The organism is Roseicyclus marinus (assembly GCF_036322625.1).
Classification (GTDB): Bacteria; Pseudomonadota; Alphaproteobacteria; order Rhodobacterales; family Rhodobacteraceae; genus Roseicyclus; species Roseicyclus marinus_A.
Genome location: NZ_AP027266.1, coordinates 1140601 through 1254357, shown reverse-complemented (window position 1 = coordinate 1254357; position 113757 = coordinate 1140601). Strand labels below are relative to the sequence as shown.

Here is a 113757-nt window from a genome sequence, read left to right as displayed (position 1 = left end):
CGTCGAAGCCTTCCGGCTCTACCGGGCGGACGGTCAATCCCGGCGCATGGGCGGCAAGCGCCAGCGCGATACCGGCGGTCAGGCCACCACCGCCGCAGCAGGTCAGGACCGTGCCGGAGGTGACGCCCATGGCCGCCGCCTGCGCCGCGATCTCGAGCCCGCAGGTGCCCTGCCCCGCGATGACCTGCACATCGTCGAAGGGTTTGACGAGCGTCATGTTGCGTTCGGCCTGTAGCCGCGCGCCGATCTCTTCGCGGTTCTCGCCCCCGGCGCGGTCGTAGAGCACCACCTCCGCCCCGAGGCTGCGGGTATTCTCGATCTTCAGCGCGGGCGCGTCCCTGGGCATGATGATGACGGCGGGAACCCCGTGAAGCGCCGCCGCATAAGCCACGCCCTGGGCATGATTGCCCGAGGAAAAGGCCAGAACGCCGCGCGCGCGCGTTTCGGGATCGAGTGCCGAGACCGCCGACCAGCCGCCCCGGAACTTGAAGGAGCCGGTATGTTGCAGCACCTCGGCCTTGGCATAAACGGGACGGCCCGCGATCTCGTCGAGGAAAGGCGAGGACAGGAGCGGGGTTTCCCGCACAACCCCCTTGGCGCGGGCGGCGGCAGCTTCGATCAGGGCGATGTCGGTCATCTTGTGGCTTGCTCCAGCACGGTTTCGATCACGCGGATCGCGGGGATTTCGTCGAGAAAGGGCACATGGCCGCGGTCGGCCAGTTCGGCAAATTCCATGTCGGGGCGGCGGCGGCGCATCCTTGCCGCCGTTTCCGCCGAGAGGATGTTGGACCCCGCCCCCCGGATCAGGCCGAGCGGCGCGCCCGCAAGCAGGTCGAAGAGCGGCCAGAGATCGGGCGCCACGGCGCCGGGCGCAAAGGCGGGGGCCACGGCCTCGCACAGGGCGGGGTCATAGCGGTTCACGAGGCCCGTTTCCTCCTGCCGGTAGATGCGGCGCGCCATGGCAGCCCAGGTCTCGGACGGCACATCGCGAAAGGCGGGCGCATAATGGCGCGGCAAGGCGGCTGCGGCTTCCTCCAGCGTTTTGAAACGCGGCGGTTTGCCCAGGTAATCCATGATATAGGCCAGCCCTTCGGGCATGATCTCGGGGCCGATGTCGTTGAAGATGACGCCCGCGATGCGGGGCCGCGCCATGGCCGCGAGCACCATGGCGACAAGCCCGCCCCGCGAGGTGCCGAGGATCGTGACCCGATCCAGCCCCAGATGGTCGAGAAGCGCCAGAACATCGGCCGCTTCCTGCGGCACCTGGTAGGTGGACGGATCACCCCGATCGGAGGCACCGCGCCCGCGAAAATCCATGCGGATGACCTGCGCGCGATGGGCGAAGGCGTCGAGCACGGGCTCGAAATCCTCCATGTTGCGGGTCAGGCCGGGCAGGCAGAGAAGCGGCGCCCCCTGCCCCTGCACGTCATAGGCAAGGCGCAGACCGTCGGGGGCGGTCAGAAACTGCATTCAAACCTCCGGCATCTCGGGGATCGCGGCAAGATCGGCGGCGATGCTGTCGGGCTGTCCCGGCAGGCGGTCGACCGGCAGGCCCGCGCGATTGACCCAAAGCGTCCGAAAGCCGTAGGCGGCCGCGCTGCAGATGTCCCACCCATTCGAAGAAACGAACAGGACCTCGTCACAAGACGTGCCGAAGCGCGCGCCCACAAGGTCATAGACCCTGCAGTCGGGTTTGAAGGTCGCCAGCGGTGCGACGCTGAGAACCGCGTCGAGCCTGTCACCGATACCCGCACTGTCAACGGCGGCCTTCAGCATGGCGGGCGATCCGTTCGACAAGATGGCACAGGTCAGACCCCGCGCCTTGAGCCGCGCGAGCATGTCGGGCACTTCGGGATAGGCCGCGAGCCGGTGGTAAAGATCGAGAAGGTCGGCCCGCAAGCCGGGATCGGACAGGCCTGCACGCTCCAGCGCCCAATCGAGCCCGTCTTGCGTGAGGTCCCAGAAATCGACGTAATCCCCCGTGATCGCGCGCAGCCAGGAATATTCCAGCTGCTTCAGACGCCAATCAGCGGCGACCTGCTGCCAATGCGGGGCGAAATCCTCGCGCCCCGGCGCGGAAGCCAGCGCACGCGCGGCGGCGGAGACATCGAACAAGGTGCCATAGGCGTCGAAAACGCAGGTCGTGATACGGGCCATCATCCTCCCCCTTGCCGGTCGGCCGCACCCTTGCACGACACGCGGCCCGCGACAATTCGTGTCGGCCCGGTTTCATCCCGGCGACCTGTCGCCTATACTGCGCCAGAGCCGCGGCAGATCAACCCATGCCGCAAAACCCATTTCCCCAAAAAGGATATCCCATGACCCAGGCCATGCCCGGCACGACAGTTTCTATTCACTACACCGGCACCCTGCCGGACGGCAGCACCTTTGACAGCTCGCAGGGGCGCGAACCGCTGACCTTCGAGATGGGCGCGGGCCAGATCATTCCGGGGCTCGAAGCAGCGCTTGACGGCATGTCCGAGGGCGAGACCAAGACCGTGACGATCCCTGCCGCGCAGGCCTATGGCCCCCGCCGCGAGGAAGCCGTGCAGCAGGTGCCGCGCGATGCGGTCCCCGACCATATCCCGCTCGACCTCGGCACGCAGTTGCAGGTTCAGACGCCCGACGGTCAGGCCATGCCCGTCACGGTGACCCAGGTGACCGAAGAGGCCGTGACGCTCGACGCCAATCACCCGCTGGCCGGTCAGGACCTGACCTTTGCCGTGGAACTGGTCAAGGTCGCCTGAGCATCGACCCTGACGCGGCGGGGGCGGTCTATGGCCGCCCCGGTCCGGCCCCCGGCCCGGCACCGCCGCGGCCGGATGCATCGACCCTGCACCTGCCGGCGCGACAAGGGGCTTTTGTCACCGGCAAGCATGGCCTGCGATGAACCGTTGACGGCAAAAGATACCGGGTTATCTTTCGCTGCGTCGGTCTGTCGCGGTAGAATGTCCGGGAATGCTTGCCCCAAACCCTCCGCGCCCGGGCCGCGACGGCCATGGAAGGGAGGGTCCATGAAATCTCGTCTATTTGCCGCGTCCTGCGCGGTGCTTCTGGCAGGGTTGCACCCTGCATCTGCCGATACGACCAATACCGCGATGGCGGCGGACATGTACGCGGCATCCTGTTCGGCCTGCCACGGGCGTACCGGGCGCGGGGTCTCGGTCTATCCGTCGCTTCAGAACCGGTCGGTCGAATATCTCGTCGAGAAACTCGAGATTTACCGCGCCGGAGAGGCGATCGGGCCGAATTCCGGCCTGATGATCCCCAATGCGCGCGACCTCAGCGATGACGAGATCGCGGCGCTGTCGGAATTCATGTCCAGCACGTTCCGCTAGGCACTCCGAAAATCGGCGCAGGCGGGATCGGACCCGCCTGCCCTGACCCTATCCGACGGTGTCGCAAGGGATGGGCCGCTTTCGTGCGGGCGGCCCTTCCCGGCACTGCCGGTTCGTGGCGGCATCTGCCGTCTGGTTTCGCACGGCGCGGTGTCGGGGAGGACACCGTTTCATTCACAGGGAGGAAGACAATGAAGACTGCAAAGATCGGCCTTTCGTTGATCGTGGCGCTTGGCTCCACCGCATTGGTGGCCTTGCCCACGACCAGCGCGCGGGCCCAAGCCCCGAGCCTGAGCCATGACGTGGTCATGACCGACCTGCGCGCGCCGTGGGACATGGCCTTCCTCGAGGATGGCACGATGTTCTTCACCGAAAAATGCCACGGCCTGTCCGTGCGCATGCCCTCGGGCGATGTCATGCCGCTTTTGGGGATGACGGGGACCGACGGCTATTCGCTGACGGGCGATGACCTGTTCTGCGAGGGTCAGGGGGGGATGCAGGGCGTGGCGCTTGATCCCGCTTTCGTCGAGAACCGGACGATCTACGTCTATTCCTCGTCCCGCGCCGGGGATGCGCCGAGCAACCGGGTGCTGCGCATGACCGTGGCCGAGGATTTCGCCTCGGTCTCGGACCGGGTCGATATCGTGACCGACATCCCCTACAAGCCTGCCGCCTCGAACCATCCCTTTGGTGGGCCGGGCGCACATAACGGGGGGCGCATCCGGTTCCATGACGACGGGTTCCTCTATGTGACCACGGGCGACACCCACAACGGGGTCGGCCCGCAATCGCCGACGCTCTTGTCCGGCAAGGTTCTGCGCATCGACACCGATGGCAATGCCGCCCCCGACAACGGTGCGCCCGATGGGTTCGATCCGCGCATCTTCACCTATGGGCACCGCAACGTGCAGGGCATCGCCTTTGATCCCGACACGGGCGCTGTCGTGATCGCCGAACATGGGCCCTGGCATTCGGACGAGGTCACGGTGCTGCGCGCCGGCGGCAACGGCGGCTGGGACCCGCGCCCGAACATGGCCGGGCGCGGCGATTGTCCGGATGATTATTGCGGCTATTCGCCCAACCAGATGGACGGCATGGACCCGGCCGAGCGCGCGGCCTTCATGCCGATGACCGACACCGCGACCTATCCCGACGCCATGCCGCCCGCTTGGGTCAACAACGGCCTGTCGCAGGGGACAAGCTCTGCCGCCTTCCTCGAGGGCGAGCAGTGGGGCGACTGGAACGGCAACCTGGTCGTGGGCGTGATGGGGATCGGCTTTGGCGGCACGCCCGTCGGACAGCGGATCGACATGCTCGACATCGCCGAGGACGGCCTGTCGGCCGAGGTGATGACCCTGCCGCTCACCATGCCGCCGGGGCGGTTCCGCTCGGTCGTTCTGGGGCCGGATGGCAACCTTTATGCCGCCATGGACGAGGGTGAGATCTACCGGATCATCCCGAACTGATCCCGCCAAAGCCGCGCCGCCCCTGCATCAGGGCGGCGCGGCACTCCGGGAAAAGAGCAAGGCTGTGCAAGCTTGCACAAAACCCCAAGGCATTGATAAGTCGCGTGATTCCCCCGGCATTAACCTGAGGGAAAGGATGTGACGCCCCGCAGGCGCTACATGTTCTCGGGCTGCATCATGCCCAGCACGTGATAGCCGCCATCCACGATGACGATCTCGCCCGTGGTGCAGCCCCCGTAATCCGAACACAGGTAGACCGCCGTGCCGCCGATGGCCTCGAGCGTGGCATTGGCGCGGAGCGGCGCATTCGCCTCAGTCGTCTTGAAGGTCTTGCGTGCACCGCCGATGGCGGCCCCCGCCAGCGTCTTCATCGGGCCGGGGCTGATCGCGTTCACGCGGATGGCTTGCGGCCCAAGGTCATTGGCCAGATAGCGGACCGAGCTTTCCAGCGCCGCCTTGGCCACGCCCATCACGTTGTAGAAGGGCGTCACCCGGTTCGACCCCTGGTAGGTGAGCGTGATCAGGCTGCCCCCATCGGGCATCAGTTCCGAGGCGCGGCGCGCCACGTCGATGAAGGAATAGCAGCTGATCGTCAGCGAATTGCGGAAATTCTCGCGGCTGGTGTTGATGAAGCGGCCCGTCAGCTCGGTCTTGTCGGAATAGGCGATGGCATGGACAAGGAAATCGATGGTCCCCCAACGCGCCTTGAGCGCGGCAAAGGCCGCATCGAGGCTGTCGTCATCCATCACGTCCACATCGACGAGAAAATCCGACCCGACCGAGGCGGCCAGCGGTTCGACCCGCTTGCCGAAAGCTTCGCCCTGGTAGGAAAAGGCCAGCTCCGCGCCTTCGGCATGGAGCGCCGACGCGATCCCCCAAGCGATGGAGCGGTCGTTCGCGACCCCCATCACAAGCCCGCGTTTGCCCGTCATCAAATTCGCCATGTCCGTCTTACCCGTCAAACCGGCTGAGCAGCATGGAGCCGTTCGTGCCACCAAACCCGAAGGAATTCGTCATAACCGTGTCCAGACCCGCATTTTCACGCAGGCTGGTCGCGATCTCGTCCGGTGACAAGGCGGGATCAAGCGTTTCGACATTGATCGAGGGGGCGATGAAATCGCCTTGCAACATCAAAAGGCAGAAAATCGCCTCCAGCGCGCCGGCGGCACCCTGGGCATGACCCGTCATCGACTTGGTGGAGCTGATGGGCGGCGTCGTCCCCTCACCGAACACGCGGCGCACGGCCTGGACCTCGCCCACATCGCCCACGGGGGTCGATGTGCCATGCGCGTTGATGTAATCGACGCGGCGACCTGCGGGCAGCGTCTGCAGCGCCAGCCGCATCGCCCGTTCCCCGCCCTCGCCCGACGGCGCGACCATGTCATGCCCGTCGGAGGTGGCGGCAAACCCCGTGACCTCGGCAAGGATATTGGCCCCGCGTGCCAGCGCGTGATCGAGGGCTTCCAGCACCACGATACCGCCGCCGCCCGCGATCACGAAGCCGTCGCGTCCCGCGTCAAACGCCCGGGAGGCACGCGCAGGCGTGTCATTGTATTTCGACGACATCGCGCCCATCGCATCGAACAGGCACGACAGCGTCCAGTCCAGTTCCTCGGCCCCGCCCGCGAACATCACGTCCTGCTTGCCCAGCATGATCTGTTCCGCCGCCGCCCCGATGCAATGGAGCGAGGTCGAGCAGGCCGAGGTGATGGAATAGTTGATGCCCTTGATCCGGTAGGCCGTGGCAAGGTTCGCGCTGATGGTCGAGGACATGCACTTGGGCACGGCGAACGGCCCGATGCGCTTGGTGGCCCCGGTCGAGAGCACCGATTGATGCGCGGCAAACATGGCGCTGGTCGACGGCCCGCCCGAGCCTGCGATCAACCCGGTCCGTTCCGACACGATCTCCGCCTCGGTCAGGCCCGCATGGGCGATGGCTTGCCCCATGGCGATATGGGCATAGGCCGCCCCCGGCCCCATGAAACGAAGCGCACGCTTGTCGACATGTTCGGCGGTGTCGATCTTGAGCGTTCCGGCGATCTGGCTGCGGAACCCGCGTTCCACCATGTCGGGATGCGTTTCGATCCCCGAACGGCCGGCGCGCAAGGACGCCTCCACCTCGGCGGCGGTGTTCCCGATGGGCGACACGATGCCCAAGCCCGTGACGACGACCCGTCTCATGTGCAAACCTGTGGTTTGACGCGGCGCATGTGGCCTCCCTTGCGTTGGTCCGGGCCTGTTTAGGCAAGCACGGTCACTGACGCAAGCAGATGGGGGCCGCGCGACCTTGCGTCGCCGCGCCCGTCCTTCAGCTTTCGCTCAGCGCGACCTTCATGTCCTTGACGAGGTAGATCACCTCGCCATCCGCCTCGACGCGCCCGTCCGCCACGCCCATGGTCAGGCGGCGGGTCTGGATCGCCTTGGTGAAATCGACGTGATAGGTCAGCATCTTGCGGTCGGGGCGCACCATGCCGGTCAGCTTGACCTCGCCCACGCCCAGCGCATAGCCCCGCCCCTGCCAGCCGCGCCAGCCAAGGTTGAAGCCCGTCAGCTGCCACAGACCATCCAGCCCAAGGCAGCCGGGCATGATCGGGTTGCCGGGGAAATGGCATTCAAAGAACCACAGGTCCGGCGTGATGTCGAATTCGGCGACCACATGGCCCTTGCCATGTTCGCCGCCATCCCCCGAAATCTCGGTGATGCGGTCCATCATCAACATGGGCGGCGCGGGAAGCTGCGCGTTGCCGGGTCCGAAAAGCTCGCCACGGGCGCAGGCCAAAAGCCCCTCGCGGTCGAAAGATGTGGGATAATCTGCCATGTCCCCCCGCAGATGCCGTGACCGCTCGGGCCGAAAAATTTGCAAAGCTCTAGCATCGCCCGCACGCGCGGTGCAAGGCCGCCCAACCCCGCCCATGGCTTTGCGATTGAAACCAGCGGGGAAAACGCCCTATATATGGGGAAACCGCCACGAAAGCCGCCGCCATGACGCCCGCAGCCCTCGAACGCAGCAAAACCTGGCTCGCCCAAGGTGACCTGAGACCGACGCGCCAGCGTCTGGCGCTTGCCTCTTTGCTCGTCGGCGACGGGGAAAACCGCCATGTGACCGCCGAGGGGCTGCATGATGCGGTGATGGCGACGGGTGACAGGGTGTCGCTGGCCACCGTCTACAACACGCTGCGCGCGTTTTGCGATGCGGGCCTCATGCAGGAAGTGACCGTCGACGGCTCGCGCAGCTATTTCGACACGCGGATGGATGATCACCCGCATTTCCACTTCGAGGACAGCGGGCATCTGACCGATGCGCCCGGCGGCGACCTGGAAATCCGCGGCCTGCCCGAGGTTCCCGAAGGCTACGAGATCGCCAAGCTCGACGTCGTGATCCGCCTGCGCAAGACGCGCTGACCCGACGCTTTCGCCGCAGCGCGGCACCATTCCGCCCTTTCGGCCTAGCCAAAGCCCGCCCGAGCCTGTAACGGCACGGCCAACCCTGTCCCCTTTCCGATCCAAAGGCCCTTTCCCCCCATGGACCTCCGCAATATCGCGATCATCGCGCACGTCGACCACGGCAAGACCACGCTGGTCGACAACCTTCTCAAGCAATCCGGCGCTTTCCGCGAAAATCAGGCCGTGGCCGAACGCGCGATGGACAGCAACGATCTGGAACGCGAACGCGGCATCACGATCTTTGCCAAGCCCACCTCGGTGGAATGGAAAGGCACGCGGATCAACATCGTCGACACCCCCGGCCACGCCGATTTCGGCGGCGAGGTGGAACGCATCCTGAGCATGGTCGATGGTGTGGTGCTTTTGGTCGACGCGGCCGAAGGGCCGATGCCCCAGACGAAATTCGTGACCTCCAAGGCGCTGGCGCTTGGCCTGCGGCCCATCGTGGTCCTGAACAAGGTCGACAAGCCCGATGCCGATCCCGACCGCGCACTGGACGAGGTCTTCGACCTTTTCGCAGCGCTCGATGCCGATGAGGATCAACTCGATTTTCCGCATCTTTACGCGTCCGGCCGGTCCGGCTGGGCCGATCCCACGCTCGACGGCCCGCGCAAGGATCTGCACGCGCTCTTCAACCTGATCGTGCGCCACGTGCCCAAGCCGCGCCAGATCGCCCGCCAGAACGAGGATTTCCGGATGCTCGCCACGACGCTCGGGGCCGATCCCTTCGTCGGACGGCTCCTGACGGGTCGGGTCGAATCCGGGCGGCTCAAGGTCGGCCAGACCGTGCAGACGCTCTCGCGGCTTGGCGAAAAGGTCGAACAATTCCGCGTCACCCGGATCCAGGCGTTCCGCGGCCTCGCCCAGCAAGACATCGAGGAAGCGCTCGCTGGCGATATCGTCAGCCTTGCGGGCATGACGAAATCGACCGTGGCCGATACGATCTGCGCGCTTGCGGTCGATGAACCGCTCCACGCACAGCCCATTGATCCGCCGACCATCACCGTCACCTTCGGGATCAACGACAGCCCGCTCGCAGGCCGCGACGGCAAGAAGGTGCAAAGCCGCGTGATCCGCGAGCGTCTGCTGAAAGAGGCGGAAAGCAATGTCGCCATCCGCGTCACCGACACGCCCGGCGGCGAAGCCTTCGAGGTTGCGGGCCGCGGCGAATTGCAGATGGGCGTCCTGATCGAGAACATGCGCCGCGAAGGGTTCGAATTGTCGATCTCCCGCCCGCAGGTGCTCTTCCGCGAGATCGACGGCCAGCGTCATGAACCGGTCGAGGAAGTCACCATCGACGTCGATGACGATTACACCGGCGCCGTGATCGAAAAGATCACCGGACCCCGCAAGGGCGAGCTGAAGGAAATGAAACCCGCAGGCGCCGGCAAGACGCGGATCATCGCGTTGGTGCCCTCGCGCGGGCTCATCGGCTACCACGGCGAATTCCTGACCGACACGCGCGGCACGGGCGTTCTGAACCGCGTCTTCCACGCCTGGGAACCCTACAAGGGCCCGATCGAAGGGCGGCGCGCGGGCGTTCTGATCTCGATGGAAAACGGCGTCTCGGTCGCCTATGCGCTCTGGAACCTCGAGGAACGCGGCCGGATGTTCATCGGCGCGCAGGAACCCGTCTACACCGGCATGATCATCGGCGAGCATTCGCGCGACAACGATCTCGAGGTGAACCCGCTCAAGGGCAAGAAACTGACCAACATCCGCGCTTCCGGCACGGATGAGGCGGTGCGCCTGACGACGCCCATCACGATGACGCTGGAACAGGCCATCGCCTATATCGACGATGACGAACTGGTCGAGGTTACGCCGAACGCGATCCGGTTGCGCAAGCGCTATCTCGATCCGCATGAACGCAAGCGGATGTCGCGCGCGGCCGAGTGACGGGGGCGCCCAAAAGCGGATACTGCGACCGCATGGGGGCGCCTTGAGGCGCACCCCCCGTCAACGCGCGTTCCACCTATGGACCCGTAGGGTGGGTGCAACCCACCATTGCCGTTTCCGATCGATGCATGTCTGGTGGGTTCCATCCACCCTACATAACCAACTTGGGTGTGCCTCAAGGCGCATCCCACCCGTGCAACACCCGGTCCTGCGTAGGGTGCGCCTTTAGGCGCACCACCACGATCACCCTACCCGGCCACACCCGTCCCCGGATTGGGCAACAGGTGATCCATGCTCATCGCCGGCTGCGCACAGCCCGCCTCGCCCACGATCCGCGCGGGCACGCCCGCCACCGTCTTGCAGGCGGGCACTTCCTCCAGCACCACGGAGCCTGCCGCGATGCGCGAGCAGTTACCGATGCGGATATTGCCCAGAACCTTGGCCCCTGCCCCGATCAGAACACCGTCGCCGATCTTGGGGTGGCGATCCTCGGTCTCCTTGCCGGTGCCGCCCAGCGTCACGGAATGCAGCATCGAGACATTGTCGCCCACGACCGCCGTTTCCCCCACCACGATGGAATGGGCATGGTCGATCATGATCCCCTTGCCGATCCTTGCGGCCGGATGGATGTCGACCCCGAAAACCTCGGACACCCGCATCTGGATGAAATAGGCCAGATCCTGCCGCCCCTGCGTCCAAAGCCAATGGCCGACGCGATAGGCCTGCACGGCCTGGAAGCCCTTGAAGAACAACAGGGGCTGGATATAGCGGTGGCAGGCCGGGTCCCGGTCATGGACCGCCATGATATCGGCGCGCGCCGCAGCCCCCAGACCGGGGTCCGCGCGATGCGCCTCATCCGCGATCTCGCGCACCAATTGCTCCGACATCTCGCCCGAGGCGAGCTTTTGCGCCAAGCGGTAGGCCAGCGCCCGCTCCAGGCTGTCGTGATGCAGCACGCAACCATGGATCAACCCGCCCAGAAGCGGCTCGTCGATCACCGCCTGTTCGGCCTCGGTCAGGATGCGCTGCCAGACCGGATCGACCCCGGCCAGTTTTCTTTGCACCTTCGCCATGGCTTTGCCCTCCGGTTCTGGCCCCCTGAATACCGCAGATAGGCAGCAGGGTCCATCATGGAAGGGAAGGACCGGATCGCTCAGACCGGATCTGGCAGGAACAATTCCGTGTAATGCACCGCGAACCGCACCAGCCCCCCGGTGAACGCAGGCCCCGCCGCCGTCAGGACCAGCGCGGTCGCATCCCAATAGACCACGGGCGCCGCAGGCCCGTTGACCCAGGAATTCTGGCCCATGCCAAGCCCCGTGCCGAACCGCCCCGGATCGCCCGCAACGCCCAGGGACCAGCTTGCAGCACCCCCCGTGATCGCCTCCACCACCCGGCCTGTGACCCCGAAAACGGTTGCGCGCGCCGGAATGACGGGGGCGGTCGTGACCGATGGCCCGCCGCCCATCGGTTGGTCGAATTCCACCAACCCCACGGACAGACCCGCCCCCGACGCACCCAGCGTCATGGCTCCAAGCCGCCAGTCCGCTCCCGAATGGATCGCAGGCAGACCCCGGTCCAAAACCAGCGCCTGCCACCCCCGGCGCGGCTCCACGAAAACCCAACCGCCATTGACCGCGATGGCAAGCTTTCCCCCCTGGCCTGCCCAGGTGTTCAGCGCGCCTTCGGGCACGGCATAAACCTCACCCTCCACCGGCACGACGGGCGGGGTCGCCACATCGATGGAAACCAGCGTCAGTTGCGTCAATCCGTCGATGCGAGCCAAGGCTTCGTTCACGGTGACATGCTTTTGCGCCTGCGACGGCGACAAGAGCGGCAGGGACAGGCGCGGTGTGTCAGTCATTGATCGTGATCCTTGCAAACGGGCCCGGTCCGAACCTGTCGGAAAGCTGGGCAACCTCGATGGTGAAAGGCGCAAGCGTGCCATCCCCGGACCGCATCGCGCTCGTGTAGACGAAACCGGGCGCGCCCAGCGTCACCTCGCGCCGCAGCCCGGCGGCATCGCTGATCCGCAGAAGGTAGCTTTCCGCGCTCTCGCCCAGCGGCACGTCCACCCCCTGCCAGCTGTCGGCGTCGATCCGGCTGCGCCGGATCCAGCTGACCGAAAGCCCCGCTTCCCCGGGCATCGCGCGCAGATGGACGGGGGAATAGGGCCGCAACCCCGCCCCGGCAAAGGCCAGACGGCGCGCCACGTAGCTTGCGTCCTCCACGCTCCGCCGCGCGGGCCCGATCCGGTAGTTCCGCGCCAATCCCCGCGCCGCCATTCCCGGATCGATCTGAACCGGCGCCCCGTCGAGCAGCACGAACAGGCTGCCCTCGGGCCAGATCTCGGGCATCAGCGCATCGGTGCCTTGCTGCCCCCTCAGCCGCAGGCCGATCTCCCACAGGTCGGGTCCGACCAGCTCCGCGCCGGCGAACTGGATCACCTCCCACGGCCCGTCATCGCCGATGCCGACCGCGGCGGCATTGGCCCCGTTCAGCACCGCCTCCATCTCGGCCCCCGCCAGACGCGCCTCCGGAATGCGCAGGCGCAAGGGGCCGGACCGGTCCCACAACCCCGGCCTCGCCCCGAAAAGCGGCGTCTCGAGCCGCCCGATCACCGCGCGCCGCTCGATGAAACGGACCAGCGAAAACCCGTCCTCGCTGGCCGAGGCATAGACCGCCGCAGCCCCCGCCCAGGGCGTCGCCGTGACGGCCAGATGCGGCGCATGCTCGATCTCGCCCCCCGTCAACAGCGGCAGGTCCATGAAGACCGGGCTGACCGGCATGGGCGGCACAAAGGGGATGACGGGCGCGCGTTCCTCCACCGCGTCCGACGGGTCGAACACCGATGGCTCCACGCGCACCGCCTCGATGGCCCGCGCGCCCCGGTCCTCGACCCGGTCGATCCGCCAGGTCGATCCGTCGCCCAGCGCCACCATGTCGCCCGCGCCCACCCCCCGCGTCGAGGGCGGCAGGACAAGGCTCAGCCCATCGCGCGCCACGCCCGCCTCCGCCAGCCAGCGTTCCGCGATGGCCTGCGCCTCGGGTCCGGTCATCGCCAGGGGAAGATCGCTCACCGTGACAAGATCCGATCCGTCGCCGGGAAACACCGCCTCGGCCACCCGTTCACCGTAATCGGCCTCCGCCGCGGTGAAGCCGATGCGCACGCGCCCCGTCACCTCCGCTTCCGCCGCCCGGCTCAGCGTCAGACCGCCAGCGCCCCCCTCGCCCAGCGCGGTCAGACCCGGATCGATCACCGCCGCAGGCCTGCGCGGCAGATGCCGAAAGACCAACATGCCCTCCCGCTCCACGGCGAGAAAACCATAGGCCAGCATCAGGGCCTGCACCCTTGCCCGCGCGCTTTCCGTCTCGCCCGACAGATGCCCGCGCACCAGACCCTGAAGGTCTGAGACGTCATAGCGGGTCACACCGGCCGCCTCGCACAATTCGGCCACCACATGGCTGAGCGGCACCGCCTCGATCCGCCCCGAGATCCAATGCCCCAAGCGCCAGTTGTCGCCATCCGACCACCGCGCCGTGTCGCGCGGGAAAGCGGGCCATGGCCGCGCATCCCAGGCCCAGACATGCGCGCGGTCCATCTCCAGCATCGGCCCGCCATAGATGGGCGAAACGGGGTTTTTCCCCGGTTCCGCCCAATAGGACAGGATCGCGCGCAGATATTGCGCCTGGATCAGATCATCGCGCCGCCCGTTCGAAAACTGCGGCAAGGCGCTTTCCGAGCTCTTGGGATCAAAGAACTTGTTGGGCTCGTTCGTCCCCTTGTCGACGGCGGGACAGCCGATCTCGGTAAAGCGGATGGGCTTGGACATCGGCACCCAACCCGTCTTGTGCAGCGCGCGCGCCGTCACCCCCAGCCCGACGAAATCCACGGTCTGGCCCACGACATTCGACCCCGGCCCAAAGCCGATGTTCATCGCCGGATCATGCCCTTTCAGGATGATCTCGCAGCGGAATTCATGGGTGCCATCGGGATGCAGGATATTCTCCACCCCCTGCACCACATGGCCCGAGACCGTGATCGGGGCAAGCGCGCCCGGCGCGCCCACGACATAGATCCACGCCACCACCGGATCGCGGTAATCGACCGTCAGCCGCAGGTAGGTCGCACTCCCCGCCCGGTAGAACAGCCGCACCTTGTAGGGCGTGCCCGCCAGCCCCGGAAAATCCGCCGAGCGCGCCATGGACAGGAAATTGCCCGCCGCATCCGTCACCCGCACCGCATTGCGAAACCGCCCCTCGACGAAACTGCCCGCCACGGGGCTCAGAACCGCGCCCCCCGCCGTGCCCCACAGATCGGGCCGGTCGCCATTGGGCACGGCCCAGCCGCGCGGACCGGGGATGCGGTTGTGATGCTCCGCCTCCCACCAGCCGCGCAGATCCTTGTAGCGAAAGGTCCAGGGCTCCCCGTAAAGCCCGTCGGTGATGGGCTCGCGCCGCTGCGCCGCCCGCGCCTCGGCGGTGGGGTAATACCAGTCGTATCCCTCCCCCCCCTCGATATTGGCGCGCAGGTAGTCCAGATCGTGGATCACACCCCACTCCGCATCGGCATGATCCGGGCCCTCGCGCCAGTCGCTGAGCGGCATGTAATTGTCGATGCCGATGAAATCGATCTGCGGATCGGCCCAAAGCGGATCGAGATGGAAATGCACCTCGCCGCTGCCGTCCTGCGGATGATAGCCGAAATATTCCGACCAGTCGGCGGCATAGCCCAGATCGGCATGGGGCAGCAGGATACGCACCTCCGCGGTCAGCGCCCGAAAGGCCGCCACCGCCGGAAAGCCCAGATCGTCGCGCATCTGCGTGAGCGACCGCATCTCGGACCCGATGCAGAACGCCTCCACCCCTCCCGCCGCCGCACACAGCGCCGCAGCATGCAAGATGAAGCGCCCATAGCTCCATTCCGCAGGGCCGGAATAACTGACCTGATCGCCCGAGATGCTGAAATGCGCCGCCCGTGCCGTGCCGAAAAATGCCGCCACCGCCGCGCGGTTGGCGTCCGTGCCATCGGGGCTGCCAGGCATTCCGGGGGCCAGGTCGCCCGTGATCCGTCCCCGCCACGGCAGGGGGGGCTGTTCCGCCCCGCCCCAGGGGTCCGGCCGCCCGTTGCCCGACAGGATCTCCATCAGCAAGAAGGGATAGACCATCACCTCCTGCCCCCCGGCCCGGATCGCGCGGATCGCCTCGATCACCGATCCATCGGCGGGCGTGCCGCCATAGATCGGGCGACCATCCACACGCGCCAGCGTCTCGGCCTCGGCCCGCGCGATCCCGCCCGCGCGCCAGGGCATCTGCGCCCCGTCCCGGCTCTGATCCTCGACCTTGGGCTTCACCCGGCACGCCCCCGCGCGCAGATCATCCCCGAACCACGAATAGATCAGGCTGACCGATCCGAGCCCCGGCAAGACCTCGCGCATCTGCCTCAGCGCATGGGGAAAATCCGCACCCCCCATCGCCGTCCCGGCATTGAGCGCGCCCCCCGATCCGAACCCGTCGGAATAGGTGACGACGCGGGTCGCCAGCGCATATTCCCCCGTTCCCGGCATCAGCGCCACGGCGCGCACCATGTCGGCGGCGGCGGGCAGGATATCGGCCTTGGGCTGCGCCCCCCGCGTCACCTCAAAGGCGAATTGAGGCACCCGGTTGCCATAGGGCGTCAGGTCCAGATCCTCGAACACGACATAGGCGATCCCGCGATAGGCGGGCACGGCACCCGCCCCTTCCACCGCCGCCATCAACGGATCGGGCATCTGGTCCGCGCCGCCATGATAGACGCGCATCACCACGCTGCTCTGGTCCAGCTCGATCCCATCGGCCCAGACCCGGCCCACCCGCCGGATCTCCCCCTCGCACAGCGCCAGCGCAAGACTGATCGAATAGGAATAGGTCGTCGTCGTGGTGGTGAATGTCGGCTCGGGCGGGCGGCGCGGCGCACCCTTGCCGCCGCCTCCGCCACCGCCCCCGCCGCCGGTCGTGGTCGTGGTCGTCGTGACATGTTCCACGAATTGCGTGGCCCAGATCACCTGCCCGCCCAGCCGCATCCGCCCGAACAGCTGCGCCACCGGCACGCCCTCGTCGGCCTGCGTGATGCGGAACCGGTCGATCCGGCCCCGCTCGACCAATTCCGACCCGCTTTCGGGGGCGGCGCGCTGGTCGCGCTGGTCGATCATCCGCCCCAGCGTCGCGCCCACCGCGCGCCCGATTACCGCCCCGCTCAGACCCAGAACCGTGCCCGAGGTCATGCCGCCGATGGCCGCGCCCGCAGCCGACAGAAGTAGCGTCGCCATGTCCTCAGATCCTTTCGGGAAATACGAAACGCGCCACGATCCGCCGCGCCCAGGGCGGCGTCAGCGCGCTTTCGACCACGCCACGCCCCGAATAGGCGTGGATGAAACTGGCCGCAGGCCCGATCTCGGCCTGCAGGCCAAGATGCTTGGCGACCCCCTCGTCCCGCATCCGGAACAACAGGACATCGCCCGCCGCAGCCTCCGCCAACGGCTTTTGGTGCAGATGGCGCATCGCCGCCGCCCACAGCCGCTCCTGCCCGCCCGCCTCCGACCAATCGGCGGTATAGGCGGGCACGGTTTCGGGCTCTGCTCCCAGAACCTCGCGCCAGACCCCCCGCAAAAGCCCCAGGCAATCGCAGCCCGCACCCCGGCAACTGGCCTGGTGCACATAAGGCGTGCCGATCCAGCCGCGCGCCGCCGTCACGACGGCGCTCATCTCCGGCTCCCCCCCGACCGCGCCGATTGCCGCGCGGGATGGGCCACCATCCAATCGGTGCCGGGAATATCCGGAAAGCCTTGGAAATTGAGCAGGTTGGTGAATTTGAACCGGCAGGTGTCCATGCTCTTGTCACAACCCGCCGTCAGACGCAGCCGGTCACCCGGGGTGATCTCGGACCGCAGCCTGTCCCACAATTCGATCCGCCTGAGCGCGCCCTCGGGCCGGTCGATCTTGATCGCCCCACCCAGCCCCGCCGCCTGCCCGTCCAGCATGTCGCAGCGCCCCCGCTCGAACCAGCGCGGCTCGAAGCCTTGGGCACCCTCAACATGGATCACGCGGCCCCCCTCCACGCCGACCACCTCGGCCTCGATGGCATAGCCCGGCGTCGTCAGGTCAAACCGGCAGGCCCCATCGCCCAGAACCGCCGAACAGCTCCGCTGATAGACCAGGCCCGTGGCTGCGTTCATCCGCTCCGCCAGCCCGCGCAATTCCGCGCTGAAGGCGCCATTGGCCCGCGTCACCTCGCCCAGCGCGCCCCGGAATTGCAGCACCCGGTTCTCCGGTGCCTCCCAGTGCACCAACCAGGCCTCGATCTCGGCCCCGTCATAGCGGCCCGCCGCGATATCCGCCTCGGTGATCGCCGCATCCGACAAAACGCCCACGGCCTCCGTATTGTCGACCGACAGGCCCGTGCTCTGCATCAGCGCCGCCGCCGACAGCCCCGTCTCGGGCGCAAAGGTCACGCCGTCGAACACCAGCGTCCGGTCGTGATCGGTGAACCCCAGCGTCAGCCCGTCGCCCCGCACAAGCTTCCAGCACCGGCAGACCGAACTGGCACCCCCCGCCAGATGCGCCTCGAGCGCGCCCGCCCCGCTCACAGCCGGATCTCCACCACCGGCACGTCCGGCACCTCGCCCGCCTGGAAACTGGCGACCGATGTCTGGATGACGTCGGTGTCGAACCGGACCGGCACGTCGAATTCGAACCCCGCCGTGATCGCCTCTCCCGCATCGGGCGCTTCGGCAAAGCTCACGACACCCGTCGTCACATCCAGCTCGAAATCCACCCCCAGGATCTGCGCATCCCCCGTGATGCCGACCAGAACGCTGCCCTCCACGGGCTTGGTGATCTCGCGCAGATATTCCGCCCCGCCCGAGGCATAGGTCTTGGCCAGCCGAAATTCCCGGCGCACCCCGTCCCCCGTCCCGATCCTCTGATCGGCGAACCCGGGCAGCGCCGAGGGCAGGCAGCTCTTGTAATCCGACCAATCCTTCCAGCGGAACCCGTGCAACTGCCCCCGCCGCGCCTCGAAAAAGGCGATCAGCTCGGCGATATCGTCGAGCGAGCGCAGGCTCACCCCCGCATCATAGCGGCGGCGCGATTGCGCCCAGGGCGTGTTGCGCTCCTCGAACCCGTTCGTAAGCGTCACCACCTCGGTGCGCCGCTCGGGGCCGCCCACCGACCCGAAACTCAGCTTGGCCGGAAACCGGACCTCGTGAAATGCCATGTCCCTGCCCCTTCAGCGGTTGCGCTGGCCGCGCGCAAGCGCCCGGCCCATCTGTGCCGCGATCTGCGTCTGGCTGCGGGCAAAGCCCTGCACATCGGGCGTGGTGATGTTCATGACCACCTGCACCGGCCCCGCGCCGCCGCCGGGCCCGGCAACCCCCAGCCGCCCATCGGCCCCCCGCGCCAAGGGCAAGATCGCTTCGGGCCCCGCCTCGCCCATCAAGCCGGTCGCGCCCCGCATGGGAAACATCGTCGGCCCCTGCACCACGCCCCCCCGCGCAAAGGGCATGATCCGCCCCCCGCGATGGCCCCGCCCGCCTGGAACGGCAAAAGCCGCCCCAGCAGACCCCCGATCCCGTCGCTCAGGGCCGATCCGACCGCATCCTGCACGGGCCGCATCGCGCGGGTATAGGCGGCATCCGACATGCTGCGCGCCACCATCCTGAGCGCATCCGACAGCCGCATCCCGTCGAACACCACCCCGTCAAAGGCGCGCCTCAAACCCCCGCCCAGCGTCCGGCTCATCGCGTCGATCTCGCGGCCTGTCGCCGACAGCACCCCCGACATGCCCCGCAATTCCGTCTGAAAGGCCGCCGTCATCCCCGCCGCCTCCCCCAGCCGCGCCTCCAGCTCGCCGAGCTGCGCCTCCAGCGCCACCGATCCCTCGTCCAGATCTGCCATCATCCGCATCCTTTCGCGTCACATCCGGAAACCGTGCCAGAAGCGCCTCGAACCCTGCGCGCCCCATCGGCACCGGCCCCCGCCCCTCGCCCAGCATCAGCGCCAGCTCCGCCGGGCTCAGCCGCCAGAAGACATCGGGATGAAGGCCCAGACCCTGCATCCCCGCCCGCATCAGCGCGGGCCAATCCAGCCGCGCGCGGCTCATCCCGCCCCCCGGAAGGCCAGGGCCAACAGCCGTGCCGCCATCCGCGCCGCCTCCAGCGGGCCGCCCTCGATCTCGGCGGACAAGAGATCGGGCAGATCGCCCCGCCAGCCCCCGCCGCGCAACCCCGCACAGACCAGCATCAGCACATCGCCCGCCCGCAGGCTTTCGCCCTCGAACCGCGCCACCAGGTCCGCGAGGCTCTCGGCCTCAAGCCGCGCTTCCAGCTCGGCCAAGGCCCCAAGCGTCAGCTTGGCCACCAGCCTTTCGCCATCGACGACCAGCGCCACCTCCCCCGCCCAAGGATTGGCCATCCCTCAAAGCGCCGTGAAGACCAGCCGCCCGGCCGAGGCCATCGCCATCTCGTAGGTCGCCTCCCCGTCATGGCTGCCCGCATATTCGATCGCCGTGATCTGGAACGCGCCCTCCACGATGCCGAAATCGGGGATCACCACCTGGAAATCCGGCACCGCCCCGTCGAAAAAGATCTGCCGCGCGCGCTCATCCGTCGCCGCGTCGCGGAAAATCCCCGACCCCGCGATGGCCGCCGATTTGACGCCGCCTCCCGCCAGCAATTCCCGCCAGCCCCCGGCGGATTCAAGGCTCGTCACATCCACCTGTTCGGCGTTGAAACTGAGCCGCGTGGCCCGCAACCCCGCCAGCGTCTCGAAAACGCCCGTTCCATCCATGTCGACCTTCACCAAAAGATCCTTGCCGCTCTGCGCCGCCATGCCCGTCTCCATCCTTGCCTGAAACAGCCTGACCTATTGTCAGACCCCGTGATCCACCCTTGCGCGAAACCAGACCTCGATCTCGCGCTGCCCGCTCACCCGCCGGGCGCGCGCCCGCAGGAAATCAAGCCGCACCAGGTGCCCGCGCGCCATGACCAGCGCCGCCCCCGACAGCGCATCCGACACCGCCACCGCCAGCGCCTTGGCCCCCGCGAACCCGGCCCCAAGGCTGACCACCGTCACCGCGAAATCATGCACCGCGCCCGCCCCCGTCTTGTCCGAGGCATCGCGCACGCTCTCGGGACCAAGGCTCACGTAAAGTGGCGGCACCGGCCCCGGCGGCAGCGCATCATGCACAGCCCCCCCCGACAGGCTCGCCACCAGGGGATCGGCCACGAGCGCGCCATAGACCGCCGCCTGAAGCGCGGCAGCACCCCCATAGCTCATTGCCCCACCTCCTCGATTGCGTGGCAGACCAGCGTGCGCCCCCTCGTGTCGCCCTCATGGACAGCCTCGATCCGGTAGATCCGCGCGCCATCGACGAACCGCATCGCCGCATCGGGCCGCGCGCCGGCACCCTGGGGCACGCCGCGCATCGTGATCTTGAGCTGCATCCGCGCCGCCTGTTCCCCCTCGCGCCCCGCGCCGCGCGGCTCGACCGCCGCCCAGACATGGCCCAGGGGGACCCAGATCTCGCTGAACCCTCCCGCGCCATCCTCCAGCCGCTCGGGCGCCTCCAACAACAGGCGCCGGTTCATCTCGGGCGCGCTCATTGCACATTCCCCCGCAGACGCAGCGGCCGGTGCGGCTCCAGCAGCACCGACACCGCAAAGGGAAGCCCCGATTGCGCCTCGAGGTTCTGGCCCCAGTATTCCCCCGCAAGGATCAGCGCCGCCTGCCTCAGATCGGCCGGAATGCCGGTCCATTCCGCGGCGAACCCGGCGGTGAATTCGACCTCGATCGTTCCGCCCTGCCCCGGCGCGGGCAGGCTTGCGCCCGTCGCCGCCAGCGCGGGCCTTTGACCATCGGGTTGCAACCGGTACAGCCCCGGATCGACCAGCGTCTCGGCCCCGGCCCGCGTGATCAGCTTCACGCTGTCGATCCGGCTGACCGGCGCAATCGGCAGCACATGCAGCCCCGGACCATGCCAGGCCATCAGCGTCAGCACGAAACGCCGCCGGAACAGCGCCTTGCCGATCCGCGCCTCGATCCCCGACAGGGCCGCGCGCAGACAGCTTTCCAACTGCCCGTCCTGGCTGCCGTCATCGTGGAACCCACGCGCAAGCCGCAAGTGATCGGCCAGTTCCGCCACGGGCAAGGCCGCGCCGGGCACAGAGGTCAGTTCGACCATCATCATTGTCCATCTCTCCGAATTGTCGCGGGTGTCAGGGTTGGGGCGATGCGCCTTGCGCACTGCTCGTGCGGAGAGCCGCGCAGCTGGATCGCGCGCGCCGCACCGCCCCGCCCGCGCCCCTGGACCATCACCGGCCAGGGGCGGGGTTTCATGTCGTGTCATCGGCCCGTGCGGGGGGCTCGTCTTGCCCCCGCACGGGCTTGCCCGGATCTGTCGCTGCGCGTCAGGACAGGCCGAATTTCAACAGCTTGATCGCCGCGTAATCCGAAATCGCACCGCCCACGCGCTTGGTTGCGTAGAACAGGACATGGGGCTTGGCGCTGAACGGATCGCGCAGCACCCGCAGATCGGGCCGCTCCGCGATCGTGTAGCCCGCCCGGAAATCACCAAAGGCGATGGCCACGCTGTCGGCGGCGATATCGGGCATGTCCTCGGCGATCAGCACCGGATAGCCCATCAGCCGCGCCGGTTCCCCCGCCGCCAGCCCGTCGGACCACAGGAAACGGCCATCCGCGTCCTTCATCTTGCGCACGGCACCGGCGGTTTTCGAGTTCATCACGAAACTCGCGCCCGCCCGGTATTGCGCGCCCAGCGCATAGACCAGGTCGACGATGGCATCGGCGGGGGCATTGGCGTCGAAATCGCCCGCCGTGCCCGTGGCCACATAGCCCAGCGCGCCCCAGGTCCAGATCGCCTCGGGCAGGAACAGACCGCTCAGAAAGCCCGTGGGCTTGCCCATCCCGTCCCCGCCGACAAAGGCCGCGGCCTCGGCGCGGGCGAACTTGTCCGCGATGCGCCCCGCCAGCCATCCCTCGATGTCGAAGGCGCTGTCGTCGAGCAGCCGTTGCGAGGCCTTGGGCATCGCCGACAGCTCGTAGAGCGGGATCGAGATGCGCTCGATCTGCGGCGCGGCGGTCTCGGCCGTGTCCGTCACCTCGTCGGCCCAGCCTGCGCCGGTGTCGGTGGTGTCGATCAGCACGTCAAAGGAACTGGCCTCGACCTGCACGACATTGGCGACGGCGCGCAGGCTCGCAGCGCTGCGCAGAACGCCCCGGATCGTCTCCGCCGTCTGCGGATCGACAAGAAATCCGCCCTCGGCATTCACCGCCGTGTTCAGGCCCTTCTGCTCCAGCTCCAGACCGCGCAGCGCGTCGTCATCGCCGTTGCGCAGATAGGTCGCCAGCGCCTTGCGGTGGGGGGCGCCCGGATCGGCCGCCGCGGCCAAAGGGGGGCGGGCATGGGTCATGGTTTTCGTGCTCAGCATCGCGATACGCTCTTCCTGTTTTTCGAACCTGGTGTTGAGATCGGTCTGGAACTGGCTGAATTCGCTCAGGAAACCGCCAAGGGCCTCCCGCATCTCAACCATTGGGGCCTTGGCCGCAGGGGGCTGTTCCGCCGCCCCCGATCGGGTCTCGGTCATGCATCACCTTTCACTCTGTGCTTGGGGTCAGCGGGGCTCGCGCGCCGCCAGTCGGGCCCGCGCATCCCGAAACGCGCGCGCCAAGTCCCGCAGGTCCTCGCCCGCCTTGGCCTCCCGGGCCTCGGCCAGGGCGCTCACCCGCGCCTCGGGCAGCATGGGAAAGGTCACAAGCGACACTTCCCACAGCTCCACCTCCGACAGGAGCCTGCGCCCCTGCCCGTCCTTCGTCGCGCGCAAGGTGCGGTAACCGATGGACAGCCCATCGATGGCCCCCGCCGCAATCAGCGCCGCCGCCTCCCGGGCGCGCGCCACCTCGGGCAAAAGCCGCCCCTTGACGTAAAGCCCGCGGGCATCCTCGCGCACCTCGTCCCAGATGCCGATGGGTTCGGCCGGATCATGCTGCCACAGCATCCTGACCCGCCGCCCCTCGCCCGCCAGCCGCGTCAGGCTGCCCGCATAGGCCCCCGGCGCGACCGTGTCGCCGCCCCCGTCACAGGCCCCGAACAGGCTCGCGTATCCCGCGATCTCCCGCCCGCCCGTGACCGTGACGCCGCCCGCGTCGAACCGCGCGAACTTGGTCTCCAGCCCCATGATGTGAAACTCCCGCATCTGCCCTCCTATCCGGCTCCGCCCAACTGGATCAGCTCCTGGATGCCCTGCGCCAGGATCACCGACACGACGCCGAAAACCGCCAGCCACAGCCGCCGCTCCAACCGGTCCAGCGCCGCCTCGATCGCCTCCAGCCGGTAATTCAGCGCCTGCCAGCGCTCGTCCTGCACCCGTTCATTGGCCTCGATCCGCGCGCTGGCCGCGTCGAAGGGCGCATAAAGATACCGCGACCCGCCGGCGCGGCCCTCGCTCATGCCTCCTCCGGCCGCTCCGGCAGACCCAGGAGCCGCCGCTTCTCGCCCGCGCTCAGGAAATCGGCCTCCGCCACGCGCCGCCACTGCGCCTCCCGCTCGGCGGCCAGCGCCGGCACCTGGTCCAGATCGGGGGCCAGCGTGATCGCCTCCCCCGTCAACCCGCCCAGCCAATGCCCCATCTGCGCCAGAACCTTCTGCGCAAGCGGCAACACCGTCAGCCGGTAAAACGCCCGATGCGCCTCCGCGTAATTGGCATAGGTCGCATCCCCCGGTATCCCGAGCAGCATCGGCGGCACGCCAAAGGCCAGCGCGATATCGCGCGCCGCCGCCTCCTTGGTCTTCTGGAATTCCATGTCGCTGGGGCTGAAGCCCATGGGCTTCCAATCCAGCCCCCCCTCCAGCAACATCGGCCGCCCCGCATTGCTTGCGCCCTGGTGATGCGTGGCCAGTTCATCCTGCAACCGGGTGAACTGATCCTCGCTCATCGTGCCCGCGCCATCCGCGCCGCGATAGACGATCGCCCCCGAAGGCCGCGCCGCATTGTCGAGCAGCGCCTTCGACCACCGCGCCGCCGCATTGTGCACATCGATGGCCGTGGCCGCCGCCTGCAACGGGGCCAGCCCGTAATGGTCGTCTTGCGGATGGAAACAGCGCACATGGCAGATCGTCTCGGGCGCATGGCGATGGGTCTTGGCCCCCACCACGTAATCATAGCCCACCGGCCAGCCATCGGCCCCCGGCACAAGATGCATCCGGTCCGAGCGCAGCACATGCAATTCCACCGGCACCCCGCCGCCATCCTGCACCGCCTCGACATAGGCATTGCCCGACAGCATCAGCTGGGTGATCACCGCCTCCATCAGATCGGCCCGCCCCTGCCCCGGATTGGGCCGGGTCATCAGCGCCAGAACCGGGTGGCTGTCATAGCGGCAGCGCGCATCCTGGCACAGCACGGGCAAGGCCGCCGCCGCCTCCGCGATCATCCTGACCGACCGAAAGCCCACCGGGTTGCCCAAGAACCCCGCCCGCGTCAGCGACACAGCATCCCTCGGGCTCCAGGCGACACGCCCACCCATCCCCCAAAACGCCACCCTCGCGCTGGCCGAAGCCTTGCGCTCGGGCACCGCCACGGGGTTTTTCCGCAAGAAATCCAGTACCATGCGCCACTCTCCTGCCACTTTCCACGCCAAGGGGGGCCGCAACCCGCGACCGCAGCCTTCGTTCGTCTTCTTCGCCAGATCGGCCCTACAGCGCCCGGATCCGGGGCCGGGCGGCCCGCCCACCGGGCACCAGCAAGCCCTCGGTCACCGCCCAGACCAGCGCATCCACCCGGTCCGGACTGCCCCTGCCCTCGAACCCCCTCAGGCTCATCAGGCACATCTCGTCCTCAAGCGCGGCCAGAACGCCCAGGTGTCGCACCCGCCCCTGTTCATAAAGGGCGGCCACCGGCTCGGCCCGCGCGGTCTTGCCCTGGCTCGCCCGGACGCTGCGCAAATTCACATGCGGATCGACCTGCCGCATCAGCACCGCCACCAGGTCACCGCCCTGGTTCACCTCGGCCACCATCCGCACCGCCCCGTGCCGGTGATAGGCCGCCGCCGCCGCTTCCGCCCATTGCTTGGGGCTTGCCGCCGACACGCTCGCATCCTCCAGCACCACGGCCCGCCAATCATGCGGCGGCCCCTCTTCCACCACCGCCAGAACCACGATCCCGCAGGCATCCGATCCCGCATGTCCCGTCACCGGCGGATCGACCGCCACGATCACCCTTGCGCCCTCGGGCACGGCATCGGTCCGCAATCCATCCAGCCGCGCGCGCGTCCACAGCGCGTCCTCGGCATCCTCAAGCATCTCGCCATCCAGCTCCTGCCGCCCCAGCCGCGTCTGGCCGTAGCGCGCCCGCACCTCGCGCAGGAAACCGGGCGCCAGATGCGCGCGATTGGCCTCCGTCGCGGCCCGCGTCACCACCGTCCCCTCCCGCGCCAACAGCGCCTTGAGCAGCCCGATGTTGCGCGGCGTCGTCGTCACCACCTGCCGGGGCGCCTCCCCTAGCCGCAGCGCGAATTGCAGCATGTCCCATGTGTCCTGGCCCTTGGGCCATTTCGCCAGCTCGTCGCACCAGGCCGCATCGAATTGCGGCCCCCTCAGCGCTTCGGGGTCATGCGCGGAATAAAGCCGCGCCTCCGCCCCGTTGGGCCATTCCAACCGCCGCTCCCCCGCGATCCAGCGCGGGCACCGGTCGGGCGGAGAGCAGGCGATCAACCCGCTCTCCCCCTTCACCATCACCGCGAGCGCCTGGTCATAGGTCTCCCCCACCAGCGCCACGCGCCTTGCCCGTCCGGGGGCCGCAGGCGTCGGTCCCTCGACCATCGCCCGCACCCACTCCGACCCGGCCCGCGTCTTGCCCGCACCCCGCCCGCCCAGGATGACCCAGGTCAGCCAATCGCCCTCGGGCGGCAGCTGGTGGGGCAGCGCCCAGAACTCGAACAGGTAGGGCAGCGCCGCCAGCGCGCCGTCACTCAGCCCCGCAAGAAAGCTCTCCACCCTCTCCGGCGGCCCGGAGGCGAGCCAGCCTGCCGCGGATTTCAACCCGGGCAGCGTCAAGATCGAGCATTCCCCCCTCGGGTCCGGCCCCATATTTTCGGCTTCCTGCCTCACGCGCCTTCGCCTCCTGCTGGATGGCCAGTTGGAAGGCGGCGACAATCGCCTTCACCTCCTGGACCACCTCCCCCTCGCTCAGCTCTTCCTCTGCCGCGCGGGCCCGATCCAGCCGCCGTTCCAGCAACCGCGTTGCCGTCTCCAGCGCCTTCAACGCCTGCGCCGCGCTGCGTTCGGCACGAACCAGCCCCTCAGTCTCGTCAATGTCTTCGGTCATCGAACAAATCCCGTGTCCCAAAAAAACTCCCGGGCACGAGCAGCACATGGGCAGGCCGCGCGGGGCGTTTACCGTCCGGCGGACGGGTCTCACCCGGCAACGCATGAAAAAACGGCCACCGGGGCTAATCCCGAGGCCGTCGACCCATGTATTCCAGCATGCCCCATGAGATGCCATGGAGCGCTCGCGGGGTCAAGAAGTTTTTTCTTTACAAATGGTTAACGGGTTTTTCCCGCGTTAACGAACCGGCAAGAAAGGGGCCGGATCGTCAAGCCTTCCTTAACCATTGCCTCACTGGCGCTGCGCCTCGCGCTCCGCCTCGATCCGCCGCCAGACCGCGACGTTCCGGTTGTGCTCTTCCAGCGTCTCGGCAAAGGCATGTCCGCCCGTCCCATCCGCCACGAAAAAGATATAGGGGCTCCCGTCCGGGTTCACCGCCGCCTCGATCGCGGCCCGCCCCGGATTGGCGATGGGCGTCGGCGGCAACCCGTCGATTACATAAGTATTCCAAGGGGTTTCCGCCCGAAGCTCACTCGCCCGGATCCCCCGCCCCAGCACGCCGCGCCCCTCGGTGATGCCATAGATCACCGTCGGATCGGTCTGCAAACGCATGCCCCGGTTCAGCCGGTTCACGAACACGCTCGACACCATCCGCCGCTCATCGGGAACGCTCGTTTCCTTCTCGATGATGGAGGCCAGGATCAAGACCTCTTCCGGGCTTGCCAACGGCAGCCCATCTTGCCGGTTCGCCCAGGCGTCGGCCAGAATTTGTTCTTGGTTTTCAATCATCTGGTCGATGATTTCCTGACGGTCCTGTCCCCTCCGCACCTCGAACGTATCGGGCGCCAGCATGCCTTCGGGCGGAATTTCCGCGATCTCTCCCGACAGGAAATCCGCCATCCGCAAGCCTTCGACGATCTGCCAGGATGTCAGACCCTCGGGAACCGAGACGCGATAGGCAATCGGCGTGCCGCTGTCGACAAGCTCCGCGTAGACCTCGGGTATGCCGTTTTCATAAGCGAAATCAGCCAGTTCCACGACCTCACCCGTCCCCGGAACCCGCTCGCGCAAGCGCAACTCGCCGGTGCCCGCCAGCTGCAGGACATAGGTCGCCGTATAGCGGAACTGCGACGGCCCGCCCGCCGTCACGATCTCCAGCACCTCCTCCATGGAGGCACCCGCCGGGATCTCGTAGCTGCCGAAGCGCAGCTGTTCGGCCATGCCGGAATATTCCGCGCCCAGCCGAAAAAGGATGGATGAAGAAACCGCGCCAAGCTCTTCAAGATCCTCGGAAACCCGGCGCAGACTCGCGCCGCGTGGCACTTCGAAAAACACCGGCTCCGCCAAAGGACCCGCCGCCCGAAACTCTCTCTGCCCCCAGGCGATCGCGCCCGCCAGCGCGATGAAGAGGACGATCAGAAAGCTCATGCCATTGGCGGCGACACTCTTCCACATGAACCGTTTACACCCGCCCCATGATCAGACAGGCATTGGTTCCGCCAAAGCCGAAGGAATTGGACTGCACCACGTTGATCTCACCCTTCTGCGCAGCATTGGCGCACAGGTTGATCGCGGTCTCGGCCGCCACGTTGTCGAGGTTGATGGTCGGCGGCGCGATCTGGTCGCGGATCGCAAGGATCGAAAAGATCGCCTCGATCGCACCGGCCGCGCCCAGCAAATGCCCGGTCGCCGATTTTGTCGATGACATCAACACCTTGGCCGCGTGATCGCCCATCAGACGCTCGACCGCGCCCAGCTCGATCGTATCGGCCATGGTCGATGTGCCATGCGCATTCACGTAATCCACGTGCGACGGCTCCAGCCCCGCCCGCTTCAACGCCGCGCGCATCGCGCGTTCCGCACCCTCGTGATCGGGCGGCGGCGCGGTGATGTGATAGGCATCGCCCGACAGACCATAGCCCAGGATCTCGGCATAGATCTTGGCCCCGCGCGCCATGGCGTGTTCGTATTCCTCGAGCACGACAACGCCCGCGCCCTCGCCCATGACGAAGCCGTCGCTGTCGGCATCCCAGGGGCGGCTCGCCTTTTGCGGCTCGTGGCCCCGCTTGGTGGACAGCGCCTTGCAGGCGTTGAACCCCGCGATCCCGATCTCGCAGATCGGGCTTTCCGCGCCGCCCGCGATCATCACCTCGGCATCGCCCCACTGGATCAGCCGCGCCGCATCGCCGATGGCATGCGCGCCCGTCGAACAGGCGGTGACGACCGCGTGGTTGGGTCCCTTGAACCCGTAGCGGATCGACACCTGGCCCGATATCAGGTTGATCAGCGCGCCCGGAACGAAGAAGGGCGAAACCCGCCGCGGTCCCTTTTCCTTGAGCGTGATCGAGGTGTCGGCGATGGAGGACAGCCCCCCGATCCCCGACCCGATCAGAACGCCCGTGCGCTCGCGATCCTCGGTGCCCTCGGGCATCCAGCCCGAATCCTCGACGGCCTGCACGGCGGCGGCCATCCCGTAGAGGATGAAATCATCGACCTTGCGCCGTTCCTTGGGCTCCATCCAGTCGTCGGGGTTGAAGGTCCCGTCGCTGCCGTCGCCCAAGGGCACCTCGCAGGCATAGGTCGTGGCCAGGTGGCTGGCGTCAAAGCGCGTGATCGTGCCCGCGCCCGATTGCCCGGCCAACAGCCGTTCCCAGGTCTTTTCCACCCCGGAGGCCAAGGGCGTCACCAACCCCAGCCCCGTCACAACCACTCGCCGCATGCTGCCCAGCCCCTTCGTCACAGGTCTTGCCCTGGCCGTTCTGATACCGCGCAGGGCGCGCCTTGCGCAATCCCTCCGGCCCGCAGCACCGGCAGATCACCGCTTGGCCCGAATGGAAACGGCCCCCGCATCGCTGCGAGGGCCGCGCCCGATACCGTCACCGGATGCGCGATTACTGCGCGTCCTTGATGAACTTCACGGCGTCGCCGAAGGTCTGGATCGTCTCGGCGGCGTCATCGGGAATCTCGATGCCGAACTCTTCTTCGAAAGCCATGACCAGCTCGACCGTGTCGAGCGAATCCGCGCCGAGGTCGTCGATGAACGAAGCGTTCTCCGTCACCTTGTCCTCTTCCACGCTCAGGTGCTCAACCACGATCTTCTTCACGCGCTCTGCGATGTCGCTCATCTTCATCCTCGTTCGTTGCGGCCCCGCTCGTCATCCGGCGCCTTCGTTTGCGTTCTGCCTCTCGGGCCGCTCATCGGATGCCGGGCGACATGCCCGACCTTCTCCTGCCGAAAACGCGACGCCCCCGGCAAAATCTGCGCCGCCTATAGCATAGAAACAAGCAAGCGCAACGGCCTTCGCGTCACCCTTGCCCGCTCGTCCGCGGCGCTCAGATCATCGCCATGCCGCCATTCACGTGCAAGGTCGTGCCGGTGACATAGCCCGCTTCGGGGCTGGCGAGGTAGAGGGCTGCCGCCGCGATCTCGTCGGCATGGCCCATGCGGCCCGCCGGGATCTGGGACAGGATCTTGCCCTTCTGATCCTCGTTCAGCTTGTCGGTCATGGCCGTCTCGATGAAGCCCGGCGCGATGCAATTCACCGTGATGCCCCGGCTCGCCACTTCGTAGGCAAGGCTTTTGGACATGCCGACCATCCCGGCCTTGGAGGCGGCGTAATTGCCCTGACCGGGATTGCCCGTGGCCCCCACGACCGAGGAAATGTTCACGATCCGGCCCCAACGCGCCTTCATCATGCCGCGCAGAACACCCCGGCACAGCCGCATGGTGGAGGTCAGGTTGACCTCGATCACCTGCGCCCATTCCTCGTCGGACATGCGCATGAACAGGTTGTCGCGCGTGATGCCCGCATTGTTCACAAGGATATCGAGCGCGCCCATCGCCTCGACGGCCTGTTTGGGCAGCGCCTCGACCGCCGTGGCATCGCCAAGGTTGCAGGGCAGGACATGCGCCCGCCCGCCCAGCTCGGCGGCCAGCGCCTGAAGCGGTTCCACCCGCGTACCGGACAAGGCCACGGTGGCACCCGCGCCATGCAGCGCCCGTGCGATCGACGCCCCGATCCCGCCCGATGCGCCCGTCACCAGCGCCGATTTTCCTGTCAGGTCGAACATTTCCGCCCCTTTCCCGTGTCAGTTACGCGTCAGACCAAAGCGCGCGATATCGGCTTCGGTCAGGATGTATTGCGCGCCCGATGCGCGCGTTTCGGACATGAAGTCCGCGAAATCGGGCGCGCCCAGCACGGCCTCGACATAGCGCAGCCTGTCGCCCTCGGCGGCGGTGCTCTGGTCGACGGCCACGCCCGCCTGTCGCTGCGCCGCATCGCTTTGCAAGACCAGCGCGCCCCCCGCCATGCTGCGCGTCGCGCCCCCCAGAAACAGGAAGATCGCGTCGTTGACCACCTGCCCCTCGACCCGCGTTTCCAGCCCTGCGGACCGAATCAAGCGGCCCATGCCGGTGACCCAGTTCACGTCATCGGCACCGGGGATATCGCCCAGCGCCAGAACCGTGAGACCGGTGTTTTCCTCGAGCAGCCGGTCCAGCCGATCCGCCGCCGCCCCCGAGACCGGGCCGGACATGTGCAGGACCGCCCCCTCGACCCGAAAGGCCGTGGCGCCCGTGTCCATCATGCGCACCAGCACCACGCCCCCCGCGCCCAGCGCAAGGACCACACCCAGCGCAAGGCCCAGACGTTTAAGCATTCTTGAAGCTTTCGGCGGCGGCCTGCACCTCGGCGGCCGTGCCGATGCCGCGCGTCTCCACCTCGCGGGCGATGCGCTTGACCATGCCGCTCAGCGCCTTGCCCGCGCCGATTTCCCATGTCTCGGTCACGCCATTGGCGGCCATCCATTCCACGCTTTCGCGCCAACGCACGCGGCCCGTGACCTGATCGACCAGACGCGCGCGGATCGCATCGGGATCGCGCGAGGCTTGGGCGGTGACATTGCCCACCAGCGGCACGGCGGGCGCGTGGAACGCGACATTGGCCAGCGCCTCGGCCATGGCTTCGGCGGCAGGCTGCATCAGCGCGCAATGGAAGGGCGCGGAGACGGGCAAAAGCAGCGCGCGCTTGGCCCCATGCGCCTTTGCGATCTCGACCGCGCGCAGAACGGCGGCGTGATGGCCCGAGATCACGACCTGCGCCGGATCGTTGTCATTGGCGGCGGTGCAGACCTCGCCTTGCGCCGCCTCTTCGGCGACTGCCATCACGGCGGCGAAATCAAGGCCGAGGATCGCGGCCATCGCGCCCTCGCCCGCCGGAACGGCGGCCTGCATCGCCTCCCCCCTCAGGCGCAGAAGCCGGGCTGCATCCGCAACGCTCAGCGCACCTGCGGCGCAAAGCGCCGTGTATTCCCCCAGCGAGTGGCCCGCGACGAAAGCGGCCTCGGTCACCTCGACCCCTTCGGCCTTGAGGGCGGCCATGGCCGCCATCGAGGTCGCCATCAAGGCGGGCTGGGCATTGCGGGTCAGGGTCAGCGTCTCCTGATCCCCCTCCCAGATCAGCGCCGAAAGCTTTTCGCCAAGCGCCGCATCCACCGTGTCGAACACCTCGCGGGCGGCCGGATAGGCCTCGGCCAGATCGCGGCCCATGCCGATGGTCTGCGCCCCCTGTCCGGGGAAGAGAAAGGCTTTCGTCATCATGTCCCTCAGCGTCACCTGTCGGGACGGGCTACCCCATGGTCGCCCTTTGCGCAACGCCGGAGGGTGGCCCGCGCACCGCCTCAGGGGTGGCGGACCACGATGTTGTCGATCACCACATCCGTCGCGACCGTGGCCGAGGCCCATGCGTTGGTGAAGCGGATCACGACCTGCGGCGTCATGGGCGTGAACGGTATCGTGACATTCTCCGTCTGTCCGTTGCCGAGCAGACGCCAATCGACGATCGCATGCAGACCGGTCGAATTGAGGACCTCGGCCATCAGCAGGTGATCGCCCAGGCCCGATCCGTTTTCCCAGGCCGTGTAGGTCAGGACATAGGGCAGCCCCGGTTCGACCGTGATGGTCTGGGAGATGCTGCTGCCCACCCCGCGGTTCTGCGCGTTGAAGGCAAGCCCCTGATCATAGACCAGAAGTCCGCCGACCGGGTCGGACAATGTCCAACCCGTCGTATCGCCGGTCGCGAAATCGCCGTTCGTCACGATGGACGCGGGCGGAGGGGGCGGCGGCGGGGGTGGCGGCGGTGGTGGTGGTGGCGGCGGCGGCGGTGGCGGCGGCGGCGGTTCCGGCTCCGGTTCGGGTTGGGGCTCGGGTTCCGGCACCGGTTCCGGCTCCGGTTCCGGTTCAGGCGTCGGATCGACGACGGGGATGATCGGCACGACCGGCGGTTCATTTGACCAGAACTCGCTCGGCAACGCATCGGGCGGCGTTGCCCAGGAGGCGTTGAAATAGGGGTTTTGCACCTCGTCCCGCACGGATTGGCTGAAACCGCGCGCGCCATCCGTCCCGACATCGAGCGCGATGACAGCAGCGCCTGTCGCAAAGGCCGCGACGATCACCCAATCCACGGTCGCAACGCCCCGGCTGTCGCGGGCAAAGTCCGCAAGCGGGTCGGAAAGGGGGCGAAGGATACGAATCATCCGGGTTTCGAGCCTTTGGCGTATCGGGGCAGGTCCTGATCCCGCTCTTGGCCCGCAGGCTTGTTGAAAATATGGCGCTTGCTGGGACAGATTTGGATGCCGCCCGCCCGTTTTGCGCCCTGCGGCTCTTGCCACGCTGATCCACGGCGTCTATAGCCCGGCAGTCTCCGCCGCAGTTCATCCTGATCGGCGATCTACCTCGTGGTCCGGGGGGCGGAGATGCGAATGCCCCGGCCTTTGAAAGACGCCCGTAACAGAACTGGAGCTTCCATGCCTCTCTACGAGCATGTGATGATCGCGCGCCAGGACCTTTCCGGCACGCAGGCCGAGGGCCTGATCGAACACTTCGGCACCGTCCTGTCGGACAATGGCGGCAAGGTGGTCGAAAGCGAATACTGGGGCCTCAAGACGATGGCCTACAAGATCAACAAGAACCGCAAGGGCCATTACGCCTATATCCGCACCGACGCGCCTTCGGCCGCCGTGCAGGAGATGGAGCGTCTGATGCGCCTGCACGAAGACGTCATGCGTGTCCTGACCGTCAAGGTCGACGCCCACGAGGAAGGCCCCTCGGTCCAGATGCAGAAGCGCGACGAGCGCGACCGCGGGGATCGTGGTGACCGCGGCGATCGCGGTGACCGGGGTGATCGTGGCGACCGCGGCGAACGCCGCGAACGCCGCTGAGAGGAAGGAACACGAAAATGGCAGCAAAACCGTTTTTCCGTCGTCGCAAGTCCGATCCGTTCGAGGGCGAAGGCGCCCCCAAGATCGACTACAAGGACGTTCGCCTGTTGCAGCGCTACATTTCCGAGCGCGGCAAGATCGTCCCCTCCCGCATCACCGCCGTCGGTGCCAAGAACCAACGCAAACTGGCCCAGGCCATCAAGCGTGCACGGTTCCTGGCCCTTCTGCCCTATTCCGTGAAGTAAGGAGACGATCCGATGGAAGTCATCCTGCTCGAACGCGTGGCCAAGCTGGGCCAGATGGGCGAGGTCGTGACCGTCAAGGACGGCTACGCCCGCAACTACCTTCTGCCGCAGAAAAAGGCCCTGCGCGTCAATGACGCCAACCTCAAGGCCTTCGAATCGCAGAAGGCCCAGCTCGAGGCGCGCAATCTCGAGACCAAGAAAGAGGCCGAGGCCCTTGCCGCCCGTCTGGACGGCCAGCGCTATGTCATCATCCGTTCGGCCTCCGACGCCGGTGCGCTCTACGGGTCGGTCACGCCCCGTGACGCGGCCGATGCCGCGGCCGAGGCCGGCATCACCGTGGACCGTCGCCAGGTCCAGATGACCAAGCCGATCAAGGAACTGGGCCTGCACGAAGTGCTCGTCGTCCTCCATCCCGAGGTCGAGGTCACCATCGTGCTGAACGTCGCCCGCTCCGTCGAAGAAGCCGAGCTTCAGGCTTCGGGCAAGTCGATCCAGGAACTGGCCGCCGAAGAAGAAGCGGCAGCCGATTTCGAGATCGCCGAATTGTTCGACGATATCGGTGGCGCACAGAACGACGACGAGGGCGACAGCCGCGAAGGCTGATCCCCGAGACGCTCGCGAAAATCTCAGGCCGCATCCACCGGGTGCGGCCTGTTTCTTTGTCCGGAACCGACCCGGGTTGGGCCTGATGCACCAGCCGCCCGGCCCTCACCCCGCTCCGGGGCTGGCCCGGTTGGTCGTCCGGCCTGATCTGGCTGGCGCGCGGGATGCACCCGGAAACGAAAAGACCCCCGGCCTGGCCGGGGGTCTTCTCAGTCTCGCGGGGAAAGCCTGTCAGCTGTGCCAGGTTTCCAGCTCGATCGTCGCCGGGCAGGACGTGCCGCTGTAGCTGCCGACCCAGACATCGACGCGACCGTTCAGCATGAACATGTTCGTCAGGTCCAGCCGCGGGTTCAGGTTCCCGTTCGAATCGTCATCGAGGAACCACTGGCCATCCGGCGTCCGCACCAGAAGGACGGTATCGCACGAGGCCTCGCCCTCGATCTCGAGCCGCCCGTATTCCTGCATCCCCGACAGGAAGAAGCTGAAATTGGGCTGTGCGTTGAAATAGCCGGTGCTGAACACGGGCAGGCCGCAGGCGCTCAACTGCTGGCTGCCGCTGGCGGTGGTGAAGTAATCTGTCGGGCTATAGAGCGCCGAACCGGTCGTGCTCACCGGCACACCCTGCATCGACGGGTTCGGGCAGCCGCCCATCATCATCCCCCCGCCTTGCGGCATGGTCGATGCGGTGCGGAAGGTGATCGTGCCCTGGCAGGCCGAGGACCCGAAACCGCCAACCCAGATATCGACCTTGCCGTTCAGGGACGCCCCGTCCACCACGAGCTGCGGCTGCAGACCATTGGTGTCGTCGTTGAAATGCCACTGGCCAAAGGCGTCGCGCATCAAGAGCGTGGGATCGCAATCCGACGCGATATCCGTGGTCAGCTGGAACCCGGCCATCTGCGACAGGTAAAGGGTGAAACTCGGCGCCTCGGTCGCGCTGCCCCAGGCGTCAATCCCCGGGCAGCCCGAGAGGTCATGCGGCCCGCCCACCGTCGCCATATAGGCCTGCGGCTGCAACAGCTGCGCGCCGACAAGCGTCAGCGAGGGGCCGACCATGTTGGGGTTGGGGCAGATCGCGACCGGTACCGGCATCGGGGCCGGGGCCGGCGCGGGAACCGGCACCGGCACGGGCACCGGCTGCGGGGTCTGCACGGTCTGCGGCATCTGCGGCTGCGGCACGATCGGCGCAGGCGTGCCGGGCAAGGGCGGCGGCATCGTCGTGGCCACATTCGCACCGGGTGCCGGACCGGTCGAGGGCGCGCTTACGGGCGGTGCGGCATCGGCCTGGGCCAGCGTCAGGCTGGCGGCGCAATCGCCCCCCGCAAAGGTGCCGAGCCAGACATCGACCTGCCCCTCGAGCGCGGCCCCAGCGGGGATCGTCAGGCGCGGATCGAGATTGCCGTTCGCGTCATCGTTGAAATGCCACTGGCCATCGGCCGTGTTCACCAGCATCGCCGCATCACAGTCGGAAGTGACGGCCAGAACGACATCCTGCGGGAAACCCGCCTCGACGACAAAAGAATAATCGGGCGCGGAGCGGAACTGGCCAAAGCCGAGCATCCCCAAACCGCATTGATCAAGACGGTTCTCGCCGCCCGCGCTCAACATCACGTTCATGGGGCTGGCCAATTGCCCCGCCCCGAGATTGGTCGCGCCTTGCGACATGTTCATGGCAGGACAGGCCACCGCAGCGGTGGTGCCTGCCAGCCCGGCAAGAAGAGTGAATACCAACAGACGCATGGAATGTTCCTCCAGCTGATGCTCCGGCCCTGCTCATGCTGCGGGCCCATTGCGCGACTGTGCGGAGCCTAGATCACGCCCGGTGCACGCCGGAATTGCGGGAAACCTGACCCTGCCGTCCCCGAAACCTTACGCCCGGACCGGGGCTTGCGCTAGAAAAACCATGCGCATGCAAGCAAATGGCCCGCCCGAACGGAAAAGGGCGGCCCGCAAAGGCCGCCCCTCTCGTCTTGAAACCGGATCGTCGCGCCCGCAAGCGCGGCAGGATCACTCGTCTTCCAGCGCGTCGACCGCAGCTTTCAGATCGTCCTTGGTGATTTCCTTTTCCGTCACCTCGGCCAGTTCGACGATGAAGTCGACGACCTTGTCCTCGAAGAGCGGCGCGCGGATCTGCTGCTGCGCGGCCTGGTTGGACTGGATGAACTCGAAGAAGGCGCGTTCCTGGCCCGGATACTGGCGGGCCTGCATCATGATGGCCTGCGTCATCTCGGCGTCGGAGACCTTGACCTCGTTCTTCTGACCCAGTTCGGCCAAGAGAAGGCCCAGCTTCACGCGGCGCACGGCCAGCTTGGTGTGCTCTTCGGTCGGGGTGATCTCGGGGTGGTCGTGGCCGTGCACATCGGGGTTTTCCTCGTGCCACAGCTGATGCGCGATCTGACCCGCCTCGGCCTCGACCAGCCGCGAGGGCAGATCGAAGGTCACGAGCGTGTCCAGTTGGTCCAGCAGGCTGCGCTTGAGCACCTGGCGCGCGGCGCCGGTGTATTCGGCGGCCATGCGCTCGGAAATCTGGCCCTTCAGCGCCTCGAGGCTTTCGGCACCGTATTTCTTGGCCAGCTCGTCATCGACCTCGGCCGGAACGGGCTTTTTGACTTCCTTGACGGTCACGTCGAAGGTCACCGCCTTGCCCGCCAGATGCTCGGCACCATAGCTTTCGGGGAAGGTCACTTCGATCACCTTCTCCTCGTCCTTCTTCAGGCCGACGAGCTGCTCTTCGAAGCCGGGGATGAAGGAGCCCGAGCCCAGCACCAGCGGGTAATCCTCGGCCGCGCCGCCGTCAAAGGGTTCGCCATCCAGCTTGCCCAGGAAATCGATCACGACCTGGTCGCCATCGGCGGCCTTGCCCTTCTTGGTCTCGAAATTCTGCGCATTCTCGGCGAGGTTCTTGAGCGCCTCGTCGATATCGGCATCCGACGGCTTGGCGACGAGCTTTTCCAGCTTCACGGCCTTGAAGTCGATCGCGGGGATCTCGGGCAGCTTTTCGTAGGACATGGAAACGACGATATCGTCGCCTTCCTTCCAGTTCTCGTTGATCATCTTGACGTCGGGCTGCATCGCCGGACGGTCGCCGCTGGCGGTCAGATGGTCCTGCATCGCGCCATCGACGGCTTCCTGCATCGCTTCGCCCAAAAGACGGGGGCCGAACTGCTTGCGCAGAAGCGCCATCGGGACCTTGCCCTTGCGGAAGCCCTTCATTGCCACTTCGGGCCGCGCCTCTTCCAGCTTCTCGCTCACGCGGGCGTCAAGATCGGCCCCGGTGATGGTGATCTGGTATTCGCGCTTGAGGCCCTCGGCCAAGGTCTCGGTGATCTGCATCGCATCCTCACGAAAGTCGGGGCCGGACCGGGCAGCATCCTGCGACCCGGGACAACCCGATGGCGTCACGAAATTTGCGCCCTTCTAGGGTTGCGGGCCGGGCACTGCAAGCCGAATCCCGGCGCTCCGCATGCCCTGCCCCGGCTCTGACGCAAAACTGCGGTTCTGCGACCGGAAAAACCGCAGGTTTTCCCGCGAACGCCAGCGTGTCAGGCCGCGCGCTTGGGCCCTGCCCCGACCTGCAACCGCCCCGGACCCCAGTGACTCAGATCGTTCTCGGCCACGGCCTTGCGCAAGCGCTCCATCCGGTGACGCCGCTCCATTCCGTCCATCTCGAGCGCCTGCAAGATGCCCCGGTCCATCGCCCGGTTGGAGAACGGATTGACGATCAGCGCGTCGCTCAATTCCACCGCCGCGCCCGCGAATTCCGACAGGACCAGAACCCCCTCGCCATCCACGCGGGATGCGACGAATTCCTTGCACACAAGGTTCATCCCATCCGCAAGCGGCGTGATCCAGGCCACATCCGCCGCCCGGTAATAGGACACCAGCTCATCAAAGGGGATCGCGCGCGAAATCAGCGCCACGGGCTGCCATTCCAGCGTGCCGAACCGCCCGTTGATCCGCCCCGCGATCTGTTCGATCTCGGTCTGGATATCCTCGTAGGAGGACATGTTGCGGTTGGCCGACACCGAAACATGCATCAACCGCACCCGCCCGCGCAGATCGGGTTTGGCCTCCAGCACCCGCTCGAAGCTCTGCAATTGCTGCGCGCCGCCCTTGGTGTAATCGGTGCGCCCGACCGACAGGATCAGCTTGGCCGGGCCCAGATCCTGCCAGATCTCCTTGACGCGCGCCTCGGTCTCGGGGCGGCGGGCGCGGGTCTCGATGAATTCCGTCGCCACGCCCAGGGGGCAGATGCTGACGCCCGTCTCATGGCCCTCATGGGTGATCGTCTCGCGCATCACACGTTCGGTCAGGGCCGTGCCTTCGGTGAACCACTTGTCGGGCGCGCGGATCGGGGGCGAGACCTCCACGTCGAACAGGCTGCGCACGACCGACACGAAATTCGCCGCATAGCGCGGGATATGAAAGCCCACGTCGTCGCAGGCCAACAGGCTTTCCACGATCTGCTTGCGCCAGGGCAGCACGTTGAACATGTCCGCCGAGGGAAAGGGCGTGTGATGGGTAAAGGCGATGCGCAGATCGGGACGGATCGCGCGCAGGTAGCCGGGCACGAGCCACAGGTTGTAATCATGCACCCAGACCAGCGCGCCCTCCGCCGCTTCCTCGGCGGCGGCTTGGGCGAAACGCCGGTTCACGTCCTGGAAATTCTCCCAGTCCACGGGGTCGTAATTGTAGCGCTCCTTGAAGGAATGCAGGATCGGCCAGAACGCCTCCTTCGACGAAACATGGTAGAATTCCCGCACCTGATGCTCGGTCAGCGGCAGGCGGGAAACCGTGTAGCGCCCATGGGCGTCGTCGATCTCGACCCGCTGCTCAAAGCCCGGGTTTGCCGGGTCCTCGGCCAGTTTCCACGCCACCCAGGCGCCGTGGTTCACCGAACCGAAAAATCCCTTGAGCGTCGGCACGATGCCATTGGGGCTCTTGTTCTCGCGAAAGACGATCTTGCCGTTTTCTTCAACCTCTTCATAGGGTTGACGATGGTAGACGATGACGAGATCCGATGCCATGATCCGCCCCCCTCAGGCCAACAGCTTGTGGTGCAAGATCGCCTCGGCAATGCCCGCCACGCCGGCCTGCCGCGCGGCATGGACATGGGGCAGCTCCGCCACCCGCTCCAGCAACGCAGGTTCCGAATTGCCGACCGCCACGGCGGGCAGACCCATCGCCAGCATCGACAGATCGTTGAGCGTATCGCCCGCCACCAGCACCTTGCGGCTGTCCACGCCCAGATGCGTCAGAAGCCGCAACAGCGACGGCCCCTTGCTCACATCCTTGGGCAGCACGTCGAAAAACCGGTTGTCCGACACCAGCGCATCCAGCCCCAGCCCCGCCACGATATCGAGCGCGCGGGCCTCGAACCTGTCGGGGTCCATGTCGTAGCTCACCCGATGTCGGAACCCGGTGGATTGCAGCCGCAGCCCGCCTACCCCCTGCAACGCGGCCTGCACCCGCATCCCCGCATTGTTCCAGGCTTTCTCGATCTCGGCCTCGAGCTCGGGGATGGGGGTAAGGAAATGATCCTCGTCCACCTCGGCGATCGTGGTCCCCACGTCGCCCACGACGAAATCGGGCTTGGGCACACGGCGCTTGCGCGTCAGTTCGCGCACATAGCCCGGGTCGCGCCCGGTGACGAAGATCAGGCCGACGCGCGCGCGCGTCCCCTCGATCCAATCGTAGAATTGACGACGCTCCGCCTCGGTGCCCCCGAGAAAGGTGCCGTCAAGATCGGTGGCAAGGACAAAATCCTTGTCCGCAATGGATTTGGTCGGGAAGGTTTCGTGACGGGTCATGCGATCCTTTCTGCAAGTGTTGCGATATCCTTGTCGGTCGCGGGATGCGAAAACGACAGGTCCATGGCGCGGGGTTCGGCCTCGATGGGCCGGGCCCAAAGCGCGGCAAAGGCCTCGCCCAAGGGGCGGCCTTCATGCAGGATGGACCGGACCGTCTCGCAGATCGGCAGGTCCACCCCAAGCCGGCGCGCCAGATCGGTGACCGAGGTGGCATTCACCTCCCCCTCGACCACGACGGGCGCACCGTCGAAACAGGCCGCGCGCGGAACGCCCCGGCCCAATTGCAGCCCAAGCGCCATGTTGCGCGAGGTCGGGCTGGAACAGGTCAGCGTCAGATCGCCCACGCCCGACAATCCGGTGACCGTCTCGCGCCGCCCCCCCAGCGCCTCGGCCAGCCGCTTCATCTCGTCCAGGCCGCGCGTGATCAGCGCCGCGCGCGTGTTCTCGGCAAAGCCCGCGCCGGTCATCATCCCGCAGGCGATGGCGATGACGTTCTTCAACGCGCCGCCGATTTCCACGCCCACCAGGTCATCCGAGACGTAAGCGCGGAAGCTTTCCGTCGACAGCGACAGCGCCAACCGCACGGCGGGGCTTGTCGCGGGGTTCAGCCGGTCGGCATAGGTAAAGGGAAAGGCCACCGTCGCCGCCGTCGGATGGCCAAGCGCCGTTTCCACGGCAAAGGTCGGCCCCGATACACAGCCGACCGGGCGGCGGCCCAGTTCCTCCTCGGCCACCTGCGTCATCAAGAGACCCGTTTCCGCCTCGATCCCCTTGGCGCAGACCGCCACCGGCAGATCGGGCGCTGCATGTTCGGCCACGGCCCGCGCGACCGACCGGACCGAGCGCGAGGGGACGACGATCAGCGCAACCTCCACCCCGGCCAGCGCATCGGCCAGCGCATGGGCGCCCAGAACACCCTCGGGCAGATCGACACCGGGCAGGAAATCGGGGCTTTGTCCGGTCCGGTTGATCGTGTCGATCACCGCACGGTCGCGCCCCCAAAGCTGCGTCCGCACCCCGGCCCCGGCCAGGGTCGCCGCCAGCGCCGTGCCCCATGACCCCGCCCCGATGACAGCAGCGCTGCGATAACGGTGCGCATGAGACGGGAGCGGATCGCCGGACAGGGGTTGATGTCGCATGGAACCTCCAAGGTTCGGAACGGGACGCTTTGGCGGGTCCGGCGGGTCCGAAACCTGCCGGGGAATGTCGTTAACAGTCTTTGCGTGTCGTAAATGTTATATTTCTGAGCCGGAAAATCAATGCCGCATCTGCGAAAGCGCGCAAAAGCGACGCTCGCACCGGGGCGCGGAATGCCCAAAACGGCCCCAACTGCTGGCAATTTCAGCACATCGCCCGCGATCTGCGCAGCAAGATAAATCAAAAGCGACTATTTTTTGTCGTTTTTTGACACTGCCGCGCAATCCGCTATCCTTCTGCGATGCAGCGTGACCAGATGAACAAGGAGACATTCGCCATGACATCCCCTGTCCGCACCGCCATCTTTCCCGTCGCAGGTCTGGGAACCCGCTTCCTTCCCGCGACCAAGGCGACGCCAAAGGAACTCTTGCCGGTGCTCGACACGCCCCTGATCCAATACGCCATCGACGAGGCGCAGGCGGCGGGGATCGAGCGGATGATCTTCGTCAGCCACCCCTCCAAATCCGCCATCGAGCGCCACGTGATGGATGACGCCCGCCTGCGCGCCGAACTCAGGTCGCGCGGCAAGGCCGATCTGGCCGAGGCGCTGCGCGATGCCGCCCTCTGCCCGGTGGAGGATGACGTGATCTTCACCATGCAGCCCCAACCGCTGGGCCTTGGGCACGCGGTGCTCTGCGCGCGCGACCATGTCCGGCCCGGACCGGTGGCCGTGATCTTGCCCGATGACCTGATCCTCGGGGCACCCTGCCTGCCCGAAATGGTGGCGGGCTACCGGGGCGGCCACATGGTCGCCACCATGCAGGTCGACCGCGACGACGTGTCGAAATACGGCATCCTCTCCGTCACGGGCCGCGACGGCGCGACGCTGCACGCGGATGGCATGGTCGAAAAACCCAAGCCCGCCGATGCCCCCTCCCGCGATGCGGTGGTGGGGCGCTACATCCTCGATGCCGCGATCTTCGAGGCGCTCGCGACCCAGACCCCCGGCGCGGGCGGCGAGATCCAGCTGACCGATGCCATCGCGCGCGGCGCGGGCAATCTGGGCCTGTCGGGCTTCCGCTTCAGCGGCGAGCGCTTCGATTGCGGATCCAAGGCGGGCATGCTGCGCGCGACCCTCCATCTTGCCGCCCAAGACCCCGATTGCGCCGAGGTCCTCGACGAATTGCGCGGCCCCGCCGCCCCGCCGCGCGCCGCCTGACGGGTCTCAGGCCTCGGGAATCAATCCCGGCCGCCCGATGCAATCATAGGCGACAAAGCCCGCCCGCTTGGCATCCTGCACAGAATAAATATTGCGCAGGTCGGCCATGCGCGGGCTCGCCATTTTCCGGGCCAGCTTCTTCAGATCCAGCGCCCGGAATTCGTTCCATTCCGTCAGGATCACCACGAGATCCGCATTCTGCGCCGCCTTGTAGGGGTCATCGGCCCAGACCACACCGGGCAACAGCCCCTCGCCCTCGCGCCGCCCCTGCGGGTCGACCACCCGCACCTTGGCCCCGCCGCCCACCAGCGCGGGCACGATCGTCAGGCTCGGCGCATCGCGCATGTCGTCGGTATTGGGCTTGAACGTCACCCCCAGAACCGCGACCGTCTTGCCGTTGAACGACCCCTCGCACAGGTCGCGCAGCTTTTCGATCATCCGGTGCTTCACCGCGTCATTCACGCGGATGACCGTTTCCACGATGCTCTGGGGCGCGGCGTGATCCTGCCCGATCCGCGCCAAGGCCGTGGTATCCTTGGGAAAGCACGACCCGCCATAGCCCGGGCCCGCATGCAGGAACTTGTTCCCGATCCGGCCATCCAGCCCGATCCCCTTGGCCACTTCCTTCACATCCGCGCCGACCTTTTCGCACAAGGCCGCCACCTCGTTGATGAAGGTGATCTTGGTCGCCAGAAACGCATTGGCCGCGTATTTGATCATCTCCGCGGATTCCAGATCGGTCGTGACGATGGGAAATTCGCGCAGGAACAGCGGGCGGTAGATCTCGGCCATCACTTGCGCCGCGCGCTCGGTCTGGACCCCCACGACCACGCGGTCGGGCTTCATGAAATCATCGATCGCCGCCCCCTCGCGCAGGAATTCGGGGTTGGAGGCGACATCGAAGTCCGCGCCCGGATTGGCCTTGGCCACCACCTGCTTGACCTTGCGGTTGGTGCCCACCGGAACGGTCGATTTCGTCACGATCACGGCATAGCCCGTCAGCGCGCGGGCCACATCCTCGGCCGCGGCCATCACATAGGTCAGATCGGCATGCCCATCGCCCCGCCGCGTGGGCGTGCCCACAGCGATGAAGATCGCCTCCGCCCCATCCACCGCCGCCGCCAGATCGGTGGAGAAGGACAGCCGCCCCGCCTCCACGTTGCGCGCCATCAGCGCATCGAGCCCCGGCTCGTAGATCGGCACCTGGCCTGCGTTCAGCATCTCGATCTTGCGCGGGTCCTTGTCGACGCAGATCACGTCATGCCCGAAATCGGAAAAACAAACCCCCGACACAAGGCCCACATAGCCCGTCCCGATCATCGTGATACGCATGAAAATCGCCCCTAGGTCCCTGCCGTTTTGAGGAGGGTGTCCCCGAAAACGCTCCGCCGTTCAAGGGTGGAGGGGGCCTGAGGTGGCCGCCGGCTCACAAGCGAGCGCACAGGGAACGGACGGCAGGCTGGAAATGGTGCCCCCAGAGAGACTCGAACTCCCGACCCTCTGATTACAAATCAGATGCTCTACCAGCTGAGCTATAGGGGCACGCCCGTCGCAATACGCCATGGCCCGCCGCCGCGCAAGATCGGGCGGATTTGCACCGCGCCGCGCCCCGGTATAGGGTCCGCCCAAAAGGTGCGTAAACGGGACAGGGTCTTTCACCACATGCAGGTCGTCTTTCACCTCGGCGCGCCCTGCACCGATGGCGGTCTTCTTCTGCAATCCTTGGCCAGGAACCGCGCGCGGCTGGCGCAGGACGGCATTCTCGTCCCCTCGCAATCGCGCTACCGCCCGCTCCTGCGCGACACGGTGCGCGCGCTCAAGGGCCGGGTCGCCAGCCCCGATGTCGAGGATGCGCTCCTTGACGCCATCATCGAGGACCACGAGGTCGAGCGGCTGATCTTTTCCGATGCGCTTCTGGTCTCGATCCCCCGGCTTGTCGTCACGGGGCCCCAGATCTGGCCGATGATCGAGCGACAGGTGGCGGCGCTGCGGGGTCTCTTCCCCTCCGCCAGCCCCGAGATCTTCCTCGCCATGCGCGACCCCGCGACCCTGATCCCGGCGCTGTTCGACGCGTCCAAATTCACCGATTTCACCGAATTCACCCAGAACATGCAGCCCCATGCCGCGACATGGTCCGAGATGCTGCGCCGCCTGCGCATGGCCCATCCCGACGTGCCCGTCACCGTCTGGTGCAACGAGGATACGCCGCTTTTGTGGGGTCAGCTCCTGCACGAGATCACCGACACGCCCCATGACTACCCGCTGCAGGGGGTCGATGACCTGATCGAAACCATCATGGAGCCCACGGGCTTCAAACGCCTGCAGCGCTACCTTGCCGACAATCCCGCCCAATCCGAGATCCAGCGTCGCCGGATCGTCAGCGCCTTTCTCGGGCGATACGCGCTCGAAACCGCGATCGAGGAAGAACTCGACCTGCCCGGCTGGACGCCCGAGCTGATCGAAACCCTGACCCTCGCCTACGAAGACGACATGGCCGAGATCGCCCGCATTCCGGGCGTCACGCTGCTTGCGCCCTGACGGATCGGTGCTTCAGCGCATCCCCAGCGCTTCCTTGTACATCTCGAGGATCGCTTCCTCCTCGGCGATGTCGTCGGGCTGGCGCTTTCTCAGCGCGATCACCTTGCGCATGATCTTGGTGTCATAGCCGCGCCCCTTGGCCTCGGCCATCACCTCTTTCTGCGCATCGGCGATGTCCTTTTTCTCCGCCTCCAGCCGCTCGTAGCGCTCGATGAACTGGCGCAGCTCGTCGGCGGTCACGTTGTAGCTGTCGGGGCGGTCGGCGGTCGGGGCTTGTGTCATGTCCATCGGATCTCTCGCGCTCTCGCAATCGGGGCAAACTCGGACCCCGGGTCTAGCCGCCCGCTCGCCGCGCCACAAGTCTTGCCAGCGGCGAAGTGCTGGCCTAGGTCAAATATCGCGTGACCGCAAAAGGAATGCCGATGCCCCTTCTCGTATATGCCGGAACCGCGATCGCGCTCATGGGCCTTCTTGTGCTTGGCTGGTGCATCTGGGCGGCCATCGCGGCCAAGCGCTCGGGCCTGCCCGACGCCGATCTGCGCGCGCGCCTGCAACGGATCGTGACGATCAACATGGGCGCGCTCCTGATCTCGGTTCTGGGGCTCATGTCGGTCGTGATGGGCATCTTCCTGTCCTGAAGGGCTTGCGAAACCCGGGCCTTTCGCGTCTAGCCTCGTCGCCATGAGCGCCATCGACACCCTCCCCCCCCTGCGCGAGGTCATCGCCACCCACGGCCTGACCGCGAAAAAGGCGCTTGGGCAGAATTTCCTCCTCGACCTCAACCTGACGGCCAAGATCGCGCGGGCGGCGGGCGATCTGTCGGGCTGCGACGTGCTCGAGGTCGGGCCCGGTCCCGGCGGCCTCACCCGGGGCCTTCTGGCCGAAGGCGCGCGCCGCGTGCTCGCCATCGAAAAGGATGCCCGCTGCCTGCCCGCGCTGGCCCAGATAGCCGATGCCTATCCGGGCCGTCTCGAGGTGCTCAATGCCGATGCGCTGGCGCTCGACTGGACGGCGCATCTCGCCCCGCCGATCAAGGTCGTGGCGAACCTGCCCTACAATGTCGGGACCGAGCTTCTGGTGCGCTGGCTCACCCCGCCCAGCTGGCCACCGCAATGGCAATCGCTCACGCTGATGTTCCAGCGCGAAGTGGCCGAGCGTATCGTGGCCCCGCCGGGCTCCAAGGCCTATGGCCGCCTCGCCATCCTGGCCCAATGGCGGACCGAGGCGCGCATCGCCCTGACCCTGCCGCCCGAAGCCTTCACCCCGGCACCCAAGGTCCGCTCGGCGGTCGTGCATATCACCGCACTCCCCGCGCCGCGCTTTCCCGCCGATCCCGCCGTTCTGGAACGCGTCGTGGCCAAGGCGTTCAACCAGCGCCGCAAGATGCTGCGCGCAGCACTCAAGGGCCTTGCCCCCGATATCGAGGATCGGATCGTCGCCGCGGGCCTTTCGCCCACCGACCGCGCCGAACAGGTCCCGATCGAAGGGTTCTGCGCGCTGGCCCGCGCGGTCGCCTCCTGACGCACCGCGCCCCTGCCCCGCACCAATCGCACGCAATGGCGCCGAACCGCCTGACGTTCTGCCCATGACCGGGACATTGGCCCGCGCATCCGGCCCCATGAGCGGAAACATGGGCCCCCGCCCGCAACACCCCTGCATGATGCCAGGACAGGCGCAGGCCACGAACGAAACAGGCGCGTCACCGGGGTGACGCGCCTGCTGCATGAATCTTGGTGCCGGGTCCTGGCCGCCGGGCCTATTCGGCGGCTTCTTGCGGCGTGTCGGGCGACGGATCGCTGCCGCCCCCCGCCTGCCCGCCATCCTCGGCGCTCTTGCGCGGACGGCGCGTACGGCTGCGCTTGGGCTTGGGGGCGCTTTCGGGCGTCTCGACCAATCCGCTCTCGCCCTCGCCCTCGGCTTCGATCACGGCATCGAACTCGCCGCGCTCGGGACGCGCCTCGCGCTGGTCGCGCTTCTCGCGGGGCTCGGCCTGCTCCTGCCGGCGCGGCTCACGCGGTTCGCGCGGCTCTTGCTGGCGCGGCTCGTACTGGCGGTTTTCCTGTCCGCCGCCCTCTTCGCGCGGGGCCGCGTCACGATCCTCGCCGCCCTCGCCGCGGTCGCGGCCACCACCGCCCTGCTGACCCTGCTGGCTCTGCTGACGGGCATCCTGCTCGCGCTGCGCCTCCGCCAGCATGCGCAGGTAATGTTCCGCATGCTGCTGGAAATTCTCCGCCGCGACGCGGTCATTGGACAGCTGGGCATCGCGTGCCAGCTGATTGTACTTGTCGATGATCTGCTGCGGCGTGCCGCGGACCTTGCCTTCCGGCCCCGACGAATCGAACACGCGGTTGACGATATTGCCGACCGAGCGATTGCGGTTCCCCTTGGACCGCGAACGGTTCTTCGATGATCTCATGTGTAAAATACGGTTCCAGTTGTCCTGGGTTGGCAGCATCCGCACGACAGGCGCGAGAACGCTTCGAACCCGTACCGGCACCCGGGTGTCACGGCACGGAATTTGAGGCAGAACCGCGGGGGATGATCCTTCGACGATCCCGCTCGCTGGGCCTGAGTAAGCACGGGACGCGGCCCATGACAAGCGGAAACCTCGCGCCGCCTGTCAGGACTGCGGAATTTCGCGCCCCTGCGGCGCTTTCGCCGCAAAAAGACGATGTTTTGGCGCTTTCGACGCGAAAAACGGACCCAAGCGGCCCAAAGACCGCATCAGACGACAGCGCGCGCCCGTCCCGATACAACCCGCGCCTTCCCCGTCATGTCGGGATGAACCACCACCGCGTCAAGCCCCGCCGCCGCGAAGAGCGCCACAACCGCCTCCCCCTGCGCCGCGCCGATCTCGACCAGCACCCGCCCCCCCGGCGACAGATGCAGACCCACCCCCGCCAGGATCGCCCGATAGGCCGACAGCCCGTCACCTCCGGGGGTCAGCGCCGCGCGCGGCTCGTAGCGCGTGATCTCGGGCGCAAGCCTGTCGTATTCCGCGGCACTCACATAGGGCGGGTTCGACACGATCAGGTCAAAACGCCCCTCGACCCCCTGCCACCAATCGGCCTGCACAAACGCCAGCCGCCCCGCAACCCCGTGCCGCGCCGCATTGCCCCCCGCCACCTCGAGCGCCCCCGCCGACAGATCCGTCGCAACCCCCGATGCCGCCCCCCGCTCCGCCAGAAGCGTCACGGCAATCGCCCCGCTCCCCGTGCCCAGATCGATCACGCGCCCGAAAGGCTCGGCCAGCGCCAGCTCCACCAGGGTCTCGGTATCGGGCCTTGGCACCAGCGTGTGCCGCGTCACCGCGAAGCTGCGCCCGAAAAACCCCCATTCCCCCAGGATCAGCGCCAGGGGCTCCCGCGCCAGCCGCCGCTCCAGCATCGCCTCGGCGCGCCCCAGCACCTCCGGCGCCAATCCCTCCTCCCGCGCCACCGCGACCCGCGCCGCCGACCAGCCGCTCGCCGCCCCCAGCATCAGCCGCGCCTCGCGCCCCGCCTCTCGGCCCGCAAAGGGCTCCAGCACCGCGCCTGCCCGCAACAGCCACTCCCCGGCCCTCATCGCCTCATCCCCACGGCCTTCATCTTTCCCCAAATATGCCCGCCGGAGGCAGACAAGACCGCCGCAAGCGCCCCACGCCCGGCAAGCGCCCCCTCAGCCATCCATCTCGGCCAGAAGCCGCGCCTGCGCCTCGGCGGTCAGGGCGTCGATCACCTCGTCCAGATCCCCGCCCAGGATCTGCTCCAACCGGTAGAGCGTCAGGTTGATCCGGTGATCCGTCATCCGGCCTTGCGGGAAATTGTAGGTCCGGATCCGCTCCGACCGATCGCCCGTGCCCACCTGTGCGCGGCGGTCGGCGGCCTCGGCCTCCGCCAGCCTCCGGCGCTCCATGTCATAGAGCCGCGCGCGCAACACGCCCATGGCGATCTCGCGGTTGCGATGCTGGGATTTCTCCGAGCTCGTCACCACGATCCCGGTGGGCAGATGGGTGATCCGCACCGCCGAATCCGTCGTGTTCACATGCTGCCCGCCCGCGCCCGAGGATCGCATCGTGTCGATCCGGATGTCGCCTGCCGGAATGTCGATCTCGACCGCCTCCGCCTCGGGCAGGACCGCGACCGTCGCCGCCGAGGTATGGATGCGCCCGCCCGATTCCGTCTCGGGCACACGCTGCACGCGGTGCACGCCGCTTTCGTATTTCAGCCGCGCGAAAACCCCCTCGCCCTCGATCCGGGCCGTGACCTCGCGGATACCGCCGAGGTCCGTCTCCTGCAGATCGACGATCTCGATCCGCCAACCCCTGGCCTCGGCATAGCGGCTGTACATGCGCAAGAGATCGGCGGCAAAAAGCGCCGCCTCCTCGCCACCCGTCCCGGGCCGGATCTCGATCATCGCGGGCCGCGCATCGGCGGCATCCTTGGGCAAAAGCGCCAGTTGCAGGGCTTTTTCCGCCTCGGGCAAGGCCGCGCGCAGGCGCGGCAATTCCTCCTCGGCCAGCGCGCGCATCTCGGGGTCGGCGCGCATCGCCTCGGCCTCGGCGATATCGGCCTTCAGCCTGTCCCAGGCCGCGATCTGCGCCACCACGGGCTTCAGCTCGGAATATTCCCGGCTGATCGCCGCAATCTCGTCGGCCGCGGGCCCGGCATTCAGCCGCGCCTCGAGAAACTCGAACCGGTCGGTGATCTGGCGCAGGCGATCTTCGGGTATCATGGGCGCGATGTGACGGGCGGGCGCGCGTTGGTCAAGGGCCGGACAGGGCCGCGCTCCAGCGCGCCACCCTTGCCCCGTTCACGCCCATGTCCGAATAGCCGAAGCGCGAGCGCGAAAAGATCTCCATCCGCGTGCCGCCCTCCACCGGCACCAGCCGGATCGACACCGCATCGGGAAATCCCATCAGCCGCGAGCGCAGCACATAGGTCATCTGCCCCAAGGCCGGATCGCCCGCGATCCGCTCGGCCCCCTCCGCCAGGGCGATGGCCTCGATCCGCAGACCCAGCGCATCGGGGGCCATGTCGAACACGGGCGCCTCCGCCCCGCGCAGCAGCGCGAAATTTGGGCTTGCGGGCGGGGTCACGCGGGCGGGATCCACGTCCCAGACCTCGGGCGGCATGGACACGCTGCGAAAAAAGACCGCCGCGCCGATCACACCGGCCAGCGTCAGAAGGGCAAGGATCAATAAGATACGCATAACCCTCCCCTCGACCCTCCCCGCGCCAAGGTCAAGGGGCAAGCGCCATGGCGGCCCGTGCGATCACCCGCTCCTCGTCGGTCGGCATCACGAGGATCGGCACGGGGCCCGCATGGATCATCGCCGCATTGGCCGCGTTGCGCGCCGGATCGACCGACAGGCCCAGAAACCCCAGCCGCTCCAGCGCGCGCGCCCGGATCGGGCCCGCGTTCTCCCCGATCCCGCCGGTAAAGACCAGCGCATCCACCCCGCCCAGCGCCGCCGCCAGCCCCCCGATCTCGCGCGCCAGCCGAAAGGTGAAATAGGCGATGGCCTCCTCGGCCCCCGCACTATCCGTGGCCAACAGGACCCGCATGTCATGGCTCAATCCCGACAGGCCCAAAAGCCCGCTTTCGCGGTAGAGCAGGTCAGTGATCTCGCCCCCGCTCATCCCCTGCTCTAGCAGGTAGAGCACCACGCCCGGATCAAGCTGGCCCACCCGCGTGCCCATCGGCATCCCGTCCAGCGCCGAAAACCCCATGGTCGAGGCGATGGATCGCCCCCCATCGAGCGCGCAGAGCGATGCGCCATTGCCCAGATGCGCCACGATCACCCGCCCCCGCGCAAGCTCGGGATGATCCTGCGCCAGCCGTCCGGCGATGTAGTCATAGCTCAAGCCATGGAACCCGTAGCGCCGGACGCCAGCCTCGTAGAACCGTCGCGGCAGGGCAAAGGTGTCGTTCACGAAAGGATGGCCCCGGTGAAAGGCCGTGTCGAAGGCCGCGACCTGGCAGGCCTGCGGAAAGGCCGTCATCGCCGCGCGCAGACCGGCAAGGTTATGGGGCTGGTGGAGCGGCGCGAGCGGCGTCAACGCCTCCAGCTCGGCGACCAGCTCCGGTGTCAGCAGGCGCGGCCCGTCGATATCCGCGCCTCCATGCACGATCCGGTGCCCCACCGCCGCGATCTCGCGCCCGGCGAAAAGCGGCTGCAAGCCCGCGATGAGCCGCGCCAGCGCCGTGGCATGATCGGCAACGCCGATCTCGACACGCGCGCGCGCCCTGCCCGCGTCGATCTCCATCACGGCGGCAGCGCCCAGCGCCTCCACCTGCCCCCGCGCCAGCTCGCGCGGCTCGCCCAGCCCCCCGGCGGCCCCGGCCTCGTAGAGCCCGACCTTGATCGAACTTGACCCCGCGTTCAGCGTCAGGATCAGGCGCATCCCCGCGCCTCCGCGCACAATACGGCCACCGCGCAGGACGCCAGCCGCGCCTTGTCGTCATCGGCCCGGCTCGTCAGGATCACCGGCACCTGCGCCCCCATCACGATCCCCGCCGCCCCCGCATGGGCCAGGAATGTCAGCTCCTTGGCGATCATGTTGCCCGCTTCCATGTTCGGCACGACAAGGATATCGGCCCGCCCCGCCACCATCCCGGTCAGCCCCTTGGTGCGCGCGGCCCCCGCATCGACCGCATTGTCCATGGCGAGCGGCCCATCGACCAACCCGCCCGTGATCTGCCCGCGCTCGGCCATCTTCGACAGGACCGCGGCATCGAGCGTCGAGGGGATCGAGGGCGTGACCGTCTCGACCGCCGACAGGATGCCGACCTTGGGCTGGTCCACCCCCAGCGCGCGGGCCAGGTCGATGGCGTTCTGCACGATCGACACCTTGCATTCGAGGTCCGGGGCGATGTTGATCGCCGCATCCGTGACGAACAAGAGATGGTCGAGCCCCGGCACATCCATCACGAAAACATGGCTCACCCGCCGGTTCGTCCTCAGCCCGCCCTCCTTTTTCAGGATCGCATGCAACAGCTGGTCGGTGTGCAGATGCCCCTTCATCAGCGCCCGCCCCCGCCCCTCGTGGATCATCGCGACAGCCCTGAGGGCGGCGGCCCGGTGGTCGGGCACATCGACGATCTCGATCCCCGCCAGATCGGCCCCCGCGGCTTCAGCCGCGAGCGCGATCTTGTCGGGCGCGCCCACGAAAACCGGCTCGATCAACCCATGCGCCCGCGCCATCACGGCCCCCATCACCGCATCGGGGCTTTCGGGACAGACGACCAGCGTGGGAAGCGCGGGAAATGCGGCCGCCCGTGCCAAAAGCGCATCGAACTGGCGATGGGCCTGCACGATCAGCCCCGGCACCTCCAGCCCGTCGAACCGCCGCGCGGCATCGGGGGCGCGCACGCGCGCCTCGCCCTCGGCTATGCGCCCGCCCGGCCCATCCACCCAGACCGCCATCCGCACCACACGGTCGGGCAGCTTTTCCACCACCCGCACGCCCGCCTCCAGCGTCTCGCCCGCATGGGCGCGCCCCAGGAACCGCAGATCCTGCGACAGGTAAAGCGTCCCCGGCCCCGGCAACTGGTTGCCCAACACCCCCGAGATCAGCGCCGCCACCCAGGCCGAAGGCGCGACCGCCTCTGCCCGCCCGTCGCCATCCCCGTCCAGCTCGGGCAGATGCATCGGGTTCAGATTGCCGCTCGCATGGGCAAAGACATAGAGATCCTCGGCCCGGCACAACCGCCGCACCACGGCCTCCTGCCCGATTTGCAGCGCATCATGGGGGGTGCTTGTCAGGCTGGTCATCTGGGTCCTTCCGCATCGCGCCGGGCCATCGGGCCAGGTCCGCATGCCCGAACCCTAGACGCCTCGCCACCGCGCACCTTGATCTGGGTCACGCTCCGCCCCCGACCGGACCCGCGAAACACCTTTACTTTCAGACGCGGATAAGGCACTCTCTTTGCGCTATCTCTACTCTATCGACCCCTGTCTTTCGCCTCTTCGGCAAAGCTTGTGCTCTCGATCTTGCATGGGTGACGCCGAAGCTGCCGCATGTCGCGGGCAGCGCAACATGACAGGAGACACGGATATGGCCACCGGCACCGTGAAATGGTTCAACACCACCAAGGGCTACGGCTTCATCGCCCCCGATGGCGGTTCCAAGGACGTTTTCGTCCACATCTCGGGCGTCGAGCGTTCGGGCCTCACCGGCCTCGCCGACAACCAGAAGGTCAAGTTCGACCTCGAAAAGGGCCGTGACGGCCGCGAAAGCGCCGTGAACATCGAACTGATGTAATCGACCCTTTCCTTCGGGAATACGTCAAGGGCGCGCCTTTCATGGCGCGCCCTTTTCGCATCCGGCCACCATGGCGACATCGGCAGGACCAAAAGCTTCCGAACCGGCGGAATTTCGGCTATTCCCAAGAACAACAGGTATAGCGCAAGGCCCAAGGGCCCGGCGCATGTAACGATCAAGATCGAGTAGCCCCATGGATCGCGACCCGGATATCGTCGCCGAATTGCACGGCATCCGCATCCCCGCCGCCCCGCACCTGTCGCCGCGCACCATCGCCGCGATCCAGCGCGGCCTCTACGAACGCCCCGAGATCGAAGGCACGCTTGTCAACCTGCGACCGGGGGACCGCGTGGTCGAACTGGGCTCGGGCGCGGGCATCGTCAGCGCGATCATCGCCCGCAATGTCGACGAGGTGCAGGTCCGCACCTTCGAGGGCAATCCCGACCTGATCGACCATATCCGCAAACTGCATGCGCTCAACGGCCTCTCGGATCGGGTGACGGTGCAGAACGCGCTTGTCATGGCCGCGCCCGATCCCGTGCCCTCCACCCTCTTTTCGGTCAGCACCAGCTTTCTGGGCTCGCGCATCGCCGCTGCCGATGCCGCCGAAACCGATGCCCGCACCGTCCGGGTCGAGACCCTGTCCTATGAGGACCTCCGCCGCGACTTTCCCCACAATGTCCTCGTCATGGACATCGAAGGGGGCGAGCTGGATTTCCTGGGCTCGGCCGATCTGTCCGGCATCGACTTCCTGATCGTCGAACTGCACCCCACGATCTACGGCGCGGATGCAGCCGCCGAATGCATCCGCCGGATCGAGGCGGCGGGCCTGATCCTCGATCCCGCCTCCTCCGACCTTCAGGTCAAGGCGTTCAAGACCCCGGCGCGGATGCAGCTCGGCCTCGACCAAAGCCGCGTGGCCTGGCGCGCCATCCCCGAATGTCTCGCCTTCGACCCAGACACCGAATGGGCCGAGGCCATCGAAACCGTCACGGACGCGGTTCTGGTCAAAAGCCCCGGCACAGGCACAGGCCCCATCACCGCCAGCGTCTTCGACGCCGACCAGCGCGAGGTGCCGGGCGCGATTTCGTGGCACGATGCCACCACCCGCGCCACGATCAGCCGCCACCACCCCCGCCCCAAACGCATCACCGACATCGCGGGTACATGGGTTTTCGGCGGGCCGCTCGACCCGCTTTCCCCCGATGCGCTCCGCCAGATGCTGGCGCGGCTCTGGTGCCTGCCGCATCTTGCCGGGATCGCGCCACGCGGTGTGGTCTTCTTTCCCCATGGTCCCGCGACGGCGGATCGCTACGCCGCTTTCCTTGCGGCCCTGCTGCCCCGCTGGGCACCCGGGCTTGACCCGCTCATCCTGTCGGGCCCCAGCCGGTTCGAAACCCTGATCGTGCCGCCGCAGGCCGTGGCGGCAGGAACCTTGCGCCATGGCACCGCCGATTTCCGCGCCTTCCTCCGGTCCCGCGCTGCACCTGCCGCAAAGGGGGGCGCTGGCGGGCGGCTCTGCCTCCATGATGGCCCAAGCGCCCCGGCGATGGCCGCGGGCAGCCCGCGTCACACCGCGCTCACGGGCGCAGGCTACAGGGTCCAGGACCTTGCCTGCGCACCCCTGCCCGAGCTGCTCCCCCGGATCGAAACCGCCGATACGATCCTCGTCTCGGGCAGCGCGGCCGAGGATCTGGCCCTTTACGCCGCCCCCCGAACGGCCAAGATCGCCAGACTTGCCGCGACCCCGGGCGATCACGCCACGGATTTCGCCCCCCTCGCCCGGCTCTACGGTCTGGACAACGCGCAAGACATCCCCCTGCAAGACGGCGAGGATGCCGACGACCTCCTCCACCGCCTTGCCGCCCATGGGTTTGTCTGAGCCATGGGGACGGACAGCGCCACCTTCGACCCCGACGCGCCGCTCGCCCGCAGCATCACGACACTGGATGCGCCGCTGATCTGGCCCGTCACCCACCACGCCAAGAACCACAGCCCCCGACCCGGCGGCGTGATCGGGGCGGATGGGCACTTCGTCGACCTTTCCCATTGCCGCTACACCAGCACCAAGCGCTGGACGCTGCCCTGCGTGCCCGACCCCGATGTCCCGGTGACCGACATGCCCGGCACATGGCTTTACGGAGGCGTGCTCGACCCCGCCTTCGGGCATTGCATCATCGAAAGCCTGTCACGGCTCTGGGTGCTCGATCATCTCGACACGCCGCCCGACGGGATCGTCTTTCTTCCGGCGGTCCATCGCAGCTTCTACCAACGCCCCAAGCGCTATCTGGCCGCGACGCAGGCCGTGTTCGACGCCTTTCCCGGCCTGCCCACCCGCCGCGCCTGCCCCACGCAACCCGCCCGTCCCGAACGTCTGATCCTCGGCGCGCAGGGCATGGGCGGCGGCGATTTCAGCCCCGGCGCACCGGAATTCCGCGCCTTCATCAAGCGGCATTTCCTGCCCGATGTCGCCCCTGCGGGCAGCGAGAATCTCTATGTCTCGCGCGCGCGTCTGTCGGTCATGGGCAACCTGATGTTCGAGGACAGGATCGAGGCGCTATTCGCCGCCAACGGCTACGAGATCTTCCACCCCGAAGCCCACAGCCTCACCGAACAGGTCGCCCGCTACCGCGCCGCACGCCGCATCGTCACCGTCGAAGGCTCGGCGCTGCACGTGATCGCCTATGCGCTCGCGCCGGATCAGCCGGTCGAGATCGGGATCATTCCCCGCCGCACCACCGGCAATACCGCCTCCTTTGTCGCGCAATTGCACTGGCAAAGCGCGGCACGGGTCCATGTGATCGACACGCTGACTCGGCTCTACCATCCGGGCCGGATCTACGGCGAGCAATCGAATGTCCGCGCGCTCCATGATCTGCGCCGGATGGCCGACGAATTGGCCGCCCTGGGCCTGATCGAAAACGCCACGCCCATCGCCAACCCGACCGAGGACGAGATCGCCACAGCCCTCGCAGCCCTGCCCAAGCAGATGGTGCGGATGGAGCTCTGACCGCGCGCGCGATGCTCGCCCGTCAGTGATTGTCGCGCGGCAGGTCCTTTGCGATCCGCTGATACGCCGTGGCCAGTTCAAGGCATCCACCTTGCGCCAATTGCCCGACATGGGTCCGGTAGATTTCCTGCCAGGGCGTCTGGTTGACGATCTCGGGGGGCGTCCAGCCCGCGCGCCGCGCCTCCCAGTCCTCGGGGGCGACCATCGCATCCATCCGCCCCGTGTTCAGGTCCAGCCGCACCGGGTCGCCCGTCTTGATCAGCGCAAGACCGCCCCCCACCACCGCCTCGGGCGAGGCGTTCAGGATCGAGGGGCTTTCCGATGTCCCCGATTGCCGCCCGTCGCCCACCGTCGGCAGATGCCGGATGCCCGCCCGGATCAGGTGATCTGGCGGCTGCATGTTCACCACCTCCGCCGAACCGGGATAGCCGACACAGCCTACGTTTCGGATGAACAAAATTGAGGTTTCGTTAATACCTAACCCCGGATCGTTAATCCTTTGGTGATAATCTTCCGGCCCCTCGAAGACGACGGCCCGCCCTTCGAACACCCCGTCCTTCAGGAAACGGTCCCGGAAATCGGCCGAGATGACACTCGTCTTCATCAACGCGCTGTCAAACAGGTTCCCGCTCAGAACCGCAAAGCCCGCCTTTTCCCTAAGTGGTTGATCGCACGGGCGAATGACGTCGTGATCAAGGCTCCGCGCAGGACCCAGCGCCTCCGCCAGCGGCTTGCCGCTCGCCGTCATGACGCCGCCCTCCAGATGCCCCGCCGCCAGCAATTCCCCCATCACCGCCGGAACACCGCCCGCGCGAAAGAAACTCTCGCCCAGATACGCGCCCGCAGGCTGCATGTTGACGAGCAAGGGCAAATCCAATCCGTGATCCTGCCAATCGCGCACATCCAGCTCCACGCCCGCATGACGCGCGATCGCGGCCAGATGCGGCGGCGCGTTCGTCGACCCGCCGATGGCCGTGTTCACCTTGATTGCATTGAGAAAAGCATCCCTTGTCAGGATGTCGGAGGGCTTCAGATCCGCCTCCACCATCTCCACGATCCGCCGCCCCGTCAGATAGGCCATCTCCATCCGCTCGCGGAACGGCGCGGGGATCGCCGCGGCACCCGGCAGCGTCATGCCCAAGGCTTCGGCCAGCGCGTTCATCGTGCTGGCCGTGCCCATCGTGTTGCAATGCCCCAGCGACGGCGACGAGGCGCAGGCGCGCGCCATGAATTCCTCGTAATCGATCTTGCCCTCGGCCAGCAGGCGGCGGCTTTCCCAGATGATCGTCCCCGATCCCGCGCGCTTGCCCTGCCACCAGCCATCCAGCATCGGCCCGCCGTTCAGCGCGATGGCGGGCAGATCGACCGTCGCCGCCCCCATCAGCATCGCCGGCGTGGTCTTGTCGCAACCCGTGGTCAGCACCACCCCGTCAATGGGATAGCCGTGCAAAACCTCGACAAGGCTCAGATATTGCAAGTTTCTATCCAGCGCCGCCGTGGGCCGTTTGCCGGTTTCCTGGATCGGATGCACCGGGAATTCCATCGGAATGCCGCCCGCATCGCGGATACCCGCCTTGATCCGGTCCATCAGGAACACGTGGATCTTGTTGCAGGGCACAAGATCGCTGCCCGTCTGGGCGATGCCGATGATGGGCTTTTCCGCCTGCAATTCGGCTTGGGTAAAGGCCTGGTTCTGGTAGCGCTCCAGATACAGCGCGGTCATGCCCGGGTTGTTGGGATTGTCGAACCATTCCTGGCTGCGGTAGCGGCGATTGGCGCGGGTGTCGGACATGGCTTGTTCCACATGTTGAAACCTTGGGCCGCATAGTGAAACGACCTGCGCCAGTCGTAGCGGAGGACGGGGCATCGCCACAAGCCCCAGCCCCGATACCCTGCAAATTTCAGATCATGGGCAGCGCCCGGCGCACAAGCACGTCCATCTCCTGTTCATGGTCAGCTGCCTGCGCCTTGAGCTCCGCGCGCATCTCGGGCGCCCAGTAATCCTTGAGATGGGCCGCGACCTTTTCCACCTGATCGACGCCGGGCTGGCTGTGAAAGAAGGTGGCGATCTGGTTGGCCATGCGGATCAGCTTGTCATGCGACATGGGAACGATCCTCCTGGATGCGATGGGGATGGGTGAAAACCTGCAAGCGCCCCTCGCGCCCGAAGGCCGCAACGCTCAGGCCAGCCGCCTCCGCGCTGCGCAGCGCCTGCGCGGTGGGGGCCGATACGGCGATCAGGATCGGGCTGCCGAACATCACGGTCTTCTGCACCATCTCGACCGAGACGCGGCTGGTGATGACCACGGCGCCGCAGGCAGGGTCGATCTCTGCCCGCAGCGCCGCGCCGATCAGCTTGTCGAGCGCATTGTGCCGCCCGACATCCTCCCGGACCATGACGATACCCTGACCGGGAATGAAAAATCCAGCCGCATGAACGGCATGGGTCAAATCATGCAGCGGTTGATGCGCCCTGAGCGCATCCCCCGCCCCCGCGGCCTCGGACAGGGACAGCGCAAGCCGCCCCGTGACGGGCGGAAGATCGCGCAGGGCCTGCTCCAGACTGTCGATACCGCAAAGCCCGCAGCCGACCGGCCCCATCATCGCACGCCGCCGCGCGCCCAGGGCATTTGCCGCCTCTTCGGCGATCCAGAGCCGCGCCTCGATCCCCTGCGCCAGTTCCATCACCTCGACCCGCTCGATCTGGTCAAGCCGCGCAAAGCCTTCGGTCATGGCAAAGCCGATCGCGAAATCCTCCAGATCGGCGGGGCTCGTCATCATCACGGCCTGCGTCGTGCCATTGCAGGTGATTGCAACCGGCACCTCCTCGGGCAGGGACCGCGTGATGTCGCGCGCGCCTTCGGGGCCAAGCGCCCGGGCGGATATGGACCGGCTCGCCTTCATTCGGCCGCCGGCAGGATCCGGCGCGACAGCCGCGCCTGTTCCTCGTAGCTTTCCTGCCACTCGGTCGGTCCGTTCGACAGCCCCACCTGAACCGCCGTCACCTTGTATTCCGGGCAATTCGTGGCCCAGTCGGAATAATCGGTGGTGATCACATTGGCCTGTGTCGTGGGATGGTGAAAGGTCGTGTAAACCACACCGGGGCTGACCCGATCCGTCAGATGCGCCCGCATCGCCGTTTCGCCCGAACGGGACGCCAGCTTGACCCAATCCCCCTCCTTCACGCCGCGCACCTCGGCATCATGGGGATGGATTTCAAGCACATCCTCCGTGTGCCAGACCGTGTTCGGCGTCCGCCGCGTCTGGGCCCCCACGTTGTACTGGCTCAGGATGCGCCCGGTGGTGAGCAGGAGCGGGAACCGCGGGCCGGTCCGCTCTTCGGTCGCGACATATTCGGTGACGATGAAACGCCCCTTGCCCCGCACGAAGCCATCGACATGCATGATGGGCGAACCTTCGGGCGCGGCATCGTTGCAGGGCCATTGCACAGAGCCCTTTTCCTCCAGCATGGCGTAATCGACATTGGCAAAACCGGGGGTCGTGGCCGCGATTTCCTCCATGATCTGGGCCGGATGGGTGTAATGCCACAGCGGGCGCCCCTCGGCTTTCAGGATCGCATTGGCCAGCATCTGGGTGATTTCCCAATCCGCATAACCGTTGCGCGGTGCCATGACCTTGCGCACGCGGTTGATGCGCCGCTCGGCATTGGTAAAGGTTCCGTCCTTTTCCAGAAAGGTCGAGCCGGGCAAGAAGACATGGGCGTAATTCGCCGTCTCGTTCAGGAAAAGGTCATGGACGATGACACAATCCATCGCCGCCAGCCCCGCCGCGACATGGCGGGTATCGGGATCGGATTGCAAGATATCCTCGCCCTGGCAATAGAGCCCCTTGAACTGCCCCGATACGGCCGCGTCGAGCATGTTGGGAATGCGCAGACCCGGCTCCGCGTCGATCTCGACCCCCCAGGCGCTCTCGAAAATCGCGCGCACATCGGCGTTCTTCACATGGCGATATCCCGGCAATTCATGCGGGAAGGATCCCATGTCGCAGGACCCTTGCACGTTGTTCTGCCCGCGCAGCGGGTTCACGCCCACGCCCTCGCGCCCGATATTGCCCGTCAGCATCGCGAGGTTCGCGATCCCCATCACGGTGGTCGACCCTTGGCTATGCTCGGTCACACCCAGCCCGTAGTAGATCGCGCCATTGCCGCCCGTCGCATAAAGCCGGGCTGCCGCGCGCAATTCCTCCGCCGGAACGCCCGTCAGCATCTCGGTCATCTCGGGGGCATGGCGGACATCGCTGATGAATTCCGCGTACTCCTCGAACTCGTCCCAATCGCAGCGCTGCCTGATGAAGCTCTCGTCATAGAGCTTTTCGGTCACGATCACATGCGCAAGCGCGGTCACGACCGCCACATTGGTGCCGGGGCGCAGCGCCAGGTGATGGGCCGCCTCGATATGGGCCGATTTCACAAGATCGATCCGGCGCGGGTCGATGACGATCAGCTTGGCCCCCGCCCGCAGGCGTTTCTTGAGACGGCTGGCGAAAACCGGGTGCCCGTCGGTCGGGTTCGCCCCGATCACGACAACGACATCCGCCTTGGCCACGCTGTCGAAATTCTGCGTGCCCGCACTGGTGCCGAATGTCTGGCCCAGGCCATAGCCCGTCGGCGAATGGCAGACGCGCGCGCAGGTGTCGGTGTTGTTGTTCAGGAACACCGCCCGCGTCAGCTTCTGCACCAGGTAGGTCTCTTCGTTGGTGCACCGGCTCGAGGTTATGACCCCCACCGCCTTGCGCCCATACTTGGCCTGGATGCCCCGCATCTTGGCCGCGGCAAACCCAAGCGCCTCCTCCCAGCTCACCTCGCGCCAGGGCTCGTCGATGGTCTCGCGGATCATCGGGCTCAGGATGCGGTCGGCATGGGTCGCATAGCCATAGGCAAACCGCCCCTTCACGCAAGAATGCCCGCGATTGGCCGCGCCATGCTTGTAGGGCGTCATGCGCACCAATTCGTCGCCGTTGAGCTCCGCCTTGAAGGAACATCCCACCCCGCAATAGGCGCAGGTGGTGATGACCGACCGCGTCGGCGTGCCCAATTCGATGACGCTCTTTTCCTGCAGGGTCGCGGTCGGGCAAGCCTGCACGCAGGCCCCGCAGCTCACGCAATCGGAGGACAAGAAATCGTCACCTGCCCCACCGGCGGACACACGGCTGTCGAACCCCCGGCCTTCGATCGTCAGGGCAAATGTCCCCTGCACCTCTTCGCAGGCCCTGACGCAGCGATTGCAGACGATGCATTTCGCCGGATCATAGGTGAAATACGGGTTGCTGTCGTCCTTGGGCCTGTATTCGGGGTTCGCCTGCCCGCTCGTGTCTCGGGTCGCGAAATGGGTCCGCATGCCCCCCTCGGGCGCCTCGAAGCGCTGATCGCGCAGGCCCACGACACCCGCCATATCCTGCAACTCGCAATCGCCATTGGCGCTACAGGTCAGGCAATCAAGCGGATGGTCCGAGATATAAAGCTCCATCACCCCCTTGCGGATCTTCTTGACCTGCTCGGATTGGGTCCGCACGACCATCCCGGGTGCCACCGGCGTGGTGCAAGACGCAGGCGTGCCGCGCCGCCCCTCGATCTCGACCACGCACAGTCGGCACGACCCGAAAGCCTCCAGGTTGTCGCTGGCGCAAAGCTTGGGCACCTTGATGCCCGCGATCGCCGCCGCCCGCATCACGGATGTGCCCTCGGGCACCGTCACCTCGAACCCGTCGATCTCCAGCGTGATGGGCGCGCCCTCTTTCGCAGGCGTGCCCATGTCGCGGTCGTCACCCCAGGGAATGATGAAATCCTTCATGCGCGGAATGCTCCCTGCTTCATCTTGGTCGAAAAACTCTGGGGGGTGCGGGGGCAAGGCCCCCGCGGGTCGATGCCGAAGGCAGCGAAACCGGGAATTCTGGCTCATTCCGCCGCCTCCCGATGACCCGCGAACTCCTCGGGGAATTGCGTCAGCGCACTCATCACCGGATAGGGCGTGAACCCGCCCAAGGCGCAGAGCGAGCCATGTTTCATCGTCTCGCACAGATCGACCAGAAGCGGCACGGCGGATGCATCGCCCGCCGCGATCCGATCGATGGTCTCCACGCCCCGCACCGCGCCGATGCGGCAAGGCGTGCATTTCCCGCAGCTCTCCACCGCGCAGAATTCCATGGCGAACCGCGCCATGGCGCGCATGTCGGCGCTCTCGTCAAAGACCACGACACCGGCATGCCCGATCAAGCCGCCCTGCCCGTCGAATTCCTCGTAGGCAAAAGGCGTGTCGAATTTCTCCGGCGCGAAATAGGCGCCAAGCGGCCCGCCCACCTGCACCGCCTTGACGGGCCGCCCCGTGGCCGTGCCGCCCGCGATCTCGTTGACCAACGCGCCCAAGGGCATGCCAAAGGCCGTCTCGAACAACCCGCCACGCGCGACATTGCCCGCGATCTGGATGGGCATCGTCCCCTTGGACCGCCCAAGGCCAAAGCCCGCGTAATGCGCCGCGCCCTTCTCGAGGATGACCGGGATCGTGCCGAGCGAGATCACGTTGTTCACGACCGTGGGCCGCCCCATGAACCCTTCGAGCGCAGGCAGCGGCGGCTTGGCGCGCACCACCCCGCGCTTGCCCTCGAGCGAGTTCAGGAGCGAGGTTTCCTCGCCGCAGACATAGGCGCCCGCACCGACCCGGATCTCGATATCGAATTCATGTTCCGAATGAAGAACGTGCCCCAAAATTTTGTTTTTTCGTGATATTTCGACTACTCGGTACATCACCTCGATGGCATCGGGATATTCCGAGCGGATATAGACGAAGCCCTTTGTCGCCCCCACGGCGATGCCCGCGATCACCATCCCCTCGATCAGCGAGAACGGGTCGCCCTCCATCAGCATCCGGTCGGCAAAGGTGCCGCTGTCGCCCTCGTCGGCGTTGCACACGATGTATTTGCGGTCGGCCTGGGCGCGCGCGACCGTTTCCCATTTGATCCCCGTGGGAAAACCCGCGCCGCCCCGTCCGCGCAGGCCGCTGTCCTTGACTTCCGCCAGGATCCCTTCGGACCCCAGCTCCAGCGCGCGGCGCAGACCGGCAAGCCCGCCATGGGCCTCGTATTCCGCCAGGTCGAGCGGGTCGATCAGCCCGCACCGGGCAAAGGTCAGCCGGGTCTGCCGCGCAAAGAACGGAATATCTTCAACGGGGCCAAGGCTTTGCACTTCACCCGACAGGATGCCCGCGACATCGGCAGGCGTGACCGATCCATAGGCGCGGCGCGCGCCGCCCTCCTCGATCTCGACCAGCGGCTCCAACCAGACCATCCCGCGCGACCCGTTGCGGATGACCCGCACCCCCGCCTTGGCAAAGGCATCGGCCACCGCATCCGCCCCAAGGGCGCGGGCCGCCGCATCGCGGGGAACATAGACTTTCATGCGCCCACCTCCGCCAGAATGGTCGCGGCCGTGACGCGCCCTTTCAGCTTGCCATCCACCATCGCGGCCGGCGCGCAAGCGCACAGGCCGAGGCAATAAACGGGCTCGATCGTGACGCGTCCGTCGCGGGTGGTTTGGTGCCAATCGAGGCCCAGTTTCGCGAGGATTGCGTCGGACATGGCGGCGCCGCCCATGGCTTGGCAGGCCTCTGCGCGGCAGAGTTTGATCACGTGAACTCCGGCCGGTTTGTCCCTGAAATCATGGTAGAAACTGATCACGCCATGCAGCTCGGCGCGGGTGATGTTCAGCGCCTCGGCAATGGGGGCATGCGCGGTTGCGGGGATGTGGCCGAAGGCGGACTGGATCGCGTGGAGGAGCGGCAGGAGCGGGCCTTCGAGCCCGATGTGGTCATTTATAAGCCCTTGAATCAGAACAAGTTCTTCGGCTTTTTGCTGATCGATCACGGCGCGCTCCAGGTTGACCGCGCCATGATGCTGGAAATCATTCAAGGTTCAATATCGTTGTTCCGTTGTTTGATAGAAAAATCAAATGAAACAAAGACGACTCCTGCCCCGTGGAAACCGACATGTGGCGGCTCAGGATGCGGCGAGTTCCGCCGCCTCGGACAGGAGCGCGTCCAGAACCGGGGTATGGGGTTCGCGGTGGGGCGCGACGAGGCCGACGCTGTGTTCGACATGCCCGCCCACGATGGGCACGATGGAGAGCCGTTTGCCCGAGGCAAGAAACCGCGCCATGTCGGCGGGCAGGATCGTGACCCAGCCGCCCTGTTCGACATGGGCGGCCAGGACCACGGTCGAATTCGCCTCGACCAGCGCATCGGGGGTCACATCGGCCTCCATGAAGCACTGGTTGATGATGCGGCGGTTCTGCATGTCGGGGGTGAGCAGGCAGAGCCTTTCGCCCGCGATATCGGCCCAGCTGACCTGCGTCTCGAGGGCGAGCGCATTTTCCGCATGGCAAACAAGCATGTAGCGCTCGGTATAGAGCGGTTGGGTGGTCACGCGGCCCAGCGGTTCATTGTCGAGATAGGACAGGCCCGCGTCGATCTCGAGGTTTTCGAGCATCTTGAGGATCTCGACCGAATTGCGGGACTGGATGGTGAAACGCACCTTGGGATGCCGGTCGGAAAAGCGCGCCGAAAGCTTCGCGGCCCAGGTGAGCGCGGTGGGAATGACCGCCAGCCGCAGATGGCCCGAAAGACCATGGCGGCTGACGCGCATTTCCTCGCGGAAGGTGCGGCTGTCGGCCACCAGCCGCCGCGCCCAGACCAGCGCGCGCGCGCCTTCGGGCGTGAGGCCGCCATAGCGCGAGCCGCGAAAGATGAGCTGGACGCCCAGCATGTCCTCGAGCTGCTTGATCCCGGTGGAAAGTGTCGGCTGCGTGATCCCGAGGCTTTCGGCGGCGCGGCCGAAATGCCCCTCCTTGGCGACGGCGATGAACATTTCGAGCTTGTTGATCATTTGATACGCCTATCGAAGAGCGGGTTCTTGTTCCATGATCTCTATCATACAGGCCCGGATCAGCCCATCCGGAAAGCTTGCGAAAGGGTAAAGAATTCGGCGGAAAGCTTGCGAATGGGTTAATTTTCCGCGCCGTTTCTTGCCAAATCCCTGCCGCGACGGCGCATCGTCAACACTCCGGCAAGGGATGGGTGCAGGCGCTGCAGGATCACCGGTCGAAGACGGCCTGCGAGGGTCAAAAATCGTTGGACCGGGCCCACCGCCTATTGTATCGAAAGCGGCAATGGCGACTATCTTTAGATGGTCGCCTTTTGCAAGGTAACGATTTTTCCAGTGTGGAGCATAGACGATGCCGACATTCGTGCTGCGTGGGGTTTCCTTTTCGACCGATGGCGTTCCGGAGTTCCACGGACCGACGAATCTGACGATCACCCTGCCCGAGGGTCAGAGCTCCACCTATACCTATGGTCCCCCTGTCCCCGGCAGTGATTTCGTGCCTGCCGCGGTCTTTGGCCCGGAAAGCCCGCCCATCTATGTCCGCCCCTATGGCGAGGATGAGGCGGATGACGTGTTCTTTGCCCTTGCGACCCTAGACGACGGCAGCACGCTGACGATTCTCGTGATCACGGACAGTTCCGCCGGACGGGACAACCTGTTCATCCTGCAAAGCAGCGATCCGGCTTTTGCCCTTCCTGATAACCCTCTGGAACTGGCCGCGCTCGAGGCGAGGATCGACACCTTCACGCAGATCACCTCCGGCCCCTTTGCGCCCGGCGCGCCCATCGATTTCTCGCTGGTCCGGCCCCAGACGCTGATCTCGACCACCGACGATGACCTGTGGATCGGGACGGACGAGGACGAGGCCTTCAATGGCGGGGTCGGCAATGACACGCTCGATGGCGGCGCGGGCGATGACAGCATTATCGGCGGTGCGGGAAATGACAGCCTGATCGGCGGTGCGGGGTTTGACCGCCTCGATTACCGGGATGCGACCGGTTCCGTCGTGATAGACCTTGTCGCTGGCACCGCAACCGGGGCTGCGGGCAATGATACGGTGTCGGGCTTCGAGGATATCATCGGCGGTGCCTTCGACGATACGATCATCAGCAATACCACCGGCTTTACCTGGCTGAATGGCGGCGCGGGCAACGACCGTCTTGTAGGGGCCGGTGGCATATCGCTGGCCGATTATTTCAACGCGCCGGGCGCGGTATCGGTCAATCTCGGGCTTGGGACGGCCTTGGATGGTCAAGGCGGCACGGATACGCTTGTCGACATCGACGGTGCCTTTGGCAGCGATGAATTCGACGACACGCTCATCGGATCGTCCGATGACAACAGATTCTGGGGTCTTGGCGGCAACGATTCGATCGATGGCGGCGCGGGGGACGATGTCGTTTCCTATTTCTACGCGCAGGAGGCGGTTGACGTAGACCTTGAGGCCGGCACGGCGAGCGGCGAAGGCACCGACACGCTGGTCAGCATCGAAGACGTGTTCGGCTCCTATTTTGACGACACGCTTCGGGGCACGGAGGGCGGCAATGCCATCGTGGGCCTGCTCGGGAATGACCTGATCGATGGGCGGGGCGGCGACGATTCAATCCGAGGCGACGCGGGCAATGACAGTATCGCGGGCGGCGACGGCAATGACACGCTCGATGGCGGGACGGGCGATGACAGCCTTGATGGCGGGGCGGGCGATGACCTGCTGATCGGCGGTGGCGGGAACGACACCATCGAGGGCGGCGAGGGATCGGATACGCTCCGGATCGACGGGAATATCGGGGATTACACCATCGAGGTGGCGGAAGGCGTCTGGACCGTCACGGGCGGTGGCGACACGCTGATCCTGACCGGGGTCGAGTTCATCGAGTTCAACGCCGACGAGACGGCGGTTCTGGCTCCCGCGCCGACGGACCCGACCGGGACCGAGGGCAACGACACGCTCATCGGCACCGAGGGCGCCGATACGATGGCGGGCCTGGGCGGCGATGACGTGATCTTTGGCGATGCCGGGGATGACAGCATCGAGGGCGGCGCGGGCGATGACCAGCTGATCGGCGATGCGGGCAATGACACGCTGTTGGGTGGCACCGGGGCGGATACGCTGGAGGGCGGACAGGGCGATGACCTGATCGACGGCGGCGAGATCACGGACCGGAGCCCCGACAGCGAGGATGGCAATGCCGTCTCCTATTTCTCGGATACCGGGACGAATGGGGTGCTGGTCGATCTGGCGGACGAGACCGCCACGGATGGCTGGGGCGGCACCGATACGCTTCTCAACATCAACGGCGTCGGCGGCTCGGGGCGCGACGACACGCTTCTGGGCGATGACTTCGGCAACTTCTTCATCGGTGCAGAGGGCAATGACAGTATCGACGGTCGCGGCGGGCTGGATTTCGCGGTCTATGACCTGCTGTCCACGGGCGGTGTGCTGGTCGAGCTGGCCTCGGGCCGGGCGCGGGACAGCTGGGGCGGCACCGACACGCTGGTCAGCATCGAAGGGGTGATCGGATCGCGCTTTGACGACACGATCATCGGGGATGAGGGCGACAACATCCTCGAGGGGCTCGACGGGGATGACAGCATCGATGGCGGTGCGGGGAATGATTACCTCGAAGGTGGGCTTGGCGACGACACGATCGAGGGCGGCGAGGGCTCGGATACCTTGCGGATCGAGGGGCTGCTGGCGAGCGGGAATTACAGCATCGAGACCGGCGAGGGTGCCGCGACGGTGACGAATACCGAGACCGGCGAGGTCGATATCCTGACCGGGGTGGAAGTCATCGAATTCGACGACGGCACGGTCGAGGTGCCGCCCGCGGCCCCGACCGCGACGGAGGGCGACGACAGCCTGACCGGCACGGCGGGTAATGACAGCATCGACGGGCTGGGCGGCGATGACACGATCGACGGCGGCGACGGGGCGGATGATCTCATCGGCGGCGAGGGCAATGACAGCCTGACGGGTGGCCTTGGCGACGACAGCCTGACGGGCGGCGCCGGAGACGACACGCTGGCCGGCGACGTGGGCAATGACACGCTGATCGGAGGCGATGGCCTCGACCTGCTCACGGGTGGCGAGGGCAACGACAGCCTCGACGGCGGGCTGGGCAGTGACGTGTTGTTTGGCGGAGAGGGCAGTGACAGCCTTTCCGGTGGCGAGAGTGCCGATTGGCTCGAAGCCGGAGGGGGTGATGACAGCCTCGATGGCGGGGATGGCCATGACGACCTGTACGGTGGCCAGGGCCATGACACGCTGATCGGCGGGGCGGGTCACGATATCATCCAAGGCGAGGCCGATGACGACAGTCTCGACGGCGGGCTGGGGGATGATGATCTCTATGGTGGCACCGGCGATGACTTGCTCGATGGGGGCAGCGGGTCTGACATGCTTTATGGCGAAGAGGGCGATGACACGCTGATCGGGGGCGACGATTTCGACTCGCTCGAGGGTGGCGTGGGTCACGACAGTCTCGACGGCGGCGCGGGTGACGACACTCTCGACGGCGGGTCGGGCGACGACATCCTCGATGGCGGGGAGGATGATGACGAACTCCTGGGCGATGCCGGGAATGACACGCTGATCGGCGGCGATGGCATGGACTGGCTCGACGGTGGTGAGGATCACGACAGCCTCGATGGTGGGGCGGACAGTGATATTCTCTATGGCGGGCCAGGCGATGACAGCCTCGAGGGCGGCAGCGAGAATGACACGCTCTACGGGGATTCGGGCAATGACACGCTGATCGGCGGCGATGGTTCGGACAGGCTCGAGGGGGGCGAGGATCACGACAGCCTCGAGGGCGGCAGCGGGCTTGACACGCTCTATGGCGATGCGGGCGATGACGTGCTGATCGGCGGCGACGGGATCGACACGCTGCTCGGCGGCGCGGATAACGACAGCCTTTACGGCGGGGCGGGCGATGACCTGCTCAATGGCGGGACCGGCGATGACAGCGTCGATGGCGGTGAGGGCGATGACGACATCTTTGGCAACGATGGCAATGACACGCTGATCGGGGGCGCGGGTGACGACATCCTCGACGGCGAGGCCGATGACGACAGTCTCTCCGGCGGGCTGGGCTTTGACGAGCTCTATGGCGGGGCGGGTGATGACAGCCTCGATGGCGGCAGCGACGATGACTACCTGTACGGCGACGATGGCGATGACACGCTGATCGGCGGCGAGGGTTGGGACACGCTTGCCGGGGGGGCTGACCAAGACAGCCTCGATGGGGGCGCGGGCGATGACAGCCTTGATGGCGGTGACGGCGATGACACGCTGTTCGGCGGGGCGGATGAAGACCAGCTCTTTGGCGGGGCGGGCACAGACAGCCTCGACGGCGGGGCGGAGGCTGACGACCTGTCGGGTGGGGACGGCGATGACATCCTGTTCGGGGGGGCGGGTGAGGACTTCCTCGAAGGAGGTGCCGATCACGACAGCCTCGACGGCGGGATCGGAAATGACCTGCTTTATGGCGGGACAGGTGACGACACGCTCGATGGCGGGATACAGAATGACATGCTCTTTGGCGAGGAGGGCAATGACACGCTGATCGGGAACGCAGGCTTTGACCTGCTCGATGGCGGCGAAGGGAACGACAGCCTCGACGGTGGGGCGCTGGCGGATTTGCTTTACGGCGATAACGGCAGTGACACACTGGCCGGGGGCGATGGCAACGACCTGCTCGACGGCGGCGACGGCGACGACATCCTGATGGGCGACGATGGCAACGATCGCATGTTCGGCGACGACGGCAATGATACGTTGGAGGGTGGCACAGGCAATGACTGGGTCGTCGGCGGTTGGGACGAGGATAGCCTGACCGGCGGGGACGGTGACGACCTGTTGGTCGGTGACGCGGGCAACGACACGCTGGAGGGCGACGAGGGCAACGACACGCTTCTGGGCGGTTTCGAGGAGGACAGCCTCTATGGCGGGGCTGGCGATGACAGCCTCGATGGTAGCTTCCAGGACGATGAACTTGAGGGCGGGACCGGACAGGACACGCTGGATGGCGGCAGCGGCAACGACACGCTGCGGGGCGATGCGGGCGATGACAGCCTGATGGGCGGGGCGGGCTTTGACCTGCTCGAGGGCGGCGACGGCCACGACAGCCTTGATGGTGGTGCCCATGCCGACCGGCTCTATGGCGAGATCGGCAATGACACGCTGATCGGCGGCGATGGCAACGACCTGCTGGACGGCGGCGAGGACGACGACAGCCTGTCGGGAGACGAGGGCCACGACCGTCTGACAGGCGGGGACGGCAATGACACGCTGGACGGCGGTGCGGGCGATGACTGGCTTTTCGCCGGTCTGGATGATGACAGCCTGATCGGCGGGGACGGTGACGACCTGTTGGTCGGCGACGCGGGCAGTGACATGCTGGAGGGCGACGAGGGCAACGACACGCTTCTTGGCGGGTTGCAGGACGACAGCCTTGTCGGCGGGGCTGGCGATGACAGCCTCGATGGTGGCTTCCAGAACGATGCGCTGGAGGGCGGGATCGGCCAGGACACGCTGGACGGTGGCAGCGGCAACGACACGCTAGAGGGCGATGCGGGCGATGACAGCCTGATGGGCGGGGCGGGCTTTGACCTGCTGGAGGGCGGCGAGGGCGACGACAGCCTTGATGGCGGAGCTCATGCCGACTGGCTCTATGGCGAGATCGGCAATGACAGGCTGATCGGGGGCGATGGCAACGACCTGCTCGACGGCGGCGACGGCGATGACAGCTTGCTGGGCGATGATGGCCGCGACCGCCTGTTCGGCGGGGATGGCAATGACAGGATGGATGGCGGTGCGGGCGATGACCGGCTCTTGGCCGGTATCGGGCGCGACCTTGTGCTCGGGGGCGAAGGCGATGACCTGCTTTATGGCCAAGCCGGGTTCGACACGCTGGAGGGCGGTACGGGTGACGACCGGCTGTTCGGCGGGGCCAACTGGGATGTCTTTGTCTTTGCCGATGGCAATGGCGCGGACACGATCGAGGATTTCGATGCGAGGAACCGTTTCGAGCGGATCGATCTGTCGGGTGTCACCGATCTGGACGGCTTTGCCAATTACGACGCCTTGCTTGCCGATGGCCGGGTCACGACCGTGTCGACGGGTGTGCTGATCGACACGGGATCGGGGAATTCGATCCTGTTGGCGGGGGTGGATATCGCCGATCTGGACAATGGCGATTTCATCTTCTGACGCTTGTCCGACGCGGTCATGACAAGAAGAAAGGGCGGCCTGTCGGGCCGCCCTTTCGCGTTCGGGACCGGGTTTGGGTCAGGCGCGCAGGCCCGCCGCGCGCAGGCGGGCGTCGATTTCGGCGATATGGGCGGGGCCGGTTTCGCAGCAGCCGCCGATGATCGTGGCGCCCTGGTCGATCCAGCGCATCGCGTGATCGGCATAGGCGGCCGGGCCCATGTCGCGCCGCGCGGTCAGGGTGTCGGAGGTGGGGCGGGAGGCGAGAAACGCCTTGGTGATCTGGGTGAAGCCATTGGCATAGGCCCCGAAGGGCAAGTCGCCGCGGGCAAAGATGGCGAGGGCTGCGGGCATCGCCTCGGGGGCGGAGCAATTGGCCAGCACCGCCGAGGCGCGCCCCGACAGCAGCGGCAAAAGGCCCGCGACATCCTCGCCCGAGCGGAGTTTCGTGCCGTCCTCGTCATCGAGCGTCACGGACAGCCAGACCGGCCTGCCCTGCCCCTCTGCCGCGGTGAGGGCCGCATCGGCATGCAGAAGCGAGGCCACGCTTTCAAAGAGGATCAGGTCCACCCCGTCCGACAAGATCCCCACCATTTCGGCATAGAGCGGCACGGAGGTCGCGAGATCGGGGTGCATGTCGGGGCGGTAGGTGGCGCCAAGGGGACCGATGGAGCCTGCGATCCGGCCCCTGCCATGGGCGGCGCGGGCGGCCTGCGCCTCGGCCAGGGCTGCGGCGTGGAGGGGGGCGAAGAGATGTTCGAGCCCGTCGGGCGCAAGCCTGTCGCGGTGGATCGCATAGCTGTTGGTGGTCGCGATATCGGCCCCGGCGGCGAAGTAATCGGCATGGACCCCCTGCAGGAGGCCGGGGTGATCCATCATGGCGCGGGTGGACCAGAGCGGCGTGGGCTTGTCGCCCGCGCGGGCCACCATTTCCTGTCCTATGCCGCCGTCCAGAAGGGTTATCGTCATCGCAAGCTCCGTGAAAGGAATGGGTGGGTGCGGGGCTTGTGACCCCGCATGCCGGTTTGGCCCCTTGATCGGACGGGGCATGGCCGAGTTCAACGGGAAAATCCGGCCTGTGCCGCGGTGATGCGGCAAGACAGCCGCAGATGGCAGGCAGAATGCGGGTTTCGCGGCGCAACAGGTCTTGAGCAACGGCGCGGGGGGTGGCATGGGCGATGCGGCCCGCCGCTGTGCTGGCCGGCGCAAGCCATGGACGGATCGCGGCGGGCCTTTCTTACTCAAACGATATTTCGACATTTGACAAAACGATTTTTGAACCTTGGGCCTGGCACGGCCTTGTTGGCTTGCGCGCTTGTGCTGGCGGGCTGCCGCCACGAGGAAGCGGCCTGTGCAGCGGCGCTGATCTCCGAGCTGGAGACCGCGCATGCGCAGACCGTCGCGGCGGGGCAAGCGGCGGAGGATGCGATGGACCGTTACCGGCTGTTCCTGACGCAGGTGCTGATCCAGGGCGATATCGAGCGCGTGGAGATGCTGCTGCAGTCGCGCGCGACGGATGTGTGCGATTTCAGCGTCGTGAACCGGCGGCTGCGGCGCGACTAGGGCGCGCCCTGCCCCGGAGGATCGGGGGCATGGTGCGGGTGAAGGGACTCGAACCCCCACGCCTTGCGGCGCCAGAACCTAAATCTGGTGCGTCTACCAGTTCCGCCACACCCGCAACGGGGAGCGATCTAGCAGAGGCGGCAGAGCGGCGCGAGGGTGAAAATCGCCCGCAGGGCGGGTCATCGCGGCCCGACAGGCACCGGTCCGGCACGGGGCCATAGGTATTCGGGCAACAGTTCGGGCGGTGATGCGGCCAGGGCCTGATTTTCGTTGTGCGCATGGAAAGGTCCGGGTTACCTTTTTCCCATAACAAAGGGCGCGAAAAGCGTCCGTGACCGAGCAGGTTTCGACATGACAGACATAATCTCTCTCGCAGCGGGGCTGCGGGCGGATGGCGTGGGTGCAGGTGCGCCCATGGCGATCGCGCCCGGAACGCCTGTGCTGACCCTCGACGGTGCGCTGCCGGTCGAGCATCTCTATCCCGGCGACAGGGTGGTGACGCGTCACGGCGCGCGCGCGCTGGAGGCGCTGGATCGCGTGACGCTGGCTGCGGGCACGGCCATCGTGCAGATCGCCAAGAACGCCCTGGGCGGACGGCCCGAGCGCGATCTTTGGCTGCCTGCGGCGCAGCGGCTGGTGATCCGCGATTGGCGGGCCAATGCGCTCTATGGCCAGGCGCAGGTCTGCATCCCGGCAGGGCAATTGGTCGATGGCGAGTTCATCCGCCTGTCGGTGCTGGACGAGGATGTCACGGGCTTTGCCCTGCGGTTCGGCAGGCCGGAAGTGTTCTATGCCGATGGGCTGGAGCTGGCATCGGCGGATGCGCTGACCATTCCCGCCTGAGGGCGGCTTTATTCGACAAGCTTGCGCAGGATCGCGGGCAGGGTTTCGGGCAAATCCTCGGCGATGAGGCCGGGGCCGAAGTGGCGCGCGGTTTCCACGTGGAGCCATGCGGCGGCGGCGGCGGCCTGAAACGGGTCGAGCCCGCGCGCCAGAAGCCCGGTGATGAAGCCGGCCAGCACATCGCCCGCCCCCGCCGTCGCAAGCCAGGGCGCGGCGCGGTCCCCGGTGGCGGCATGGACGGCGCAGCGGCCCGTGTGATCGGCGATGATCGTATCGCGCCCCTTGAGAAGCAGGGTGCAGCCCGCCCGCGCGGCGGCGGCAAGCGCGGCCTCGACCCGGCCAAAGGCGGGGCCATGGGTGGGCCTATCGGCGAGGTGCGCCGCCAGATCGGGAAAGAGCCGCGCGAATTCGCCATCATGGGGCGTCAGGATCACGCCCGGATGCAGGCGGGCGAAAAGCGCCGGGGGATCATCGGCAAAGGCTGTCAGCGCATCGGCATCGAGCACGAGGGCGCGGGGTGCGGCAAGGGCCACCGGCACGAGGGCGCGGGCCCGGTCGAGGCCGAGCCCCGGCCCGAGGCAGAGCGCGTTCAGGCGTCTGTCCGCCAGCAATTCGGCACAGGCGGCCGCGTCGGGGATGTCGCGCAGCATGATCGCGGTGAGCTGGGCCGCGCATTCGGCCATGGCCTCGGGCGGGGCGGCGAGGGTCACGAGCCCTGCCCCGATCCGAAGTGCTGCGCGCGCGGCCAGTCGTGCGGCCCCGCTCTGCCCCTGCCCGCCTGAAAACACCAGCGCATGGCCGTGATCGTATTTGTGCCCCGGCGGCTTGAGGATCGCGCCGGGTGCGGGCGGGCCGACGAGGCGGAGGGGATCGGGCGTGTCGGAGGCCCCTGCCCCTGCCCCGAGGCCGATGTCGGCCACGGCGAGCGCGCCGCACAGATCGGGGCCCGCGCCCAGCACATGCCCGCGCTTGGCGGCGTGGAAGGTCACGGTCAGATCGGCGCGAAAGGCGGTGGCGCTGCCATCGGCGGCGGCCAGCACCCGGCCGGAATCAGCACAAAGCCCCGAGGGGATATCGACCGCGACCCGGCGCCAATGGGCGAAATCGGCCTGATCGAGGGGGGCCAGCACGTCTTGTGCCAGGTCCGGGCCGAGACCGCGTGTGAGACCCGTGCCGAAAAGCGCGTCGATGATCACGCCCGTGCCGCCGCGCAGATCGGGTGGCGCGGTCATCGGCAGGGGTTTGACCGCGCCGAGATCGGACCAGAGCGCGTGGTTGGCAGCGGCATCGGGCGGCAGGCGGGCCGGATCGCCGAGGAAAAACAGCTCCACATCCCAATGCCAGCGGGCGAGCAGGCGAGCGATGACGAAACCGTCGCCGCCATTGTTGCCCGGACCGCAGAGCACGATGGCGCGGTTGGGCGCCCGGGCAAGATCGGGCCAGTGCGCAAGAAGCGTTTCGACCACCCGGCGACCGGCGGTTTCCATCAGCGCGCGCCCGGTCGCGCGACCGCTGGCGATCACCGCCTGTTCGGCCGCGCGCATCTGGGCGGCGGTCAGAAGCAGGTCGGGAGGGGTGGTTTTCAAACTGCTCATTTCTTATGCGTCATGCCCAATATTTTTGCTGCGCAGGTGGAATCCCGCTGCTCCATCCCGATCCCGGAACGCTAGCGCATGGACGCCCCCCCGTGAAAGTGCTGTCAGGGGTCCGCGTGCACTGTCGAGGAGGCGGAGAGACCAATGAAAAAGATCGAAGCGATCATCAAACCCTTCAAGCTCGACGAGGTGAAGGAAGCTCTCCAGGACATCGGCATCCAGGGTCTGAGCGTGACCGAGGTCAAGGGCTTTGGCCGTCAGAAGGGCCACACGGAACTTTATCGCGGTGCGGAATATGTCGTCGACTTCCTGCCCAAGGTGAAGATCGAGGTGGTGTTGTCCGACGATATGCTGGATGCCGCCATCGAGGCGATCATCGATGCGGCCAAGACCGACAAGATCGGCGACGGCAAGATCTTTGTCTCGGATATCGCGCAGGCGATCCGCATCCGCACAGGGGAATCGGGCGACGACGCGCTGTGAGCGCGCGCTGACCCAGAGAAACAGGTCCGCGCCATTCCGCACGGGCCAGACACAGACCACTACGTCAAGGGAAGGTCACGATGAGCAAAGAAGCATTCCTGAAACTCATGAAGGACGAAGGGGCGGAATACGTCGATATCCGCTTCACCGATCCGCGCGGCAAGCTGCAGCACGTGACGGTCGTCGCCGATCTGGTCGACGAGGATTTCATCGACGAAGGCTTCATGTTCGACGGCTCGTCGATCGCAGGCTGGAAGGGCATCGAAGCCTCCGACATGAAGCTGATGCTCGACACGTCGAGCGCCTATGTCGATCCGTTCTACGCCGAAAAGACCATCTGCGTGCATTGCAACGTGGTCGAGCCCGACACCGGCGAAGCCTATAACCGCGATCCGCGCGGCACGGCGCTGTTGGCCGAGGCCTATCTGAAGTCCACCGGCATCGGCGACGCGTTCTATTGCGGCCCGGAAGCCGAATTCTTCGTCTTTGACGACGTGCGCTACGCCGTGACGATGAACAAGGTGTCCTTCGAGGTCGACGCCGTCGACGGCGCGTGGAACACCGACACCGAATACGAGATGGGCAACACCGGCCACCGTCCCGGCATCAAGGGCGGCTATTTCCCGGTCAACCCGATCGACCCCGGCCAGGACCTGCGGTCCGAGATGCTGTCCACGATGAAGCGGATGGGCATGAAGGTCGACAAGCACCACCACGAGGTGGCATCGAACCAGCACGAGCTGGGCCTGATCTTCAGCACGCTGACCAAGCAGGCCGACGAGCTGCAGAAGTACAAGTACGTCATCCACAACGTCGCCCATGCCTATGGCAAGTCGGTGACCTTCATGCCCAAGCCCATGGCGGGCGACAACGGCACCGGCATGCACGTGAACATGTCGATCTGGAAGGACGGCAAGCCGCTGTTCGCAGGCGACAAATACGCCGACCTGTCGGACGAGGCGCTCTATTTCATCGGCGGCATCCTGAAGCATGCCAAGTCGCTGAACGCCTTCACCAACCCGTCGACGAACAGCTACAAGCGTCTGATCCCCGGCTTCGAAGCCCCCGTTCTGCGCGCCTATTCGGCCCGCAACCGGTCCGGCTGCGTGCGTATTCCGTGGACGGAAAGCCCCAAGGCCAAGCGCGTCGAGGCCCGTTTCCCCGATCCGTCGGCGAACCCCTACCTCGCCTTTGCGGCCCTGCTGATGGCGGGTCTGGACGGTATCCAGAACAAGATCCACCCGGGCGACCCGTCGGACAAGGACCTGTACGATCTGCCCCCCGAGGAGCTGGCAGGCATCCCCACCGTCTGCGCATCCTTGCGCGAGGCGCTGGAAAGCCTGGAAGCCGATCACGACTACCTCATCAAGGGCGACGTGTTCACCAAGGACCAGATCGAAGCCTACATGGCGCTCAAGTGGGACGAGGTCTATGCCTTCGAGCACACCCCGCACCCGATCGAGTACAAGATGTACTACAGCTGCTGATCGCAGTCACAGACCACGGGAAACGGGCGCCACGGGCGCCCGTTTTTCGTTTCGGCCTCGGGATTTTGGCAAGAAGGCCGTTCAGAACCGCCCGAAGCGGCGCAGGAGGCGGAAGGCCTGTTTCGCGCGCTGGCCGCCCTGCCGCAGCTGCGCCTGTTGTTCGGGCGTCGCATCGGGACGGTCGCGCGTCATCCGGCGGACGCCTGCGTCGATGCCACGGTTGAGGATCTGGTTGATCGCGCGGCGAAGGATCATCGTGATCATTCGGTCCATGTCTTGCACCCCTTTGCCCTGCCCGTCTTGTCGCGGGCGCTGCCTGTCGGCGGATGCGGGCGGGATTACACCGCGATTGCGGCAAAATTCCGGACGGGATCAGTAATCGTCGTCGTTTTCGGGCAGATGGGCCTCGGCATCGTCGTCGAACATGTCGCCCGTCGAATCGTCGCGCGGGGCCTCGGCATCGGCGCCGTCGGGGGGACGGCTTTCGAGAAGCCCCGCCTCGCGCAATTCCTTGAGGCCCGGCAGGTCGCGGGCGCTTTCGAGCCCGAAATGATCGAGGAAGGCCTGGGTCACGACATAGGTGACGGGGCGGCCCGGGGTCATGCGCCTGCGGCCGAAGCGCACCCATTCCAGTTCGATCAGCTGGTCGACGGTGCCGCGCGAGACCGTCACGCCGCGGATCTCCTCGATCTCGGCGCGGGTGACGGGCTGGTGATAGGCGATGATCGCGAGCGTCTCGATCGCGGCGCGGCTGAGTTTGCGGGTCTCGACCGTTTCGCGCGCCATGAGAAAGCCCAGATCGGCCGCCGTGCGGATCGCCCAGGCATCGCCCACGCGGGTCACCTGCACGCCCCGCCCCTCGTAGCGGCGGCGCAAAAGCTGCACGGCCTCGGCCGGGTCGCAGCCATGGGGCATGCGCGCCTCCATCTCGGCGAGCGTCAGGGGGTCGGCGGAGGCGAACAGCATCGCCTCGACCATGCGTTCCTGTTCGGCCAAGGGCGGCGCGCGAAAGAGGCTGTCGCCCCGGCTCTCGGGTGCATCGCTCATCTGTCGTCCCTGCGGCGGAGTTCGATGGGGGCGAAGGTTTCGGTCTGGCGGATCTGCACGCGGCCCGCCTTGGCCAGTTCGAGGGCGGCGGCGAAATTGGCCGCCGTGGCCGAGCGGCGGCGCTTGGGATCGGCCTGCCAGCCATCGGGAAGATAGCTCATCAGGTCGGTCCAGTCGCCCGCGTAGCCGATCAGGCCGCGCATGCGGTCGAGCGCCTCTTCCATGGTCAGGACGCTGTCGCGGTCGAGCACGAAGGGGCGGAAATCGTCGCGGGTGCGGATGCGGGCATAGGCCTGCATCAGGTCGAGAAGACCCGCCGTATAGGTGATGCGCTTGGCGGTCGTCATCTGTTCGGCGGCGCCACGGGGAAAGCGGTCCTGGAACAGGCGGTCGCGCGCCATCAGCTTGGCCGCGCAATCGCGCATGGCGGCAAGGCGTTCGAGCTGGAAGGCGAGATAGGCGGCCATCTCCTCGCCCGATGGTCCCTCTTCGGTCGGGTCGGGCGGCAGGAGGAGGCGGGATTTGAGAAAGGCGAGCCAGGCGGCCATCACGAGGTAATCGGCGGCCAGTTCGATGCGCAATTCGCGCGCCTGTTCGATGAAGGCGAGATATTGCTCGGTCAGTTGCAGGATGGAGACGCGGCGCAGGTCGACCTTTTGGGTGCGCGAGAGCGTGAGCAACAGGTCGAGCGGCCCCTCGAACCCGTCGACATCGACGATCAGCGCCTCGGCCGCGCGGCGCGAGGCGACGGCATCCCATTCGGGGCTTTCGTCATTGGCGGCGATGGGCCGATCAGCCATAGACCTCTCCGTCCAGAAGATCGGCAAGGTCGGCCTCGGCGGCCTCGATGTCAAGCGGCGCAGGCGCGTGGCGGAGGGCCAGCGCGGCGTCAGCGCGTTGCAGGGGCAGGCCTGACAGCGTGCCCGATTGCGCCACGACCTGTTCCATCTCGGGGCGTTCGCCGTTGCAATGCAGGATCAGGTCGCAGCCTGCCGCCCGCGCGCGCGCGGCCCGTTCCCCGATGGGACCGGGCAGCGCCCCCATGGACAGGTCATCGGTCATGAGCGCGCCCTGAAAGCCCAGATCCTCGCGGATCAGGCGGATCATGTCGGGGGACAGCGTGGCGGGCAGTTCGTCGCCCAAGGCCTCGTAGACGATATGGGCGGTCATGCCCAAGGGCAGGTCGCAGAGCGGGCGGAAGGCCGCGAAATCGACGCGGCGGAGTTCCTCGAGGGGCGCGGTGACGCGGGGCAAGGTCAGGTGGCTGTCAACCTCGCCCAGACCGTAGCCGGGCAGGTGTTTGAGGACCGGCAGCACGCCGCCTGCCAAAAGCCCTTCGGCGACCGCGCGGCCCGCGCCGATCACGGTGTCAGGCTCGGTTCCGTAGAGGCGGTTTTTCAGGATCGGATGGGTCGTGTCGCGCGCCACATCGGCCAAGGGCATGCAGTTCACATCGATGCCGACGCTGCGCAATTCATGCGCGATGAGGCGGGCGCGCAGGCGCATCGCGCGGGCGGCGCGCAAGGGGCCTGCCTGTGCCATCTGGTCGAGCGCGGGACGCCATTGCCGCCAATGCGGCGGGCGCATCCGCTGGACCCGCCCCCCTTCCTGGTCGATCAGGATGGGCGCATCGCGGCCCAAGGCGGCGCGCAGATCGGAGGTGAGCGCCAGAAGTTGCGTCGGATCCTCGATGTTGCGGGCGAACAGGATGAAGCCCCAAGGCTGCGCCTCGGAGAAAAAGCGCGCCTCGTCGGGGGAAAGGCGGGGGCCTTCGCAGCCGAGGATGGTGGCGGAAACCCCGGCCATCGGCGCGCTACCGGACCGTGACGGGAATGCAGGGCGCGTTCTGGGCCATCAGGACGGCGCAGAAGCGGCGGGAGGCGGCGAGATCCTCGAACCCATGGGCGCGCAGCCGGAAGAAGGCGGAACCGCCGGAGGTGGCTTCCTCGATCACGCGGGCGCGGCCTGCGAAGTAATCGGGAAAGCGCGCCGCGAGCCTGTCCCATTCGCTGCGTGCGATCTCGGGGCTGTCGAAGGCCCCGAGCTGGACAAGCCGGGTGCCGGTCGAAAGCTCGGCGGGGGCGATTTCATTGACCGCACCGGTGGCGGCGCGGGAGGTGGAGGAGGTGACGGTGGCACGGGCGCGGATCGCCTCGGGCCGGGTCGCGGGCCGGAGCGAGCGCGCGGGACCGGGAACTGAGGCCGGGATGACCTGCGGGGCGGGCGCGGGATCGGCAGAGGGCGCGGCCACAGGCGCGGCCTGTTCCATCAGGCGTTCGATCAGGGCCTGGGTGCCCGCGCTGACGGCTTCGGGCGTGGGCAAGGGTGCCTCTGCCGCGCTGGCGGCCTGGTCGGGCATGGCGGGCGCGGAGGCGGAGGCAAGCGCCACGACATCGAGATCGACCGGCGGGGGCGCAAGGATCAGGCGGTCGGGGACCGGTGCGGCCTCGGCCCCTTCGGCGATGCGGTTGACGGCAAGGCCCTGATGCTCGGCCTGCGTGCCGCCGGGATCGGCGGGGGGCACGCGCATCGGCCCTTCGAGGGCGCGGATGACGGGCACGCCGGACAGATCCCGCATGGTGAGCTGATAGGCCCAGATGCCCATGCCGATGACCAGACCAAGCGACACGAAGGCCCCGGCCCAATTCACCAGCGTTCCGATGCGGGGCGTGCCGTCGGAAAATGTCCCGTCGCGATGGGGCGCGTGCGCCTCATCCGTTTGGGAATAGTCGTAATCCGCCATGACCTGCCATGCCTGTTCCTGCCGCCCGGGACGACCTGCACGGGTCGCCTCGGGGCCTTAGACTGTCTCGATCCGGCCGGTGGAAGGTCTTGAACGCCTTACATCTTGTCGGCCGGTGTGACCCCAAGAATACCAAGACCGTTGGAAATGACAATCGCAACGGACCGGATCAGGGCCAGTTTGCCCCGGCTTGTGGCAGGATCGTCCTCTTGCCAGAAGCGCAGCGCGGGTTCGGCGTTGCCCTTGTTCCACAGCGCGTGGAATTCCGAGGACAGGTCATAGAGGTAGAAGGCCACGCGATGGGGCTCGTGCGTCTGGGCCGCGCTTTCGACAAGGCGCGGCCATTCGGCGAGCTTTGCCACCAGGGCAAGTTCGGCGGGATCGGCGATCACGGACAGGTCGTCGGGGCCGCCGGGGGCGACGCCCGCCTCGGCCGCGCGGCGCAGCACGGACTGGATACGCGCATGGGCATATTGCACGTAGAAGACCGGATTGTCCTTGGATTGCTCGCGCACCTTGTCCACGTCGAAATCCAAGGGCGCGTCGTTCTTGCGGGTGAGCATGACGAAGCGGGTGACATCGGCCCCCACCATCTCGACCACGTCGCGCAGCGTGACGAAAGTGCCCGCGCGCTTGGACATCTTGAGTTCCTGATCGCCACGCTTGAGCTTGACGAGCTGGGTCAGCTTGATGTCCAGCGGCACGCGATTGCCCGAGAGGGCTGCCACCGCCGCCTTCATCCGCTTGACGTAGCCGCCGTGATCGGCACCGAAAATGTCGATCAGCTCGTCGAAGCCGCGCGTGATCTTGTCGTAGTGATAGGCGATGTCGGGGGCGAAATAGGTCCAGGCCCCGTCCGATTTCATCACCGGGCGGTCCACGTCATCGCCGAAATCGGTCGATTTGAACAAGGTCTGGCTGCGCGGTTCCCAATCTTCGGGGGTCTTGCCCTTGGGCGGTTCCAGCACGCCCTCGTAGATCAGGCCCTTGGCGCGCAGATCGTCGAGTGCTGCCTCGATCCGGCCGGTACCGTAGAGGGATTTCTCGGAATAGAACACGTCCATCTCGACGCCGAGCGCCTTGAGGTCCGCGCGGATCAGGTCCATCATGCGGTCGGTGGCGAAATCGCGCACCTCGGCCAGCCATACCCCTTCATCTTTCCCCAAATATGCATCGCCCACGGCGTCCTTCAGCGCGCGGCCGACCTCGATGAGATAGTCGCCCGGATAGGTGCCGTCGGCAAAGGCCACCTCTTGCCCATGCGCCTCGAGGTAGCGGAGATAGACCGAGCGCGCGAGGACATCGACCTGCGCGCCGCCGTCGTTGATGTAATATTCGCGGGTGACGTCATGGCCGGTGTAATCCAGAAGGCTGGCCAGCGCATCGCCAAAGACCGCGCCGCGCGTATGGCCCACGTGCAAGGGCCCGGTCGGGTTGGCCGAGACATATTCGACATTGACCCGCCGCCTCTGCCCCATCGCGGACCGGCCATAGGCCGCGCCCTGGGTCAGGATGGCGGCCACGACACCGCGCCAGGCATCGGGGGTGAGCCGCAGGTTGAGAAAGCCCGGGCCCGCCACTTCGGCGCTGGCGATGCGGGGGTCGAGGGCGAGTTTGCCTGCCAGCGCCTCGGCGATGTCGCGGGGCTTCATGCCCGCGGGCTTGGACAGGACCATCGCGGCATTGGTCGCCATGTCGCCATGCGCCGCATCGCGGGGCGGTTCCACCGCCACATTCGCGCGGTCGAGACCCGCGGGCAAAGCCCCCTCGGCCTCGAGCGCATCAAGCGCGGTCAGAACGGCGGCATGGATATCGGCGAACAGCGTCATGGCAAAACCTTCCCAGTCTATGTTAGCCGTTTAGCAATGGCATGGGCGAGGTCAACAGCCGCGATGTCGGCCCATGCGGTGGTGTGACGAGTATCGAGGGATGTCTTCGATGTCGGGCTGGTTCAGGAACTGGACCGTGGCGGGTGCTTTTGCCTGCGTGCTGATCGGCGCGGCCCTGGCGAACCAATCGCTGATGTGGCTGCCGTGGCTGAGCGACCCATCCGACTGGGTCGGGGCGATCTTGATCGGCATTTCGCTTGGCTACCTGATCCTTCTGGTCGTGGTCTTGCCGGCGGTGGCACAGAATGCATCGCTCCAGATCGGCGAATTGCTGCTTCGGCTGGTCGTGTCATCGGTTTTGACGATCACGGCCTATGCCTATGTCTATCTGCTGCAGGGCGTGCAAGGCCCGGGTGAAGACGCGGCTTCGGCCCTCACGACGCTTTATTTCTCGATGGTTACCTTTGCGACGCTTGGCTATGGCGACATCTCGCCCCAAGGCCCGATCTTGCGGTTGGTTGCGGCTTTTCAGGCCATTGTCGGCAACCTGCACCTCGGGCTTTTCGCCGCCGCAGCCTTTTTCCTGCTGCAAGACGGGTTGCTGCGGGGAAATCCGACGCAAGACGATCCGGGCCATGATCCGGAAAGACCCCCGGTGCCAGCCGCACCGGCAGATGCGCGGACCAAAGATCAAGGCAAGGGGACGACGACCCCGTCGACCGGGGACGAGGCTTCCAGTCCGTCAGCCGACGAAACCGATGGCAAGAACGATCAAGACCCCCACAGGTAGCAGGAAGGCGTATTTGTTGAGCCGCTGCTCCAGCTTGCTGGATCGGTCCGAGAGCCGTCTTGCATGTTCACGCATCCGGTCACCTTCGCGCTGCTGGGGGGCGCTGTATTGCATGGCTGAAAGATAGACCAACCCAACGAAATATTCAACTCCGACAGTCCGGTTTCAGACAGGCAAGCGGTTTTCCCGGGATGCCGCCCCGAACACCCGGGCATGGGTCTGGAGCGCGAAACGATCGGTCATGCCGGAGATGTAATCGCACACGATCCGGGCAAGGGCGGTTTCGTCGCCCGACACCTCCTCCACATCCTTGCGCCATTGCTTGGGCAATTCATCGGGATGGGCGATGAAATGGGGGAAGAGGTCATGGACCACCGCCGTCACCTCGCGCCGCATCTCGACCACGGCGGGGGCGCGGTACATGCGGTGGAAGAGGAAGTCGCGGATCACCTTGAGATCGTCGAAGACGGGTTTCGAGAAACGGATGATGGGGCGGCCCGCCGCGCGGATATCGGCTGCATCGCGAGGCGCAAGCGCGGCAAGCTCGGTCCTTGCATAGGCGATCACATCCTCGACCAGCACGCCGAAAAAGCGGCGCAGCGCCTCGTGGCGGCGGCGGTAATAGTTGAGGCCGGGATAGAGGCGGTCGACCTCGGCGAAGCAGGCATCGAGGATGGGGAGTGCGGCCAGTTCGTCGGTCGAGAAGAGTTCCGCGCGCAGACCGTCGTGCAGGTCGTGGTGGTTGTAGGCGATGTCATCGGCGATGGCCGCGACCTGCGCCTCGGCGCTGGCATGGGTCGAAAGCTCCAGATCGACGGTTTCGCAGCAGGCGGCCAGCGCCCAGTGGATGGGTGGCGTCACTGGACCATTATGCTTGGCGATGCCTTCGAGGGTTTCCCAGCTGAGGTTCAACCCGTCGAATTCGGCGTAATGGCGTTCGAGATGGGTGACGATGCGGATCGCCTGCGCGTTATGGTCGAAGCCGCCATGGGGGGCCATGAGCGCCTGAAGCGCATCCTCGCCCGTATGGCCGAAGGGGGGATGGCCAAGGTCATGGGCCAGCGCCACGGCCTCGGTCAGGTCCTCGTCCAGGCCCAGCGCGCGGGCGATGGTGCGGGCCACCTGCGCCACTTCGATGGAATGGGTCAGGCGGGTGCGGAAATAATCGCCCTCGTGTTCGACGAAGACCTGCGTCTTGTGCTTGAGGCGGCGAAAGGCGGAGGCGTGGATGATCCGGTCGCGGTCGCGCTGGAACGGCGAGCGGAAGGTGCTTTCTTCCTCGGGCACGCGGCGGCCACGGGTCTGGGTGGGGTCGCAGGCAAAGGGCGCGCGCATCGCATCGGTTCCGGTTCTTGTCCGTTGTTGCGGGGTTCATATATGCTGGGGAGAAGAATTGCGACAGCGCCCCGAAGGAATGCCGCCCATGTCCATGTCCCTCACCCTGACCGTGCCGCCCAAGGTGACCGAGCGGGCCTTTGCCCGGCTGGCCGAGATCAACGAGGCCGCAGGCGAGGCGCGCGCGCTGCGCGTGGCGGTCGAGGGGGGCGGCTGTTCGGGGTTTCAATACGAGATCAAGCTCGACGATCCCACGAGCGATGACCTGGTGCTGGAGGGGCTGGGCCAGAAAGTGGTGGTGGACAGCGTCTCCCTGCCGTTCCTCGCCGATGCGGTGATCGATTTCACGGAAGAATTGATCGGGGCGCGGTTCACGATCCAGAACCCCAACGCGACATCGTCTTGCGGGTGCGGCACCTCCTTCTCGATGTGAGGGAGGGGGGCGATGTGACCTTGCCCCCCTGCCCTGCCCCGTGTGAAAACCGGGGCAAACGGGGGACAGGGCCATGAAGATCGCGACATTCAACATCAACGGCATCAAGGCGCGGATCGAGGCGTTGAGCGATTGGCTGGCCGCCTTCCAGCCCGATGTGGCGCTGTTGCAAGAGATCAAGTCGGTCGACGAAGGCTTTCCCCGCGAGCATTTCGAGGACATGGGCTACCGGGTGGAAACCCATGGCCAGAAGGGCTTCAACGGGGTCGCGATCCTGTCGAAACTGCCGCTGGAGGATGTGAGCCGGGGTCTGCCCGGCGATGCGGAGGACGAACAGGCGCGCTGGATCGAGGCGAGCGTGATCGGGGATACCCATGCCGTGCGGGTCTGCGGGCTGTACCTGCCCAACGGGAACCCCGCGCCGGGGCCGAAATACGACTACAAGCTCGCATGGATGGCCCGGATGGAGGCCCATGCCAAAAGCCTGCTGGCCCAGGAGATGCCGCTGGTTCTGGCGGGCGATTACAACGTGATCCCGCAAGACGAGGATGCGGCCAAGCCCGAAGCCTGGCGCGCGGATGCGCTGGCGCTGCCGCAAAGCCGGGCGGCGTTCCGGCGGATCGTCAACCTTGGCTTTACCGAGGCGATCCGGGCGCGGACGCAGGCACCGGGGCTCTATTCCTTCTGGGATTACCAGGCAGGCGCCTGGGAGCGGAACAACGGCATCCGCATCGACCACCTGCTGCTCAGTCCGCAAGCCGCCGATCTGATGCGCGATGCGGGCATCGAGAAGGACGTGCGGGGGCGGGAAAAGCCCTCTGACCACGTGCCGGTCTGGATCGATCTGGCGGCCTGAAACGGGCCGATCCTTGCAAGTGAAAAAACTTGTGCGCGGGCTTTGACCTTTTGGTTGATTTTCGACCCGACGTCATGTCTCAATCCGGCTCGGGGTGTAACACACCTGTCACAAAAGAGCGTTAAGCGCCGCGCGGAGGGGATGCCACGAAGGCCCCTTTCGTTTCCTGACCGACACATGCGCCGGGTGACCGGCCGGAGGAGAAACATATGAAATTCCGTCATTTCGCTGCGGCCAGCGCCGTCAGCGTCATCGCACTGAGCACCCATGCGGGCGCGCAGACCCAGATCGACTGGTGGCATGCCATGGGTGGCGAACTGGGCGAAAAGACCGAGGCGCTTGCGACCGCCTTCAACGCGACCCAGAGCGAATTCGTCGTCGTCCCGTCCTATCGCGGCTCCTACGCGGAAACGATGACCGGGGCCATCGCGGCCTTCCGTGCGGGCGAGCAGCCCGATATCGTCCAGGTCTTCGAGGTCGGCACCGGCACGATGATGGCGGCCGAAGGCGCGATCGTTCCCGTCTACCAGCTGATGGCCAATGCGGGCGTCGATTTCGACCCCTCGGCCTTCCTGCCCGCCGTTGTCGGCTATTACACCGACCCCGAGGGCAACATGCTGTCGATGCCGTTCAATTCGTCGACGCCGATCCTCTACTACAACCGCAACGTCTTCGAGGCGGCGGGTCTTGACCCCAACACCCCGCCCACCACCTGGGCCGAGGTCGAGGCATTCTCGCGCCAGATCGTGTCGTCGGGCGCGGCCCCTTGCGGCTTCACCTCGCGCTGGGTCAGCTGGGCGCAGCTGGAAAACTTCTCGGCCTGGCACAACCAGCAGATCGGCACGCTGCAAAACGGCTTTGGCGGTCTGGAAACCGAGTTGACCTTCAACGGTCCGGTGCAGGTGCGCCATTGGGAGAACCTTGCACGCTGGGAAGACGAGGGCCTGTATCGCTATGCGGGTCCCGGCGGCGGCAATGATGCCGGCCCGTCCTTCTACTCGCAGACCTGCGGGATCATGATGGAATCTTCGGCAGGCCGCGCAGGCGTGATGGCCAATGCCACCGATTTCGAAGTCGGCTTCGGCATGCTGCCCTATTACGACGACGTTCCGGGCGCGCCGCAGAACTCGATCATCGGCGGCGCGACGCTGTGGGTTCTGGCGGGCGGTTCGGAAGAAGAGCAGCGCGGCGTGGCCGAGTTCTTCAACTTCCTCTCCTCGCCCGAGGTTCAGGCGCAGTGGCACCAGGACACGGGCTACCTGCCGATCACGCAGGCGGCCTATGAGCTGAGCCAGGCGCAGGGCTATTACGAGGCCAACCCCGGCGCGGACACCTCGATCCGGCAAATGACGCTGAACCCGCCGACCGACAATTCGCGCGGTCTGCGCTTCGGCAACTATGTCCAGATCCGCACCGTCATCGACGAGGAATTCGAGCGCCTGCTGTCGGGTGCCGTCGATGCACAGGGCGCGCTGGATGCCGTGGTCGAGCGTGGCAACGCGCTGATCCGCGACTTCGAGGATGCCAACGGCTGAAGCCGCTGACCTGACGACCGGCCCGCGCCGCAAACCTTTTGGCGCGGGTCTTTGCACCTTGGGGGCGAGATGCAGACCAAACGCACGATTTTCGGCAACAAGGGCCTGCCCTATCTGTTGCTGGCACCGCAGCTGATCATCACCGGCATCTTCTTTCTGTGGCCTGCCGCACAAGCCGTGCGCCAATCCTTTCTGCGCGAGGATGCGTTCGGGCTGAATTTCACCTTCGTGGGCCTGCGCAATTACGAGCGGCTCTTGGACAGCCCCGAATATCTGAACGCGATCAAGGTGACGGTGATCTTTTCGATCTCGACCGTGATCCTCGCGCTGGGTGTGTCGCTGGTGCTGGCCTTGGCCGTGGACCGGATGATCCGGTCGGGGCGGGCCTATACGACGCTTCTGGTCTGGCCCTATGCGGTGGCCCCTGCGGTGGCGGGCATTCTGTGGTGGTTCATCTTCAACCCCACGATCGGGATCATGCCCTATATCCTGGAAAACTGGTTCGGCTATGACTGGAACCATCTGCTGACGCCGTCGGATGCGATGATCCTTGTGGTCGTGGCCGCCGCGTGGAAGCAGATCAGCTACAATTTCCTGTTCTTCGTGGCAGGGCTGCAATCCATCCCCAATAGCTTGCGCGAGGCCGCCGCGATCGACGGCGCGGGGCCGTTCAAGCGGTTCTGGACCATCACCTTGCCGCTCTTGTCGCCGACGACCTTTTTCCTGTTGGTCGTCAACATCGTCTACACGCTGTTCGAGACCTTCGCCGTGATCGACGCCACGACCGAAGGGGGGCCTGCACAGGCCACCAATATCCTTGTCTACAAGGTGTTCCGCGACGGGTTCGTCGGCCTGAACTTCGGCTCGTCGGCGGCGCAATCGGTGATCTTGATGGGCCTTGTGATCGTTTTGACCGTGATCCAGTTCCGCTTCGTGGAACGGCGCGTGACCTACTGAGGGGGGCAAGGACATGGTCGAAAATCAACGCTGGCTTGACTACCTGGCCCATGCCGTCCTGATCCTGGGCGTCGTGATCGTGGCCTTTCCGGTCTATGTGGCAGTCATCGCCTCGACGCATGAGCCGACGGCCTTCACCTCGGGGACCATCCCGCTCTTGCCGGGGGCGAACGCGGTCGAGACCTATTCGGGCGTCTTCGAGGGCGGTATCGCCGCGCAGATGTCGGTGCCCATCGGGGTGATGCTGACCAATTCGATGATCATGGCGCTGGCCATCGCGTTCGGCAAAATCGTCATCTCGATCCTGTCGGCATTCGCCATCGTCTATTTCCGCTTTCCGTTCCGGGTGCTGGCCTTCTGGATGATCTTCATCACGCTGATGCTGCCCGTTGAGGTGCGGATCGTGCCGACCTTCGAGGTGATCTCGAACCTCAACATGCTGAATTCCTACACCGGCCTGACCGTGCCGCTGATGGCATCGGCCACGGCCACCTTCCTGTTCCGGCAGGTGTTTCTGACCATCCCCGACGAGATGATGGAAGCCGCCCGGATCGACGGGGCGGGGCCGATGAAATTCTTCAAGGACATCCTCTTGCCGATGTCCCAGACCAATATCGCGGCCTTGTTCGTGATCCTCTTCATCTATGGCTGGAACCAGTATCTCTGGCCCATCCTTGTCACGACCGATGACAGCTACCAGACCATCGTCGCGGGCATCAAGCGGATGGCCGATGTGGTCGACAGCGAACCCTTGTGGAATTCCATCATGTCGGTGACCGTGCTGGCCATGCTGCCACCCGTCGCCGTCGTCATCTTCATGCAGAGGCTTTTCGTGAAGGGCCTTGTGGACAGCGAGAAATAACCATGGCCGAGCTGAAACTGAGAAACGTGGGCAAAACCTATGCGGGCGGCGTCAGCGCGGTGCGCGGGGCCTCGGTCGATATCGCGGATGGGGAATTCATCGTGCTGGTCGGCCCCTCGGGCTGCGGGAAATCGACGATCCTGCGGATGATCGCAGGGCTCGAGACGATCACGGAGGGCGAGGTCGAGATCGCGGGTCGGGTCGTGAACAAGCTCGAACCCGCCGAACGCGACATCGCCATGGTGTTCCAGAATTACGCGCTCTACCCCCACATGTCCGTGCGCAAGAACATGGAATACGGGCTGAAGAACAAGGGCACGCCGCGCCCCGAGATCGACCGGCGCATCGCGCAGGCCGCGGCCACGCTGCAGATCGAGAAATTTCTCGACCGCAAGCCGCGGCAATTGTCGGGCGGTCAGCGCCAGCGCGTCGCCATGGGGCGGGCCATCGTGCGCGAACCGGCGGTGTTCCTGTTCGACGAGCCCTTGTCGAACCTCGACGCCAAGCTGCGCACCCAGCTGCGCGCGGAATTGAAGGACCTGCACCGCCGTCTGGGCGCGACATTCGTCTTCGTGACCCATGACCAGGTGGAGGCGATGAGCCTTGCCGACCGGATCGTGATCATGTCCGAGGGCAAGATCGAACAGATCGGCACGCCGATGGACCTTTATGAACGGCCCGCGAGCCGCTTTGTCGCGGAATTCATCGGGGCGCCGCCGATGAATGTCTTCGAACTGGGCACGCCAGCCGGTCAGGCCATCGCGGCGCTGGCGGGCGGCGCGCCTGCGGGGGCCGTGGCGGCGGGTGTCCGGCCCGAAACGCTGCGGATCGGACGCGAGGGCCCCGAGGCCGAAGTGGTGCTGGTCGAAGCGCTGGGGGCCGAGACGCTGGTGCATCTGCGGATGGGCGAGGATCGGCTGATCCAGCGCGACGGTCACGCAAGCCGGGTGCGCGAGGGCGACAGCCTGCGGCTGTTCGCGGAGCCCGAGACGGTGCTGTTTTTCGACCAGGCTGGCCGGTCGATGGCGCAGCATGCGCAACCGGCGCTGAGCGTGGTGGAGTGAGGCGGGAAACCTCGAGGTTTCCCACCCGAAAAACCCGGGTTTTTCGGCCCCCTACCCGGCCGCTTTCGCGGGCGGCGGGGCGGCGGTGAGCGCCACCCAGGCATCATATTGCGACAGGAACACGCGGCCCGTCAGATCCTGCAGGAAATGGGTCTTTTCCAGCCGGTCCGTCACAGGCCCCTTCACCTCGGACAGGTGGAGCGTGACGCCCATGTCCTTGAGCCGGCGATTGAGCGCCTCGAGCGCCTCGAGCGCCGAGAAATCGATCACGTTGACCGCCGAACACATCAAGACGACATGGCGGATCGGCCCGCCTTCGACCACGCGGCCCAGCACGTAATCCTCGAGAAAGCGGGCATTGGGGAAATAGAGGCTCTCGTCGATGCGGATCGTCAGGACGGCGGGGTCGGTTTCGACCTTGTGGCGGTGGATGTTGCGGAAATGCTGGGTGCCGGGCACCAGGCCCACCTCGGCGACATGGGGTTTCGAGGTCTTGTAGAGATGCAGGAGGATCGACAGGATCACCCCCGCCGAAACGCCGGTTTCCACGCCGAAGCCCAGGGTCAGAAGGATCGTCGCGGCAACGGCGGCGAAATCGGCCTTGGAATAGCGCCAGGCGGTTTTCAGGATCGAGAAATCGACAAGCGACATCACCGCGACGATGATCGTGGCCGCAAGCGTCGCGGTGGGCAGGAAATAGATGAGCGGCGTCAGCGCCATGGCCGCAATGGCAAGACCCACGGCGGTGTAGGCCCCGGCGGCGGGCGTTTCGGCCCCGGCGTCGTAATTCACGACCGAGCGCGCGAAGCCGCCCGTGACCGGATAGCCGCCCGTGAACCCTGCCCCGAGATTGGCCGCCCCCAGCCCGATCAATTCCTGGTTGGGGTCGATCCGCTGGCGTTTCTTGGCGGCCAGCGTCTGGGCCACCGAGATCGATTCCACGAACCCGATGACCGAGATCAGGAGCGCGGGCACGAAAAGCGCCCTCAGCAGGTCGACATCGAAGGAGGGCAGCGTCAGCGGTGGCAGGGATTGCGGCACGTCGCCCACGATGCGCACGCCCCTGTCGGCAAGACCAAAGCCCCAGACGATGAGCGTGGTCACGACAACGGCGGCGACAGGCCCGGCCTTTTGGGCCACATCCGCAAGCTTGGGTTTCAGGCCGCGCGCGATCAGAAAGGGCTTGAGCCCCTTGCGCACCCAGAACAGGAAGGCCGTCGCCCCCACGCCGATCACCATGGTGACGGGATCGGCGTCGCCCAGATGCTCGACGAGCGTCCAGAGCACCTCGGGCAGGGTATGGCCCGAGGCCGAGATGCCCAGGATATGCTTGAGCTGGCTTGCCGCGATCAGGATGCCCGATGCGGTGATGAAGCCCGCGATCACCGGATGGCTCAGGAAATTGGCCAGAAAGCCCAGCTTCAACAGGCCCATGCCGAGCAGGATCGCCCCCGACATCGCGGCGAGCGTCAGGGCCGCGATCGCATAGCCCGCCGTGCCCTGTTCGGCCACCTGCCCCACCGCCGCTGCCGTCATCAGCGACACGACGGCCACCGGCCCCACCGCCAGCGCGCGGCTTGTGCCGAAGATCGCATAAAGGATGATCGGCAGGATCGAGGCGTAAAGCCCCGCCTCGGGCGGCAGGCCCGCCAGCATCGCATAGGCCAGCGATTGCGGGATCAGCATGATGGTGACGATGACCGCCGCCATCAGGTCATTGTGCAGCGCATCGCGGCTGTAGCTGCGCCCCCAGTCGAGGACGGGAATGTAGCGCGTTGCAAGGGCGATCAGGTCGGTCTTCATGCCGGTCGGTCTTTCATCGGTTCAGGCGACCCGAGGGTCCGGGTCGCCTTGGGGCATCTTAGCGGGCGGTGACCTTTTCGGGTTTCACCATCCATTCCTTTCCACGCAGCATCGCCTTCCAGTAGAAGGGCGGCAGGATCTGTTCCTTGAGCAACCATGCCGCGCGCGAGGGGCGCGTGCCGTCGATCACCCATTTCGGGAAGCTCGGCAGCAGCGTGCCGCCATAGCCGAATTCGGCCAGCACGATCTTGCCCTTTTCCACGGTCAGCGGACAGGAGCCGTAGCCGTTGTAGATGGCCGTGGGCGAGCGCCCCTCGATATCGTCGCAGAGGTTCTCGGCCACGATCGGGGCCTGCATGCGGGCCGCGGCAGCGGTCTTGGCATTGGGGGCGTTCATCACGTCGCCCAAGGACCAGATGTTCTCAAAAGTCTTGTGGCGCAGCGTCGCCTGATCCACGTCGACCCATCCAGCAGCATCGGCAAGCGGCGAGACGCGGATGAAATCGGGCGCGATCTGCGGCGGGACGACATGGATCATGTCGAACTCCACCTCGACGGTGCGCGCCTCGGCCTCGGGGGTCTTGACCTCGAACCAAGCCTTTTTCGCCGGACCGTCGATGGCGGTCAGGTTGTGGAAGAAATTCAGCTCGGCCTTGTAGCGGTTCATGTAGCTTTGCAGCGCCGGGACGTAATCCTTGACCCCGAAAAGCACGCCGCCTGCATTCATGAACTGGATGTCGATCTGGTCGAGCACGCCCTCGCGGTGCCAGTGATCGCCCGAGAGATAGAGCGCCTTTTGCGGGGCACCTGCGCATTTGATGGGCATGGGCGGCTGGGTAAAGATCGCGCGCCCCTGTTTCATGCCCTTCACGAGGTTCCAGGTATAGGGGGCAAGATCGTAACGGTAGTTCGAGGTGACGCCATTCTGGCCCAGCGTGTCCACCAGACCCTCGACCCGGTTCCAGTCGAGTTTCAGGCCGGGACAGACGATCAAGCGGCGGTATTTCACCACGCGGCACCCGTCGAGGATCACGGCATTGTCGGCAGGCTCGAAGGCCGCGACGGCGGATTTGATCCAGTGGACGCCTGCGGGCATCACGCTGCCCATGGTCTTGGCGGTCTTGGCCGCGCCGAAGATCCCGCCACCCACCATGGTCCAGCCGGGCTGGTAATAGTGGATATCGGCCGGATCGATCACCGCGATATCGAGGTCCGGTTTGCGCGACCGGATCGAGGCCGCAACCGACAGGCCCGCCGCCCCGCCGCCCACGATCACCACGTCGAATTGCGCATCCGCTCGGTCGGTGGGCGTCTTGCCGCCATTGACGATGCGCCGCACGACGCCCGCCATGTCATAGCCCGCAGCCTTGGTCGCGGCGAGAATGTCGGAGACCGGCTTGTCCTTGGCCACGGCCAGCGACCAGAGCGTCGCGGAACGCGTGCCGGTGCGGCAATAGGCCAGCACGGGGCCGGGCAATTCGGTCAGAAGCTTGCCGAAGGCCGTGGCATCCGCGTCCTGCACCTTGCCCGCCGTGATCGGCAGGTAGCGCGTCTCGAGGCCCAGCGCCTTGGCCGCCGTTTCGATTTCCTCGAAATTGGGCTGGTCCATGCCTTCGCCATCGGGGCGATTGCAGATGATGGCGCGAAAGCCGTGGTCCTTTGCGGTCTGCACGTCATCCGCCGTGATTTGCGGGCTGACCGACAGGCCGGCATTGATCGTTCTGGCGTCCATTGCGGCGCCTCCTCCTGATGAAAATCCCTCGCTCCCCACGAGGGGAATGGCTGCGGGGGGCTGCCCCCCCGCGGATCGTCTTGATGTCAGAGACCGTTCACCGGCACCTTGAGCATCGGGCGGCCATCCTTGTCGGTCGGAATGGCGCCTGCGCGCATGTTGACCTGCAGGGAGGGGATGATCAGCCTGGGCATGGCGAGCTGCGCATCGCGTTCGGTGCGGAACTTGACGAATTCCTCTTTCGTCTTGCCGGCGCCGACATGGATGTTGTGCGCCCGTTCCTCGCCCACGGTGGTTTCCCACTGGATGTCACGGCCATTGGGACCATAGTCGTGGCACATGAACAGCCGCGTCTCGTCGGGCAGGGTCAGCACCTTCTGGATGCTGTCGTAGAGCGTGCCCGCATCGCCACCGGGGAAATCGGCCCGCGCCGAACCGCCATCGGGCATGAACAGCGTGTCACCCACGAAAGCCGCATCGCCCATCACATGCACCATGCAGGCGGGCGTATGACCGGGCGTGTACATGGCGAAAGCCTGCATCGTGCCGATCATGTAGGTGTCGCCATCCTCGAAGAGCGCATCGAACTGGCTGCCATCGCGCTGGAATTCGGTGCCTTCGTTGAAGATTTTCCCGAACGTGTCCTGCACCACCATGATCTTGGAGCCGATGCCGATCTTGCCGCCCAGTTTTTGCTGGATGTAGGGCGCAGCCGACAGGTGATCGGCATGGACATGGGTCTCGATGATCCATTCCAGCTTGAGGCCCTGCGTCTCGACCTGGCGGATCAGCTCGTCGGCGTGGTCATAGGTGATGCGCCCTGCGGCGTAATCGATGTCCATGACGCTGTCGACGATGGCGCAGGAAGACGAATTGGGGTCCTTCACGATGTAGCTGATCGTGTTCGTCGCCTCGTCGAAAAAGGCCTGAACCTCGGGCGTGACGGTCATGTTGACGGGATAATCTTTCATGGCGTGGTCCTCCGGATCACTAGGCTGCCTGCGCCTTTGGGCGCGACAGGTTTTGCAGGAATTTCGCGGTGAAGATGCCGAGGATCAGCGCACCGACGAAAGCGATGACATCGATCCGCCCCGTGCCGAGTGCCGGCAGCGCACCACCGGGGCAAAAGCCCGCGATGCCCCAGCCGATGCCGAAGACGGCGGACCCGCCGATGAGGCGCGGATCGAGATTGCGGGCCGTGGGCAGCATGAAGCGCCCCTCCCAGATCGGGCGGCTGCGACCGAAGACAAGTCGGTAGCCCACGGCGGTCACGATGAGCGCGCCCCCCATGACGAAGATGAGGCTCGGGTCCCAAGTGCCCGCGACATCGAAGAAATTGATGACCTTGGCGGGATTGGCCATGCCCGACACCACGATGCCGGTGCCGAAGATCACGCCGATGAGATAGAGGGCGATCAGGTGCATCGGCTTATCCTCCGATCACGTGGCGGATGACGAAAACGGTCGCAGCCGTGGTCGCCATGAAGGTCAGCGTGGCCGCGATCGAGCGGGGTGACAGACGCGCCATGCCGCAGACGCCATGGCCCGAGGTGCAACCCGACCCGTAGGTCACGCCGATGCCCACGATGAAGCCCCCGATCAGGAGCATGGGCATGGACGCGGGCACGGTGATCTCGGGCATGCCGCCCGTGACCAGCCAATAGACCGCAGGCCCTGTCACCATTCCCAGCAACAGCGCCACGCGCCAGCTGAAGTCGGCGACCGAGGCAGGCGCAAAGATCCCGGCCAGAACGCCGGTGGCCCCCATGATGCGACCGACCGACAGCATCAAGAGCACCGAGGCAAGCCCGATCAGCACGCCGCCGCCCAGCGACTGCCACGGGGTGAAAGCGGTTTCGATCATGCCACACCTCCGGCGAGAATGCGCAAGCATGCGTCAACGATAGCAGTCATCTGGACTGTCTCCTTCCTGTTCGCTGGATGATGCATAGCGATTCTGTCGCTGCATATCGGTGATCTAGTCACACAAGCCGCAAAGGACCGCGCGCGCGTCAGCCTTCGGCCAATTGGCGCAGGGCCGCGCAATCGAGGATCTCGACCGTGCCGCGCGATTGCGCGACCCAGCCGCGGCGCTGGAACTCGGCCAATTGGCGGGAGATGACCTCGCGCGCGGTGCCAAGCTCGGCGGCCAGCTGGGCATGGGTGGCCTTGAGCACGCCGGTATCGGCGCGTTCGATGATCTTTTGCGCCAGACGGATGTCCATCCTGCGAAAGGCGATATCCTCGATCACGCGGAACAGGTCGGTCATGCGGCGCGAATAGGCGCGGAACACGAAATTGCGGAATTCCTTGGAAGAGGCCACGAGATCGTCAAAGACTGCGCGCGGGATCGCGGCCGCCGTCACCTCGGTTTCGGCGATGCCTTCGGCGGCGTGATCCTCGTAGGCCAGCATGCAGGCCGTGGTCAGAACGCAGCTTTCCCCCGCGGTCGCGCGGTAAAGCACCACCTCGCGCCCGTTTTCGCCCAGTTGCTGGACGCGGACCGTGCCCGACAGAAGCAACAGAAGGTTCTCGGGCGATTTGCCGGGGGCGAAGACCACCGTGCCCTTGGGCAGGCGCACAAGCTGGCTGCGCGCGGTGAGGATATCGCGGATGCGGGGCTCGAGCCCGCTCAATCCGTCGAAACGGTCGATCCATGACCCTTCTTTGGCGGGGGCTGGCATGGGTGTTGTCCTCGGGTTCTCGTGGGTCACACGCACATCTAACCATGCTCGGGCCGGATTGCACGTGTCCCGCGCAGCGTCTGGACATGACGGCAAACCTCTCCATACTCGGGGGCCGGTCAACACATAACAGATCAGGGAGATTACTGATGACCATGAAACTCGCCGCCTTCGGCGCGGCGCTTCTGGCGACCACCGCGCTCACTACGGCCAGCGCCTCGGCCGAGACGCTGCGCTGGGCCCGCGCATCCGAGGCGCTGACGCTTGACCCCCATTCGCAGAACGAGGGTCCGACCACGACGCTTCTGCACCAGATCTACGAGCCGCTGATCGTGCGCAATCATCGCGGCGAGATGGAACCGGCGCTGGCGCTGAGCTGGGAACCGTCGGCCAGCGACCCCAATGTCTGGGTGTTCCAGCTGCGCGAGGGCGTGACCTTTCACGGCGGCGAAAGCTTCGACGCCGAGGATGTCGTCTTTTCCCTGAACCGCGCCCGCACCGAGACCTCGAACTTCAAGGAACTTCTGACCGGCGTGACCGAGGTCCGTGCCGCAGGCCCCTATACGGTCGAGGTGGTGACGAATGGCCCGAACCCGCTTTTGCCCAACAACCTGACCAACATCATGATGATGGATGCAGGCTGGACCACGGATAACGGATCGGCCGAGGTGCAGGATTACGCGGCAGGCGAAGACACCTTTGCCGCGCGCAACGCCAATGGCACCGGCCCCTTCGTCTTGCAAAGCCGCGAGGCGGATGTGCGCACGGTGATGACGCAGAACGCCAATTACTGGGGCATCGGCACCTTCCCGATGGATGTGACCGAGCTGGTCTTCACCCCGATCCAGAACCCCGCGACCCGGGTTGCCGCGCTTTTGACGGGCGAGGTGGATTTCATCCAGGACGTGCCGGTGCAGGATCTTCAGCGCGTGTCCGACGCCGATGGAATCGGGCTTGCGACCGCGCCGCAGAACCGGGTGATCTTTTTCGGGATGAACGTGGGCGATGCCGACCTGACGCTCGACAATGTCGAAGGCGCCAACCCGCTGGCCGATGTGCGCGTGCGCCAGGCGATCGACATCGCGGTCAACCGCGAGGCGATCCAGCAGGTCGTTATGCGCGGCCAATCCGCGCCCGCGGGCGTCATCTCGCCCCCGCCGGTGAACGGCTGGACCGCCGAACTGGACCAATACCCCGCCTATGACGTGGCAGCCGCCCGCGCCCTGATGGCCGAGGCAGGCTATGCCGACGGGTTCTCGATCCAGCTCGATTGCCCCAATGACCGCTACATCAACGACGAGGCGATCTGCCAGGCGGCGGTCGGCATGCTGGCGCAGATCGGCATCACGGTGAACCTGTCGGCGCTGCCGCGCGCCCAGCACTTCCCGCTGATCGCGAACCTTCAGACCGATTTCTACCTGCTGGGCTGGGGCGTTCCGACCTATGATGCGGAATATATCTTCAACTTCCTCTATCACACGCTGGGCGATGGCCGCGGCTCGTGGAACGGCACGCGCTATTCCAACCCCGAGATGGATGCGATGATCCAGTCGCTGACCTCGAACACGGATCTGGCGGCGCGCAACCAGACCATCGCGGATCTTTTCGCCATGGCCGAGGAAGAGCTGATCTACATCCCGATCCACAACCAGGTTCTGAACTGGGGCGTGTCGGATGCGTGGTCCACGGATGTGGATGCCGATGACAGCGTGAAGTTCAAGTATTTCGACATGAACTGAGGCCCTGCGGCCTGATCCTGGAAACCGCCCCGATCCATTCGGGGCGGTTTTTTCATGGAAAGACAAAAGGTTGAGCGCGCCGCCCGATCACCAGAATGCGGGCTTTTCCAAGGGCGCGACGCAGCGGGACGGACCCGTGAGCGTGACCGGACCGGACCCGGTCAGGTCCTGTCCCAACCAGCCTTCGGGATAGGTCAAGGGCAATGGGGCGGCGGCGCACTCCTGGGGGACGGGGGCAAAACCGCCCCGTCCGTAAAAGCCGATATCGCCATAGGTCAGCACCACATCGACGCCCCGCGCGCGCAAGCGGGCCAGCCCCTCTTGCAAAAGGGCAAGGCCCACGCCCTGCCCCTGCCGGTCGGGCGCCACGGCCATGGGCGACAGGATGAAGACCTGCCTTGGGTCTTGCGGGTAATCCATCCTCGTGAAGATCACCGCGCCGATCAGCCGATCCCCCTCGTGGGCGGAGAGGACGAGGATGTCGGATGCCGCCACTTGGGCGAGCATGTCGGAGACCAGACCGGCGATGGCCGCCCCCTCTGCCGCGCCCTCGGACCGGGTGAAGGTCATCTGGAAGAGGGCCACGATATCGGCGGCATCTTCGGTGGGGTCGCTGGTCATCTTCATGAACAGATCCTTAAAATTTTGGGGCAATTCCTGACGGAAGGTTAAGGCGCGAACGCGGAATGGGTCCACTGCCACAGGCAGGCCGCAGCCCGGTTGCGCAAGACCCGCACCCGGGTCGAGGCCCGCGAGATCGGTTGCGGCGATCCCGTGGCGGCGCCCGATGAGGCACCGCCCGGAAGACGCAAGGGATCAGGCGGGGGCGACCAGCGTCACGCCCAGCGATCCGATGCCGTCGATCACCACCTCGACCCGCTGACCGGCCTTGACCGGGCGCGCGCCGAGAGAGGTGCCGCAGGCGATGACATCGCCGGGGTTCAGCGTCATGTCCTGCGACAGGAGCTGCACGATCTGCGGCGGGGTCAGGATCATGTCGGAGGCTTCGTAGCTTTGACGCTCGCGGCCATCGACCAGAACCTTGACCACGAGGGCGCGCCAATCGAGGCCGGTCGCGATGACCGGGCCGATGACGCCGAAACCGTCGAAGCTTTTGGCGCGGGTCCATTGCGCAAAGCTGGGATCGGCGTTGAGCACGTCGAGCGAGGTGATGTCGTTCACGCAGGTATAGCCAAGGATCGCCGCCTCGGCCTCGGCCTCGGTCGCGGCGTTCTTGCAGGTCTGGCCGATGACGATGCCCAGTTCCCCCTCGAAGATCACGCGGCCCGCGCTGTCGGGAAGGGTCACTTCGGCCTCGGGACCGGCAAGGGAGGTGTCGGCCTTGAGAAACCAGAGCGGATGGGTCGGATGCGCCTGCCCGCCCTTTTCGGCGGCGGCCTTGTAATTGTTCCAAAGGCCGATGAATTTGCCCGGCACCACCGGCGGCAGCGGCGCGAGATCGGCGAGCGGCACGGGCGCGCCCGCCGTCGCGGCGGAACCGAGCCCGTCACGGGGATGCAGCATCCCGTCCATCACCACACCGGTCAGGACGCTGCCGTCGGCCCGTCCACCCCTTGCCCATGTCATATGTCGCGCCCTCCTCGCTTGGCCCTGCGTCACTGCGGGCCCCTTTGCCCCGGGTTTGTGCCAAGCCCGGACAGGGCGCACAAGGTGAGGCCGGGGTGCCGGAGGGCAAGGGCCGTGGAGGGGTCTTGCGCATTTTTCGCGCAAGGGGGCCCTGCGCGCGGGCGCTTTTCGCCCCTTCGGGCGGTTGCAAGGCTTGACGCTCGCCCCCCGGACATTGCAACCCTGTCCGACGCCAAGGAGACTGCAAGGCATATGCTCAGCTACATCTTCCGCCGCATCCTGCAATCGGTGCTTGTTCTGCTCGTCGTGGGGCTGGTGGCCTTTGCCATGTTCCGCTTCGTCGGCGATCCGGTCGAGACGATGCTGGGACAGGAACGGACGGTGGAGGATATCGAGCGCCTGCGCGACAGTCTGGGCCTGAACGACCCGTTCTTCGTGCAATACTGGAATTTCCTTGTGCGCGCGGCGCAGGGCGATCTGGGCATTTCCTACCGCCAGGGCCGCCCGGTGGCCGAGATCATCGCCGAACGCCTGCCCGCGACGCTGGAGCTGGCCGCCGTGTCGGGGGCTTTCGCGCTGATCCTTGGCATCGTTCTGGGCATTTTCACCGCGATCAGGCGCAACGGATTTGCCGCCAATGCGATCATGACCATCAGCCTGATCGGGGTGTCGCTGCCCACATTCCTGATCGGCATCTTGCTGATCTACCTTTTTGCCGTGGAACTGAGCTGGCTGCCCAGTTTCGGGCGCGGCGAGGTGGTGCAGCTGGGGGGCTGGTCCACGGGCTTTCTGACGCAATCGGGGCTGGTGGCGCTGATCCTGCCCGCGATCACGCTGGGGCTTTACCAGATGACGCTGATCATGCGGCTGGTGCGCTCGGAGATGCTGGAGGTGATGCGGCAGGATTACATCCGCTTTGCCCGCGCGCGCGGCCTGTCGCAGCGCGCGATCCATTTCCGCCATGCGCTGAAGAACACGCTGGTGCCGGTGATCACGGTCACGGGTCTGCAGCTGGGGTCGATCATCGCCTTTGCCATCATCACCGAGACGGTGTTCCAATGGCCGGGTGTGGGGCTGTTGTTCATCAACGCGATCCAGTTCGTCGATATCCCGGTGATGGCGGCCTATCTGATGCTGATCTCGGTCATGTTCGTGGGCATCAACCTGGTCGTCGACCTGCTCTACGTCGCCATCGACCCCCGGCTGAGGAGCTGAGGCCATGACCGACACACCCGCCCCCCGCCCCCGGTCGCGTCTGGCGATGACATGGGACAGCGATGTCGCCCATGCCTTTCGCCGCTCGCCCGTGGCCATGATCTCGGCCGCGGTCACGATCCTGTTGGTGGGGGCTGCGGTGCTGGCCCCACTGATCGCGCCGCATGATCCGTTCAACCCCGCCACGCTGAACCTGATGAACGGGTTCACCGCGCCCGGAACGCCCAACATGTTCACCGGCGAAAGCTTTGTCATGGGGACCGACGACCAGGGGCGCGACGTGTTTTCCACGATCCTTTACGGTCTCAGGATCTCGCTTTTCGTGGGCTTTGCCGCCGTCGGCTTTGCCATGGTTCTGGGCATCACGCTGGGGCTGATCGCTGGCTATGTGGGCGGGTTGGTCGATACGATCATCATGCGCATCGCCGATGTGCAGCTGACATTCCCCGCGATCCTGGTGGCCATGCTGATCTTTGGCGTGGCCAAGGGGATCACACCGCCCGAATACCGCAATGACGTGGCGATCTGGGTTCTGATCGTGGCCATCGGCCTGTCGGATTGGGTGCAATTCGCCCGCGTGGTGCGGGGTGCGGCCATGGTCGAGAAATCCAAGGAATACGTGCAGGCCGCGCGCCTGATCGGGCGGAGCCCCGGGGCGATCATGCTGCGGCACATCCTGCCCAACGTGCTGTCGCCCGTGCTGGTGATCGCCACGATCTCGCTGGCGCTGGCCATCATCGCGGAGGCGACGTTGAGTTTCCTCGGCGTGGGCGCGCCGCCGACCGAGCCGAGCTTGGGCACGCTGATCCGCATCGGGCAGGGGTTCCTCTTTTCGGGCGAGTGGTGGATCCTGTTCTTTCCCGCCTGCACCCTGTTGATCCTTGCGCTGGCCGTGAACCTTTTGGGCGACTGGCTGCGCGATGCGCTGAACCCGAGGCTGCGCTGATGTCCTTGCTGGAAATCGACAATCTGACCGTGCAATTCCCGACGCGGCGCAAGACCTTCACCGCCGTCAGGGAGGCGCATCTGACCGTCGAGGCGGGGCAGATCCACGGCCTTGTGGGCGAAAGCGGCGCGGGCAAATCGACCATCGGGGCGGCTGTCATGGGTCTCTTGGATCCGCCGGGGCGGATCACGGGGGGCGTGATCCGGTTTCGGGGCGAGGAGATCTCGGGGCTGGATGCGGCGGCCATGGCCGATCTGCGGGGCAAGAAGATCTCGATGATCTTCCAGGACCCGCTGACGAGCCTGAACCCGCTCTTCACGGTGGGCCAGCAGCTGGTGGAGACGATCCAGGCGCATCTGGGCCTGTCCGAGGCGGAAGCCCAGGCGCGCGCCATCGAATTGATCGAGCGGGTCGGCATCCCCAATGCCAAGGCGCGGGTGAACCAGTATCCGCACCAGTTTTCGGGCGGCATGCGGCAGCGCGTGGTGATCGCGCTGGCGCTGTGTTCGGAGCCCGATGTGATCATCGCCGACGAGCCGACCACCGCGCTCGACGTGTCGATCCAGGCGCAGATCCTGGAGCTGATCAAGGGGCTTGCGCGGGAGCGGCAGGTGGGCGTGATCCTGATCACCCATGACATGGGGGTGATCGCGGATACGACCGATGTCGTCACCGTCATGTACATGGGCGAGGTGGTGGAAAGCGGGCCGACGGCACAGGTGCTGGGGCAGCCCGAGCATCCCTATACCAAGTCGCTGATCGCGGCCGTGCCGCGCCCCAACGTCAAGCTCAAGCGCTTTCCGCTGATTTCCTATGGCGGGCGGGTGACGGGCTTTGCCATCGAGGACCTGGCGCGCAACTGGCCCGCGCCCGAGACGCCGCGCGGCGCGCCCCTGATCGAGGTCGAGGGGATCACCAAGCGCTTCGTGTCCAAGGGCGCGATCCTGCCGTCGCGGCGGGAATATTTCACCGCCGTCGATGCGGCGCGCTTCACCATCCGGCAGGGCGAGGTTTTTGGCCTGGTGGGCGAAAGCGGATCGGGCAAATCCACCATCGCGCGGATGATCGCGGGGCTTTACGCGGTCGACGGGGGCCATGTGCGCTATGGCGGGCGGGATGTGACGGCCAATGCGCGCGGCGTGCCAGATTGGTATCGGCGCGAGATCCAGATGATTTTCCAGGATCCCTATTCGAGCCTCAACCCCCGCATGCGCGTGGACGAGATCGTGGCCGAACCCGCGCGCCACCACGGGCTGTTGAGCGGCACGGCGCTGCGCGACCGGGTGGCGGAATTGCTCGATCGGGTGGGGCTGGGGGCGGAGGCCGGGCTGAAATATCCCCACGAGTTCTCGGGCGGCCAGAGGCAGCGGATCTCCATCGCCCGCGCGCTGGCCACCCAGCCGCGGTTCCTGATCTGCGACGAGCCGACAAGCGCGCTCGACGTGTCGATCCAGGCGCAAATCCTGAACATTCTCAAGGATTTGCAGGAGCATCTCAACCTGACCATGCTGTTCATTTCCCATGACCTGCCCGTAGTGCGCCAGATGTGCGACCGGGTGGGCGTGATGAAGGATGGCAAGCTTGTGGAAGTGGCGGAGACCGAAGCGCTGTTTGCCGATCCGCAGCATCCCTACACGCGGGATCTCTTGTCGCTGATGCCGCGGCTCGATGGATTGTCGGACGAGGGTTTAGCGGTGGCCTGAGCGGGATTTGCGAGGGGGTTCCCCCCTCGCGCTCCCCAACATATTTTTGGAAAGATGAAGGGGTCGGAGGGGCCCCGGGGGGAGGAACAGCCATGCCGCAGCCTGATCACGTGTCGATCTACGAGCTTCCCGACCCGGCCGATCTGGACGAGGACATGCGCCGCTATTTCGAGGTTTGCGCCGAGAAATTGGGGTTCGTGCCCAATGTCTTGCAGACGTTTTCGCGCCATCAGGACAAGCTCAGGGCGTTTTCGGCCTATTACAACACGCTGATGCTGGCGCCGTCGGGTCTGTCCAAGCTCGAGCGCGAGATGGTCGCGGTCGTGGTGTCGAGCGCGAACCGGTGTTTCTATTGCCTTGTCGCCCATGGGCAGGCGGTGCGCGCCTTGTCCGGCGATCCGCAGCTGGGCGAGATGCTGGTGATGAATTACCGCGTGGCGCAGTTGGAGCCGCGCCAGCGGGCGATGCTGGATTTCGCGTGGAAATTGACGACAGCGCCCTGGGAGGTGGAAGAGGTCGACCGGCAGGCGCTGCGCGATGCGGGCTTGAGCGAGGGCGAGATCTTCGACCTGGCCGATGTGATCGGCTTTTTCAACATGTCCAACCGCTTTGCCATCGCGGCGGACATGATGCCAAACCCCGAATATCACGAGATGAACCGGTAAATCTCGGGCGTAGGTCCTGACCGAACCTGTCACTCTGCCAGGGCGCGGGCGGCGCCGAGCGTGCCGGGGCCGACGATGCCGTCGAGCGCGCCGAGATAGAGGCCGCGCTCTTGCAAGATGCGCTGGAATTCGATCGCGGTCTGGCGGTCCCAGCCGGGCGGGCGCGCGCCCCCTGCGGCGCGGAGCGCGTCGGGCGGGACCGCGCCGGTTTCGAGCGCCGCGATATAGCCTTGGGCCGCCGCTATGGGATCGGCGGGGGTGCCGATGCCCTGTTCCAGGAGATAGGCGCGGGCGGCGATGGCGGCGGGATCGCCCGCATCGGCCAGATGCCGGGTCCAGCGCAGGCGCAGGGCGGGATTGGGCGGCACGCCCTCGGCCCCGGTGGCGTAGAGGGCTGCGAGCGTGCGCGCGGCATCGAGATTGCCCGCCCGTGCGGCCAAGGCGAGATGGGGCACGGCGGCGCGGGGATCGGGGATGCCGAGCGCGGCATCGGCCCCGCCCGGAACCCCCTCGCCAGTCAGATAGGTCTGGGCGAGATTGACCTGGGCGAAATGGTAGCCGCCGTCCGCCGCGATGCGGAACAGGCGCAGCATCTCGGCCGGATCGCGCGGCACGCCGCGCCCGAGCCGGTGCATGAAGGCCAGCGTCGTCGTGCCCGCCAGATCCCCCAGATCGGTTGCGGCGCGATAGGCGGCCACGGCACGGTCGATGTCGGGGCGGATCGGGCCGATGCCGAAATTGTAGTAATCGCCAAGCCGCGTATGGGCCGCGCCCTCGCCTGCGGCGGCGGCGCGGTCGTAGAGGGCCACGGCCTGCCGATGGTCGCCGCGCGCCTGGGCGATGGTGGCCAGATGGAAGAGCGGGCCGCCTGCCTCGGGGGCAAGCTCGGCGGCCTCGCGGCAGGCGGGGAAGGCGTCGCGCAGGCGGTCAAAGAGCGCGCGCTGGGCCGCCTCGCTCACGGGAACCTCGGCGGAGGGGGGGCCTGCGAGATCGAGGCAGGTGGCCACGGCGGCATCGGCCAGGCGGCGGGCCTCGCGCGCGGCGGCGAGGCGGGCGATTTCGGCGGCGACGATGGCGCGGCGGGCCTCTGCCTCGGCTTCGGCCTCGGCGATGGCCTGCGCCTGGGCTGCGGCGGCGGCCTCGGCGGCGCGGCGGGCGGCCTCTGCATCCGGGGCGGCGGGTGCGGGGAGCGGTGCGTCCGTTGCCTGTTGGGCGTGTGTCATGGGGGCCGTGACAAGAAGGGCTGCGACGAGGAGGCGGGGCAAGAGATCGGGCACGGGCATTCTATCCTCGGCAATGGGTCGTCCTAGGGCCGGAGCCTAGCCCGCCCGGCGGGCGCGTGTCGAGCATGGATGCCCTGCGAGGGGACCCGTTGCGCGGCCAGAAAGGGCTGGCAATGCGCATGGGGCTAGTGCAGGGTTCGGGCGATTGAAAACGCAAGGGAAATCGACCGAGCGTGCGCGCCGAACCGAGCCAGATGGGTCAAGGGACCGAGGATCGCGACCTGCCGGTGCTGGTCGTGGATCTGGACGGCACGCTGTTGCGGTCGGACATGCTGCACGAGACGTTCTGGGACGTGATCGGGCGCGAGCCGCGCAGCCTGCCCGCCATCGCGGCAAGCCTGTTCAAGGGGCGGGCGGCGCTGAAGGCTTTCCTTGCGGAGCGGACGCGCATTCTGCCCGCCACCCTGCCCTATGAGCCGCGCGTGATCGCGAGGCTCGAGGCCTGGCGCGCGGCGGGCGGGCGCACGGCGCTGGTGACGGCAAGCGATGCGCGATTGGCCGAGCGGATCGCGGAGCATCTGGGCCTTTTCGACGAGGTGCATGGGACAGAGGGCGCGACCAATCTGAAGGGCGCGGAAAAGGCGCGGTTCCTGGCCGGACGCTATGGGCGCGCGGGCCATGTCTACATGGGCGACAGTGCCGCCGATCTGCCGGTCTGGGCGGGTGCTGCGGGGGCCATCAGCGTGAATGCGAGTGGTGCGGTGCGCGCCCGGCTGGAGGCGGAGGCCAAGGGGGGCGAGGTCGAGCATCTGCCGCGCGATCCGGGACGGGGGGCCGCGATCTGGCGCGCGTTGCGCCCGCATCAATGGGCCAAGAATGCGCTCGTGTTCGTGCCGATGATCGCGGACCTGGCCTTTGACCTGCCCACGGTTCTGGCGGCACTTGTGGCTTTCGTGGCGCTGAGCCTCGCAGCCTCGGCGGGATACGTGCTGAACGATCTGCTGGATCTGGCCGATGACCGGAGCCATCCGCGCAAACGGATGCGGCCCTTTGCGTCGGGGGCTTTGCCCGCCTCGCTGGGGAGTTTCCTGTTTCCCGCGCTGTTGGTCGCGGGGCTGGCGGTGGCGATGGTGCAATCTGGGCTGCTGTTGGGGGTTGTGGCGCTCTATTTCGCGGCGACCATGGCCTATTCGGTGCGGCTCAAGCGGCACAGCATCGTCGATATCTGCATGTTGGCGACGCTGTTCACGCTCAGGATCGTGGCGGGGGGTGTGGCCATCGGGGTGGAATTATCGGTCTGGCTTTTGGCCGTGTCGATGTTCCTGTTTTTCTCGCTGGCCGCGATCAAGCGTCTGGCCGAGCTGGCCGATGTGCAGGCGGCGGGGCGGGCGGTGTCGCGGCGCGGCTACCGGGTGGAGGATCGGAGCCTTTTGAGCCAGATGGCGGTGGCTTCGGGCTATCTCGCGGTGCTGGTGCTGGCGCTTTATATCGACGAGCCCGTGGTGCAGGAGAAATTCGGCGCGCCCTGGATGCTGTGGGGGGTTTGTCCGCTGCTCTTGTTCTGGATCAGCCGGATGGTGCTGGTGGCGGGACGCGGCGAGATGCATGACGACCCGCTGGTCTGGGCGCTGGAGACGCGGACGAGCCGCAAGGTGATGGGTCTGATCGCGGTCTTTGTCGTGCTGGCGGTGGTGTTGTGAGCGGGAGGCCCAAGGGAGCGGCGCTGGTGCTGCGCTATGCGGGCTTTGCCGTCGTGGCGACGCTGGCCAACCTGGGGGCGCAACGGCTGGTGCTGGCGGGGGCCGAGACCGTCGACGGGGCTTGGCTCGCTCTGGCAATGGTCTGCGGCACGGGCGTGGGGCTGGTCGTGAAATACGCGCTCGACAAGCGGTGGATCTTTTACGACGCGACCAGGGGCGCACGGGCGCAAGGCGCGCAATTCGCGCTGTATTCGGCCATGGGCCTGGTGACGACGGCGATATTCTGGGTGACGGAGACGGCCTTCTGGCTGGTCTGGGGCACGGATCTGGCGCGTGAGGCGGGCGCGGTGCTGGGCCTTTCGGTGGGTTATGTCACGAAATACCTGCTGGATCGGCGCTACGTGTTCCGGGCGGAGGCTGCGGCATGACGCGGCTTGCCGGATGGGGGCGGTTTCGGCCTGTCGAGACGCGGCTAGCGCGGATGCGGGACGACGGGGATGTGGCCGCGGCGCTGGCCGGGGGAACTGCGCTGATCGCGCGGGGCAACGGGCGGGCCTATGGCGACAGCGCGGTCAGTCCGGGGCTGACGCTCGACATGCGGGGGATGGACAGGATGCTGTCCTTTGACGCGGATCGGGGCGTTCTGGTGGCCGAGGCGGGCGTGCTTTTGGCCGATGTGATCGCGGCCTTTTTCCCCCAGGGTTGGTTTCCCGCCGTCACGCCGGGGACGAAATTCGTGAGCCTTGGCGGGGCGATCGCGGCCGATGTCCATGGCAAGAACCACCATGTCGACGGGGGCTTCGGCGCCTTTGTCGATTGGGTGGAGGTGATGGGCGCGGATGGCAGGATCGCCCGGGCCGAGGCGGGATCGGAGCTGTTTGACTGGACGCTCGGGGGGATGGGTCTGACCGGCGTCATCTTGCGCGCGCAGATCCGGCTCAGGCCGGTCGAGACGGGCTGGATCGTGCAGGACATGCGGGCGACCCAGACGCTGGCGGCCACGATCGACATGATGGAGGCGACGAATGATGCGCCCTATTCGGTGGCCTGGCTCGATTGCGTCACGACCGGCGTGATGATGGGCCGGGGGCTGGCGATGCTGGGCCGCCATGCGGGGCTGGAGGATCTGCCGCGCGAGAAGCGCCGCAAGCCCTTTGCCACGCCCCAAAAGCCCGTGCTGCGCCTGCCCGTGGATCTGCCTGCCGCAGCCCTCAACGGGGTGACGCGGCGGGTGTTCAACGCGGCCTATTACTGGAACGGACGCCGCAAGCCGGGGCCGAGGCTGGTGGATTGGGACAGTTATTTCTACCCGCTCGATGCGATCCTCGACTGGAACCGGGGCTATGGGCGCGCGGGGTTCTTGCAATTCCAATGCGCGCTGCCGCAGGAGGCCGCGCGGCCCGGCATGGCGGCGCTGCTAGAGGCCATCGCGGCCTCGGGCGAGGCGTCGGTCCTGTCGGTTCTCAAACGCTTCGGGGCGGAACGCGGGCGGTTTTCCTTTCCCATGGCGGGCTATACGCTGGCGCTTGATTTTCCCGCCAATGACCGGAGCCTGAAGCTGATGGAGAGACTGGACGCGATCACGCTCGATCACGGGGGGCGGTTCTACCTGGCCAAGGATGCGCGGATGCCGCGTGCGGTGATGGAGGCCGCCGATGGGCGCGTGGCGGCGTTCAGGGCGATGCGGGCGCAGAGCGGGGCCAAGGGGCTGTTCGTTTCCGCGCAATCCGAGAGGCTGGGCCTGTGAGCGGGGCGGTGAAGGGGCCGGTCCTGATCCTCGGCGCGGGGTCGGATATCGCGCGGGCCTGTGCCAGGGCCTTTGCGGCAAGGGGCTGCGCGATCCAGCTGGCCGCGCGCGATCCGGGCAGGCTGGAGGCGGACCGGGCCGATCTGGAAACGCGCTACGGCGTAACCGTCAGCCTTCATGAGGTCGATGCGCTGGAGGTCGAGGCGCATGAAAGCTTTGTCGCGGGATTGCCGGAGCTGCCGATGGTGGCGATCTGCGCGGTGGGGCTGATGGGCGAGCAGGACGAGAATGCCGCCGACATGACCCGCGCGGCGCTGGTGATGCGGTCGAATTTCGAGGGGCCCGCGAGCCTGTTGGGGGTTCTGGCCAACAGGATGGAGGCGCGGGGCGCGGGCACGCTTGTCGGCATATCCTCGGTCGCGGGAGAACGCGGGCGGGCGTCGAATTACATCTACGGCAGCGCCAAGGCGGGGTTCACCGCCTATCTGTCGGGGCTGCGCAACCGGTTGGCGGGGCGCGGTGTGCATGTGGTGACGGTGCTGCCGGGTTTCGTGGCGACGAAGATGACGGAGGGGATGGATTTGCCGAAGCCCCTCCTCGCGCAGCCCGACGAGGTCGGGCGCGCGATCCTCGGGGCGGTCGAGAAGGGGCGCGACGTGATCCATGTGCGCCGCATCTGGCGGCTGGTCATGGCCGTGATCAAGGCGATCCCGGAAGCCATCTTCAAGAAGACCTCGATCTGAGGGGCGCGCCGGTTTTCGCCGCCGCAACGTGAAATTGCGCGGGAATCCGCCGCAAACAGGGCCTGCGGCCCCGGTCTTGCATGCGCTTTATTGTTAAATTCACGATTTCGGCGTAGGGCGGATCCATGAACGGGACAGTGACGGCGCAGCCAAAGGCGCGCATTTCGAGCAGGATCGGCCAATTCGTGGACAGCCCCAACACCGTGATCGCGGCGCTGGCGCTGTCGGTCTGCGTGGCGGCGACGGCGGGCTACGTGGTGACCTCGCGCGCGCTGGGCTACATGTTCGGCCCCCCTGGTGAACTGGCCCAATCCGATGTTCCGGCAAGCCCGGCCGAGCGGCCCGCGCCGCGTGTGCGCCCGGCCCTTGCGCCTGCCGATCCCGCCGCCGTGGCGCTGGGTTTCGTCGACAGCCTGCCCGCCCGCGCCCTGCCGCCCCGCATGGAGGCCGCAGCCCTGACCGATCTGCCGCCGCGCATCGCGGGCCGGGATGGGGCAGCGCCCTCCGCATCGGGGCCTGTCCGCGTGATCGCCGGGCGGCCCGCCGTCATCCCGCCCGTGCGCCCGCGCGCGACGGGCGGGGATGGGGGCATCTTGCGGCTGGCCGATGGGGTGACGCCCGCGCGCGCGCTGGGGCTGCCCGGACCGGTGGCCCGGCCCGATACCGTGATGGCCCTGGCAGAGGCGCGAAGCACGGAGTCAGACCCCGGGGCGCAACCGGACGCCGGGGAGGTCGCAAGCCTGCGACCGGCGCTGCGCCCCGCGACGCTGTCCACGCGCGCGCGCGCGCCTGAGGAGGCCGATGCCGTGATCACGCTGGCCGCAGCCGCCCCGCCCGAGACCGTCGCCCCAAGCCCCCGCCAGATCGAGCCCGTGGCCCCGCGCGCAGGGGCCAACCCCTGTTCGTCGCGGCTTGCGCGCGAGATCCCGCGCCGTCCGGGGCGTGCGGCGGGCGGAACGGCGGTGATGGCGGCGCTGGGCGATGGCAGCGGATCGGGGCGTGACAGCGCCATCGTCGCAGAAGCCCTGCGCGGCAATATCCCCGATCATCTGCGCGATCTGCAGCCGGTGCGGTTCGCCGGGATCGTGGGCGGTCGCCAGACCGAGATCACGATCTGCGTCATGCCCGATTACCTGGCCATCGGATCGGACGAGGATCATGTGCGCGTGCCGCTGGGCCTGCCCGCGGCGCTGAGGGTCGCGGAGGCCTTCGACATGATGCTGCCCACGACGCGGATGGTCGATGCGATCTATGCGCAGGCCGATGTGCGGCTTTCCCCCGCGCCCATGCCGCCGACCTCGGCCATGTCGTCGACCTCGTATTTCCTGCGCCATGATGCGACGGTGACCGCGCAATTCGCCCGCGCAGGCGCAAGGCCCGGTCTGTTGGTCGCGGGCCACAAGAAGGATGTGGTCATCGCCAACAGGCTCGCCAATGCGCCGGGGCGCGTGGCGATCTATGGCTGGCACCGGTCGAACGGCGACCCGATCCAGCCGCTGTCGACGGTGCATGGCGAATATTACGCCGATTACAGCCATGGCATAAGGTTGATCGCGCGGACCGCCTATGTCGACGGGCGCGCGGTCGATCTGCGCGGGCTGTTGACCGATGGGCAATATGCGGGGCTGTTGAACAGCGACGGCCCGTTGAGCGGGACAACGGTGCGGCTGGCCGCGCTGCGCTGACGGCGGGGGCGTTCTGCCCTTTGGGATGGGGATTGGGGGCTCTGCCCCCGTCGCCTTTGGCGCCTCCCCCGGAGTTTTTCGGCCAAGATGAAGGGGTGGTGGGTCTTGCGGTGGGCCGGGGCCGCGCGGCTTGCGGCTTGCGGCGGCAAGCTGGCGCGGGGGGCAAGGGTTTGGCCGTGCTGCGCGGAGGGCCCGTGCGTTTGGTCCTTTGGGCCGGGGTTTGGTGGGGGCGCTGCCCCCGTCGCCCATGGCGCCTGCCCCGGAGTTTTTTTGCCAAGATGAAGGGACGTTGAGGGCTGTGCGGGGGGTGGTCTGTGGTGATCCGCGCGCAAGCTGGGCTGCGCGCGGGGTCGTGGGGGGGCGATGGGGGGTTGCGACGGCGCGGGGGAGCGCGCCGGGGCGCAGGGTTCGAGGGGCGCGCGGGGTGGCCTTGCAGGGGTCAGCCCACGTCGCGGAAGCAGCGGAAGCCGAGGTGGTAGTTGCGGTGGCTTGCCTCCGACATCACGGCGGTGCCGTGCCAGAAGGGCGCGCGCCAGCGGGCCCAATGTTCATGGGCGCGGATCGTGTCCCAGATGAACCACGAGCCCTTCATCTCGGTCACGCCGAGCGTGGTCGAGCCGCGGCTGGCCATCTGGTCCTCGGAGAGCGGCAGGTTCATGTGTTCGGCGGCATTGCCGTCGATGTCGAAAACGCCCAAGGGCGAGCGGCATTCGGGGAAGGACCCCGCCGGATAGGTGTTGGAGCCGCAGCCCGTGAAGCTGCCGCCGTTGCACGACGCATTCTTGAAACTGCCGGTGGCGCAGACGCCCGAGCGCCAGCTGCCGATGGAATAGGTGCCCGACGTGTTGGCGTAGCGGGAATTGTGGAGCGAGCGCATCGTGTTGACGGCGGCGGACGCCCCCATGCCGCGAATGCGGTCGAAGGGGTAATCGGGCGGCAGGAGCTGGCCTGCGGCGGCGCCTTCCCATTCATGGGCGTCGCCCATGCGCTTGCCTTCGGCGGCGCAGAGCTGGGCGGCCTCATTGGCGCGGACCCAGACGACCGGGTAGGCCATGGGAATGTTGGGATATTCGAACATGTCGGCGCAGACGGTCGCGTCGCGCGGGCTTTGGGTTGCGGGATCGTAGAGGGGCACCATGAAGGGCTCGCCGCAGATCCGTTCATAGTCCCGGTTTCGGTAGCCTTGCTGGACCTGCGCGACCGAGCCGCCGAGGCGGGCGGCGGCCTCTTCAGGGGTGAGGGGGTGCCGGGTGACGGCGGGATTGCCCTGCCCCATCCAGCCATTGGGCGAATTGGCGAAGATCTGGCGGATGCGGCTGATTTCCGCGCCCGAGACGCCGCGGACCTGTTGCATCTGGGCAAACATCGCCTCGTTGCGTTCGGCCAGTGTCTGGGCCCCGGCCGGAAGGGCCAGGATGAGGGCCGCAAGCGCGGTCTTGAGGATCGGTCGGATCATTTTCGTCAGTCCCTCCGCACAAGGTAGAAGAAATCGCGATTGTCGGGGGCGGCGA

At 66.6% G+C, this 113757-nt stretch carries 108 protein-coding genes, 2 tRNA genes and 1 pseudogene (2 of these 111 cut by a window edge); 37 read left to right on the top strand and 74 right to left on the bottom strand.

The annotated features are described in order from the left end of the window. The 3 genes in view from AABA51_RS05995 to AABA51_RS05985 are tightly spaced (each overlapping or abutting the next) and all read right to left on the bottom strand, a layout consistent with a single transcriptional unit that may run on beyond the window. Positions 1-637: the 5' portion of a threonine ammonia-lyase gene (locus tag AABA51_RS05995; RefSeq protein WP_338275407.1), read on the bottom strand. The gene continues 338 nt to the left of window position 1, outside the view; 637 of the gene's 975 nt are visible here — the first part of the coding sequence; it begins with the start codon at positions 635-637; its stop codon lies beyond the left edge, outside the window. Next, the gene (locus AABA51_RS05990) at positions 634-1470 is read right to left on the bottom strand and encodes an alpha/beta fold hydrolase (RefSeq protein ID WP_338275405.1); all 837 of its coding nucleotides are present in this window, start codon (positions 1468-1470) and stop codon (positions 634-636) included. Before AABA51_RS05990 ends, AABA51_RS05995 begins: the two co-directional genes overlap by 4 nt. Continuing rightward, positions 1471-2157, bottom strand: a complete 687-nt coding sequence (locus AABA51_RS05985; RefSeq protein ID WP_338276460.1) for a haloacid dehalogenase type II — start codon at positions 2155-2157, stop codon at positions 1471-1473. Between the two features lie 161 nt (positions 2158-2318). Here AABA51_RS05985 and AABA51_RS05980 point away from each other — a divergent pair, with 161 nt between their 5' ends. The 3 genes from AABA51_RS05980 to AABA51_RS05970 all read left to right on the top strand — a co-directional run bounded on the left by AABA51_RS05980 (position 2319) and on the right by AABA51_RS05970 (position 4804). After that, positions 2319-2747 (top strand): FKBP-type peptidyl-prolyl cis-trans isomerase, encoded by a 429-nt coding sequence (locus tag AABA51_RS05980; RefSeq protein ID WP_338275402.1) that lies wholly within the window; start codon positions 2319-2321, stop codon positions 2745-2747. Between the two features lie 267 nt (positions 2748-3014). Next, positions 3015-3338 (top strand): c-type cytochrome, encoded by a 324-nt coding sequence (locus tag AABA51_RS05975; RefSeq protein ID WP_338275401.1) that lies wholly within the window; start codon positions 3015-3017, stop codon positions 3336-3338. Between the two features lie 191 nt (positions 3339-3529). Continuing rightward, positions 3530-4804, top strand: coding sequence for a PQQ-dependent sugar dehydrogenase (locus tag AABA51_RS05970; protein ID WP_338275398.1), 1275 nt, complete (start codon positions 3530-3532; stop codon positions 4802-4804). Between the two features lie 155 nt (positions 4805-4959). Here the strand turns inward: AABA51_RS05970 and AABA51_RS05965 are convergent, their stop codons facing one another. From AABA51_RS05965 to fabA, 3 genes are all read right to left on the bottom strand, one after another. After that, positions 4960-5748: an enoyl-ACP reductase FabI gene (locus AABA51_RS05965; protein ID WP_338275395.1), complete on the bottom strand. Its 789-nt coding sequence runs from the start codon at positions 5746-5748 to the stop codon at positions 4960-4962. Between the two features lie 7 nt (positions 5749-5755). After that, entirely contained in the window at positions 5756-6985 is a 1230-nt protein-coding gene (locus AABA51_RS05960) for a beta-ketoacyl synthase N-terminal-like domain-containing protein (protein ID WP_338275393.1), read from the bottom strand. 127 nt (positions 6986-7112) lie between these two features. Then, positions 7113-7622: a bifunctional 3-hydroxydecanoyl-ACP dehydratase/trans-2-decenoyl-ACP isomerase gene (gene fabA / locus AABA51_RS05955; RefSeq protein ID WP_338275391.1), complete on the bottom strand. Its 510-nt coding sequence runs from the start codon at positions 7620-7622 to the stop codon at positions 7113-7115. Positions 7623-7786: 164 nt separating this feature from the next. Here fabA and irrA point away from each other — a divergent pair, with 164 nt between their 5' ends. Continuing rightward, a complete protein-coding gene (gene irrA / locus AABA51_RS05950; protein ID WP_338275389.1) occupies positions 7787-8206 on the top strand; it encodes an iron response transcriptional regulator IrrA in 420 nt (139 codons plus the stop codon). A gap of 120 nt (positions 8207-8326) precedes the next feature. Beyond that, positions 8327-10147, top strand: a complete 1821-nt coding sequence (gene typA, locus AABA51_RS05945; protein ID WP_338275387.1) for a translational GTPase TypA — start codon at positions 8327-8329, stop codon at positions 10145-10147. Between the two features lie 248 nt (positions 10148-10395). Here typA and cysE read toward each other — a convergent pair whose 3' ends face one another. From cysE to AABA51_RS05815, 26 genes and pseudogenes are all read right to left on the bottom strand, one after another. After that, positions 10396-11220, bottom strand: a complete 825-nt coding sequence (gene cysE, locus AABA51_RS05940) for a serine O-acetyltransferase (protein WP_338275384.1) — start codon at positions 11218-11220, stop codon at positions 10396-10398. Positions 11221-11300: 80 nt separating this feature from the next. Further along, positions 11301-12011, bottom strand: coding sequence for a DUF2793 domain-containing protein (locus AABA51_RS05935; protein ID WP_338275381.1), 711 nt, complete (start codon positions 12009-12011; stop codon positions 11301-11303). After that, complete coding sequence (locus tag AABA51_RS05930) at positions 12004-16455, bottom strand: baseplate multidomain protein megatron (RefSeq protein ID WP_338275379.1); 4452 nt, start codon at positions 16453-16455, stop codon at positions 12004-12006. Before AABA51_RS05930 ends, AABA51_RS05935 begins: the two co-directional genes overlap by 8 nt. Before the next feature lie 4 nt (positions 16456-16459). Next, complete coding sequence (locus AABA51_RS05925) at positions 16460-16891, bottom strand: NlpC/P60 family protein (protein ID WP_338275376.1); 432 nt, start codon at positions 16889-16891, stop codon at positions 16460-16462. Continuing rightward, a complete protein-coding gene (locus AABA51_RS05920) occupies positions 16888-17772 on the bottom strand; it encodes a DUF2163 domain-containing protein (RefSeq protein WP_338275374.1) in 885 nt (294 codons plus the stop codon). The genes AABA51_RS05925 and AABA51_RS05920 overlap by 4 nt, the downstream gene beginning before the upstream one ends. Continuing rightward, on the bottom strand, positions 17769-18401 hold the full coding sequence (locus AABA51_RS05915) for a DUF2460 domain-containing protein (protein WP_338275372.1): 633 nt from the start codon (positions 18399-18401) through the stop codon (positions 17769-17771). Before AABA51_RS05915 ends, AABA51_RS05920 begins: the two co-directional genes overlap by 4 nt. 12 nt (positions 18402-18413) lie before the next feature. Further along, positions 18414-19000: pseudogene (locus AABA51_RS05910) on the bottom strand (phage tail tape measure protein). After that, complete coding sequence (locus AABA51_RS17125) at positions 18885-19286, bottom strand: rcc01693 family protein (RefSeq protein ID WP_425328834.1); 402 nt, start codon at positions 19284-19286, stop codon at positions 18885-18887. Before AABA51_RS17125 ends, AABA51_RS05910 begins: the two are co-directional and overlap by 116 nt. Beyond that, positions 19283-19597, bottom strand: a complete 315-nt coding sequence (locus tag AABA51_RS05900; protein ID WP_338275369.1) for a gene transfer agent family protein — start codon at positions 19595-19597, stop codon at positions 19283-19285. The genes AABA51_RS17125 and AABA51_RS05900 overlap by 4 nt, the downstream gene beginning before the upstream one ends. A 3-nt stretch (positions 19598-19600) precedes the next feature. Continuing rightward, the gene (locus AABA51_RS05895) at positions 19601-20014 is read right to left on the bottom strand and encodes a phage major tail protein, TP901-1 family (protein ID WP_338275366.1); all 414 of its coding nucleotides are present in this window, start codon (positions 20012-20014) and stop codon (positions 19601-19603) included. A gap of 39 nt (positions 20015-20053) precedes the next feature. Further along, complete coding sequence (locus AABA51_RS05890; protein WP_338275364.1) at positions 20054-20461, bottom strand: DUF3168 domain-containing protein; 408 nt, start codon at positions 20459-20461, stop codon at positions 20054-20056. Further along, positions 20458-20787: a head-tail adaptor protein gene (locus AABA51_RS05885; protein ID WP_338275362.1), complete on the bottom strand. Its 330-nt coding sequence runs from the start codon at positions 20785-20787 to the stop codon at positions 20458-20460. Before AABA51_RS05885 ends, AABA51_RS05890 begins: the two co-directional genes overlap by 4 nt. Further along, on the bottom strand, positions 20784-21371 hold the full coding sequence (locus AABA51_RS05880; protein WP_338275360.1) for a head-tail connector protein: 588 nt from the start codon (positions 21369-21371) through the stop codon (positions 20784-20786). The genes AABA51_RS05885 and AABA51_RS05880 overlap by 4 nt, the downstream gene beginning before the upstream one ends. Positions 21372-21591: 220 nt before the next feature. After that, positions 21592-22788 (bottom strand): phage major capsid protein, encoded by a 1197-nt coding sequence (locus tag AABA51_RS05875; protein WP_338275357.1) that lies wholly within the window; start codon positions 22786-22788, stop codon positions 21592-21594. Between the two features lie 27 nt (positions 22789-22815). After that, the gene (locus AABA51_RS05870) at positions 22816-23379 is read right to left on the bottom strand and encodes an HK97 family phage prohead protease (RefSeq protein WP_338276458.1); all 564 of its coding nucleotides are present in this window, start codon (positions 23377-23379) and stop codon (positions 22816-22818) included. A gap of 26 nt (positions 23380-23405) precedes the next feature. Continuing rightward, positions 23406-23651 carry a GTA head formation protein, RCAP_rcc01685 family gene (locus AABA51_RS05865; protein WP_338275355.1) on the bottom strand — a complete coding sequence of 82 codons (246 nt, stop codon included), beginning with the start codon at positions 23649-23651 and terminating at the stop codon, positions 23406-23408. After that, positions 23648-24811, bottom strand: a complete 1164-nt coding sequence (locus AABA51_RS05860; RefSeq protein WP_338275352.1) for a phage portal protein — start codon at positions 24809-24811, stop codon at positions 23648-23650. The genes AABA51_RS05865 and AABA51_RS05860 overlap by 4 nt, the downstream gene beginning before the upstream one ends. Before the next feature lie 85 nt (positions 24812-24896). Further along, positions 24897-26240, bottom strand: coding sequence for a DNA-packaging protein (locus tag AABA51_RS05855; protein WP_338276456.1), 1344 nt, complete (start codon positions 26238-26240; stop codon positions 24897-24899). Next, positions 26167-26526, bottom strand: coding sequence for a hypothetical protein (locus AABA51_RS05850; RefSeq protein ID WP_338275349.1), 360 nt, complete (start codon positions 26524-26526; stop codon positions 26167-26169). Before AABA51_RS05850 ends, AABA51_RS05855 begins: the two co-directional genes overlap by 74 nt. A 291-nt stretch (positions 26527-26817) precedes the next feature. Further along, a complete protein-coding gene (mltG, locus tag AABA51_RS05845) occupies positions 26818-27981 on the bottom strand; it encodes an endolytic transglycosylase MltG (RefSeq protein ID WP_338275348.1) in 1164 nt (387 codons plus the stop codon). Positions 27982-27988: 7 nt separating this feature from the next. Next, on the bottom strand, positions 27989-29245 hold the full coding sequence (gene fabF / locus AABA51_RS05840; protein WP_338275345.1) for a beta-ketoacyl-ACP synthase II: 1257 nt from the start codon (positions 29243-29245) through the stop codon (positions 27989-27991). Positions 29246-29417: 172 nt separating this feature from the next. Beyond that, on the bottom strand, positions 29418-29651 hold the full coding sequence (locus tag AABA51_RS05835; RefSeq protein ID WP_277828576.1) for an acyl carrier protein: 234 nt from the start codon (positions 29649-29651) through the stop codon (positions 29418-29420). Positions 29652-29859: 208 nt separating this feature from the next. Further along, on the bottom strand, positions 29860-30597 hold the full coding sequence (fabG, locus tag AABA51_RS05830; protein ID WP_338275340.1) for a 3-oxoacyl-ACP reductase FabG: 738 nt from the start codon (positions 30595-30597) through the stop codon (positions 29860-29862). Positions 30598-30615: 18 nt separating this feature from the next. Next, entirely contained in the window at positions 30616-31185 is a 570-nt protein-coding gene (locus AABA51_RS05825) for a hypothetical protein (protein WP_338275337.1), read from the bottom strand. Continuing rightward, positions 31178-32122, bottom strand: coding sequence for an ACP S-malonyltransferase (gene fabD, locus AABA51_RS05820; protein ID WP_338276455.1), 945 nt, complete (start codon positions 32120-32122; stop codon positions 31178-31180). The genes AABA51_RS05825 and fabD overlap by 8 nt, the downstream gene beginning before the upstream one ends. Positions 32123-32205: 83 nt before the next feature. After that, positions 32206-33060 (bottom strand): hypothetical protein, encoded by an 855-nt coding sequence (locus AABA51_RS05815; protein ID WP_338275334.1) that lies wholly within the window; start codon positions 33058-33060, stop codon positions 32206-32208. Between the two features lie 270 nt (positions 33061-33330). Here AABA51_RS05815 and rpsF point away from each other — a divergent pair, with 270 nt between their 5' ends. The 3 genes from rpsF to rplI are packed head-to-tail and all read left to right on the top strand — an operon-like array spanning position 33331 to position 34592. Further along, the gene (rpsF, locus tag AABA51_RS05810) at positions 33331-33744 is read left to right on the top strand and encodes a 30S ribosomal protein S6 (protein WP_338275331.1); all 414 of its coding nucleotides are present in this window, start codon (positions 33331-33333) and stop codon (positions 33742-33744) included. 17 nt (positions 33745-33761) lie between these two features. Continuing rightward, positions 33762-33989, top strand: coding sequence for a 30S ribosomal protein S18 (rpsR, locus tag AABA51_RS05805; RefSeq protein WP_338275330.1), 228 nt, complete (start codon positions 33762-33764; stop codon positions 33987-33989). A 12-nt stretch (positions 33990-34001) separates the two neighbouring features. Beyond that, complete coding sequence (rplI, locus tag AABA51_RS05800) at positions 34002-34592, top strand: 50S ribosomal protein L9 (RefSeq protein WP_338275327.1); 591 nt, start codon at positions 34002-34004, stop codon at positions 34590-34592. Between the two features lie 231 nt (positions 34593-34823). Here rplI and AABA51_RS05795 read toward each other — a convergent pair whose 3' ends face one another. From AABA51_RS05795 to AABA51_RS05775, 5 genes are all read right to left on the bottom strand, one after another. Continuing rightward, entirely contained in the window at positions 34824-36332 is a 1509-nt protein-coding gene (locus tag AABA51_RS05795) for a hypothetical protein (RefSeq protein WP_338275325.1), read from the bottom strand. Positions 36333-36599: 267 nt separating this feature from the next. After that, positions 36600-37925, bottom strand: coding sequence for a trigger factor (tig, locus tag AABA51_RS05790; protein WP_338275323.1), 1326 nt, complete (start codon positions 37923-37925; stop codon positions 36600-36602). A 209-nt stretch (positions 37926-38134) separates the two neighbouring features. Further along, positions 38135-39619, bottom strand: coding sequence for a glucosylglycerol-phosphate synthase (gene ggpS / locus AABA51_RS05785; RefSeq protein WP_338275322.1), 1485 nt, complete (start codon positions 39617-39619; stop codon positions 38135-38137). A 12-nt stretch (positions 39620-39631) separates the two neighbouring features. Further along, the gene (locus AABA51_RS05780) at positions 39632-40402 is read right to left on the bottom strand and encodes an HAD-IIB family hydrolase (protein WP_338275320.1); all 771 of its coding nucleotides are present in this window, start codon (positions 40400-40402) and stop codon (positions 39632-39634) included. Continuing rightward, positions 40399-41541 (bottom strand): NAD(P)H-dependent glycerol-3-phosphate dehydrogenase, encoded by a 1143-nt coding sequence (locus tag AABA51_RS05775; protein ID WP_338275318.1) that lies wholly within the window; start codon positions 41539-41541, stop codon positions 40399-40401. Before AABA51_RS05775 ends, AABA51_RS05780 begins: the two co-directional genes overlap by 4 nt. 335 nt (positions 41542-41876) lie before the next feature. On the opposite strand from AABA51_RS05775, the gene AABA51_RS05770 reads away from it, so the two are divergent. After that, positions 41877-42758 (top strand): UTP--glucose-1-phosphate uridylyltransferase, encoded by an 882-nt coding sequence (locus AABA51_RS05770; RefSeq protein WP_338275316.1) that lies wholly within the window; start codon positions 41877-41879, stop codon positions 42756-42758. A gap of 6 nt (positions 42759-42764) precedes the next feature. On the opposite strand, the gene AABA51_RS05765 is transcribed toward AABA51_RS05770, so the two are convergent. Both AABA51_RS05765 and AABA51_RS05760 read right to left on the bottom strand, forming a co-directional pair. Continuing rightward, positions 42765-44090: a UDP-glucose dehydrogenase family protein gene (locus AABA51_RS05765; RefSeq protein WP_338275314.1), complete on the bottom strand. Its 1326-nt coding sequence runs from the start codon at positions 44088-44090 to the stop codon at positions 42765-42767. A gap of 134 nt (positions 44091-44224) precedes the next feature. After that, positions 44225-44300: transfer RNA gene (locus AABA51_RS05760), tRNA-Thr, on the bottom strand. A gap of 90 nt (positions 44301-44390) precedes the next feature. On the opposite strand from AABA51_RS05760, the gene AABA51_RS05755 reads away from it, so the two are divergent. After that, entirely contained in the window at positions 44391-45296 is a 906-nt protein-coding gene (locus AABA51_RS05755; RefSeq protein ID WP_338275312.1) for a hypothetical protein, read from the top strand. 12 nt (positions 45297-45308) lie between these two features. Here AABA51_RS05755 and AABA51_RS05750 read toward each other — a convergent pair whose 3' ends face one another. Next, positions 45309-45578, bottom strand: coding sequence for a DUF2312 domain-containing protein (locus tag AABA51_RS05750; protein WP_338275310.1), 270 nt, complete (start codon positions 45576-45578; stop codon positions 45309-45311). A 140-nt stretch (positions 45579-45718) separates the two neighbouring features. Here AABA51_RS05750 and AABA51_RS05745 point away from each other — a divergent pair, with 140 nt between their 5' ends. Beyond that, positions 45719-45934: a hypothetical protein gene (locus AABA51_RS05745; protein ID WP_338275309.1), complete on the top strand. Its 216-nt coding sequence runs from the start codon at positions 45719-45721 to the stop codon at positions 45932-45934. 43 nt (positions 45935-45977) lie between these two features. After that, complete coding sequence (rsmA, locus tag AABA51_RS05740) at positions 45978-46817, top strand: 16S rRNA (adenine(1518)-N(6)/adenine(1519)-N(6))-dimethyltransferase RsmA (RefSeq protein ID WP_338275307.1); 840 nt, start codon at positions 45978-45980, stop codon at positions 46815-46817. Positions 46818-47052: 235 nt separating this feature from the next. On the opposite strand, the gene AABA51_RS05735 is transcribed toward rsmA, so the two are convergent. From AABA51_RS05735 to AABA51_RS05710, 6 genes are all read right to left on the bottom strand, one after another. Next, on the bottom strand, positions 47053-47712 hold the full coding sequence (locus AABA51_RS05735) for a DUF4167 domain-containing protein (RefSeq protein WP_338275304.1): 660 nt from the start codon (positions 47710-47712) through the stop codon (positions 47053-47055). A gap of 308 nt (positions 47713-48020) precedes the next feature. Further along, positions 48021-48860, bottom strand: a complete 840-nt coding sequence (gene prmC / locus AABA51_RS05730) for a peptide chain release factor N(5)-glutamine methyltransferase (protein WP_338275302.1) — start codon at positions 48858-48860, stop codon at positions 48021-48023. Positions 48861-48953: 93 nt separating this feature from the next. After that, complete coding sequence (prfA, locus tag AABA51_RS05725; RefSeq protein WP_338275300.1) at positions 48954-50009, bottom strand: peptide chain release factor 1; 1056 nt, start codon at positions 50007-50009, stop codon at positions 48954-48956. A gap of 31 nt (positions 50010-50040) precedes the next feature. After that, positions 50041-50487: a DUF1499 domain-containing protein gene (locus AABA51_RS05720; RefSeq protein WP_338275298.1), complete on the bottom strand. Its 447-nt coding sequence runs from the start codon at positions 50485-50487 to the stop codon at positions 50041-50043. A gap of 31 nt (positions 50488-50518) precedes the next feature. Further along, on the bottom strand, positions 50519-51682 hold the full coding sequence (locus AABA51_RS05715) for an acetate/propionate family kinase (RefSeq protein ID WP_338275296.1): 1164 nt from the start codon (positions 51680-51682) through the stop codon (positions 50519-50521). Further along, positions 51673-53052, bottom strand: coding sequence for a bifunctional enoyl-CoA hydratase/phosphate acetyltransferase (locus tag AABA51_RS05710; RefSeq protein ID WP_338275293.1), 1380 nt, complete (start codon positions 53050-53052; stop codon positions 51673-51675). Before AABA51_RS05710 ends, AABA51_RS05715 begins: the two co-directional genes overlap by 10 nt. 283 nt (positions 53053-53335) lie before the next feature. Here AABA51_RS05710 and AABA51_RS05705 point away from each other — a divergent pair, with 283 nt between their 5' ends. The 3 genes from AABA51_RS05705 to AABA51_RS05695 all read left to right on the top strand — a co-directional run bounded on the left by AABA51_RS05705 (position 53336) and on the right by AABA51_RS05695 (position 56552). Continuing rightward, positions 53336-53542, top strand: a complete 207-nt coding sequence (locus tag AABA51_RS05705; protein ID WP_109670163.1) for a cold-shock protein — start codon at positions 53336-53338, stop codon at positions 53540-53542. Between the two features lie 193 nt (positions 53543-53735). Continuing rightward, positions 53736-55424, top strand: coding sequence for an FkbM family methyltransferase (locus tag AABA51_RS05700; protein ID WP_338275289.1), 1689 nt, complete (start codon positions 53736-53738; stop codon positions 55422-55424). Between the two features lie 3 nt (positions 55425-55427). Next, positions 55428-56552, top strand: coding sequence for a glycosyltransferase 61 family protein (locus tag AABA51_RS05695; RefSeq protein WP_338275285.1), 1125 nt, complete (start codon positions 55428-55430; stop codon positions 56550-56552). Positions 56553-56574: 22 nt separating this feature from the next. Here the strand turns inward: AABA51_RS05695 and AABA51_RS05690 are convergent, their stop codons facing one another. From AABA51_RS05690 to AABA51_RS05660, 7 genes are all read right to left on the bottom strand, one after another. Next, positions 56575-58344 carry an IlvD/Edd family dehydratase gene (locus AABA51_RS05690; protein ID WP_338275282.1) on the bottom strand — a complete coding sequence of 590 codons (1770 nt, stop codon included), beginning with the start codon at positions 58342-58344 and terminating at the stop codon, positions 56575-56577. Positions 58345-58453: 109 nt separating this feature from the next. After that, a complete protein-coding gene (locus AABA51_RS05685) occupies positions 58454-58657 on the bottom strand; it encodes a formate dehydrogenase subunit delta (protein ID WP_338275280.1) in 204 nt (67 codons plus the stop codon). Further along, the gene (gene fdhD / locus AABA51_RS05680) at positions 58647-59456 is read right to left on the bottom strand and encodes a formate dehydrogenase accessory sulfurtransferase FdhD (protein ID WP_338275278.1); all 810 of its coding nucleotides are present in this window, start codon (positions 59454-59456) and stop codon (positions 58647-58649) included. Before fdhD ends, AABA51_RS05685 begins: the two co-directional genes overlap by 11 nt. Continuing rightward, positions 59453-62365: a formate dehydrogenase subunit alpha gene (gene fdhF, locus AABA51_RS05675; protein WP_338275276.1), complete on the bottom strand. Its 2913-nt coding sequence runs from the start codon at positions 62363-62365 to the stop codon at positions 59453-59455. Before fdhF ends, fdhD begins: the two co-directional genes overlap by 4 nt. 104 nt (positions 62366-62469) lie before the next feature. Then, a complete protein-coding gene (locus AABA51_RS05670; RefSeq protein WP_338275274.1) occupies positions 62470-63966 on the bottom strand; it encodes an NADH-ubiquinone oxidoreductase-F iron-sulfur binding region domain-containing protein in 1497 nt (498 codons plus the stop codon). Continuing rightward, positions 63963-64427, bottom strand: a complete 465-nt coding sequence (locus AABA51_RS05665) for a formate dehydrogenase subunit gamma (RefSeq protein WP_338276453.1) — start codon at positions 64425-64427, stop codon at positions 63963-63965. The genes AABA51_RS05670 and AABA51_RS05665 overlap by 4 nt, the downstream gene beginning before the upstream one ends. A gap of 135 nt (positions 64428-64562) precedes the next feature. Beyond that, positions 64563-65447: a LysR family transcriptional regulator gene (locus AABA51_RS05660; protein ID WP_338275271.1), complete on the bottom strand. Its 885-nt coding sequence runs from the start codon at positions 65445-65447 to the stop codon at positions 64563-64565. Positions 65448-65796: 349 nt separating this feature from the next. Here AABA51_RS05660 and AABA51_RS05655 point away from each other — a divergent pair, with 349 nt between their 5' ends. Further along, positions 65797-71655, top strand: coding sequence for a calcium-binding protein (locus tag AABA51_RS05655; RefSeq protein WP_338275268.1), 5859 nt, complete (start codon positions 65797-65799; stop codon positions 71653-71655). Positions 71656-71733: 78 nt separating this feature from the next. On the opposite strand, the gene AABA51_RS05650 is transcribed toward AABA51_RS05655, so the two are convergent. Next, entirely contained in the window at positions 71734-72621 is an 888-nt protein-coding gene (locus tag AABA51_RS05650; protein ID WP_338275266.1) for a homocysteine S-methyltransferase family protein, read from the bottom strand. 330 nt (positions 72622-72951) lie between these two features. On the opposite strand from AABA51_RS05650, the gene AABA51_RS05645 reads away from it, so the two are divergent. Then, positions 72952-73215: a hypothetical protein gene (locus AABA51_RS05645; RefSeq protein ID WP_338275263.1), complete on the top strand. Its 264-nt coding sequence runs from the start codon at positions 72952-72954 to the stop codon at positions 73213-73215. A 30-nt stretch (positions 73216-73245) separates the two neighbouring features. Here the strand turns inward: AABA51_RS05645 and AABA51_RS05640 are convergent. Then, positions 73246-73330: transfer RNA gene (locus AABA51_RS05640), tRNA-Leu, on the bottom strand. 236 nt (positions 73331-73566) lie between these two features. On the opposite strand from AABA51_RS05640, the gene AABA51_RS05635 reads away from it, so the two are divergent. Beyond that, positions 73567-74058, top strand: coding sequence for a Hint domain-containing protein (locus tag AABA51_RS05635; RefSeq protein ID WP_338275260.1), 492 nt, complete (start codon positions 73567-73569; stop codon positions 74056-74058). Between the two features lie 8 nt (positions 74059-74066). Here AABA51_RS05635 and AABA51_RS05630 read toward each other — a convergent pair whose 3' ends face one another. Then, on the bottom strand, positions 74067-75602 hold the full coding sequence (locus AABA51_RS05630; RefSeq protein WP_338276451.1) for an NAD(P)H-hydrate dehydratase: 1536 nt from the start codon (positions 75600-75602) through the stop codon (positions 74067-74069). A gap of 195 nt (positions 75603-75797) precedes the next feature. Between AABA51_RS05630 and AABA51_RS05625 the strand changes: the two genes are divergently transcribed. Both AABA51_RS05625 and glnA read left to right on the top strand, forming a co-directional pair. Next, on the top strand, positions 75798-76136 hold the full coding sequence (locus AABA51_RS05625; protein WP_338275259.1) for a P-II family nitrogen regulator: 339 nt from the start codon (positions 75798-75800) through the stop codon (positions 76134-76136). A gap of 80 nt (positions 76137-76216) precedes the next feature. Then, positions 76217-77623, top strand: coding sequence for a type I glutamate--ammonia ligase (gene glnA, locus AABA51_RS05620; RefSeq protein WP_338275257.1), 1407 nt, complete (start codon positions 76217-76219; stop codon positions 77621-77623). Between the two features lie 81 nt (positions 77624-77704). Here the strand turns inward: glnA and AABA51_RS05615 are convergent, their stop codons facing one another. The 6 genes from AABA51_RS05615 to argS form a co-directional block, all read right to left on the bottom strand. Next, complete coding sequence (locus AABA51_RS05615) at positions 77705-77896, bottom strand: hypothetical protein (RefSeq protein ID WP_338275255.1); 192 nt, start codon at positions 77894-77896, stop codon at positions 77705-77707. 99 nt (positions 77897-77995) lie between these two features. After that, positions 77996-78670 (bottom strand): SMC-Scp complex subunit ScpB, encoded by a 675-nt coding sequence (scpB, locus tag AABA51_RS05610; RefSeq protein WP_338275253.1) that lies wholly within the window; start codon positions 78668-78670, stop codon positions 77996-77998. Further along, positions 78667-79470, bottom strand: coding sequence for a segregation and condensation protein A (locus AABA51_RS05605; protein WP_338275250.1), 804 nt, complete (start codon positions 79468-79470; stop codon positions 78667-78669). Before AABA51_RS05605 ends, scpB begins: the two co-directional genes overlap by 4 nt. Further along, positions 79463-80476, bottom strand: coding sequence for a glycoside hydrolase family 3 N-terminal domain-containing protein (locus AABA51_RS05600; protein WP_338275248.1), 1014 nt, complete (start codon positions 80474-80476; stop codon positions 79463-79465). Before AABA51_RS05600 ends, AABA51_RS05605 begins: the two co-directional genes overlap by 8 nt. 7 nt (positions 80477-80483) lie before the next feature. Next, the gene (locus AABA51_RS05595; RefSeq protein ID WP_338275245.1) at positions 80484-81413 is read right to left on the bottom strand and encodes an SPOR domain-containing protein; all 930 of its coding nucleotides are present in this window, start codon (positions 81411-81413) and stop codon (positions 80484-80486) included. A 98-nt stretch (positions 81414-81511) separates the two neighbouring features. Beyond that, positions 81512-83242 carry an arginine--tRNA ligase gene (gene argS / locus AABA51_RS05590; protein ID WP_338275242.1) on the bottom strand — a complete coding sequence of 577 codons (1731 nt, stop codon included), beginning with the start codon at positions 83240-83242 and terminating at the stop codon, positions 81512-81514. Positions 83243-83351: 109 nt separating this feature from the next. On the opposite strand from argS, the gene AABA51_RS05585 reads away from it, so the two are divergent. Then, the gene (locus AABA51_RS05585) at positions 83352-84032 is read left to right on the top strand and encodes a potassium channel family protein (protein WP_338275240.1); all 681 of its coding nucleotides are present in this window, start codon (positions 83352-83354) and stop codon (positions 84030-84032) included. A gap of 165 nt (positions 84033-84197) precedes the next feature. Here AABA51_RS05585 and AABA51_RS05580 read toward each other — a convergent pair whose 3' ends face one another. Further along, positions 84198-85367, bottom strand: coding sequence for a deoxyguanosinetriphosphate triphosphohydrolase (locus AABA51_RS05580; RefSeq protein WP_338275237.1), 1170 nt, complete (start codon positions 85365-85367; stop codon positions 84198-84200). A 106-nt stretch (positions 85368-85473) separates the two neighbouring features. Between AABA51_RS05580 and AABA51_RS05575 the strand changes: the two genes are divergently transcribed. The 6 genes from AABA51_RS05575 (at position 85474) to ugpC (ending at position 91074) form a co-directional block, all read left to right on the top strand. Next, positions 85474-85800: an iron-sulfur cluster assembly accessory protein gene (locus tag AABA51_RS05575; RefSeq protein ID WP_338276449.1), complete on the top strand. Its 327-nt coding sequence runs from the start codon at positions 85474-85476 to the stop codon at positions 85798-85800. Positions 85801-85873: 73 nt separating this feature from the next. Then, positions 85874-86656, top strand: a complete 783-nt coding sequence (gene xth / locus AABA51_RS05570; protein WP_338275234.1) for an exodeoxyribonuclease III — start codon at positions 85874-85876, stop codon at positions 86654-86656. 209 nt (positions 86657-86865) lie between these two features. After that, positions 86866-88191 carry a sn-glycerol-3-phosphate ABC transporter substrate-binding protein UgpB gene (ugpB, locus tag AABA51_RS05565; protein WP_338275232.1) on the top strand — a complete coding sequence of 442 codons (1326 nt, stop codon included), beginning with the start codon at positions 86866-86868 and terminating at the stop codon, positions 88189-88191. A gap of 69 nt (positions 88192-88260) precedes the next feature. After that, positions 88261-89148: a sn-glycerol-3-phosphate ABC transporter permease UgpA gene (gene ugpA / locus AABA51_RS05560; RefSeq protein ID WP_338275229.1), complete on the top strand. Its 888-nt coding sequence runs from the start codon at positions 88261-88263 to the stop codon at positions 89146-89148. A 13-nt stretch (positions 89149-89161) separates the two neighbouring features. After that, positions 89162-90010, top strand: coding sequence for a sn-glycerol-3-phosphate ABC transporter permease UgpE (ugpE, locus tag AABA51_RS05555; protein WP_338275227.1), 849 nt, complete (start codon positions 89162-89164; stop codon positions 90008-90010). Positions 90011-90012: 2 nt separating this feature from the next. Then, positions 90013-91074, top strand: coding sequence for a sn-glycerol-3-phosphate ABC transporter ATP-binding protein UgpC (ugpC, locus tag AABA51_RS05550; protein WP_338275224.1), 1062 nt, complete (start codon positions 90013-90015; stop codon positions 91072-91074). Between the two features lie 51 nt (positions 91075-91125). Here ugpC and AABA51_RS05545 read toward each other — a convergent pair whose 3' ends face one another. The 6 genes from AABA51_RS05545 to AABA51_RS05520 all read right to left on the bottom strand — a co-directional run bounded on the left by AABA51_RS05545 (position 91126) and on the right by AABA51_RS05520 (position 97293). After that, complete coding sequence (locus AABA51_RS05545) at positions 91126-92877, bottom strand: SulP family inorganic anion transporter (RefSeq protein WP_338275222.1); 1752 nt, start codon at positions 92875-92877, stop codon at positions 91126-91128. Between the two features lie 58 nt (positions 92878-92935). Beyond that, positions 92936-94609, bottom strand: coding sequence for a bifunctional protein tyrosine phosphatase family protein/NAD(P)/FAD-dependent oxidoreductase (locus AABA51_RS05540; protein ID WP_338275220.1), 1674 nt, complete (start codon positions 94607-94609; stop codon positions 92936-92938). Positions 94610-94695: 86 nt separating this feature from the next. Next, a complete protein-coding gene (locus tag AABA51_RS05535; protein ID WP_338275218.1) occupies positions 94696-95580 on the bottom strand; it encodes an MBL fold metallo-hydrolase in 885 nt (294 codons plus the stop codon). A gap of 19 nt (positions 95581-95599) precedes the next feature. Continuing rightward, complete coding sequence (locus AABA51_RS05530) at positions 95600-96034, bottom strand: DUF6691 family protein (RefSeq protein WP_338275216.1); 435 nt, start codon at positions 96032-96034, stop codon at positions 95600-95602. Between the two features lie 4 nt (positions 96035-96038). Continuing rightward, positions 96039-96473: a YeeE/YedE family protein gene (locus AABA51_RS05525; protein WP_338275214.1), complete on the bottom strand. Its 435-nt coding sequence runs from the start codon at positions 96471-96473 to the stop codon at positions 96039-96041. A 148-nt stretch (positions 96474-96621) separates the two neighbouring features. After that, the gene (locus tag AABA51_RS05520) at positions 96622-97293 is read right to left on the bottom strand and encodes a Crp/Fnr family transcriptional regulator (RefSeq protein ID WP_338275212.1); all 672 of its coding nucleotides are present in this window, start codon (positions 97291-97293) and stop codon (positions 96622-96624) included. Positions 97294-97442: 149 nt separating this feature from the next. Here AABA51_RS05520 and AABA51_RS05515 point away from each other — a divergent pair, with 149 nt between their 5' ends. Further along, complete coding sequence (locus AABA51_RS05515) at positions 97443-99032, top strand: ABC transporter substrate-binding protein (RefSeq protein ID WP_425328833.1); 1590 nt, start codon at positions 97443-97445, stop codon at positions 99030-99032. An 87-nt stretch (positions 99033-99119) separates the two neighbouring features. Here the strand turns inward: AABA51_RS05515 and AABA51_RS05510 are convergent, their stop codons facing one another. Together AABA51_RS05510 and AABA51_RS05505 are read right to left on the bottom strand one after the other, a co-directional pair. Beyond that, on the bottom strand, positions 99120-99659 hold the full coding sequence (locus AABA51_RS05510) for a GNAT family N-acetyltransferase (protein ID WP_338275210.1): 540 nt from the start codon (positions 99657-99659) through the stop codon (positions 99120-99122). Positions 99660-99848: 189 nt separating this feature from the next. Then, a complete protein-coding gene (locus tag AABA51_RS05505; RefSeq protein ID WP_338275208.1) occupies positions 99849-100619 on the bottom strand; it encodes a fumarylacetoacetate hydrolase family protein in 771 nt (256 codons plus the stop codon). 252 nt (positions 100620-100871) lie between these two features. Here AABA51_RS05505 and AABA51_RS05500 point away from each other — a divergent pair, with 252 nt between their 5' ends. From AABA51_RS05500 to AABA51_RS05485, 4 genes are all read left to right on the top strand, one after another. Further along, positions 100872-101834 carry an ABC transporter permease gene (locus AABA51_RS05500; protein WP_338275206.1) on the top strand — a complete coding sequence of 321 codons (963 nt, stop codon included), beginning with the start codon at positions 100872-100874 and terminating at the stop codon, positions 101832-101834. Positions 101835-101838: 4 nt separating this feature from the next. Then, complete coding sequence (locus AABA51_RS05495; RefSeq protein WP_338275204.1) at positions 101839-102780, top strand: ABC transporter permease; 942 nt, start codon at positions 101839-101841, stop codon at positions 102778-102780. After that, positions 102780-104483: an ABC transporter ATP-binding protein gene (locus AABA51_RS05490; protein WP_338275203.1), complete on the top strand. Its 1704-nt coding sequence runs from the start codon at positions 102780-102782 to the stop codon at positions 104481-104483. The genes AABA51_RS05495 and AABA51_RS05490 overlap by 1 nt, the downstream gene beginning before the upstream one ends. Before the next feature lie 92 nt (positions 104484-104575). Further along, entirely contained in the window at positions 104576-105148 is a 573-nt protein-coding gene (locus tag AABA51_RS05485; RefSeq protein ID WP_338275201.1) for a peroxidase-related enzyme, read from the top strand. A 29-nt stretch (positions 105149-105177) separates the two neighbouring features. Here AABA51_RS05485 and AABA51_RS05480 read toward each other — a convergent pair whose 3' ends face one another. Continuing rightward, a complete protein-coding gene (locus AABA51_RS05480) occupies positions 105178-106431 on the bottom strand; it encodes a tetratricopeptide repeat protein (protein ID WP_338275199.1) in 1254 nt (417 codons plus the stop codon). Between the two features lie 173 nt (positions 106432-106604). On the opposite strand from AABA51_RS05480, the gene AABA51_RS05475 reads away from it, so the two are divergent. The 5 genes from AABA51_RS05475 (at position 106605) to AABA51_RS05455 (ending at position 112246) form a co-directional block, all read left to right on the top strand. Further along, positions 106605-108071 (top strand): UbiA family prenyltransferase, encoded by a 1467-nt coding sequence (locus tag AABA51_RS05475; protein WP_338275197.1) that lies wholly within the window; start codon positions 106605-106607, stop codon positions 108069-108071. A gap of 26 nt (positions 108072-108097) precedes the next feature. Continuing rightward, the gene (locus tag AABA51_RS05470) at positions 108098-108499 is read left to right on the top strand and encodes a GtrA family protein (RefSeq protein WP_338275194.1); all 402 of its coding nucleotides are present in this window, start codon (positions 108098-108100) and stop codon (positions 108497-108499) included. Beyond that, on the top strand, positions 108496-109818 hold the full coding sequence (locus AABA51_RS05465; RefSeq protein WP_338275193.1) for an FAD-binding oxidoreductase: 1323 nt from the start codon (positions 108496-108498) through the stop codon (positions 109816-109818). The genes AABA51_RS05470 and AABA51_RS05465 overlap by 4 nt, the downstream gene beginning before the upstream one ends. An 8-nt stretch (positions 109819-109826) precedes the next feature. Beyond that, a complete protein-coding gene (locus tag AABA51_RS05460; protein ID WP_338275190.1) occupies positions 109827-110561 on the top strand; it encodes an SDR family oxidoreductase in 735 nt (244 codons plus the stop codon). A gap of 125 nt (positions 110562-110686) precedes the next feature. Then, on the top strand, positions 110687-112246 hold the full coding sequence (locus tag AABA51_RS05455) for a hypothetical protein (protein WP_338275188.1): 1560 nt from the start codon (positions 110687-110689) through the stop codon (positions 112244-112246). A 439-nt stretch (positions 112247-112685) separates the two neighbouring features. Here AABA51_RS05455 and AABA51_RS05450 read toward each other — a convergent pair whose 3' ends face one another. Both AABA51_RS05450 and AABA51_RS05445 read right to left on the bottom strand, forming a co-directional pair. Further along, complete coding sequence (locus tag AABA51_RS05450; protein WP_338275185.1) at positions 112686-113702, bottom strand: SUMF1/EgtB/PvdO family nonheme iron enzyme; 1017 nt, start codon at positions 113700-113702, stop codon at positions 112686-112688. 5 nt (positions 113703-113707) lie between these two features. Beyond that, positions 113708-113757, bottom strand: partial view of a hypothetical protein gene (locus tag AABA51_RS05445; protein WP_338276446.1) — the 3' end only. 1675 nt of this gene lie beyond the right edge of the window; 50 of the gene's 1725 nt are visible here — the last part of the coding sequence; its start codon lies beyond the right edge, outside the window; the stop codon is at positions 113708-113710.

Bases quoted from the DNA above. Each gene is read 5' to 3' on its own strand.
- AABA51_RS05970 (WP_338275398.1), top strand. From the start codon at position 3,530: ATGAAGACTGCAAAGATCGGCCTTTCGTTGATCGTGGCGCTTGGCTCC.
- AABA51_RS05495 (WP_338275204.1), top strand. From the start codon at position 101,839: ATGACCGACACACCCGCCCCCCGCCCCCGGTCGCGTCTGGCGATGACA.
- prmC (WP_338275302.1), bottom strand. From the start codon at position 48,860: ATGAGGGCCGGGGAGTGGCTGTTGCGGGCAGGCGCGGTGCTGGAGCCC.
- AABA51_RS05505 (WP_338275208.1), bottom strand. From the start codon at position 100,619: ATGACATGGGCAAGGGGTGGACGGGCCGACGGCAGCGTCCTGACCGGT.
- AABA51_RS05965 (WP_338275395.1), bottom strand. From the start codon at position 5,748: ATGGCGAATTTGATGACGGGCAAACGCGGGCTTGTGATGGGGGTCGCG.
- rpsR (WP_338275330.1), top strand. From the start codon at position 33,762: ATGGCAGCAAAACCGTTTTTCCGTCGTCGCAAGTCCGATCCGTTCGAG.
- AABA51_RS05890 (WP_338275364.1), bottom strand. From the start codon at position 20,461: ATGAGCTATGGGGGTGCTGCCGCGCTTCAGGCGGCGGTCTATGGCGCG.
- AABA51_RS05915 (WP_338275372.1), bottom strand. From the start codon at position 18,401: ATGGCATTTCACGAGGTCCGGTTTCCGGCCAAGCTGAGTTTCGGGTCG.
- mltG (WP_338275348.1), bottom strand. From the start codon at position 27,981: ATGTGGAAGAGTGTCGCCGCCAATGGCATGAGCTTTCTGATCGTCCTC.
- AABA51_RS05930 (WP_338275379.1), bottom strand. From the start codon at position 16,455: ATGGCGACGCTACTTCTGTCGGCTGCGGGCGCGGCCATCGGCGGCATG.
- AABA51_RS05465 (WP_338275193.1), top strand. From the start codon at position 108,496: ATGACGCGGCTTGCCGGATGGGGGCGGTTTCGGCCTGTCGAGACGCGG.
- xth (WP_338275234.1), top strand. From the start codon at position 85,874: ATGAAGATCGCGACATTCAACATCAACGGCATCAAGGCGCGGATCGAG.
- AABA51_RS05525 (WP_338275214.1), bottom strand. From the start codon at position 96,473: ATGATCGAAACCGCTTTCACCCCGTGGCAGTCGCTGGGCGGCGGCGTG.
- AABA51_RS05635 (WP_338275260.1), top strand. From the start codon at position 73,567: ATGACAGACATAATCTCTCTCGCAGCGGGGCTGCGGGCGGATGGCGTG.
- AABA51_RS05615 (WP_338275255.1), bottom strand. From the start codon at position 77,896: ATGGACCGAATGATCACGATGATCCTTCGCCGCGCGATCAACCAGATC.
- AABA51_RS05605 (WP_338275250.1), bottom strand. From the start codon at position 79,470: ATGGCTGATCGGCCCATCGCCGCCAATGACGAAAGCCCCGAATGGGAT.
- ggpS (WP_338275322.1), bottom strand. From the start codon at position 39,619: ATGGCATCGGATCTCGTCATCGTCTACCATCGTCAACCCTATGAAGAG.
- fdhF (WP_338275276.1), bottom strand. From the start codon at position 62,365: ATGAAGGATTTCATCATTCCCTGGGGTGACGACCGCGACATGGGCACG.
- AABA51_RS05880 (WP_338275360.1), bottom strand. From the start codon at position 21,371: ATGATGATGGTCGAACTGACCTCTGTGCCCGGCGCGGCCTTGCCCGTG.
- AABA51_RS05670 (WP_338275274.1), bottom strand. From the start codon at position 63,966: ATGAAAGTCTATGTTCCCCGCGATGCGGCGGCCCGCGCCCTTGGGGCG.
- AABA51_RS05545 (WP_338275222.1), bottom strand. From the start codon at position 92,877: ATGAAGACCGACCTGATCGCCCTTGCAACGCGCTACATTCCCGTCCTC.
- AABA51_RS05530 (WP_338275216.1), bottom strand. From the start codon at position 96,034: ATGCACCTGATCGCCCTCTATCTCATCGGCGTGATCTTCGGCACCGGC.
- fabF (WP_338275345.1), bottom strand. From the start codon at position 29,245: ATGCGGCGAGTGGTTGTGACGGGGCTGGGGTTGGTGACGCCCTTGGCC.
- AABA51_RS05585 (WP_338275240.1), top strand. From the start codon at position 83,352: ATGTCGGGCTGGTTCAGGAACTGGACCGTGGCGGGTGCTTTTGCCTGC.
- AABA51_RS05775 (WP_338275318.1), bottom strand. From the start codon at position 41,541: ATGCGACATCAACCCCTGTCCGGCGATCCGCTCCCGTCTCATGCGCAC.
- AABA51_RS05985 (WP_338276460.1), bottom strand. From the start codon at position 2,157: ATGGCCCGTATCACGACCTGCGTTTTCGACGCCTATGGCACCTTGTTC.
- AABA51_RS05960 (WP_338275393.1), bottom strand. From the start codon at position 6,985: ATGAGACGGGTCGTCGTCACGGGCTTGGGCATCGTGTCGCCCATCGGG.
- AABA51_RS05710 (WP_338275293.1), bottom strand. From the start codon at position 53,052: ATGACCAGCCTGACAAGCACCCCCCATGATGCGCTGCAAATCGGGCAG.
- AABA51_RS05700 (WP_338275289.1), top strand. From the start codon at position 53,736: ATGGATCGCGACCCGGATATCGTCGCCGAATTGCACGGCATCCGCATC.
- typA (WP_338275387.1), top strand. From the start codon at position 8,327: ATGGACCTCCGCAATATCGCGATCATCGCGCACGTCGACCACGGCAAG.
- AABA51_RS05450 (WP_338275185.1), bottom strand. From the start codon at position 113,702: ATGATCCGACCGATCCTCAAGACCGCGCTTGCGGCCCTCATCCTGGCC.
- scpB (WP_338275253.1), bottom strand. From the start codon at position 78,670: ATGAGCGATGCACCCGAGAGCCGGGGCGACAGCCTCTTTCGCGCGCCG.
- AABA51_RS05500 (WP_338275206.1), top strand. From the start codon at position 100,872: ATGCTCAGCTACATCTTCCGCCGCATCCTGCAATCGGTGCTTGTTCTG.
- rplI (WP_338275327.1), top strand. From the start codon at position 34,002: ATGGAAGTCATCCTGCTCGAACGCGTGGCCAAGCTGGGCCAGATGGGC.
- AABA51_RS05695 (WP_338275285.1), top strand. From the start codon at position 55,428: ATGGGGACGGACAGCGCCACCTTCGACCCCGACGCGCCGCTCGCCCGC.
- argS (WP_338275242.1), bottom strand. From the start codon at position 83,242: ATGACGCTGTTCGCCGATATCCATGCCGCCGTTCTGACCGCGCTTGAT.
- AABA51_RS05925 (WP_338275376.1), bottom strand. From the start codon at position 16,891: ATGAGCGCCGTCGTGACGGCGGCGCGCGGCTGGATCGGCACGCCTTAT.
- AABA51_RS05600 (WP_338275248.1), bottom strand. From the start codon at position 80,476: ATGGCCGGGGTTTCCGCCACCATCCTCGGCTGCGAAGGCCCCCGCCTT.
- AABA51_RS05795 (WP_338275325.1), bottom strand. From the start codon at position 36,332: ATGCGTCTGTTGGTATTCACTCTTCTTGCCGGGCTGGCAGGCACCACC.
- AABA51_RS05455 (WP_338275188.1), top strand. From the start codon at position 110,687: ATGAACGGGACAGTGACGGCGCAGCCAAAGGCGCGCATTTCGAGCAGG.
- AABA51_RS05780 (WP_338275320.1), bottom strand. From the start codon at position 40,402: ATGACCCGTCACGAAACCTTCCCGACCAAATCCATTGCGGACAAGGAT.
- prfA (WP_338275300.1), bottom strand. From the start codon at position 50,009: ATGATACCCGAAGATCGCCTGCGCCAGATCACCGACCGGTTCGAGTTT.
- AABA51_RS05595 (WP_338275245.1), bottom strand. From the start codon at position 81,413: ATGGCGGATTACGACTATTCCCAAACGGATGAGGCGCACGCGCCCCAT.
- AABA51_RS05690 (WP_338275282.1), bottom strand. From the start codon at position 58,344: ATGTCCGACACCCGCGCCAATCGCCGCTACCGCAGCCAGGAATGGTTC.
- AABA51_RS05900 (WP_338275369.1), bottom strand. From the start codon at position 19,597: ATGGCCAATCCTTGGGCGGGGGAGGTGGCGCTGGTCGTCGATGGCGAA.
- AABA51_RS05895 (WP_338275366.1), bottom strand. From the start codon at position 20,014: ATGGCGGCGCAGAGCGGCAAGGATCTTTTGGTGAAGGTCGACATGGAT.
- AABA51_RS05745 (WP_338275309.1), top strand. From the start codon at position 45,719: ATGCCCCTTCTCGTATATGCCGGAACCGCGATCGCGCTCATGGGCCTT.
- tig (WP_338275323.1), bottom strand. From the start codon at position 37,925: ATGCAGATCACCGAGACCTTGGCCGAGGGCCTCAAGCGCGAATACCAG.
- AABA51_RS05630 (WP_338276451.1), bottom strand. From the start codon at position 75,602: ATGCGCGCGGCCGAACAGGCGGTGATCGCCAGCGGTCGCGCGACCGGG.
- AABA51_RS05770 (WP_338275316.1), top strand. From the start codon at position 41,877: ATGACATCCCCTGTCCGCACCGCCATCTTTCCCGTCGCAGGTCTGGGA.
- AABA51_RS05865 (WP_338275355.1), bottom strand. From the start codon at position 23,651: ATGAGCGAGGGCCGCGCCGGCGGGTCGCGGTATCTTTATGCGCCCTTC.
- AABA51_RS05705 (WP_109670163.1), top strand. From the start codon at position 53,336: ATGGCCACCGGCACCGTGAAATGGTTCAACACCACCAAGGGCTACGGC.
- AABA51_RS05580 (WP_338275237.1), bottom strand. From the start codon at position 85,367: ATGCGCGCGCCCTTTGCCTGCGACCCCACCCAGACCCGTGGCCGCCGC.
- AABA51_RS05515 (WP_425328833.1), top strand. From the start codon at position 97,443: ATGACCATGAAACTCGCCGCCTTCGGCGCGGCGCTTCTGGCGACCACC.
- AABA51_RS05510 (WP_338275210.1), bottom strand. From the start codon at position 99,659: ATGAAGATGACCAGCGACCCCACCGAAGATGCCGCCGATATCGTGGCC.
- cysE (WP_338275384.1), bottom strand. From the start codon at position 11,220: ATGGCGAAGGTGCAAAGAAAACTGGCCGGGGTCGATCCGGTCTGGCAG.
- glnA (WP_338275257.1), top strand. From the start codon at position 76,217: ATGAGCAAAGAAGCATTCCTGAAACTCATGAAGGACGAAGGGGCGGAA.
- fabD (WP_338276455.1), bottom strand. From the start codon at position 32,122: ATGACGAAAGCCTTTCTCTTCCCCGGACAGGGGGCGCAGACCATCGGC.
- AABA51_RS05650 (WP_338275266.1), bottom strand. From the start codon at position 72,621: ATGACGATAACCCTTCTGGACGGCGGCATAGGACAGGAAATGGTGGCC.
- AABA51_RS05520 (WP_338275212.1), bottom strand. From the start codon at position 97,293: ATGCCAGCCCCCGCCAAAGAAGGGTCATGGATCGACCGTTTCGACGGA.
- AABA51_RS05715 (WP_338275296.1), bottom strand. From the start codon at position 51,682: ATGCGCCTGATCCTGACGCTGAACGCGGGGTCAAGTTCGATCAAGGTC.
- fabA (WP_338275391.1), bottom strand. From the start codon at position 7,622: ATGGCAGATTATCCCACATCTTTCGACCGCGAGGGGCTTTTGGCCTGC.
- AABA51_RS05870 (WP_338276458.1), bottom strand. From the start codon at position 23,379: ATGGGGCTGGAGACCAAGTTCGCGCGGTTCGACGCGGGCGGCGTCACG.
- fabG (WP_338275340.1), bottom strand. From the start codon at position 30,597: ATGTTCGACCTGACAGGAAAATCGGCGCTGGTGACGGGCGCATCGGGC.
- AABA51_RS05990 (WP_338275405.1), bottom strand. From the start codon at position 1,470: ATGCAGTTTCTGACCGCCCCCGACGGTCTGCGCCTTGCCTATGACGTG.
- rsmA (WP_338275307.1), top strand. From the start codon at position 45,978: ATGAGCGCCATCGACACCCTCCCCCCCCTGCGCGAGGTCATCGCCACC.
- AABA51_RS05815 (WP_338275334.1), bottom strand. From the start codon at position 33,060: ATGATTCGTATCCTTCGCCCCCTTTCCGACCCGCTTGCGGACTTTGCC.
- AABA51_RS05660 (WP_338275271.1), bottom strand. From the start codon at position 65,447: ATGATCAACAAGCTCGAAATGTTCATCGCCGTCGCCAAGGAGGGGCAT.
- rpsF (WP_338275331.1), top strand. From the start codon at position 33,331: ATGCCTCTCTACGAGCATGTGATGATCGCGCGCCAGGACCTTTCCGGC.
- AABA51_RS05625 (WP_338275259.1), top strand. From the start codon at position 75,798: ATGAAAAAGATCGAAGCGATCATCAAACCCTTCAAGCTCGACGAGGTG.
- ugpE (WP_338275227.1), top strand. From the start codon at position 89,162: ATGGTCGAAAATCAACGCTGGCTTGACTACCTGGCCCATGCCGTCCTG.
- AABA51_RS05975 (WP_338275401.1), top strand. From the start codon at position 3,015: ATGAAATCTCGTCTATTTGCCGCGTCCTGCGCGGTGCTTCTGGCAGGG.
- AABA51_RS05750 (WP_338275310.1), bottom strand. From the start codon at position 45,578: ATGACACAAGCCCCGACCGCCGACCGCCCCGACAGCTACAACGTGACC.
- AABA51_RS05765 (WP_338275314.1), bottom strand. From the start codon at position 44,090: ATGCGTATCACGATGATCGGGACGGGCTATGTGGGCCTTGTGTCGGGG.
- irrA (WP_338275389.1), top strand. From the start codon at position 7,787: ATGACGCCCGCAGCCCTCGAACGCAGCAAAACCTGGCTCGCCCAAGGT.
- AABA51_RS05720 (WP_338275298.1), bottom strand. From the start codon at position 50,487: ATGCGTATCTTATTGATCCTTGCCCTTCTGACGCTGGCCGGTGTGATC.
- AABA51_RS05850 (WP_338275349.1), bottom strand. From the start codon at position 26,526: ATGACCGAAGACATTGACGAGACTGAGGGGCTGGTTCGTGCCGAACGC.
- ugpC (WP_338275224.1), top strand. From the start codon at position 90,013: ATGGCCGAGCTGAAACTGAGAAACGTGGGCAAAACCTATGCGGGCGGC.
- AABA51_RS05735 (WP_338275304.1), bottom strand. From the start codon at position 47,712: ATGAGATCATCGAAGAACCGTTCGCGGTCCAAGGGGAACCGCAATCGC.
- AABA51_RS05685 (WP_338275280.1), bottom strand. From the start codon at position 58,657: ATGTCGCATGACAAGCTGATCCGCATGGCCAACCAGATCGCCACCTTC.
- AABA51_RS05860 (WP_338275352.1), bottom strand. From the start codon at position 24,811: ATGGTACTGGATTTCTTGCGGAAAAACCCCGTGGCGGTGCCCGAGCGC.
- AABA51_RS05490 (WP_338275203.1), top strand. From the start codon at position 102,780: ATGTCCTTGCTGGAAATCGACAATCTGACCGTGCAATTCCCGACGCGG.
- AABA51_RS05535 (WP_338275218.1), bottom strand. From the start codon at position 95,580: ATGAAAGATTATCCCGTCAACATGACCGTCACGCCCGAGGTTCAGGCC.
- AABA51_RS05885 (WP_338275362.1), bottom strand. From the start codon at position 20,787: ATGAGCGCGCCCGAGATGAACCGGCGCCTGTTGTTGGAGGCGCCCGAG.
- AABA51_RS05655 (WP_338275268.1), top strand. From the start codon at position 65,797: ATGCCGACATTCGTGCTGCGTGGGGTTTCCTTTTCGACCGATGGCGTT.
- AABA51_RS05980 (WP_338275402.1), top strand. From the start codon at position 2,319: ATGACCCAGGCCATGCCCGGCACGACAGTTTCTATTCACTACACCGGC.
- ugpA (WP_338275229.1), top strand. From the start codon at position 88,261: ATGCAGACCAAACGCACGATTTTCGGCAACAAGGGCCTGCCCTATCTG.
- AABA51_RS05825 (WP_338275337.1), bottom strand. From the start codon at position 31,185: ATGCTTAAACGTCTGGGCCTTGCGCTGGGTGTGGTCCTTGCGCTGGGC.
- AABA51_RS05875 (WP_338275357.1), bottom strand. From the start codon at position 22,788: ATGACCGAGACCCGATCGGGGGCGGCGGAACAGCCCCCTGCGGCCAAG.
- AABA51_RS17125 (WP_425328834.1), bottom strand. From the start codon at position 19,286: ATGAGCCGCGCGCGGCTGGATTGGCCCGCGCTGATGCGGGCGGGGATG.
- AABA51_RS05480 (WP_338275199.1), bottom strand. From the start codon at position 106,431: ATGCCCGTGCCCGATCTCTTGCCCCGCCTCCTCGTCGCAGCCCTTCTT.
- ugpB (WP_338275232.1), top strand. From the start codon at position 86,866: ATGAAATTCCGTCATTTCGCTGCGGCCAGCGCCGTCAGCGTCATCGCA.
- fdhD (WP_338275278.1), bottom strand. From the start codon at position 59,456: ATGAAGGCGAGCCGGTCCATATCCGCCCGGGCGCTTGGCCCCGAAGGC.
- AABA51_RS05540 (WP_338275220.1), bottom strand. From the start codon at position 94,609: ATGGACGCCAGAACGATCAATGCCGGCCTGTCGGTCAGCCCGCAAATC.
- AABA51_RS05485 (WP_338275201.1), top strand. From the start codon at position 104,576: ATGCCGCAGCCTGATCACGTGTCGATCTACGAGCTTCCCGACCCGGCC.
- AABA51_RS05835 (WP_277828576.1), bottom strand. From the start codon at position 29,651: ATGAGCGACATCGCAGAGCGCGTGAAGAAGATCGTGGTTGAGCACCTG.
- AABA51_RS05935 (WP_338275381.1), bottom strand. From the start codon at position 12,011: ATGACTGACACACCGCGCCTGTCCCTGCCGCTCTTGTCGCCGTCGCAG.